At 72.1% G+C, this 111,057-nt stretch carries 103 protein-coding genes, 2 tRNA genes, 1 pseudogene and 1 riboswitch (1 of these 107 only partly in view); of the genes and pseudogenes, 43 read left to right on the top strand and 63 right to left on the bottom strand.

Going from position 1 to position 111,057, the window contains the following annotated elements:
• On the top strand, positions 1-1,157 hold the final stretch of the coding sequence (locus ACFWBN_RS06575) for a multifunctional oxoglutarate decarboxylase/oxoglutarate dehydrogenase thiamine pyrophosphate-binding subunit/dihydrolipoyllysine-residue succinyltransferase subunit (protein ID WP_385171522.1). The gene continues 2,710 nt to the left of window position 1, outside the view; 1,157 of the gene's 3,867 nt are visible here — the last part of the coding sequence; the start codon falls outside the window, past its left edge; the stop codon is at positions 1,155-1,157.
• A 69-nt stretch (positions 1,158-1,226) separates the two neighbouring features.
• Here ACFWBN_RS06575 and ACFWBN_RS06570 read toward each other — a convergent pair whose 3' ends face one another.
• From ACFWBN_RS06570 to ACFWBN_RS06535, 8 genes are all read right to left on the bottom strand, one after another.
• Positions 1,227-2,327 carry an endonuclease/exonuclease/phosphatase family protein gene (locus tag ACFWBN_RS06570; protein ID WP_385171519.1) on the bottom strand — a complete coding sequence of 367 codons (1,101 nt, stop codon included), beginning with the start codon at positions 2,325-2,327 and terminating at the stop codon, positions 1,227-1,229.
• 106 nt (positions 2,328-2,433) lie between these two features.
• Entirely contained in the window at positions 2,434-5,436 is a 3,003-nt protein-coding gene (gene fxsT / locus ACFWBN_RS06565; RefSeq protein ID WP_385171516.1) for an FxSxx-COOH system tetratricopeptide repeat protein, read from the bottom strand.
• A 64-nt stretch (positions 5,437-5,500) separates the two neighbouring features.
• A complete protein-coding gene (locus tag ACFWBN_RS06560) occupies positions 5,501-6,760 on the bottom strand; it encodes an HEXXH motif domain-containing protein (RefSeq protein ID WP_385171512.1) in 1,260 nt (419 codons plus the stop codon).
• Complete coding sequence (locus tag ACFWBN_RS06555) at positions 6,757-8,130, bottom strand: FxsB family cyclophane-forming radical SAM/SPASM peptide maturase (RefSeq protein WP_385171509.1); 1,374 nt, start codon at positions 8,128-8,130, stop codon at positions 6,757-6,759. Before ACFWBN_RS06555 ends, ACFWBN_RS06560 begins: the two co-directional genes overlap by 4 nt.
• Before the next feature lie 117 nt (positions 8,131-8,247).
• A complete protein-coding gene (gene fxsA, locus ACFWBN_RS06550) occupies positions 8,248-8,442 on the bottom strand; it encodes an FxSxx-COOH cyclophane-containing RiPP peptide (RefSeq protein ID WP_385171506.1) in 195 nt (64 codons plus the stop codon).
• A gap of 210 nt (positions 8,443-8,652) precedes the next feature.
• Positions 8,653-11,829: an SAV_2336 N-terminal domain-related protein gene (locus ACFWBN_RS06545; protein ID WP_385171503.1), complete on the bottom strand. Its 3,177-nt coding sequence runs from the start codon at positions 11,827-11,829 to the stop codon at positions 8,653-8,655.
• A 6-nt stretch (positions 11,830-11,835) separates the two neighbouring features.
• Entirely contained in the window at positions 11,836-12,855 is a 1,020-nt protein-coding gene (locus ACFWBN_RS06540) for an AAA family ATPase (protein WP_385171500.1), read from the bottom strand.
• A gap of 22 nt (positions 12,856-12,877) precedes the next feature.
• Positions 12,878-14,935, bottom strand: coding sequence for a trypsin-like peptidase domain-containing protein (locus tag ACFWBN_RS06535; protein WP_385171497.1), 2,058 nt, complete (start codon positions 14,933-14,935; stop codon positions 12,878-12,880).
• 129 nt (positions 14,936-15,064) lie between these two features.
• Between ACFWBN_RS06535 and ACFWBN_RS06530 the strand changes: the two genes are divergently transcribed.
• Positions 15,065-15,253, top strand: a complete 189-nt coding sequence (locus tag ACFWBN_RS06530) for a DUF6104 family protein (RefSeq protein ID WP_030009408.1) — start codon at positions 15,065-15,067, stop codon at positions 15,251-15,253.
• 95 nt (positions 15,254-15,348) lie between these two features.
• Here the strand turns inward: ACFWBN_RS06530 and sodN are convergent, their stop codons facing one another.
• Entirely contained in the window at positions 15,349-15,744 is a 396-nt protein-coding gene (sodN, locus tag ACFWBN_RS06525) for a superoxide dismutase, Ni (protein WP_030709803.1), read from the bottom strand.
• Positions 15,745-15,916: 172 nt separating this feature from the next.
• On the opposite strand from sodN, the gene sodX reads away from it, so the two are divergent.
• Complete coding sequence (gene sodX / locus ACFWBN_RS06520) at positions 15,917-16,342, top strand: nickel-type superoxide dismutase maturation protease (RefSeq protein WP_385171492.1); 426 nt, start codon at positions 15,917-15,919, stop codon at positions 16,340-16,342.
• Here sodX and ACFWBN_RS06515 read toward each other — a convergent pair.
• Positions 16,246-16,875 carry a CGNR zinc finger domain-containing protein gene (locus ACFWBN_RS06515; protein ID WP_385171489.1) on the bottom strand — a complete coding sequence of 210 codons (630 nt, stop codon included), beginning with the start codon at positions 16,873-16,875 and terminating at the stop codon, positions 16,246-16,248. The two genes, sodX and ACFWBN_RS06515, sit on opposite strands and share 97 nt — an antisense overlap.
• An 82-nt stretch (positions 16,876-16,957) precedes the next feature.
• Between ACFWBN_RS06515 and ACFWBN_RS06510 the strand changes: the two genes are divergently transcribed.
• Complete coding sequence (locus ACFWBN_RS06510) at positions 16,958-17,749, top strand: class I SAM-dependent methyltransferase (RefSeq protein WP_385171486.1); 792 nt, start codon at positions 16,958-16,960, stop codon at positions 17,747-17,749.
• Between the two features lie 74 nt (positions 17,750-17,823).
• On the opposite strand, the gene ACFWBN_RS06505 is transcribed toward ACFWBN_RS06510, so the two are convergent.
• From ACFWBN_RS06505 to ACFWBN_RS06495, 3 genes are read right to left on the bottom strand one after another with little or no spacing between them, the layout of a single operon-like run.
• The gene (locus tag ACFWBN_RS06505) at positions 17,824-18,576 is read right to left on the bottom strand and encodes an amino acid ABC transporter ATP-binding protein (RefSeq protein WP_385171871.1); all 753 of its coding nucleotides are present in this window, start codon (positions 18,574-18,576) and stop codon (positions 17,824-17,826) included.
• Between the two features lie 11 nt (positions 18,577-18,587).
• Positions 18,588-19,538 (bottom strand): amino acid ABC transporter permease, encoded by a 951-nt coding sequence (locus ACFWBN_RS06500; protein ID WP_385171483.1) that lies wholly within the window; start codon positions 19,536-19,538, stop codon positions 18,588-18,590.
• A 30-nt stretch (positions 19,539-19,568) separates the two neighbouring features.
• The gene (locus tag ACFWBN_RS06495; protein WP_385171480.1) at positions 19,569-20,510 is read right to left on the bottom strand and encodes an ABC transporter substrate-binding protein; all 942 of its coding nucleotides are present in this window, start codon (positions 20,508-20,510) and stop codon (positions 19,569-19,571) included.
• Positions 20,511-21,034: 524 nt separating this feature from the next.
• Between ACFWBN_RS06495 and ACFWBN_RS06490 the strand changes: the two genes are divergently transcribed.
• The 5 genes from ACFWBN_RS06490 to ACFWBN_RS06470 all read left to right on the top strand — a co-directional run bounded on the left by ACFWBN_RS06490 (position 21,035) and on the right by ACFWBN_RS06470 (position 24,263).
• The gene (locus tag ACFWBN_RS06490) at positions 21,035-22,240 is read left to right on the top strand and encodes an NADP-dependent malic enzyme (protein ID WP_385171477.1); all 1,206 of its coding nucleotides are present in this window, start codon (positions 21,035-21,037) and stop codon (positions 22,238-22,240) included.
• A gap of 131 nt (positions 22,241-22,371) precedes the next feature.
• Entirely contained in the window at positions 22,372-23,334 is a 963-nt protein-coding gene (locus tag ACFWBN_RS06485) for a zinc-binding dehydrogenase (RefSeq protein WP_385171474.1), read from the top strand.
• A 55-nt stretch (positions 23,335-23,389) separates the two neighbouring features.
• Complete coding sequence (locus ACFWBN_RS06480) at positions 23,390-23,605, top strand: helix-turn-helix domain-containing protein (protein ID WP_385171471.1); 216 nt, start codon at positions 23,390-23,392, stop codon at positions 23,603-23,605.
• 32 nt (positions 23,606-23,637) lie between these two features.
• Positions 23,638-23,868: an antitoxin gene (locus tag ACFWBN_RS06475; RefSeq protein WP_385171468.1), complete on the top strand. Its 231-nt coding sequence runs from the start codon at positions 23,638-23,640 to the stop codon at positions 23,866-23,868.
• Complete coding sequence (locus tag ACFWBN_RS06470; protein ID WP_385171465.1) at positions 23,865-24,263, top strand: type II toxin-antitoxin system VapC family toxin; 399 nt, start codon at positions 23,865-23,867, stop codon at positions 24,261-24,263. Before ACFWBN_RS06475 ends, ACFWBN_RS06470 begins: the two co-directional genes overlap by 4 nt.
• A 110-nt stretch (positions 24,264-24,373) precedes the next feature.
• Here ACFWBN_RS06470 and ACFWBN_RS06465 read toward each other — a convergent pair whose 3' ends face one another.
• The 3 genes from ACFWBN_RS06465 to ACFWBN_RS06455 all read right to left on the bottom strand — a co-directional run bounded on the left by ACFWBN_RS06465 (position 24,374) and on the right by ACFWBN_RS06455 (position 27,523).
• The gene (locus ACFWBN_RS06465) at positions 24,374-25,252 is read right to left on the bottom strand and encodes a helix-turn-helix transcriptional regulator (RefSeq protein WP_385171462.1); all 879 of its coding nucleotides are present in this window, start codon (positions 25,250-25,252) and stop codon (positions 24,374-24,376) included.
• 1 nt (position 25,253) lies between these two features.
• On the bottom strand, positions 25,254-26,189 hold the full coding sequence (locus ACFWBN_RS06460; protein ID WP_385171459.1) for a DUF4097 domain-containing protein: 936 nt from the start codon (positions 26,187-26,189) through the stop codon (positions 25,254-25,256).
• Positions 26,190-26,590: 401 nt separating this feature from the next.
• The gene (locus tag ACFWBN_RS06455) at positions 26,591-27,523 is read right to left on the bottom strand and encodes a LysR family transcriptional regulator (protein ID WP_385171457.1); all 933 of its coding nucleotides are present in this window, start codon (positions 27,521-27,523) and stop codon (positions 26,591-26,593) included.
• A gap of 210 nt (positions 27,524-27,733) precedes the next feature.
• On the opposite strand from ACFWBN_RS06455, the gene snpA reads away from it, so the two are divergent.
• Positions 27,734-28,390: a snapalysin gene (snpA, locus tag ACFWBN_RS06450; RefSeq protein ID WP_385171454.1), complete on the top strand. Its 657-nt coding sequence runs from the start codon at positions 27,734-27,736 to the stop codon at positions 28,388-28,390.
• 263 nt (positions 28,391-28,653) lie between these two features.
• Here snpA and ACFWBN_RS06445 read toward each other — a convergent pair whose 3' ends face one another.
• The 4 genes from ACFWBN_RS06445 to ACFWBN_RS06430 form a co-directional block, all read right to left on the bottom strand.
• Positions 28,654-29,238, bottom strand: coding sequence for a dihydrofolate reductase family protein (locus ACFWBN_RS06445; protein WP_385171452.1), 585 nt, complete (start codon positions 29,236-29,238; stop codon positions 28,654-28,656).
• Between the two features lie 151 nt (positions 29,239-29,389).
• A complete protein-coding gene (locus ACFWBN_RS06440; protein ID WP_385171449.1) occupies positions 29,390-29,983 on the bottom strand; it encodes a GNAT family N-acetyltransferase in 594 nt (197 codons plus the stop codon).
• A gap of 127 nt (positions 29,984-30,110) precedes the next feature.
• Positions 30,111-31,160, bottom strand: a complete 1,050-nt coding sequence (locus ACFWBN_RS06435; protein ID WP_385171446.1) for a family 2 encapsulin nanocompartment cargo protein polyprenyl transferase — start codon at positions 31,158-31,160, stop codon at positions 30,111-30,113.
• Positions 31,151-32,557, bottom strand: a complete 1,407-nt coding sequence (locus tag ACFWBN_RS06430; protein ID WP_385171443.1) for a family 2B encapsulin nanocompartment shell protein — start codon at positions 32,555-32,557, stop codon at positions 31,151-31,153. Before ACFWBN_RS06430 ends, ACFWBN_RS06435 begins: the two co-directional genes overlap by 10 nt.
• A 226-nt stretch (positions 32,558-32,783) precedes the next feature.
• Here ACFWBN_RS06430 and ACFWBN_RS06425 point away from each other — a divergent pair, with 226 nt between their 5' ends.
• From ACFWBN_RS06425 to ACFWBN_RS06415, 3 genes and pseudogenes are all read left to right on the top strand, one after another.
• Positions 32,784-33,239 carry an RrF2 family transcriptional regulator gene (locus ACFWBN_RS06425; protein ID WP_385171440.1) on the top strand — a complete coding sequence of 152 codons (456 nt, stop codon included), beginning with the start codon at positions 32,784-32,786 and terminating at the stop codon, positions 33,237-33,239.
• An 81-nt stretch (positions 33,240-33,320) separates the two neighbouring features.
• Positions 33,321-34,384, top strand: a pseudogene (locus tag ACFWBN_RS06420) (globin domain-containing protein); the annotation flags it as partial.
• A 113-nt stretch (positions 34,385-34,497) separates the two neighbouring features.
• Positions 34,498-35,088, top strand: a complete 591-nt coding sequence (locus tag ACFWBN_RS06415) for an N-acetylmuramoyl-L-alanine amidase (RefSeq protein ID WP_385171436.1) — start codon at positions 34,498-34,500, stop codon at positions 35,086-35,088.
• A gap of 6 nt (positions 35,089-35,094) precedes the next feature.
• On the opposite strand, the gene ACFWBN_RS06410 is transcribed toward ACFWBN_RS06415, so the two are convergent.
• Complete coding sequence (locus tag ACFWBN_RS06410; protein ID WP_385171868.1) at positions 35,095-35,493, bottom strand: DUF4440 domain-containing protein; 399 nt, start codon at positions 35,491-35,493, stop codon at positions 35,095-35,097.
• 63 nt (positions 35,494-35,556) lie between these two features.
• On the opposite strand from ACFWBN_RS06410, the gene ACFWBN_RS06405 reads away from it, so the two are divergent.
• Positions 35,557-36,465, top strand: a complete 909-nt coding sequence (locus ACFWBN_RS06405; protein ID WP_385171433.1) for a 1-aminocyclopropane-1-carboxylate deaminase/D-cysteine desulfhydrase — start codon at positions 35,557-35,559, stop codon at positions 36,463-36,465.
• A gap of 305 nt (positions 36,466-36,770) precedes the next feature.
• Here ACFWBN_RS06405 and ACFWBN_RS06400 read toward each other — a convergent pair whose 3' ends face one another.
• The gene (locus ACFWBN_RS06400) at positions 36,771-38,354 is read right to left on the bottom strand and encodes a Na+/H+ antiporter (RefSeq protein WP_385171430.1); all 1,584 of its coding nucleotides are present in this window, start codon (positions 38,352-38,354) and stop codon (positions 36,771-36,773) included.
• Between the two features lie 55 nt (positions 38,355-38,409).
• Here ACFWBN_RS06400 and ACFWBN_RS06395 point away from each other — a divergent pair, with 55 nt between their 5' ends.
• The 3 genes from ACFWBN_RS06395 (at position 38,410) to ACFWBN_RS06385 (ending at position 40,370) form a co-directional block, all read left to right on the top strand.
• The gene (locus tag ACFWBN_RS06395; protein ID WP_385171427.1) at positions 38,410-38,670 is read left to right on the top strand and encodes a UBP-type zinc finger domain-containing protein; all 261 of its coding nucleotides are present in this window, start codon (positions 38,410-38,412) and stop codon (positions 38,668-38,670) included.
• Between the two features lie 207 nt (positions 38,671-38,877).
• Entirely contained in the window at positions 38,878-39,291 is a 414-nt protein-coding gene (locus ACFWBN_RS06390; RefSeq protein ID WP_215015185.1) for an anti-sigma regulatory factor, read from the top strand.
• The gene (locus ACFWBN_RS06385) at positions 39,288-40,370 is read left to right on the top strand and encodes an RNA polymerase sigma factor SigF (RefSeq protein WP_385171423.1); all 1,083 of its coding nucleotides are present in this window, start codon (positions 39,288-39,290) and stop codon (positions 40,368-40,370) included. The genes ACFWBN_RS06390 and ACFWBN_RS06385 overlap by 4 nt, the downstream gene beginning before the upstream one ends.
• Positions 40,371-40,376: 6 nt before the next feature.
• Here ACFWBN_RS06385 and ACFWBN_RS06380 read toward each other — a convergent pair whose 3' ends face one another.
• Complete coding sequence (locus ACFWBN_RS06380; RefSeq protein ID WP_385171420.1) at positions 40,377-40,826, bottom strand: hypothetical protein; 450 nt, start codon at positions 40,824-40,826, stop codon at positions 40,377-40,379.
• Between the two features lie 93 nt (positions 40,827-40,919).
• Here ACFWBN_RS06380 and ACFWBN_RS06375 point away from each other — a divergent pair, with 93 nt between their 5' ends.
• Together ACFWBN_RS06375 and ACFWBN_RS06370 are read left to right on the top strand one after the other, a co-directional pair.
• On the top strand, positions 40,920-41,885 hold the full coding sequence (locus ACFWBN_RS06375) for a diacylglycerol/lipid kinase family protein (RefSeq protein WP_385171417.1): 966 nt from the start codon (positions 40,920-40,922) through the stop codon (positions 41,883-41,885).
• Positions 41,886-42,205: 320 nt separating this feature from the next.
• Complete coding sequence (locus ACFWBN_RS06370) at positions 42,206-42,463, top strand: WhiB family transcriptional regulator (protein WP_004937597.1); 258 nt, start codon at positions 42,206-42,208, stop codon at positions 42,461-42,463.
• Positions 42,464-42,631: 168 nt separating this feature from the next.
• Here the strand turns inward: ACFWBN_RS06370 and ACFWBN_RS06365 are convergent, their stop codons facing one another.
• The gene (locus ACFWBN_RS06365) at positions 42,632-44,101 is read right to left on the bottom strand and encodes a sensor histidine kinase (RefSeq protein ID WP_385171865.1); all 1,470 of its coding nucleotides are present in this window, start codon (positions 44,099-44,101) and stop codon (positions 42,632-42,634) included.
• Between the two features lie 395 nt (positions 44,102-44,496).
• Positions 44,497-45,090 carry a TetR/AcrR family transcriptional regulator gene (locus tag ACFWBN_RS06360; RefSeq protein WP_385171412.1) on the bottom strand — a complete coding sequence of 198 codons (594 nt, stop codon included), beginning with the start codon at positions 45,088-45,090 and terminating at the stop codon, positions 44,497-44,499.
• Positions 45,091-45,175: 85 nt separating this feature from the next.
• Here ACFWBN_RS06360 and ACFWBN_RS06355 point away from each other — a divergent pair, with 85 nt between their 5' ends.
• Positions 45,176-45,937 carry an SDR family oxidoreductase gene (locus ACFWBN_RS06355; protein WP_385171409.1) on the top strand — a complete coding sequence of 254 codons (762 nt, stop codon included), beginning with the start codon at positions 45,176-45,178 and terminating at the stop codon, positions 45,935-45,937.
• Positions 45,938-46,068: 131 nt separating this feature from the next.
• Complete coding sequence (gene nagB, locus ACFWBN_RS06350) at positions 46,069-46,854, top strand: glucosamine-6-phosphate deaminase (RefSeq protein WP_385171406.1); 786 nt, start codon at positions 46,069-46,071, stop codon at positions 46,852-46,854.
• Between the two features lie 207 nt (positions 46,855-47,061).
• Here nagB and ACFWBN_RS06345 read toward each other — a convergent pair whose 3' ends face one another.
• The 4 genes from ACFWBN_RS06345 to ACFWBN_RS06330 form a co-directional block, all read right to left on the bottom strand.
• Positions 47,062-48,543, bottom strand: coding sequence for a glycoside hydrolase family 3 protein (locus ACFWBN_RS06345; protein ID WP_385171403.1), 1,482 nt, complete (start codon positions 48,541-48,543; stop codon positions 47,062-47,064).
• A 7-nt stretch (positions 48,544-48,550) separates the two neighbouring features.
• On the bottom strand, positions 48,551-49,387 hold the full coding sequence (locus ACFWBN_RS06340) for a carbohydrate ABC transporter permease (protein ID WP_385171863.1): 837 nt from the start codon (positions 49,385-49,387) through the stop codon (positions 48,551-48,553).
• A gap of 41 nt (positions 49,388-49,428) precedes the next feature.
• Positions 49,429-50,448, bottom strand: a complete 1,020-nt coding sequence (locus tag ACFWBN_RS06335; RefSeq protein ID WP_385171399.1) for a carbohydrate ABC transporter permease — start codon at positions 50,446-50,448, stop codon at positions 49,429-49,431.
• A gap of 130 nt (positions 50,449-50,578) precedes the next feature.
• A complete protein-coding gene (locus ACFWBN_RS06330) occupies positions 50,579-51,865 on the bottom strand; it encodes an extracellular solute-binding protein (RefSeq protein ID WP_385171396.1) in 1,287 nt (428 codons plus the stop codon).
• Between the two features lie 291 nt (positions 51,866-52,156).
• On the opposite strand from ACFWBN_RS06330, the gene ACFWBN_RS06325 reads away from it, so the two are divergent.
• From ACFWBN_RS06325 to ACFWBN_RS06315, 3 genes are all read left to right on the top strand, one after another.
• Positions 52,157-52,921 carry a GntR family transcriptional regulator gene (locus ACFWBN_RS06325; protein ID WP_069921883.1) on the top strand — a complete coding sequence of 255 codons (765 nt, stop codon included), beginning with the start codon at positions 52,157-52,159 and terminating at the stop codon, positions 52,919-52,921.
• 104 nt (positions 52,922-53,025) lie between these two features.
• A complete protein-coding gene (locus ACFWBN_RS06320) occupies positions 53,026-55,263 on the top strand; it encodes a carbon starvation CstA family protein (protein ID WP_385171394.1) in 2,238 nt (745 codons plus the stop codon).
• Positions 55,263-55,457, top strand: a complete 195-nt coding sequence (locus ACFWBN_RS06315; protein WP_385171391.1) for a YbdD/YjiX family protein — start codon at positions 55,263-55,265, stop codon at positions 55,455-55,457. Before ACFWBN_RS06320 ends, ACFWBN_RS06315 begins: the two co-directional genes overlap by 1 nt.
• A 45-nt stretch (positions 55,458-55,502) precedes the next feature.
• On the opposite strand, the gene ACFWBN_RS06310 is transcribed toward ACFWBN_RS06315, so the two are convergent.
• Positions 55,503-56,087: a Uma2 family endonuclease gene (locus ACFWBN_RS06310; protein WP_385171859.1), complete on the bottom strand. Its 585-nt coding sequence runs from the start codon at positions 56,085-56,087 to the stop codon at positions 55,503-55,505.
• A 78-nt stretch (positions 56,088-56,165) separates the two neighbouring features.
• Here ACFWBN_RS06310 and ACFWBN_RS06305 point away from each other — a divergent pair, with 78 nt between their 5' ends.
• The 3 genes from ACFWBN_RS06305 to ACFWBN_RS06295 all read left to right on the top strand — a co-directional run bounded on the left by ACFWBN_RS06305 (position 56,166) and on the right by ACFWBN_RS06295 (position 60,391).
• On the top strand, positions 56,166-56,663 hold the full coding sequence (locus ACFWBN_RS06305; RefSeq protein ID WP_385171388.1) for a GNAT family N-acetyltransferase: 498 nt from the start codon (positions 56,166-56,168) through the stop codon (positions 56,661-56,663).
• Positions 56,664-56,704: 41 nt separating this feature from the next.
• Positions 56,705-56,839, top strand: a riboswitch (cobalamin riboswitch).
• A 136-nt stretch (positions 56,840-56,975) separates the two neighbouring features.
• The gene (locus ACFWBN_RS06300) at positions 56,976-59,375 is read left to right on the top strand and encodes a ribonucleoside-diphosphate reductase subunit alpha (RefSeq protein WP_385171385.1); all 2,400 of its coding nucleotides are present in this window, start codon (positions 56,976-56,978) and stop codon (positions 59,373-59,375) included.
• Positions 59,375-60,391: a ribonucleotide-diphosphate reductase subunit beta gene (locus tag ACFWBN_RS06295; RefSeq protein ID WP_385171382.1), complete on the top strand. Its 1,017-nt coding sequence runs from the start codon at positions 59,375-59,377 to the stop codon at positions 60,389-60,391. The genes ACFWBN_RS06300 and ACFWBN_RS06295 overlap by 1 nt, the downstream gene beginning before the upstream one ends.
• Before the next feature lie 75 nt (positions 60,392-60,466).
• Here the strand turns inward: ACFWBN_RS06295 and ACFWBN_RS06290 are convergent, their stop codons facing one another.
• Positions 60,467-60,676 (bottom strand): hypothetical protein, encoded by a 210-nt coding sequence (locus ACFWBN_RS06290; RefSeq protein WP_385171379.1) that lies wholly within the window; start codon positions 60,674-60,676, stop codon positions 60,467-60,469.
• 81 nt (positions 60,677-60,757) lie between these two features.
• Between ACFWBN_RS06290 and ACFWBN_RS06285 the strand changes: the two genes are divergently transcribed.
• Both ACFWBN_RS06285 and ACFWBN_RS06280 read left to right on the top strand, forming a co-directional pair.
• Positions 60,758-61,726 carry a helix-turn-helix domain-containing protein gene (locus ACFWBN_RS06285; protein ID WP_385171377.1) on the top strand — a complete coding sequence of 323 codons (969 nt, stop codon included), beginning with the start codon at positions 60,758-60,760 and terminating at the stop codon, positions 61,724-61,726.
• A 148-nt stretch (positions 61,727-61,874) separates the two neighbouring features.
• Complete coding sequence (locus ACFWBN_RS06280; RefSeq protein ID WP_385171374.1) at positions 61,875-62,093, top strand: 5'-nucleotidase; 219 nt, start codon at positions 61,875-61,877, stop codon at positions 62,091-62,093.
• Between the two features lie 80 nt (positions 62,094-62,173).
• Here ACFWBN_RS06280 and def read toward each other — a convergent pair whose 3' ends face one another.
• The 8 genes from def to ACFWBN_RS06240 form a co-directional block, all read right to left on the bottom strand.
• Positions 62,174-62,818 (bottom strand): peptide deformylase, encoded by a 645-nt coding sequence (def, locus tag ACFWBN_RS06275; protein WP_385171372.1) that lies wholly within the window; start codon positions 62,816-62,818, stop codon positions 62,174-62,176.
• An 82-nt stretch (positions 62,819-62,900) separates the two neighbouring features.
• On the bottom strand, positions 62,901-63,905 hold the full coding sequence (locus ACFWBN_RS06270) for a tetratricopeptide repeat protein (protein WP_385171369.1): 1,005 nt from the start codon (positions 63,903-63,905) through the stop codon (positions 62,901-62,903).
• Between the two features lie 131 nt (positions 63,906-64,036).
• On the bottom strand, positions 64,037-65,311 hold the full coding sequence (locus ACFWBN_RS06265) for an HD-GYP domain-containing protein (protein WP_385171367.1): 1,275 nt from the start codon (positions 65,309-65,311) through the stop codon (positions 64,037-64,039).
• Complete coding sequence (locus tag ACFWBN_RS06260) at positions 65,308-66,873, bottom strand: HD-GYP domain-containing protein (protein ID WP_385171364.1); 1,566 nt, start codon at positions 66,871-66,873, stop codon at positions 65,308-65,310. Before ACFWBN_RS06260 ends, ACFWBN_RS06265 begins: the two co-directional genes overlap by 4 nt.
• 195 nt (positions 66,874-67,068) lie before the next feature.
• Positions 67,069-67,374, bottom strand: a complete 306-nt coding sequence (gene rsrA, locus ACFWBN_RS06255; protein WP_385171360.1) for a mycothiol system anti-sigma-R factor — start codon at positions 67,372-67,374, stop codon at positions 67,069-67,071.
• The gene (locus ACFWBN_RS06250) at positions 67,371-68,015 is read right to left on the bottom strand and encodes a sigma-70 family RNA polymerase sigma factor (RefSeq protein WP_030709911.1); all 645 of its coding nucleotides are present in this window, start codon (positions 68,013-68,015) and stop codon (positions 67,371-67,373) included. The genes rsrA and ACFWBN_RS06250 overlap by 4 nt, the downstream gene beginning before the upstream one ends.
• Before the next feature lie 325 nt (positions 68,016-68,340).
• On the bottom strand, positions 68,341-68,985 hold the full coding sequence (locus ACFWBN_RS06245) for an alpha/beta family hydrolase (protein WP_385171357.1): 645 nt from the start codon (positions 68,983-68,985) through the stop codon (positions 68,341-68,343).
• Between the two features lie 199 nt (positions 68,986-69,184).
• A complete protein-coding gene (locus ACFWBN_RS06240; RefSeq protein WP_385171354.1) occupies positions 69,185-70,003 on the bottom strand; it encodes an SOS response-associated peptidase in 819 nt (272 codons plus the stop codon).
• A 53-nt stretch (positions 70,004-70,056) separates the two neighbouring features.
• Here ACFWBN_RS06240 and ACFWBN_RS06235 point away from each other — a divergent pair, with 53 nt between their 5' ends.
• The 4 genes from ACFWBN_RS06235 (at position 70,057) to ACFWBN_RS06220 (ending at position 73,643) form a co-directional block, all read left to right on the top strand.
• The gene (locus ACFWBN_RS06235) at positions 70,057-70,770 is read left to right on the top strand and encodes a M50 family metallopeptidase (protein WP_385171352.1); all 714 of its coding nucleotides are present in this window, start codon (positions 70,057-70,059) and stop codon (positions 70,768-70,770) included.
• A 53-nt stretch (positions 70,771-70,823) separates the two neighbouring features.
• Positions 70,824-72,185 (top strand): 3-phosphoshikimate 1-carboxyvinyltransferase, encoded by a 1,362-nt coding sequence (gene aroA / locus ACFWBN_RS06230; RefSeq protein ID WP_385171349.1) that lies wholly within the window; start codon positions 70,824-70,826, stop codon positions 72,183-72,185.
• A gap of 8 nt (positions 72,186-72,193) precedes the next feature.
• Entirely contained in the window at positions 72,194-73,204 is a 1,011-nt protein-coding gene (gene rsgA / locus ACFWBN_RS06225; protein WP_385171346.1) for a ribosome small subunit-dependent GTPase A, read from the top strand.
• Between the two features lie 115 nt (positions 73,205-73,319).
• Entirely contained in the window at positions 73,320-73,643 is a 324-nt protein-coding gene (locus ACFWBN_RS06220; RefSeq protein ID WP_069921864.1) for a multidrug efflux SMR transporter, read from the top strand.
• Here the strand turns inward: ACFWBN_RS06220 and ACFWBN_RS06215 are convergent.
• Positions 73,609-74,151: a TetR/AcrR family transcriptional regulator gene (locus ACFWBN_RS06215; protein WP_385171855.1), complete on the bottom strand. Its 543-nt coding sequence runs from the start codon at positions 74,149-74,151 to the stop codon at positions 73,609-73,611. The genes ACFWBN_RS06220 and ACFWBN_RS06215 overlap by 35 nt on opposite strands.
• Before the next feature lie 125 nt (positions 74,152-74,276).
• Here ACFWBN_RS06215 and hisN point away from each other — a divergent pair, with 125 nt between their 5' ends.
• Both hisN and ACFWBN_RS06205 read left to right on the top strand, forming a co-directional pair.
• The gene (hisN, locus tag ACFWBN_RS06210; protein WP_385171343.1) at positions 74,277-75,080 is read left to right on the top strand and encodes a histidinol-phosphatase; all 804 of its coding nucleotides are present in this window, start codon (positions 74,277-74,279) and stop codon (positions 75,078-75,080) included.
• 168 nt (positions 75,081-75,248) lie between these two features.
• Positions 75,249-75,641, top strand: coding sequence for a cyclic nucleotide-binding/CBS domain-containing protein (locus ACFWBN_RS06205; RefSeq protein ID WP_374775730.1), 393 nt, complete (start codon positions 75,249-75,251; stop codon positions 75,639-75,641).
• A gap of 84 nt (positions 75,642-75,725) precedes the next feature.
• Here ACFWBN_RS06205 and ACFWBN_RS06200 read toward each other — a convergent pair whose 3' ends face one another.
• Positions 75,726-77,195, bottom strand: a complete 1,470-nt coding sequence (locus tag ACFWBN_RS06200) for a catalase (protein WP_385171339.1) — start codon at positions 77,193-77,195, stop codon at positions 75,726-75,728.
• Positions 77,196-77,326: 131 nt separating this feature from the next.
• Here ACFWBN_RS06200 and ACFWBN_RS06195 point away from each other — a divergent pair, with 131 nt between their 5' ends.
• Positions 77,327-77,743 carry a Fur family transcriptional regulator gene (locus tag ACFWBN_RS06195; RefSeq protein WP_385171336.1) on the top strand — a complete coding sequence of 139 codons (417 nt, stop codon included), beginning with the start codon at positions 77,327-77,329 and terminating at the stop codon, positions 77,741-77,743.
• 127 nt (positions 77,744-77,870) lie between these two features.
• On the opposite strand, the gene ACFWBN_RS06190 is transcribed toward ACFWBN_RS06195, so the two are convergent.
• Both ACFWBN_RS06190 and ACFWBN_RS06185 read right to left on the bottom strand, forming a co-directional pair.
• A tRNA-Met gene (locus ACFWBN_RS06190) sits at positions 77,871-77,944 on the bottom strand.
• Between the two features lie 47 nt (positions 77,945-77,991).
• Positions 77,992-78,588, bottom strand: a complete 597-nt coding sequence (locus tag ACFWBN_RS06185; RefSeq protein ID WP_385171333.1) for a TetR/AcrR family transcriptional regulator — start codon at positions 78,586-78,588, stop codon at positions 77,992-77,994.
• 117 nt (positions 78,589-78,705) lie between these two features.
• Here ACFWBN_RS06185 and ACFWBN_RS06180 point away from each other — a divergent pair, with 117 nt between their 5' ends.
• The gene (locus ACFWBN_RS06180) at positions 78,706-79,785 is read left to right on the top strand and encodes an FAD-dependent oxidoreductase (RefSeq protein WP_385171330.1); all 1,080 of its coding nucleotides are present in this window, start codon (positions 78,706-78,708) and stop codon (positions 79,783-79,785) included.
• Positions 79,786-80,052: 267 nt separating this feature from the next.
• Here ACFWBN_RS06180 and ACFWBN_RS06175 read toward each other — a convergent pair whose 3' ends face one another.
• The 3 genes from ACFWBN_RS06175 to ACFWBN_RS06165 form a co-directional block, all read right to left on the bottom strand.
• Positions 80,053-81,909: a tetratricopeptide repeat protein gene (locus ACFWBN_RS06175; protein ID WP_385171327.1), complete on the bottom strand. Its 1,857-nt coding sequence runs from the start codon at positions 81,907-81,909 to the stop codon at positions 80,053-80,055.
• A gap of 194 nt (positions 81,910-82,103) precedes the next feature.
• Positions 82,104-82,177 (bottom strand) — tRNA-Met (locus ACFWBN_RS06170).
• A 52-nt stretch (positions 82,178-82,229) separates the two neighbouring features.
• On the bottom strand, positions 82,230-85,112 hold the full coding sequence (locus ACFWBN_RS06165) for a UPF0182 family protein (protein WP_385171852.1): 2,883 nt from the start codon (positions 85,110-85,112) through the stop codon (positions 82,230-82,232).
• Between the two features lie 136 nt (positions 85,113-85,248).
• On the opposite strand from ACFWBN_RS06165, the gene ACFWBN_RS06160 reads away from it, so the two are divergent.
• Positions 85,249-85,809, top strand: a complete 561-nt coding sequence (locus ACFWBN_RS06160; RefSeq protein ID WP_385171324.1) for a PPA1309 family protein — start codon at positions 85,249-85,251, stop codon at positions 85,807-85,809.
• Between the two features lie 27 nt (positions 85,810-85,836).
• On the opposite strand, the gene ACFWBN_RS06155 is transcribed toward ACFWBN_RS06160, so the two are convergent.
• The 4 genes from ACFWBN_RS06155 to ACFWBN_RS06140 all read right to left on the bottom strand — a co-directional run bounded on the left by ACFWBN_RS06155 (position 85,837) and on the right by ACFWBN_RS06140 (position 89,171).
• Positions 85,837-86,928: a PDZ domain-containing protein gene (locus tag ACFWBN_RS06155; RefSeq protein ID WP_385171321.1), complete on the bottom strand. Its 1,092-nt coding sequence runs from the start codon at positions 86,926-86,928 to the stop codon at positions 85,837-85,839.
• 117 nt (positions 86,929-87,045) lie between these two features.
• Positions 87,046-87,261 carry a hypothetical protein gene (locus ACFWBN_RS06150; protein WP_385171318.1) on the bottom strand — a complete coding sequence of 72 codons (216 nt, stop codon included), beginning with the start codon at positions 87,259-87,261 and terminating at the stop codon, positions 87,046-87,048.
• Positions 87,262-87,419: 158 nt separating this feature from the next.
• Complete coding sequence (locus tag ACFWBN_RS06145) at positions 87,420-87,881, bottom strand: molybdenum cofactor biosynthesis protein MoaE (RefSeq protein ID WP_385171315.1); 462 nt, start codon at positions 87,879-87,881, stop codon at positions 87,420-87,422.
• 234 nt (positions 87,882-88,115) lie between these two features.
• Entirely contained in the window at positions 88,116-89,171 is a 1,056-nt protein-coding gene (locus tag ACFWBN_RS06140; RefSeq protein WP_385171312.1) for an SDR family oxidoreductase, read from the bottom strand.
• A gap of 305 nt (positions 89,172-89,476) precedes the next feature.
• Here ACFWBN_RS06140 and ACFWBN_RS06135 point away from each other — a divergent pair, with 305 nt between their 5' ends.
• Together ACFWBN_RS06135 and ACFWBN_RS06130 are read left to right on the top strand one after the other, a co-directional pair.
• A complete protein-coding gene (locus ACFWBN_RS06135; RefSeq protein WP_385171309.1) occupies positions 89,477-90,886 on the top strand; it encodes a zinc-dependent metalloprotease in 1,410 nt (469 codons plus the stop codon).
• Positions 90,883-91,413, top strand: a complete 531-nt coding sequence (locus tag ACFWBN_RS06130; protein WP_385171306.1) for an NUDIX hydrolase — start codon at positions 90,883-90,885, stop codon at positions 91,411-91,413. Before ACFWBN_RS06135 ends, ACFWBN_RS06130 begins: the two co-directional genes overlap by 4 nt.
• A gap of 74 nt (positions 91,414-91,487) precedes the next feature.
• Here the strand turns inward: ACFWBN_RS06130 and ACFWBN_RS06125 are convergent, their stop codons facing one another.
• The 4 genes from ACFWBN_RS06125 to ACFWBN_RS06110 all read right to left on the bottom strand — a co-directional run bounded on the left by ACFWBN_RS06125 (position 91,488) and on the right by ACFWBN_RS06110 (position 95,383).
• The gene (locus ACFWBN_RS06125; protein ID WP_385171303.1) at positions 91,488-92,243 is read right to left on the bottom strand and encodes an AIM24 family protein; all 756 of its coding nucleotides are present in this window, start codon (positions 92,241-92,243) and stop codon (positions 91,488-91,490) included.
• 17 nt (positions 92,244-92,260) lie between these two features.
• The gene (locus ACFWBN_RS06120; RefSeq protein ID WP_385171849.1) at positions 92,261-92,941 is read right to left on the bottom strand and encodes an AIM24 family protein; all 681 of its coding nucleotides are present in this window, start codon (positions 92,939-92,941) and stop codon (positions 92,261-92,263) included.
• 20 nt (positions 92,942-92,961) lie between these two features.
• Entirely contained in the window at positions 92,962-94,668 is a 1,707-nt protein-coding gene (locus ACFWBN_RS06115) for a TerD family protein (protein WP_385171300.1), read from the bottom strand.
• 118 nt (positions 94,669-94,786) lie between these two features.
• The gene (locus tag ACFWBN_RS06110; RefSeq protein ID WP_385171297.1) at positions 94,787-95,383 is read right to left on the bottom strand and encodes a M48 family metallopeptidase; all 597 of its coding nucleotides are present in this window, start codon (positions 95,381-95,383) and stop codon (positions 94,787-94,789) included.
• A gap of 156 nt (positions 95,384-95,539) precedes the next feature.
• Between ACFWBN_RS06110 and ACFWBN_RS06105 the strand changes: the two genes are divergently transcribed.
• Together ACFWBN_RS06105 and ACFWBN_RS06100 are read left to right on the top strand one after the other, a co-directional pair.
• Positions 95,540-96,682, top strand: coding sequence for a ThiF family adenylyltransferase (locus tag ACFWBN_RS06105; RefSeq protein ID WP_385171846.1), 1,143 nt, complete (start codon positions 95,540-95,542; stop codon positions 96,680-96,682).
• A gap of 84 nt (positions 96,683-96,766) precedes the next feature.
• Positions 96,767-98,095 (top strand): ABC1 kinase family protein, encoded by a 1,329-nt coding sequence (locus ACFWBN_RS06100; RefSeq protein WP_385171294.1) that lies wholly within the window; start codon positions 96,767-96,769, stop codon positions 98,093-98,095.
• A 26-nt stretch (positions 98,096-98,121) separates the two neighbouring features.
• Here the strand turns inward: ACFWBN_RS06100 and ACFWBN_RS06095 are convergent, their stop codons facing one another.
• The 5 genes from ACFWBN_RS06095 to ACFWBN_RS06075 all read right to left on the bottom strand — a co-directional run bounded on the left by ACFWBN_RS06095 (position 98,122) and on the right by ACFWBN_RS06075 (position 102,003).
• Positions 98,122-98,328, bottom strand: a complete 207-nt coding sequence (locus ACFWBN_RS06095) for a hypothetical protein (RefSeq protein WP_385171291.1) — start codon at positions 98,326-98,328, stop codon at positions 98,122-98,124.
• A 110-nt stretch (positions 98,329-98,438) separates the two neighbouring features.
• Complete coding sequence (locus ACFWBN_RS06090; protein WP_385171288.1) at positions 98,439-98,768, bottom strand: hypothetical protein; 330 nt, start codon at positions 98,766-98,768, stop codon at positions 98,439-98,441.
• Complete coding sequence (locus tag ACFWBN_RS06085) at positions 98,765-99,136, bottom strand: WhiB family transcriptional regulator (RefSeq protein WP_385171285.1); 372 nt, start codon at positions 99,134-99,136, stop codon at positions 98,765-98,767. The genes ACFWBN_RS06090 and ACFWBN_RS06085 overlap by 4 nt, the downstream gene beginning before the upstream one ends.
• A gap of 197 nt (positions 99,137-99,333) precedes the next feature.
• Positions 99,334-99,669 (bottom strand): hypothetical protein, encoded by a 336-nt coding sequence (locus ACFWBN_RS06080; RefSeq protein ID WP_385171282.1) that lies wholly within the window; start codon positions 99,667-99,669, stop codon positions 99,334-99,336.
• A 168-nt stretch (positions 99,670-99,837) separates the two neighbouring features.
• Complete coding sequence (locus ACFWBN_RS06075; protein ID WP_385171280.1) at positions 99,838-102,003, bottom strand: ATP-dependent DNA helicase UvrD2; 2,166 nt, start codon at positions 102,001-102,003, stop codon at positions 99,838-99,840.
• Positions 102,004-102,258: 255 nt separating this feature from the next.
• Here ACFWBN_RS06075 and ACFWBN_RS06070 point away from each other — a divergent pair, with 255 nt between their 5' ends.
• The gene (locus tag ACFWBN_RS06070; RefSeq protein WP_385171277.1) at positions 102,259-102,519 is read left to right on the top strand and encodes a mycoredoxin; all 261 of its coding nucleotides are present in this window, start codon (positions 102,259-102,261) and stop codon (positions 102,517-102,519) included.
• 64 nt (positions 102,520-102,583) lie between these two features.
• Here the strand turns inward: ACFWBN_RS06070 and nudC are convergent, their stop codons facing one another.
• The 4 genes from nudC to ACFWBN_RS06050 form a co-directional block, all read right to left on the bottom strand.
• Positions 102,584-103,531, bottom strand: a complete 948-nt coding sequence (gene nudC / locus ACFWBN_RS06065) for an NAD(+) diphosphatase (protein ID WP_385171274.1) — start codon at positions 103,529-103,531, stop codon at positions 102,584-102,586.
• 61 nt (positions 103,532-103,592) lie between these two features.
• The gene (locus tag ACFWBN_RS06060) at positions 103,593-105,014 is read right to left on the bottom strand and encodes a dipeptidase (protein ID WP_385171272.1); all 1,422 of its coding nucleotides are present in this window, start codon (positions 105,012-105,014) and stop codon (positions 103,593-103,595) included.
• Positions 105,015-105,024: 10 nt separating this feature from the next.
• Positions 105,025-108,864 carry a UvrD-helicase domain-containing protein gene (locus ACFWBN_RS06055; protein ID WP_385171269.1) on the bottom strand — a complete coding sequence of 1,280 codons (3,840 nt, stop codon included), beginning with the start codon at positions 108,862-108,864 and terminating at the stop codon, positions 105,025-105,027.
• Between the two features lie 88 nt (positions 108,865-108,952).
• Positions 108,953-111,057 (bottom strand): PD-(D/E)XK nuclease family protein (locus ACFWBN_RS06050; RefSeq protein ID WP_385171265.1); only part of this gene is annotated, 2,105 nt, incomplete at its 5' end.

The following is a 111,057-nucleotide window of genomic DNA, read 5'->3' as shown; positions in this document are numbered from 1 at the left end:
TCAAGCGCATCGCCGAGTCCCAGGTCAACATCCCCGAGGGCGTCACCGTCCACCCGCGCCTGCTGCCGCAGCTGCAGCGCCGCGCGGCGATGATCGACGAGGGCACCATCGACTGGGGCATGGGCGAGACCCTGGCCTTCGGCTCGCTGCTGATGGAGGGCACCCCGGTCCGGCTGTCCGGCCAGGACTCCCGCCGCGGCACCTTCGGCCAGCGCCACGCGGTCCTCATCGACCGGGAGACGGGCGAGGACTACACCCCGCTGCTCTACCTGTCGGACGACCAGGCCCGCTACAACGTCTACGACTCGCTGCTCTCCGAGTACGCGGCCATGGGCTTCGAGTACGGCTACTCGCTGGCCCGCCCGGACGCGCTGGTCCTCTGGGAGGCCCAGTTCGGTGACTTCGTCAACGGCGCGCAGACCGTCGTCGACGAGTTCATCTCCTCGGCGGAGCAGAAGTGGGGCCAGACGTCCGGCGTCACCCTGCTCCTCCCGCACGGCTACGAGGGCCAGGGCCCGGACCACTCGTCCGCCCGCCCGGAGCGCTTCCTCCAGATGTGCGCGCAGGACAACATGACGGTGGCCATGCCCACCCTCCCGTCCAACTACTTCCACCTCCTGCGGTGGCAGGTCCACAACCCGCACCACAAGCCGCTCATCGTCTTCACCCCGAAGTCGATGCTGCGTCTGAAGGCGGCGGCGTCGAAGGCGGAGGAGTTCACGAACGGCAGCTTCCGCCCGGTCATCGGCGACTCGACGGTGGACGCGAACGCGGTCCGCAAGGTCGTCTTCTGCGCCGGCAAGGTCTACTACGACCTGGAGGCCGAGCGCGAGAAGCGCGGCATCACCGACACCGCCATCATCCGCATCGAGCGCCTCTACCCCCTCCCGGGTGCGGAGCTCCAGGCGGAGATCGCCAAGTTCCCGAACGCGGCGAAGTACATCTGGGCCCAGGAAGAGCCGGCGAACCAGGGTGCGTGGCCGTTCATCGCCCTCAACCTGATCGACCACCTCGACCTGGCGGTCGGTGCGGAGGTCCCGGCGGGCGAGCGCCTGCGCCGCATCTCCCGCCCGCACGGCTCGTCCCCCGCGGTGGGCTCGGCCAAGCGCCACCAGGCGGAGCAGCAGCTCCTCCTGAACGAGGTCTTCGAGGCCTGATCCCCACGCGGTACAGGAAGGCCCGGCTCCCCCACGGGGAGCCGGGCCTTCCGGCGTTTCTTCGGGGGGTCACTTCAACTGGAGCACGCTCCTCACCCCGGCGTGATCGGAAGGCCACAGTCCCGAGGGAGTACGGTCGGCCGGCCTGTGCCCCACCCGGCCGATCGACCGTACGGCCACCTTGCCGCGGAAGAGCACGTAGTCGATGCGCTGGGAGAGGCTGGAGGAGGTGTTGCGCAGATCGGGCGCCTGACAGCAGGTGAAGCCGGGATTGCCGGGGCGGCCGACGGTCCAGGCATCGGTGAAGCCGGCGGCCAGGAGCTTGTCGTAGCTCTGCGTCGCGGTCCCCGGTGTCGCGCCGACCCCGCCGGCGGCCGAGTTGAGGTCGCCGAGCAGCACGACGGGCAGCTTGGTCTTCAGCGGCCCGGCGATCAGTTCGTCGGCCTGTGCCTCCTGGACGGTGGGAGCGGCGGGCTCCAGATGGGTGGTGACCACCCGGGTGGTCCGGCCGTGCAGCGTGGCATCGGCGGCCACCCAGCCGCGCCGGAGCTGGATGGGGGGCGGACAGCCCAGCACCGGACGGCAGATGGGCACGAAGTTCTGGAACGTGGCCCACTGCTCATTGGCCACGGAGAAGACCCGCGCGGGCAGGTCGGTCCGGGCCAGCAGCACGTCGCGGTCGGTGAGCCGGATGTCCTGGAAGCCGTCAGGCGTGCGCCGCGGGGCCTCGAAGTCACTGCCGACCGTCACGCTGGCCACGACCTTGTAGTGCTTGCCCTTGGCGGCAAGCCTGTCGAGCAGGGTCTGCAGGAAGTCGTACTCGACATGGGTGGCGGCGTAGCGCGGGTCGGCGGGCGTCTCGCTGCGCCACAGCACGGCTTCCTGCAGGCCCACGAGATGGGGGTCGCTCTTGGCGATCTCGTCGGCCAGCGCCTCGGCGCGCTCGGGAAAGTTCGTCGCCTGGACGTTCGCGTACACCGCGGTCACCGCGTCGATGAGCGCCGGCACGGTGCCGGCGGCGAGGACCGGTGCGAGGTCGGCCCCCAGATACAGGTTGCGGGTCATGACCCGCAAGGAGGCCGGGGGCTGAGCGGCCGCGGCCGCGGTGGGTGCCCCGGGCGCGAGCAGCGCGAGCGCGCACAGGGCAGAGGTGATCCAACGGCGAGTCATGCGGGCAACCCTTTCGGCGAAAGCGGGCGAAAGCCCGCATCTGCCCCGAAACCTAAGCCGCCCGCCACCCCCCGGCGATCGGACTGTAGGCCGCCCGGCCGATCCCCTAAGGCTGCGGCTCGAAATCCCAATAGGGCCGGGTCTGCTGCTTCGCCGACACCGTATGGACGTGCTGCGCCCCCAGCGTGCGGGTCAGGGACCTGATGCCCGCGTCCTCGTGCTTGCCCGCCTCCACGTCCTCCCGTACCGACCGCAGGTCGGCCGCCAGGGCGATCTGGGCGCTCAGCGTCATCGGGTGGTCCTGGCCCATCACCTGCTCGCAGGTGCGCAGCGTCTCCCGGCTCAGCTCCAGCGCGTCCTCCAGGCGGCCGGTGATGTTCCGGTGGCCGGTGGCGTTCAGGGCGCAGCCCAGCGTCCAGGGGTGGCGGTCGCCGAGGGCGCCCCGCATGCCGACCAGGGCCTGCTCGGCGAGGTTCAGCGCCTCCACCCGCTCGCCCTGGGCGCGCAGCACCAGGCCGAGGTTGCCGACCGTGCCGATGCTGTACGGGTGGGCGAGGCCGAGCTGCGACTGGTAGCCGCGGACCACGTCCTCGGAGATCCGGCGGGCCTCGCTGAGGTCCCCGTACTCCCTGAGGTAGGTGGCGTAGTCGGAGGCCACCATCAGCGTCCACGGGTAGTCGACGCCGAAGACCCTCGTCGCCCGCTCCCACACGGTCCGCAACCGCAGCCCCGCGCCGGGGATGTCCCCGGAGCGGCGCAGGCACAGCCCGAGGTTGTGCTCGGCGCGCAGGGTCTGCGGGTGGCTGGGGCCCAGGACCTGGGTGTTGAGCTTGACGCCCTGCTCCTGCCGGGTCTGGGCCTCCCGGTAGCGGCCCATCAGCCGCAGCCCCATCGCGCAGGCGATGCCCGAGGACAGGGTGGAGATGTGCTGGGCCCGCAGGACCCGTTCGCGGCGGCGCAGGGTGTCCAGGTCGAGGTCGTAGGAGTCCTGGTAGCGGCCGAGGAGGCGGTAGGTGGCGGCCAGGTTGTTCTGGGCGGCGAGGGTGGTGGAGTCGTCCTCGCCGAGCAGCTCGCGGTAGGTGGTCAGGCCGTGTTCGAAGATCTCCTTGGCCTGCTCGAACCGGGCGATGCACAGCAGGACGCCGCCGTACGAGCTGGTGGCGCGCAGGGTCTCCAGGTCGCGTGCGCCCCGCTCCTGCATCAGCTGGTCGGCGCGGGCCCGGGTGAGGGTTTCGGCGCGGCGGAAGAGGCCGAGGTTGCGCAGGGCTCCGCCGTACTGGTAGCTGAGCTCGCGGACCTTGGGGTGGTCCTCTCCGAGCATGGCCCGCCAGATCTCGTCGGTCTCCTCGCTGAGCCGCAGGCAGGTGCGGTACTCCCCGGCGAGGACCAGGTAGCGCAGGCAGTGCAGCAGGAAGGTCTGGATGCGCGGGTTGCCGCTGGTCAGCACCCCGGAGGAGGTCAGGTGCGGGATGAGTTCGGCGTACCGGGGCCACAGCCGGGAGTCGGAGGGCCGGCCGGGGTCGGCGGCGGCGAGGACCTGGCGGACGGCGCGGGCCAGCGGTTCGGCCTCGTCCTCGGAGAGGTTCTCGCGGACGATGCCGTGGACCATGCGGTGCAGCTGTACGGTCTCCAGCCCGCCGCCGCCCTCTTCCACGGGCAGGTCGGAGTATTCGAGCCTGACGACGGAGAACTGGACGAGCTTGTTGAGGGCGGCGTTCCACCGGATCTGGTCGTTGATCAGCCCGGCGAGCTGTTCGGGCACGTCGTCGGCGGGGAATTCGCGCAGCAGCCGCAGCGGCACCGGCCCGGGTGCGAAGAAGACGAACAGCCGCAGCAGGGCCAGCGCATCGGGGAAGTTCTCCCGGACGTTGTTGAGCAGTATGGCCAGGGCGGTGGGGAAGGGCAGCGGGTAGTCGTCGGAGACGGTGACGGCCTCGCGGGAGTCCAGCCGGCGCTGGAGCAGCCCCAGGTAGTCGCCGACGGTCAGCGGGGAGTCGGCGAGCCAGCCGGCGGTCTGGTCGAGGGCGAGCGGGTAGTCCTCCAGGGCCTCGGCGAGCTGGTCGGCCTCCTCGGCGGTGAGCCGCAGGGCCCGGCGGCGGATGAAGGTGATGGACTCGGGCCGGGCGTAGAGGGGGACTTCGACGAGGCTGGTGTGCCGGGAGGCCCATTCGCGGTTGCGGGAGGTGATGATGACGTCGCCCGCGCCCGAGGGCAGCAGGTCGGTGAGGTCGTCGGGGTTGTCGCAGCCGTCGAAGACCATCAGCCAGCGGCCGTACGGGGATCCGCGCCGCAGCGCTTCGAGGACGGCCCGGATCTGCTCGCCGTAGCTGCCGGCGCCGCGCGGCAGGCCGAGGGCGGGGGCCAGGTCGGCGAGGCGTTCGCGCAGGGTGGGGCGGTCCTCGGCGGGGACCCACCACACGACGTCGTACTCGGAGGCGAAGCGGTAGGCGTACTCGGTGGCGACCTGGGTCTTGCCGACGCCCGAGAGCCCCAGCAGGGTCACGGTGGAGGCGCCGGGCGGTGCCTCGGCCAGCGCCGCGCGCAGGGTGCCGATGACGTCGTTGCGGCCGGTGAAGCGGGGGTTGCGGCGCGGGACCCGGCCCCAGATCTCTGGCGGGTCGTTGGGGAAGCGGGGGCCGCGGCGGCCGGAGTCGGTGCCGATCCGGTCGGTGGGCAGCTCCAGGCGGCGCAGCACGCGGTACTCCGCCTCGTACGAATCGAGGCCCCACAGGTCGGTCTTCTCCAGTACGGCGACGGCGCTGGGCAGCGGGGCGTCGGTGAGGCAGACGGCGGCGAACCGGTCGGGGTGGTGGTCGGTGACCGTGCGCAGGGCGGTGTTCCACTCCTCGTCCGTGTGGGTGCCGGCGGAGAAGTAGCGTTCGCTGAGGATGAGCAGGACCCGGCTGCCGGAGCGGGCCAGGTCGTCGAGGGCCTGGGTGATTCCGGGGCTGTTCTGCGGGTCCCAGCGCTGGAGCGAGACGCGGTGGCCGTGCTCCTCCAGGCGGTGGGCGATCCACACGGCCCAGGGGCGGTTGAACCCCGCGAAGCTGATGACGAAGCGCTGCGGTGGGGCGGCGCCGTCGCGGTCCTGCCGACTACCGGTGGTCATGCGGCCGTCTCCCTGGAATCCGGGCGGTGGACGGGTTTGAAAAGGTACCGCAGCGGACGCCCCGTCAGACCGTCGCGAACGCCGCGAGTTCGGGGTGTTCCTGGCACCAGGCGCGGCGCTCGCGGTCGACGGCCCTGCGGGCGGTGGCGTGCTGGTCGCCGGGGGGCGGGAGGTCGTCCATGGCCCGCTCGGCGGCGCTCATGGAGTCGGTGAACTCCCGGCCGGCCGGGGTCAGTCGGTCGTGGGAGCGCAGGACGGGCAGGACGGCCGCCACCTGGGCCCGGATCCGGGCGTGCTGGGCCCAGGCGCCGCGGGCTCCGTAGAGGGCGGCGCGCTGCCAGTACCCGGCGAGGGCCAGGTGGGCGTAGGCGCCGTGCAGGAGTCCCTCCAGCGGGCGGGGGTCGCTGCGCCAGGGGGCCCAGTGGCGGGCGGTGCGGTCGGCGGTGTGCAGGGTCAGGACGTCCGCGAGGGCGGTGAGTTTGCCGTGCTGGACCTCGTGGACGAGGGTGGCGGCGAGCGCGGGCGGGGCCTGGGCGCGGGCCAGGACGGAGCCGGCGGCCGCGGGCAGGGTGGCGCCGCTGGAGCGGGAGCCGCCGGCCAGCGGCACGACGGAGCGCAGCAGCTGGACGGTTTCCTCGGCGCGGGTGGTGTCGTACCGCTGGAGCAGGGTGAGTGCGCCGGACCACTGGGTGTCCCAGCGCTTGTGCCCCTTGGGGGTGAGCCGGCGGGCGGGGCGTACGGGTGCCGGGTGGGCGGGGCCGGGTGCCCGGTAGGGGTCGAGGTCGTCGAGGGCGGTCCTGCCTCCGGGGAGGGTGTGCAGGGGCAGGGTGGCGGGGTCCCGGGGGTCCCAGGAGCGTTCGGTGACGGCGAGCCGGCCGGGGCGCTCGGGGCGCAGCAGTCCGAGGGTGGGCAGGACGAGCCGGCCGTGCAGGGGCCGCAGGGTGTGGGTGAAGGCGATGCCGGCGCGCAGGGCGGCGGCGACGGCGAGGGCCCCGAGGTGGCCGAGGTCGGGCGGGGGGCCGTACGGGGCGTGCAGCCGGCGCAGGGTCTCCTCGGCCCACACCCCGGTGGCCGGGTAGTGGAGTACGTCGCGCACGGCGTCGGGGTCGTGGCGTTCGGCCTCTTCCAGCAGGGCCCAGTGGTCGGCGGTCTCGCCGGACCGGCCGCCGGGGGCGGCGTCGAGGACCGCGCGCAGCAGGACCAGGCGCTTGGAGCGGCGTACGTCGCGCACCAGGCGGGTGCCGTCGGCGGAGGGCTCGGTGGACGCGAGGGCGCGCAGGGTCGGGGACGAGACGGTGAAGGCGGCGAGGGCGGCGGCGGTCATGAGGCGACCGCCGAGCCGCCGGCGGCGGGCGTACGCGCGAGGGAGGCCGGACGGGCCGGTTCGGCCGGGGCCGGGCGGAGCTGAGCCAGGTCGGCGGTGGGCGCGGCGGCCGTCGCGGCGGCCAGGGCCGCGGCGATGTGGCGGATCAGGGCCTGGAGGTCGGCGCAGTACACGGACGGCCCGTGGAAGCCCTCGCCGGCGCGGTAGCGGTGCGGGTAGTGGCCGCCGCCGCACACCTCCACCAGCTCGCAGGCCCGGCATCCGGCGGCGAGCGCGTCCCGCCCGAGCTGGCGGGCGGCGAGCCCGGGGTGGTCGAGGAACTGGTCGAAGCTGTGGGTGGCGAGGGTCATCCCGGTGGCGGCGGCGCCCTCGTAGGCGGACTTCAGCGAATCGCCCTGCTCGATGGAGCCGTCGGTCTCGATGACGGCGGTGGTGGTGGGCGCGAGCCCGAGGGTCTCGGTGGCGGCGGGCAGGCCGAGCAGCAGGGCGATGACCTCCTCGAAGGTCCGGATCCGGGTGCGCCGCACCCCGTCGTGCCACCAGCGTTCGAAGACGGCGAGGAGCCAGTCGGCGTACGGGGTCCCGCCGGGCCGGTGGCCGGGCGGGGGGGTGCTCCGGTTGGCGAGCGGCAGCAGCAGGCCGACGCTGGGCGGGGCGAAGGCGAGCAGGGACTCGTAGGTCTCGACCGGGTCCTGGTCGAGGTCGATGACGCAGAGGATCCCGGCGTAGCTGTCCGGATGTCGGGCCAGGAGCCGCAGGCCCCGGACGGCGGCCCCGAATCCGGGGCGGCCCGCGTGGTCGACGCGGCGGGTGTTGTGCGCGGGCAGGCCTCCGTCGAGGCTGACGCCGACGCGTATCCCGGCGGCGGCGAGGGCGGCGAGGCGGCCGCGGGTGAGCAGGGTGCCGTTGGTCTGCACGGTGGCGGTGACCCGGGTGCGCGGGGCGGCGGCGGCCACGGCGGCCCGGACGGCGTCGACGGGTTCGGCCAGCCGGGCGGGCGCGGTGAGCAGGGGTTCGCCGCCGTGCAGGACGAGGTCGACGCGGGGCAGGGCGTGGGCGGCGGCGTGCTCGGCGATCCGCTCGGCGGCGCGGGCCGCGGTGGCCGGGGCCATGACGGCGGGCTGGCCGCGCCAGCCCTGGTCGGCCATCTCGTAGACGTAGCAGTAGGTGCAGGCGAGGTTGCAGCGGCTGCGCGTCTTGAGCACGAACTGGCGTATCGGATGGGGCCGGTGTCCGGCGGCGCGCAGCGCGGCGACGTCGAGCCGGGTGTAGGGCCAGGGGGCGTGGCGGGCGTGCCGGTCCTGGACGGACCGCGGCGGCCCCGTCCGGTGCGCGGGCAGCACGGCGTCGCTCGTGTGCGTGTGCCTCATCGCTCCACCTCCACCCTCCCCTGCGAACGGTCCATCCCTGCCCTTCGGATGGCCCCGGCTAACGGCGGAAAGTGGTCAACTCCCATCGCACCGTGCAGGGTCGGGCACGGTGCGTGATCACACCACGCCGGAGTCGAAGGCGTTGAGGATCTCGGCGGGGTGGGTGACCCGCTCCACCATGCCTTCGATCACCTGGGCGAGCACGGGATGGTCGATCCCGCGCAGCGCCGCCAGGTCGAGGCCGGAGAGGTCCGGGAGCCGCCCGGGGCACGCGGGAGCCTCCGCCGCCACTTCCTGATGCTTCGTCACCATGAGCCGCCCGTCCCCCTGTTGCTTCGCGAGTTCGATGGTCCACTGCCCTTTCCCTTCGGCCGGTGGGCGGAAACAAGCGGGGCCGCCCTCGCGGAGGTGCGCTGTCGGGTGCCGCGCCGCTGCGGGGGCTCCGCCCCCGAGCCCCCGCGCCTCAAACTCCCCCGGCTACCGCTGGGAAGTGCCCCCGGGCGAGGCTGGATTGTCCCGCCGTCAGAGCCCCGCTTCCAGGGCCCGGACGCGCTCGCGGAGCGCTTCGGCCCGCTCGCCGAGCCGCGCCCACAGCTCCAGCGCCGAGCGGTACGCGTCCAGGGCGGCCCGGGGTCTGGCCAGCCGCTCCAGCACCTCCCCGCGCAGTTCCTGTACGCGGGCTGCCAGTTGGACGGCGGTGTCCTGCCGCTCCTCCCGGTCGGCTTCCAGGGCGGCCCGCCACGCCCTCCGGTAGGAGTCCGCCGCCCGGTCGAGGCGGTCGGCCGCCCGGGTGTGGCCGTGGATCTCCTGCTGTACGTCGCCGTGGTCCCGCCAGGCGCGGGCCCGCTCCAGCGGGTCCCGGCTGTGCCGGACTGCGAGTTCCAGCAGGTACTCCGCCTCCCGCAGGTCCACCGGGTCGCCCTCGTAGGCGTGCCGCAGCCGGAGCCCGGTGGCCAGCCGCAGCAGCCGGTGCGCCGCATCCGGGTCGGACTGCGGTACCGCGACCCGGCTCTCGCGCAGGACCCGTACGGCGGCTCCGGTGAACCGCCGCCCGTCGGCGGCCCGCGCCCGGGCCAGGAGTACGTCGCCCCACTCGGGCAGCAGCTCCCCGAAGGCCTCCCCGTCCCGGGGGATCAGCCGCCGGGCCCGGCCGTAGGCCTCGGCGGCGTCCTCCAGGGCCGCCGGGTCGGCGTCCCGCCCGTACCGGGCCCGGTGCACCCGTGCCAGGCACACCAGGGCGGCCACCCGCAGCTCGGCGTCCCCGCCGGCCTCGGCGAGGGCCTCCTCCAGCTGTGCGGCGGCCTCCTCCAGCCGGCCGGGCAGGTGGCGCAGGGCGCCGGCCAGCTCCACCCGCGCCCGGGCCCGCGCCCCGCGTCCGGCGGCGGGGTCCAGGGCCAGGCGGGCCGCGGCCTGTTCGGCCAGGGCGGTGCGCTCGGCCGGGTCGGGGGTACGGGGCAGCAGGGCCAGCAGGACGCGGCCGAGGGCCCGCCCGGGCTCCGGGTGATCGGCCGTCCCGTCGGCGGGGCCGGCCAGGGGCTCCAGGGCGGCCCACGCCTCGCGCAGCGGTCCCGGGTCGTCGCGCAGCGCGCTCAGCCGCATCAGGGTCTCGGCCCGCCGCACGGCGCAGTCCCGCCGCAGCCCGGGGCCGGCGGTGGCGCCCGCCGCGGCGAACTCCCGCTCCGCCGCGGCCAGCAGCTCCGCGTCGGGCTCCGCCACCAGGGCCCGCTCGTAGTAGACCCGGCCGAGCAGGGCCCGGGCCGGAGCCGTTCCCAGACCGGCGAGGGCCCGCTCGGCTTCGGCGAGGAGTTCGGGGTCGCGCTGCGCCGCCCACAGCCGCAGCAGTGCGCCCGCCAGCTCGGTCTCCGCCTCCTCCGGCGGGTCGCCGGGTCCGGCGGGGGCGGCCACGGCCCGGCGCAGCACCGCGACGGCCTCGTACAGGGCCCGCGCGTCGCCGTCCCCGTCGCCGTCCGCGAGCCGGTCCCGGGCGGCCTGGACCGCCCCGGCCCGGCCGGGCACCGGGGGCGCGGGCTCCCGGACGGCCGGGCCCTCCTCCGGCATTCCGGGCAGGTAGCGCCGTACGACCTTGGCCGAGACCTGGGCGAAGGCCTGCGGGAGCCGCCCGGCGGGGGCCCGCTCGGGGTCGCCGGGGGCGGGGCCGGCCGCCGCCGGGGGCGCTCCGGTCAGCTGTGAGACGGCGAGCGCCGGGAAGTTGCGCACGCCCCGGCCGAAGTGGGCCAGTACGTACTCGGAGCAGTGCTTGAGCACCAGCGCGGCCTCGTCCCGCCCGAGCGGCCCGAGCAGTACGTCCTGCACGCCGGGCACGAACTCGTACCACTGGCCGGGCACTTCGGTGCTGCGCCGCAGGAGCCCTCCGAGCAGTACCTCGGCCAGGTCCGAGGGTTCGGAGTCGGGCAGCATCGTGCGCTGCACCAGCCGCATCACGGGCAGGGTCAGCGGGGCCGCCGACAGGTACACCGCCAGCTGTACGGCCCGGGGTGCGGCCGAGGAGCGGAACCGGGCCACCAGCTCGCGCGGCGGCCGTACGGCGCGCGGCGGGGGCAGCGGGGCGGCCGGGTGGGCGGCCAGGACCCGGCCGACCTCGGCCGGTACCGGCCCGGTGCCGAGCCCCGCGACGAGGCGGGCCCAGGCGCCGAGCGCGGTGGCGCTCGGCGGCAGCACCGGTACGGTCAGCCCTCCCGTGGGCCGCCCGGGCAGCGGCGGCCGGTCCGACCGGAATTTCAGCTTCACCCCGCTCCCGCCGATGCCCCCCTCGGCCCGGGAGAGGGTGCCGCGCTCGGTCGGCAGCCAGCTGCGGCCCCACAGCCGCTGCGGCAGCGGCTGGACGACCACGCACGGGGTGCACTCGGCCCAGCGGTGCAGCAGCCGCTGGGCCGTGCCCTCGCGCCAGAGCGGTCCGGCGCAGTCGGAGACCACCATGGTCAGCGCCCGGCCGGTGGGGTCGCGCAGCTGGTCACCGGAGCGCAGTCCGGGTCCGGGGACCGGGCTGCGCCCGAGCGCGGCGGTGCCGTCCGCGAGCCGGTGCAGGTAGTGCACCTGGACGTCCCGGAAGGCGCCCAGCCGCTCGCACACGGACCGCAGTTCCTCGAACATGTCCTGCCACACCGCCATCGAAGGCGACGCGTCCATCACCAGCCGTACGGTCGCCTCGCGCCGGCTCTCCGGCCGGAGCACCGGGATGACCGGTCCGAGGGCCCGGGCGCTGGCCTCGGCGGTGGCCTCCTCGTCGAGCACCATGCGGGTGGGCGGGCCGGGCGGCCGGTGCCGCTGGAGGGCGCGCAGGGCCCGCTGGATCTCCAGGATCCGGGGCAGTGCGGCCGCCCCGGGCACCCGTACGGGCACCGCGCGCTCCGCGGGCGGCTCCCCGGGGAGTTCGGACTCGGCCTCGCCGGCGCGGCGCGCCCCCGGGACGTAGAGCCTGACCGGATCCTCGGCATCCGCCTCCGGCCGTACGGGCTCTCCTGGCGGGCTGATCGGAACCTCAGCCTCCGGCTCCGGGGCCGGCTCCCGCGTACCCGGCTCGGCAGGTCCCGGGCGGCGGATCCGCCCGGCCAGCCACAGCGCGTCGGCGAGCTCCTCGGCGGACGGGTCGAGCCCGGCGGCGCGCAGCAGCGCGGCCAGTTCACGGATGCCGGGCGGGCGGACGGACGGCCCGCCGGGCGGCTCGGCGCGTGGTGGCACGGCCCGTCACCTCGGGCGGTCGAGGCGCTGGATGAGCAGGTCCGCGAGGTCCTCGCGGGTGGGCGGGGCGGCGTAGTGGGTCAGGTAGACCGCGTTGAGCAGCTGGTCGGCGGCGACCAGCTCCGACTGCGAGCGGCTGAGGAACTCCCGGATCAGGTCGGCCCCGAGCTGGGCGGCCTCCTCGCCGAGGTGGGCGCGGACCATGGTGGCGAGCCGTTTCTCGCCGGGCTGCCCGAGCTTGAGCTGGATGCAGCGCCGCAGCAGGGCGGCGGGGAAGTCCCGTTCCCCGTTGCTGGTCAGGATGATGAAGGGGAAGGCCCGGCAGCGCACGCGGCCGCCCCGGACGGTCACCTTCGCCCCGTCGTCGGTGAGGACCTGCACCTCGGGCTCGGTGTCGGCGACCCGCTCCAGCTCGGGGAGGGCGAACTCCCCTTCCTCCAGCACGTTCAGCAGGTCGTTGGGCAGATCGATGTCGCTCTTGTCGAGCTCGTCGATGAGCAGGACGCGGGGCCGTCCGGTCGGCAGCAGCGCGGTGCCGAGCGGCCCGAGCCGGATGTACTTCCCGATGCCGGGTGCCGCCCCCGGGGCCCCGCCGCTCGCCGCCAGCTGCACGTCCTGGAGCCGGGCCAGCGCGTCGTAGCGGTAGAGCCCGTCCTGGAGCACGGTCCGCGACACCACCGGCCAGCGCAGCACCCGCCCCAGCTTCAGCTCGTGGGCGACGGCGTGCGCCAGCGTGGACTTCCCCGTCCCCGGGAAGCCGGTCACGAGGAGCGGCCGGCGCAGGTACAGCGCGGCGTTGATGGCCTCCAGCTCCTCCGGCTCGGGCCGGTGCAGCTCCGCGGCCTGCCGGTGCGCGCCGAGCCGCCGGGCGATGTTGCCGTCGGCCGCTCCGGCGGCCGCGGCCGGGCCGTCCTCCTCCCCCACCGGGCCGCCGTCGAAGTCCCGCCACGGCGGCGGATCGGGCAGGGCGTCGATCCCGTCGTGGGGTTCGCCGACACCGCGGTAGATGAGCCATTCGTCGTTCATGGGTGCTGCTCCCTCCTGCCGGTCACAGGTCCCCCTGCAGCGGCTCGTCCTCGGGCAGGGCCCGTGCGGGGTCGTCCCAGACGAGTGCGATCCCCGCCGCCCAGTACGCGTCCGGGTCCGCCCCGTACGCCCGCCCCCGCAGGGCCTGGAACCGCAGGGGCAGCACCTCCCCCCGGCCGGCCTCGACCAGTTCCTCCCGCAGCCCGCGGTGGAAGGGCGCGCACGACACCCCCGGATCCGCCGGGGGCCGCCTGCACACCACCACCCCGTACCCGGCGTCCCGCACCGCGTGCAGCGCCCCGCGCGTCGGCTCCAGTCCGGCCGCCCGGCAGTGCACCGGCACGGTGGTGTCCGGGAGTCCGGCGAGCCATGCCCCCGACGGGCTGCGCGGGCGCCCCCGGATGCAGTCGGACCGTTCGTCCAGTACGGGTCCCGCCTGGACGCGCGCCCACCGGGTGGCCGCGGCGGGGCTCGCGGTGCCGCGGGCGTGGCGCAGCACCACCGGCCGCTGCACCCCCAGCGGCACCCCGCCCGCCAGCACCCACTCGTCCACCGCGATCCCGAACAGCTCGGGGTCGGCGGCCACTTCGAGCAGGGCCGCCGCCTCGTGGGTGTCGCAGCGCCGGAAGCCCTCGGCGAGCGGGGCCCGCAGCGCCTCGCGCAGGCCGCGCGGGGGGACCCGTACGCCCGAGTCCACCGGCGTCAGCCGCCCGGGGTGCGCCGGGCCGGCCAGGACGGAGACCGCCCAGTCGTAGACGTCCTCCCAGCCGTGGGGCCATAACTCCAGCAGGACCGATGCCCCGTTCGGCAGCCCGCCCGCCGCCCGGGCCGGGCCGCGCACCGCCCGCCCGGCCGTGGCCCGCCGGCGCCGCTCCCGCTCGGCCAGGCCCCGCTCGTGGCGTTCGCCGAGCTCCCGGCGCAGCGGCCGCCACAGCCGCTCGGCCGTGGCCCGTACCCAGTCCCACAGTTCCTCGTCGGCGCCCGGGGTGGGCGGCTCGCGGTAGTCGGCCACGCTCACGTCCGTCGCGTAGCGGAGCATCGCCGCGGCCTCCCCCGTCCCGCCCGGCGGGTCGTGCAGCAGCCCGAGGCCGTCGCGCCAGCTCAGCGGGGCGAGCGGATGGGGGTCCGGCTCCTCCCCGCGGGCCGCCTCGACCAGCGCCCGTACGACCTCGGAGGAGCCCGGCGGGGGCAGTTCGGCGAGCAGCCCGTACAGGGTGGTGCGCTCGCCGGGCGTGAGCCGACCGCGCCCCTCGTGCGGGTCGGTGTCCGCGGGCAGTTCACCGTGCACGTCGGTCCAGGTCCGCCGGCTGTTGAGGTCGCTCAGGTGCTGGTCGTAGTGGTGCCGGTCGTGGGCCTGCATGACCCGCCGGTAGAGCCCTGTCTGCCCCCGTGCGGCCATGGGCAGGGTGCGCAGCTGCACGACGGAGACGGCGAGGCCGCCGCCGCCCGTGTGCCTGCGGGCCTTCACCACGCCGACGACCTCGCCGCGGGCCAGGTCCACCACGGGCCCGCCGGACATCCCGGGCTCGATCTCGTCGTCGTCGCCGAGCCGGATGGCGGCGCCGTTGCCCGCGGTGCCGCGCAGCCGGGTGGTGCGGCCGGTGATCTCGGGGGTGCCGAGGTCCTCGGTGCAGCCGAAGTAGGCGACCTCGTCGAAGCGGGGTCTGGAGCGGTCGGTCAGCCAGACGCAGGCGTGCGAGACGGGGGCCAGGACCCGTATGAGCGCGAGGTCGGGCAGGTCCCACAGGGCCCGCCGGCCGGGCCGCCGCTCGTCCAGCCGCTCGGGCAGTACGCATTCCACGCGCCCGGTGACGGTCCCCGTGCCGCCGTTGCCCCCGGAGGAGAAGGTGATGCCGACCTCGCGCCCCGTCAGACGCACCGCAGCACCCCCTTCACCGACCACGTGCGCGCACGTCAGGACCCAGCCGGGGGCGATGAAGAAGCCGCTGCCCCAGGTGGGTCCGGTCCCGGAGGTGTCATACCCGGCCGAGGGGGCGTGAACGCGTACGGTCGCCGCCTGGACGAGGGGCTCGAGGAGCTCGAAGGCGCGCGCGGAGCCGACCGTGCGCCCGTCCGTCATCCGCGCCCCCCACTCGTGAGGCCTCCACGCTACCGCCGGGTCACCTCGGAGGGGAGGTGTCTTCGCGTCGGCGGATTATCCTGGCGGGAAACGCCCCCTGAACACCCTCATCACGGCACGGAGCCCGACTTGTACTTCACCGATCGCGGCATCGAGGAGCTGGAGAAGCGGCGCGGCGAGGAGGAGGTCACCTTCGAGTGGCTCGCCGAGCAGCTGCGCACCTTCGTCGACCTGAACCCGGACTTCGAGGTCCCGGTGGAACGCCTGGCCACCTGGCTGGCCCGCCTGGACGACGACGAGGACGCGGACGACGAGTGAGCGGAAGAGATGAGAACGGCCCGGCTGCACGGAGCAGTCGGGCCGTTCTCATGTACGCGCTCTGACCAGCGCGGTGGGGTGCACGAGGCGCCGGATCAGGCGGCCTTGGTCTCCCAGAAGATGCGGTCGATCTCGGCGATGAGCTCAAGGGCCTTCGCGCCGGTCGCCGGGTCGTTCGACGCCTTGGCGGCCGAGAGGGCCTTCAGGGTGTCGTTGACCAGGGTGTGCAGCTGCGGGTACTTCTCGAAGTGCGGGGGCTTGAAGTAGTCGCTCCACAGCACCGAAACGTGGTGCTTGGCGAGCTCGGCGCGCTGCTCCTTGATGGTGATGGCGCGCGCGCGGAAGTCGGCGTCGTCGTTGGCCTGGTACTTCTCCTGCACGGCCTTGACGGACTCGGCCTCGATGCGGGCCTGGGCAGGGTCGTACACGCCGCACGGCAGATCGCAGTGGGCGGAGACCTTCGCCTTGGGGGCGAAGAGGCGGGAAAGCATGGAGTGTGTCCTCCTCGTGATCGTCTTCTCAAGGGGGAGATTACTCGCTCGGAATCCGGATTTCGCGGGCGCCCCCATGGGCTTAGGACAAAAGTCCAGGGTCGCGCGTGGACCGGTGAGCGAATGTACGGACCCGTACGGCAGCATGCGGGGGGTGACGAGGAGGACGCGCATGGTGGAGAACAGGCGCCCGCGGAAGCAGTTCGGGGTGGTGGAGGTGACGGGGCCGTCGATGGCGCCCACCCTCAACCACGGGGACCAGGTGCTGGTCCGGTACGGGGCCGGCGTCCGCCCGGGTGACGTGGTCGTGCTGCGCCACCCCTTCCAGCAGGACCTGCTGGTGATCAAGCGGGCGGTGGAGCGGCGGCCGGGCGGCTGCTGGTGGGTGCTCGGCGACAACCCGTACAACGAGGCCCCCGGTGACAGCACCGTCTACGGGCCGGTCCCCGACGAGCTGGTGCTGGCGACGGCGGTCCTGCGCTTCCGGCCGCGCGAGGAGCATCAGAGTTCGCTGAGGGCCCGGCTCTCCTGGGCGGTGTCGGCGCTGCGCCCGCTCTGGGCGGACGCCTCGGCCTCCAGCCGCTTGCGGGCGCGGTAGGCCGCCACGTTGGCCCGGGTGGCGCAGCGGTCGGAGCAGTAGCGCCGGGAGCGGTTGGTGGAGGTGTCGAGGTAGGCGTTGCGGCAGGGCGCGGCCTGGCACAGGCCGAGGCGGTCGGGGCCATGTTCGGTGAGGGCGAAGGCCAGGCCCATGGACGCCATGGCGGCGTAGCCGGCGGAGGCGTTCGAGGGGTGCTCGGCCAGGTGGATGTGCCAGTCGGGGCGGCCGTCGTCGCCGAGGGTCTCGTGGCCGGAGACCTGGGGGCTGACCGGGAACTCCATGAGCAGCGAGTTCAGCAGGTCGACGGCGAGGACGTGGTCGCCGCTGTCGGCGGCCTCGAAGACGGAGCGCAGCCGCCCGCGCACGTTGCGGAAGCGGGTGACGTCGGTGTCGGTGACGCGGCGTGCCATCTGCACGCTGGCGCCGAACAGGGCGCGGACGGCGTCCACCGAGGTGAGCGAGTCCTTGTTGCGGGCCGGCTCCTCGGTGTTGACCAGGCGCACGGCGAAGTCCGAGTAATGGGCCAGTTCCACTTGTAGTCCTTACGGCTGCGGATTATCGTCTCCGGTAACGGCTGAGACGTCTTCGAGGGTATTACGTGTGGAGGGGTTCGGGATGGCTGGAACGACGGAAACGGCAGACAAGACGGAAACGACGGAAAACAGCGCCTACTGGCAGGCCTGGCAGGACAGCTGGGACCGGCAGCAGGAGTGGTACATGCCCGACCGCGAGGAGCGGTTCCGGGTGATGCTGGACATGGTCGAGGCACTGGTGGGCCCCGCTCCCCGGGTGCTGGACCTCGCGTGCGGTACGGGAAGTATTACGGACCGCGTCCTCAAGCGGTTCCCGGAAGCCACCAGTACCGGCGTCGATCTCGACCCGGCACTGCTGGCCATCGCCCGGGGTCATTTCGCGGGTGACGAGCGGGTCTCCTTCGTGACCGCCGACCTCAAGGACCCGGACTGGCGCGCGGCCCTCCCGCACGACACCTACGACGCGGTGCTGACGGCCACGGCCCTGCACTGGCTGCCCAGCAAGGACCTCACCGTCCTGTACGGGCAGCTCGCGCCGCTGGTCCGCCCGGGCGGGGTGTTCATGAACGCCGACCACATGCCCGATCCGGCCACCCCGCGGATCGACGCCGCCGAGCACGCCCACCGGCACGCCGGGATGGACCGGGCCAGGGCCTCCGGGGTGCCGGACTGGCGCGAGTGGTGGGCCCTGGCCGCCGCGGACCCGGTGCTGGCCGAGCCGGTGAAGCAGCGCTTCGAGATCTACGGGGAGCACGCCGACGGCGACACCCCCTCCGAGGGCTGGCACGCCCGCACCCTCCTGGACGCGGGCTTCGCGGAGGCCCGTACGGTCTGGCGCTCCCCCTCGGACGCGCTGGTCCTAGGACTCAAGTAGGGACTTGCGGGGCAGGGGGGAACGCCGAAGGGCGGTACGGGAGACCCGTACCGCCCTTCGGTCGTTCTCCGCTGTTACAGCACCTTGGAGAGGAAGGCCTTGGTCCGGTCGTGCTGGGGGTTGCCCAGGACGTCGCGGGGGTGGCCGGACTCGACGACGACGCCGCCGTCCATGAAGACGAGGTTGTCGCCGACCTCGCGGGCGAAGCCCATCTCGTGGGTGACCACGATCATGGTCATGCCCGACTCGGCGAGGTCGCGCATGACGTCCAGGACGTCGCCGACCAGCTCGGGGTCGAGCGCGGAGGTGGGCTCGTCGAAGAGCATCAGCTTCGGTTCCATGGCGAGCGCGCGGGCGATCGCCACACGCTGCTGCTGGCCGCCGGAGAGCTGGGTGGGGTAGTTCCCGCCCTTGTCGCCGAGGCCGACCCGGTCCAGGAGCCTGATAGCGCGCTCGCGGGCGACGGCCTTGGACTCGCCCTTGACCATGACGGGGGCTTCCATGACGTTCTCTATGGCCGTCATGTGCGGGAAGAGGTTGAAGCGCTGGAAGACCATGCCGATGTCCCGGCGCTGGGCCGCGACCTCGCTGTCCTTCAGCTCGTAGAGCTTGTCGCCCTTCTGCTTGTAGCCCACCAGGTGGCCGTCGACCGAGAGCCGGCCGGCGTTGATGCGCTCCAGGTGGTTGATGCACCGCAGGAAGGTCGACTTGCCGGAGCCGGAGGGGCCGACCAGGCAGAAGACCTCCCGGGGGGCGACCTCCAGGTCGATCCCGCGGAGGATGTGGGCGGCGCCGTACGACTTGTGGACGCCTTCTGCCTTGACCATCGGCTGGGCGGTCACTTCGCCACCTCCGTACGGCGGAACATGTTGAGGTTGGCCTTCAGCCGCTGGAACGGCGTGGGCGGCAGGCTGCGCAGCGAGCCGCGGGCGTAGCGGCGCTCCAGGTAGTACTGGCCGACGCTGAACACGCTGGTCAGCGCCAGGTACCAGATGGACGCGACGAAGTACATCTCGATGACCGCGCCGGCCGTGGTGCCGATGTTGGAGCTGGCCCGCAGGAGTTCGGTGTACTGCACCGCCGAGACCAGGGACGAGGTCTTCAGCATGTTGATGAACTCGTTGCCGGTCGGCGGGATGATCACGCGCATCGCCTGCGGCAGCACGACGCGGCGCATGGTCTGCGTGCGGGTCATGCCGAGCGCGTGCGAGGCCTCGCTCTGGCCCTCGTCCACGGACTGGATGCCGGCCCGGACGATCTCCGCCATGTAGGCGCCCTCGTTCAGGCCGAGGCCCAGGAGGGCGACCATGAACGGCGTCATGACGTCGACGGTCTCGTTCTTGTAGATCGGACCCAGGTTGATGTACTGGAAGATCAGCGGGAGGCTGAACCACACCAGCAGCTGCACGTAGACCGGGGTGCCGCGGAAGAACCAGATGTAGAGCCAGGACACGAAGCTCGTGACCGGGTTGTTCGAGAGTCGCATCACGGCGAAGAGGATGCCGAGCACGAGGCCCAGCGCCATCGACGCGACGCTGATGATCACGGTGTTGCCGAGGCCGGTGAGGACCGAGGGGTCGAACAGCTTGTCGCCGACCGTCCCCCAGATGATCTTGCCCTGGGAGAAGGCGTAGACGAGCCACGCGAGCAGCACGGCGACGGCCACAGCGCTGATCCAGCGGCCGTAGTGCCGTACGGGGATGGCCTTGATCGCCTCGTAGGGGGTGCCCGAGGCGCCGGGTCCGGCCGGCGGAGTTGCGGCCGGACCCTTGTCGATCTTGTCAGTCACAATGACTGCCCTTCAGTGGAGCGCTCGTTCTTACTTGCCCGCGTTGACGGTGGCGGACTGCACGGCGCTGTCCTTGACGTTCCACTTCTCCAGGACCTTGGCGTAGGAGCCGTCCTTGATGATGGCGTCGAGCGCTTCCTTGAGGGCGTCGCGCAGCTGGGTGTTCTCCTTGGAGACCGCGATGCCGAAGAGGCCGACGTCGGCCTGCTGGCCGCCGACCTCGAAGTCGTTGCCGCCGCCGGAGGTCTTCGCGGTGTACGCGGTGACCGGGAAGTCGTTCAGGTCGGCCACGGCGCCGCCGGCCTTGACGCGGGTCTGGGCCTCGGCGTCGGTGTCGAAGGCCTCGATGGTGAGCTTCTTGTCACCGCACTTCTCGGCCTGGGCCTTGAAGGTGTCCTCGTACGTGGTGCCGCGCTGGACGGCGACGGTCTTGCCGCACACGTCGTCGAGGGACTTGATGTTCTCCGGGTTGCCCTTCTTGACCAGGAGCGAGACGCCGGAGGAGAAGTAGTCGACGAAGTCGACGCCCTTGCCGACCTTGTTGCCCTTGTCGTCCAGGCCTTCCTGGCGCTGCTTGTTGTCGGTCATCGACGACATGGCGACGTCCTGGCGGCCGGTCTCCAGCGAGGTGATCAGGCCGTCGAAGGTGCCGGAGGTGAACTGGAACTTCACACCAAGCTGCTTGCCGAGCGCCTCGGCGATGTCGGGGTCGACACCGACGATCTTGGAGCCCTCGGTGAACTCCATCGGGGCGTAGGCGGCGTCCGTGCCGACCTTGATGACCCCGGCATCCTGGATCTTCTTCGGCAGCTTGGAGAACAGCGGGGCGTCGCTGGTCTTCTCCTTGCTCGCAGCGCCGTCGGTCTGGTCGCCACAGCCGGTCAGGATCAGGGCGCCGGCGACCGCGATCGCGCCGACCGCGGCGATCCGGGACCGGGCGGCGGTCGTACGGCGGGTGATGCTTGCGGTCATGAGCTGGTTCCTCCGGCTGGTGGAAAAGCACCGAAAAACGGTCGGGCACGCACCTTCGAGTGTCACGACCTTGTGTGATTACGGCATCTTGCCATTCGGACTGGCGCATTCAGGCTGCCCGTCAGGTCAAAATCAGATAACGGACACCCCGGATCACCCGACAGGACTGCGGGCCGGGAACCCCTGGACCACAGGAACGTCTGTGACCAGCCATTTTTGGCTCACTTTTTGCGGCGCGTCTCGCCCATTGGACAGAGAGGTTTGGACTTTTAACCAAAACCAGGACAAGCAGCCTATGGTCGAGCTGGAATCGACTCGTCTGGGTGAGTGTTCTTCGGGTAGAACAGATCCTTACACCCCTCATCCGGGGCTCAGGGCGCGCGTGCGGCGCGCCCGCGCGTACGAACCTCCCCTCCGCGGAGACGGGCCAACCGTCGATGCGGAGTACGGACGCGGTGCCCGCCCACCCCTTAACCAGGAGTGGCCACCCTCAACGATTCAAAGGACTTAAGGGGTCACACAAAGTGGCAGCGGAGATCGTCAACCCTCGCAGTGACAGCAGCGTCACGGACAACAACCCGGACGCGGTGTTCGCGCTGCACCGGGGCGGCAAGATGGCCATTCAGGCCACCGTGCCGGTCAACAACAAGGACGACCTGTCCCTCGCGTACACGCCCGGCGTGGCGAAGGTGTGCAGCGCCATCGCCGAGCAGCCGGAGCTGGTGAACGAGTACACCTGGAAGTCCAACGTGGTCGCCGTCGTCACCGACGGCACGGCCGTGCTCGGGCTCGGTGACATCGGTCCCGAGGCCTCCCTCCCCGTGATGGAGGGCAAGGCCATCCTCTTCAAGCAGTTCGGTGGTGTCGACGCGGTCCCGATCGCGCTCGCCACCAAGGACACGGACGAGATCATCGAGACGGTCATCCGCCTCGCTCCGTCCTTCGGCGGGGTGAACCTGGAGGACATCTCCGCCCCCCGCTGCTTCGAGATCGAGCGGCGCCTCCAGGAGGCGCTGGACATCCCGATCTTCCACGACGACCAGCACGGCACGGCCATCGTGACGCTGGCCGCCCTGCGCAACGCCGCGAAGCTGACCGGGCGCACGCTCGGTGACCTGCGCGCCGTGATCTCGGGCGCGGGCGCCGCGGGCATCGCCATCGCCAAGATCCTGGTGGACGCGGGCATCGGCGACGTCTGCGTGACGGACCGCAAGGGCGTCGTCTCGGCGGACCGGTCCGACCTGACGGACGTCAAGGCGGAGATCGCGGGCCTGACCAACAAGACCAACCAGACCGGTTCGCTGGAGCAGGCCCTCGCGGGCGCGGACGTCTTCATCGGCGTCTCCGGCGGTACGGTCCCGGAGGAGGCGGTGGCCTCGATGGCGAAGGACGCCTTCGTCTTCGCCATGGCCAACCCGAACCCGGAGGTCCACCCGGACGTCGCGCACAAGTACGCGGCGGTCGTGGCCACGGGCCGCTCGGACTTCCCGAACCAGATCAACAACGTGCTGGCGTTCCCGGGCATCTTCCAGGGCGCCCTCAAGGTGCGTGCCACCCGGATCACCGAGGGCATGAAGATCGCCGCCGCCGACGCCATCGCCGGTGTCGTGGGTGACGAGCTCGCCGCCGACTACGTGATCCCGTCGCCGTTCGACGCGCGCGTCGCGGAGGCCGTCGCCACGGCCGTCGCCGCCGCCGCCAAGGCCGACGGTGTGGCCCGCCTGGCCTGACCGCCGCGCTGAGCTGTACGGGTAGAGGCCCGGCCGGAGCAATCCGGCCGGGCCTCCGCGTTGCCCGGAGCCGCCGGAGTGTGACGGGAACGGGGGTGGTTCCAGGGGCTACCCAGCGGTAGCGTCGCGGCATGTTCGCTGCCTACGCCGCCCGAATCGACCGTGACCAGCCCCTCAACGGCCTTGTGCTGGGCGAGCGCCCAGCACCGGAGGCCCGCCCCGGCTGGGTGACCGTGAACGTCAAGGCCGCCTCCCTCAACCACCACGACCTGTGGTCGCTGCGCGGGGTCGGCCTCGGGGAGGAGAAACTCCCGATGATCCTCGGCTGCGACGCCGCCGGGATCGACCAGGACGGCAACGAGGTCGTCCTGCACTCCGTCATCGGCCAGAGCGGCCACGGGGTCGGCCCCGACGAGCCCCGCTCGATCCTGACCGAGCGCTACCAGGGCACCTTCGCCGAGCAGGTGTCCGTCCCCGCCTGGAACGTCCTGCGCAAGCCCGCCGAGCTCTCCTTCGAGGAGGCCGCCTGCCTGCCCACGGCCTGGCTGACGGCCTACCGGATGCTGTTCACCAACGCCGGGGTGCGCCCCGGGGACTCCGTCCTCGTACAGGGCGCCGGCGGCGGGGTCGCGACCGCCGCCATCGTCCTGGGCAAGGCGGCGGGCCTGCGCGTCTTCGCGACCAGCCGGGACGAGGCCAAGCGCAAGCGGGCCGTGGAGCTGGGCGCCGTGGAGGCGTACGAGCCGGGTGCGCGGCTGCCGCAGCGCGTGGACGCGGTGATCGAGACGGTCGGCGCGGCCACCTGGTCGCACTCGGTGAAGTCCCTGCGCCCGGGCGGCACCCTGGTCATCTCCGGCGCCACCAGCGGCGACCGCCCGGCGCACGCCGAGCTGACCCGGATCTTCTTCCTGGAGCTGAAGGTGGTCGGCTCGACCATGGGCTCCAAGGACGAGCTGGAGGACCTGCTCTCCTTCTGCGCGACGACCGGGGTGCGCCCGGTCATCGACGAGGTCCTGCCGCTGGACCGGGCCCGCGAGGGCTTCGAGAAGCTCCAGTCGGGCGACCTCTTCGGCAAGGTCGTCCTGACGGTCTGACACTCGATGTCAATCACGGTTGACACCCCTCCCGCGTCAACCTACATTGACATGCATGACGGAAGCGACCGATCTTGCCGAGCGGGCCGGTGACCGCGACCCTCGCGTGGGCCTGCGTGCCGTGGCCGCCCTCCGGAGGCTGCTGGAGCAGCTGGAGGCCGTACAGGTACGCAGCGCCCGCGCGCAGGGGTGGTCCTGGCAGGAAATCGCGGCCGAGCTGGGCGTCAGCCGGCAGGCCGTGCACAAGAAGTACGGGACCGGTGCGCGCTAGCAAACTGCTTGCAATGCGACTAGTTTTGTTGCATGGCCACTCTCTACGTGCGTGATCTGTCCGACGAGGCGCTCGCCGAGCTGAAGATACGAGCCGCCCGAAGCCGTCAGTCCCTCCAGGCGTACGCCCGCACCCTGCTGGAGGAGGAGGCCGCCACGCCGTCGATGGAGGACGTCGTCACCCGGATCCGGGCGCGCGTGTCGGCGCAGCTCAGTGCCGACGATGTACTCGCGGACCTGGACGCGGGGCGGCGGCGCGAATGATCGTCATCGATGCGAGCGCGGTCGTCATGCTGGTGGCCGACGCGGGGCCGGTCGGTGAAGCGCTGCGGCAGCGGGTGCTGGGCGAGCGGCTGGCTGCGCCCCACCTGCTCGACGTGGAAGTCGCCCACGCCCTGCTCGGCCGACGCCGGGGCGGCAAGCTCACCGAGGGGCAGCTGGACGCCGCCTGGGACGATTTCGCGGCCCTGCCCGTCCGGCGGATGGAGCACATGCCCGTCCTGCCGCGCGTGCGCGAGTCGTACGCGAACCTGTCCGCGTACGACGCCACGTACGTCGCCCTCGCAGAGGGCCTCCAGGTACCGCTGGTCACCTGCGACGCGAGGATCGCACGCTCGGGCAGCCCCCGGTGCAAGGTCGAGGTGTTCGGCACGGCATAGGAACGGCCCCCTCCCACCGCTCTTCGCCCCCGGTGTCGTTCGGCGGGGCGGGAGGCGGCCCTGCTCCCCCGCCCCAGCGTCGTCTCCGAGGTCCTGGCGGGCCCGGCGGTTCAGTTCGGCCCGTGGAGCGTGCCCGTCAGGCGGGCGGCGGCCGCGGCGAGGTGGACTCGGGCCTCGGCCAGCTGGGCCGCCGAGACGCCGTGGTCGCGGGCCGCGTCGCGGATGTCGTCGCGGAAGCGGTCCAGCATCCGGTCCAGGTCGCGGGCCGGGTCCCCGGTGGGCTTCAGGTCATCGGCCCAGTCGGTGTCCGCCGGCGGAGCGGTGGCCGTGGCGGCAGACGGGGCGCCGCCCAGCCACGCTCCCGCCAGGCTGCCCAGGACGCCGCCCGACTTGGCGAACTGCTCCTGCAGCTGGCCCGCGATCCGCTGGACCTCCTCGCGCGCCCGCTCCTGGGCCTCCTTGGCCTGGCGGCGGGCCGCCTGCGCCTCCTCGCGGGCCCGGCGGCTCTCGTCCTTCGCCCGGCGCGCCTGTTCCTTCCACTCCTGCCGGGCCTTGCTCATCTCCTCCTTGATCGTCTTCCAGGACTCGTCGTCGACCCGGGTCGCCGACGCGGACGCGGCCGCCCGCATCTCGCGCCGCAGATCGCCCGCCGCGCCCCGCACGTCGTCGCGGATCTCGGCCGCGAGCTCGGTGACCGAGTCGCGGATCTCCAGCTCCAGGTCGGCGAGTTCGCCGCTGCGGTCGGCCAGTTCGGCCCGGCCCGCCTCGGTGATGGAGTACACCTTGCGCCCGCCCTCGGTGGCGTACGTGACCAGGCCCTCGGCCTCCAGCTTGGCCAGGCGCGGGTACACGGTGCCCGCGGAGGGCGCGTACAGGCCCTGGAAGCGCTCCTCCAGCAGGCGGATCACCTCGTACCCGTGGCGCGGGGCCTCGTCCAGCAGCTTCAGGAGGTAGAGGCGGAGGCGGCCGTGGGCGAAGACGGGCGGCATGTCAGAGCACCTTCTTGTCGAGCGCGAGGGGGGCGGCGGCGGGCGTGTCGGCGTCGGCCTGCGGGCGGCGCAGCAGCGCGATCGAGCCGGAGACCGTGGTGGCCCGCAGGGTGCCCGTACCGGATCCGAGGGTTCCGGTGATCCTCTTGGCGCCCATCTGGCCGGAGACCCGCAGGTCCTCGAAGGCGTTGGAGACGCCGCCGGTGGCGGTGTTGGCCTCCACGCGGGCGTCGGCGGGGTGCGGGAGCCGGATGGCGACCTGGCCGGAGACGGAGTTCAGCGCGATGTCCACGGGGCGCGGGGCGGCCGGGTCGAGGTCCAGGTCGATGAGCATGTCGCCGCTGACCGAGTCGGCCCGTACGCTCACGCCCGCGCCGTCGACCACCGTCAGACCGCCGGACACCGAGTGGAAGCCGAGGTCGCCGGTGACGGACTGGGCCTCGACGCTGCCGGAGACGGTGTGCGCCTTGACCCGGCCGGAGAGGCCGACCAGCGTGGCGTCGCCGGAGACCCCGTTGACGTCGGTGCCGCCGGCGATGCCGGAGACGAAGGAGACGGCGTCGACCGCGGCCAGCTGGACCCGGGTGGCGGCGGGGACGGTGAGGGTCACGGCGGCGCTGCGCTCCCAGGCCTTGCGGCCGGAGGCGGAGCCGGACCAGGCCTTCCACGGCTTGGCCGCGAACCACTCCTTGAAGCCCTGGGCGCCGTTCCAGGGCAGGTCCTCGTAGGAGACGGTGAGGGTGCCGCCCTCCTGCACCACGTACAGGGGCGGTCCGTCGACCTCGGTGACCTCCAGGCGGGCCGGGCCCTCCTCTGCGGCGACGACGTTGACCGTGCCGCCGACGAGACGGACGTGGAGCTCGGTCACCGGCTCCTCGAAGGCGAGCTTCTGCGGTTCGGCGATGTGCCACGTCGACGGTGACGACTGCTCTGCCATGGGGCTGATCCTCCTCGTGCGTTCACGGACGGGGCTCGACGACGCACGCAACATATCGCGTCTTCTGAGTAACACGATATATCGCGGTCGAGTGAAGTCAAGCGCGTCCGCTGGCGCTGGCCGGACCTGTTCAAGACCTGGGGCTCCGCCCCAGACCCCACGCCTCAAACGCCGGCGGGGCTGAATTTGGCTGCCGCCGCCCGCCGGGCGCGGCTGGATTACCCGCAGGGCAATGGCAGCCCCGGCGGCAACCTCCAGCCCCGCCGGCGTTTGAGGCGCCGCCGGAGGCAAATCAAGCCTCGCCGGCGTTTGAGGCGCGGGTCCGGGCGGAGCCCGGTGGGGTCCGGGGCGGAGCCCCGGCAGCGGCGCCGCGCCGCGGACGGCGGGGGCACGGCGCAGGGTCAGGCGGCCAGCAACGGGCTCGCGTGGTGGTGCAGCCACGCCCGGTACGGCGGCGTCCGCAGGGCCGCCTCGCGATAGGCGGCGCGGAGGTCCGCGTAGACCTCCGCGTGGGCGCCGGGGCGGGTCGCCAGCAGGAGGCGTACGGCGAGCGGGTCCCCCGACAGCGGCCGGATCGCCATGTCGTCCCGCGGCCCGGAGGTCGGCTGGCAGGGGGCGACCGCCTCGCCGGAGACGATCAGCGAGGTCGCCGTGTGGTAGTCGGCGTGCAGCACCGGCGGGTCCAGCCCGGCCCCGGCGAAGACCCGCCGCAGGCCGTCCCATTCACCGTCGACCGAGGGGTCCACCATCCACCGGTCGGCGGCCAGGTCCCGTAAGGAGACGACGGACTGGCCCGCGGCCGGATGGTCCCGGGACATCGACACGAACTGCGGCTCCCGCTCCATCAGCACGTGCAGCTGGAGCCCCGCGGGCACCCGTAGCGGGCTGCCCTCCACCTCGTGGACGAACGCCACGTCCAGCTGCCCCGAATCCACCATCCGCAGCAGCGCGTTGGCGGAGACGTCCACCACCAGCGAGGTCTCCGTGTCCGGCAGCCGCCGGTGCAGCCGCCGCAACCAGCCCGGCAGGGCCCGGCTGGCCGTGGAGCCGATTCTCAGCCGCGGCCCGTTGGCCAATGCCCGCGCCTCGGCCACCAGCGCGGCCATCTCGGCGAGCAGCGGCCGGGCCCGGCCCAGTACGGTACGGCCGAAGGGGGTGGGCCTGCAGCCGGTGCGTTCGCGCAGGAACAGCTCGCCGTCCAGGGCCCGTTCGATCCGGCGCAGCTGTGTCGTCAAGGAGGGCTGGCTCACGCCGAGTTGCCGGGCCGCTTTGTGCAGACTCCCGGCGTCGGCGATGGCGCACAGGGCGCGCAGGTGCCTGACCTCAAGCTCCATGCCCTGAGAGTAGGCCGCGCCCGGCTGACCGCACCAGCCACCGATAGCCCCCCGAATCCCGCCATTCTCACATCAGTTGATCTGTCGAAATCTTCCCGATAGGCCCGCGCTATCGGCCAGTGACATCATCCGCCGGGCACTTCCGCTCCCTCAGACTCCGGTACCGAACCACCACCCCCCACCGCACCGGACGAGTAGGAGCTCCCCCACATGCGCCACTCCCGTAAGGCCGTTCTGGCCACCACGATCGGCCTCGGCCTGGCCGCCGCCCTCGGCGTCGTCCCCACCGCCAGCGCCGCCTCCGCCCCGGCCGGCAATGCCGCGAGCTACGCCGCGTACGAGCGCTCCCAGGAGAACCAGGCCGCCAACCAGGCGTTCTTCGAGGCCGTGCAGCGCTCGGTCGCCGAGCAGCGCGCCGCGAACCCGGGCGTCCTGGCCGTGACCGTCACCTACAACACCCGCAACGCGCCGAGCTTCCGCAGTCAGATATCGCGTTCCACGCAGATCTGGAACAGCTCGGTGTCCAACGTCAAGCTGCAGGAGGTCTCCTCCGGCGGCAACTTCTCGTACTACGAGGGCAACGACTCGCGCGGTTCGTACGCGAGCACGGACGGCCACGGCCGGGGCTACATCTTCCTCGACTACCGGCAGAACCAGCAGTACAACTCCACCCGGGTGACGGCGCACGAGACGGGCCACGTGCTCGGGCTGCCGGACCACTACTCGGGCCCGTGCAGCGAGTTGATGTCGGGCGGCGGCCCGGGCACCTCGTGCCAGAACGCCAACCCGAACTCCGCCGAGCGGGCGCGCGTGAACCAGCTGTGGGCCAACGGCCTCGTCGCCTCCGGGATGGGGACGAAGGGCTGATCCCGGCTAACCCTCCGGGGGGACGTACTCCGGACACTCCGGGTTCCGACACGGACCCGGAACCCACTCCGGGATGAAGATCCCCAGGGACTTGCGCCGTCTGACCACCGTGTCGACGGGGCTCCCACAGGCCGGGCACGTCTGCTGTGCGTGCCCGGCCCGCGGGGCGACCGTCCCGTGCGCGTGTTCTTCCCGCTGTTCACCGGCCATACCTCCACGGTAGGCCGGTTCCGCGCGTCGTGACGTCCGACGGGGCGGGCGGGTCAGCGCTTGACGGCGTACGTGGTGACGGTCTGGCCGCCGCCGAGGGCCTTGAACCCGGTGAGCTCCAGGGGGCGCACCCCGAAACCGGCGCGCGACATCGGCATGCCGGTGCCCACGAAGACCGGGTACGTCTTGACGATGAACTCGTCGATCTCGTCGATCAACTGCCGGGCCAGGTCGGCGCCGCCGCACAGCCAGATGTCGAGGCCTTCCTCGGCCTTGAGCTCGCGGACCCGGGCCACGACGTCCCCACTGATCAGCTGCACCTGCGGGTCCGGCGGGGTGGCGAGGGAGCGCGAGACGACGTACTGCTGGCGCATGTGGCCGTAGGGGCTGATCATGCCGTGCTTGAGGCCCGGCTCGTACGTCGCCCGCCCCATGAGCACCGCGTCGAAGCGCTTGGGCTCCGCGTCGGCGATGCCGAGCTGGGCGCGGCCCGCGGCGGACACCGTCTCCGGGTACTCGGCCTTGAGGAGCTCGACGAATTCGGCGTCGAGGTAGCTGTAGAAGAACTCGCCGTCGCCGTCCGGGGCCCCGATGAAGCCGTCGACCGACGTGGCGATGAAGTACGTGAGCTTGCGCAAGCGATTCTCTTCCGTTCGACCGTGCCACCGCACCGGGGCACGTCACATAAAGTACTGCGGATGAAGTGGTTTGGCAAGAGGCTTCGGCGTGGGCTCGGGCAAACCGGTTCGGCGACCGATTCGGCGACCGATTCGGCGACCGGTTCGGCAACTACCCCCGCGGCTTGCGCCACATCGGCCACATCAGCGGACCCTCCGGCAGCCGCACCGCCTCCCCCGTGAACTCCCAGCCGAGCCGCTCGTACAGCCCCTTGCTGCGCTCGCTGCTGGCCTCCAGGTACGCCGGCAGGCCCTCGCGGTCGCAGCGCTCCAGCACCGGGCGCATCAGCTCGGTGCCCAGCCCCTGGCCCTGCCGGCCCGGGGCGACCGCGATCATCAGCAGGTACTCGTGCTCCTCCGCCGTCGGGTGGACCTCGCCCGTCAGCCGGCCGACCAGCTCGCAGCGCTCGTTGTCCGGGTCGGCGACGGCCCGCATCCTCGCCGGGACGTCATCCTCACCCTCGGGCTCCCCGGCCGGGATCCGCAGCCACAGCGCGGCCGCCGAGCCGTCCACCGCGTAGTCGATCCGACCCTCGGCCAGCGCCACGTCCACGAAGACGCCCAGGAACCTGCCGTGCACCGCGGCCCGGTGTTCCGGGTCGGGGAAGACCCAGCTGCTCACCGGGTCGGTGCGGAAGGCCTCGTCGAGGAGGCGGGCCACCGCGTCCCGGTCCGACTGTTCCGCCTGACGTATCTCCAGCGCCACCGGTCACACCTTTCGCTCAATCGTCAACGACCTTGAGCGATCCTAGAGTTGGCCCACAAAGGCGGAAAGGCCCGTTCCGGCACATGCGATGCCGGAACAGGCCTTGCACGGCACCACCGCCGCGGGGTCACCTCGTACGGCGCGTCACGAACTCCGCGAGCGCCAGCAGCCCGCCCGCCGCCCCGAGGTCCGGAACCGCACGGGACAGCTGCTGCACCGCCCGGCCCATCCGGTCCGCGGCGTGCCCCTGCGCCCAGTCGCGCCCGCCGGCCCGCTCCACCGCCTCGGCCGCCCGCCGCACGTCGCCGTCTGCGGTCATGGGACCCGTGTACAGGGCGGCCAGCTCCTCCCCCGCCGTGGTGCCCGAGGTGAGGGCGGCCACGACCGGCAGGGACTTCTTGCGGGCGATCAGATCGGCTCCCGCGGGTTTGCCGGTGTGCCCCGGATCCCCCCAGATGCCGATCAGGTCGTCGATGAGCTGGAAGGCCAGTCCGGCCTCCCGGCCGAAGGCGTCCATGGCGTCGACCTCGTCCGGCCCGGCCCCCGCGTACAGCGCGCCCAGGGCGCACGCGCAGCCCAGGAGGGCCCCGGTCTTGGCCGTCGCCATGGTCAGGCACTCGTCCAGCGAGACGTCCGGGCGCTGTTCGAAGGCGCAGTCCGCCTGCTGGCCCGCGCACAGCTCGATGACGCAGGCCGAGAGGCGGGCCGAGGCGGGCGCCGAGGCCGGGTGCGGATCCTCGGCGAGCAGTCCCAGCGCGAGCGCCATCATGGCGTCGCCCGTGATGATCGCGTCCGGTATCCCGAAGACCGTCCAGGCGGTGGCCCGGCCGCGCCGGCGGACGTCCTTGTCGATGACGTCGTCGTGCAGCAGCGTGAAGTTGTGCGCCAGCTCCACGGCCACCGCCGCGCGTACCGCCTCGTCCGGCTCCCCGCCCGGCCCCTGCATGGCTTGGGCCGCCGCGAGCACCAGGGCCGGCCGGATGGCCTTCCCGGCGTTGCCCGCGGCCGGGGTGCCGTCGGCCCGCTCCCAGCCGAAGTGGTACAGCGCGACGCGCCGCATCGCGCCGGGCAGGCTCTCGACCGTCCGGCGGAGTTCCGGGTTGACCGTTTCTCTTGTCCGTTCCAGGAGGGCCGCGGCCTCCTGGCCCTCGCCCGTCGCGACGGCGTTCAGCGCCAACGGCCGATCTCCACGTTCTCCAGCACGCCGAGCGCGTCCGGCACCAGCACGGCGGTGGAGAAGTAGGCGGTGACCAGGTAGGAGATGATCGCCTGCTCGCTGATCCCCATGAAGCGGACCGACAGGCTCGGCTCGATCTCGTCGGGGATGCCCGGCTGGTGCAGGCCGATCACGCCCTGCTCGTCCTCGCCCGTGCGCATGCACAGGATGGACGTGGTGCGGGCGTCGCTGATCGGGATCTTGTTGGACGGGAAGATCGGCACCCCGCGCCAGGACGGCACCCGGTGGCCGTCGATGTCGATGGACTCCGGGTACAGCCCGCGCTTGTTGCACTCGCGGCCGAAGGCGGCGATCGCCTTGGGGTGGGCGAGGAAGAGCTTGGAGCCGCGGCGCATGCTGAGCAGCTGGTCCATGTCGTCGGGGCTGGGCGCGCCGTCGTGGGGCTGGATGCGCTGGTCGTAGTCGGCGTTGTGGAGCAGGCCGAAGTCGTGGTTGTTGAGCATCTCGTGCTCCTGGCGCTCGCGCAGCGCCTCGACCGTGAGCCGCAACTGCTGCTCGGTCTGGTTCATCGGCTGGTTGTACAGGTCGGCGACGCGGGTGTGCACGCGCAGGACCGTTTGTGCAATGGAGAGTTCGTACTCGCGCGGGCGGGCCTCGTAGTCCACGAAGGTGCCGGGGAGCACGGCCTCGCCCTGGTGGCCGGCGGAGAGCTCGATGGCGGCCTCGCCGTACTTGTTGGTCCGCTGCTCGGGCAGGGACCGTACGGAATCGACGTGCGCGCGCAGCGAGTCGACCCGGTCGGCGAGCAGCTGGAAGTCCTGGCGGGTCAGGACGAGCGCGGTGCCCGCGGTGGCGGCGCGGGCGGTGTACTCCCAGATCGCCTCCTCGTCGACGAGGGAGTCCTCGCCGAAGAAGGCGCCGTCGGCGACGGTCCGCAGGACGGCGTCCTCGCCGTAGGGGCCGGGGCCGATCTGGTCGATGCGGCCGTGGGCGAGGAGGAACACCTGGTCGGAGGCGCTGCCGAAGGAGGTGAGCTCCTGGCCGGGCTCGAAGTCGATCTGGCGGCACCGCTGGGCGAGTTCGCCGAGGACGTCGAGGTCCTCGTAGTCGCGCAGCAGCGGGAGCTCACCGAGCTCGGCGGGGATCACCTGGACCTGGGTCCCGGTCTTGATGAATTCGACGATGCCGTTGCCGACCGAGTAGCTCAGCCGGCGGTTGACGCGGTAGGTGCCGCCCTGCACCGAGACCCACGGGAGCATCTTCAGGAGCCACCGCGAGGTGATTTCCTGCATCTGCGGCGCGGACTTGGTCGTGGTTGCCAAGTTCCGCGCGGCCGATGTCCCCAGACTGCGCTGCTGTGTCTGGGCCTCGGATTCGGAACCTGCCTGGACCGACATGTCTTTCCCTTTCGATCACTCCATGGATCTGCGGGATGCAGCCTTCCAGTACGGAACGTGGTGGGACCATTACACAAAAGGGTGGGACTACTCCGTCCGGGTGCGGGGCACTCTCTGGGGTTCAACTCGCCCCCCACAGGCCCCTCCGGACCCACCACTTTCGGCCAGCACACCGCTCGCGGGCCTTTAATTTGCAACGCGGATGCAAGTTTTCTACGGTGAACGCATGCGCCTGACCCGATTCACCGACCTGGCCCTGCGCGTCCTGATGCGCCTGGCCGTCGAGCAGGCGGACCTCCCGACCACGCGCGACGTGGCGGCGACGATGCAGGTTCCGTACACCCACACGGCCAAAGTGGTCGCCAAGCTGCAGCATCTCGGCCTGGTCGAGGCGCGGCGCGGCCGCGGCGGCGGGCTCGCCCTGACCTCCGCCGGCCGGGCGGCCTCGGTGGGCGGGGTGGTGCGCGAACTGGAGGGCGCGGGCGACGTCGTGGACTGCGAGGGCAGCGCTCCCTGCCCGCTGCGGAGCGCCTGCGTCCTGCGGGGCGCGCTGCGCCGGGCCCAGGAGGCGTTCTTCGCCGCGCTCGACCCGCTGACGGTGAACGACCTGGTGGCAGCCCCGACAGGACCGCTGCTCCTGGGCATCTCGGGCGGGTCGCCGGGCGGGGCCGAAAGGCCCTGACCGCCCGGGCCGGATGGCCGATTCGCACCGCCCTCCGACCTGCCTAGGCTGAAGCCGACGGGGAGATCGAACACAAGTCCGCACCGCGGCAACCAGAACGCCGGCCTCCAGAAGCAGGCCCTCGCCGGCTCCATAGCGGCCTTCGCGACCCACCTCGTCGACCACCCGGACACCCGGCCCGACGTGATGCTGAACCGCATCGCCCACAAGCACGCCTCGCTCGGCGTGACCCGCGAGCAGTACCCGGTCGTCCGCGAGCACCTCTTCGAGGCGATCGCCGAGATCCTCGGCGAGGCCGTCACCCCCGAGGTCGCCGAGGCCTGGGACGAGGTCTACTGGCTGATGGCCAACGCCCTGATCGCCATCGAGGAGCGCCTCTACGCCGAGCAGCAGGTCCTCGCGGGCGACGTCTGGCGGACCTGGACGGTCACCGGCCGGGTCGAGGAGACCGCGGACTGCACCACCTTCCGCCTCACCCCGGCGGACGGCGCCCCGGCCCCCTCCTTCAAGCCCGGCCAGTACGTCTCCGTCCAGGTCGAACTCCCGGACGGCGCCCGCCAGATCCGCCAGTACAGCCTCTCCACCTCCCCCGGCTCCCCGTTCCGCGCGATCACCGTCAAGCGGGTCCGCGGCCCGGCCGCCGCCGGCCCCGACGGCGAGGTCTCCCACCACCTGCACGCCCGCGTCCAGGTCGGTGACACCCTGCGCGTCTCGACCCCGTACGGCGACCTGGTCCTGCGGGACTCCGCCGCGCCCGTCCTGCTCGCCTCGGCGGGCATCGGCTGCACCCCGATGCTCTCGATGCTGGAGCACCTCGCCACACCGGGCACACCGCCCCGGTCACCGTCCTGCACGCCGACCGCTCCCCCGCCGACCACCCGCTGCGCGGCGACCACCGGGCGCTGACGCTCAAGCTGACCGACGCCTCGGCCCGCTTCTGGTACGAGGCCGATGCCGAGCCGGGCGACGGCGAAGGCCGGATCGACCTGACGGCCGTCCCGATCGCGCCCGGCACCCGGGCCTACCTGTGCGGGCCGCTCCCCTTCATGCGGGCGGTGCGCGAGCAGCTGCCGGCCAAGGGCGTGCCGGCCGCGGACATCCACTACGAGGTCTTCGGCCCCGACCTGTGGCCGGCTTCGGCGTGACCGCCGGCCAGAACCCTGGCCAGAACACGCCCTAGCGACGGAAGGCCCGCCTCCACTACACCGGAACGTAGCGAACCGCATACGCACCGTGAACGCACAGAGGAGGCGGCACCATGTCCGCACCCATGCCCGCAGAACGCTTCATCACCGCCCTGCGCGCCGAGGGCCTGACCGTCGTCGAGGTCGGCGCCTGGCGCACCCACAACCGCAACCACAAGGGCCCCTGGGGGCCGGTGCACGGCGTGGTGATCCACCACACCGTCAGCCACGGCACGTCCTTCACCGTCAACCTCTGCCGCGAGGGCGACGCCGACCTCCCCGGCCCCCGCTGCCACGGGGTGATCACGAAGGACGGCCGCGTCCACCTGGTCGGCTACGGCCGCGCCAACCACGCGGGCTCGGGCGACTCCGACGTCCTGGCGGCGGTGATCGCGGAGAAGCGGCTGCCGCCGGACAACGAGCGGGACGCGGACGGGAACACCCACTTCTACGGCTTCGAGTGCGAGAACCTCGGCGACGGCGAGGACCCCTGGCCGCCGGTCCAACTGGACGCCATGGCCCGCGCGGCGGCCGCGGTGTGCCGGGTCCACGGCTGGACCTCGCGCTCGGTGATCGGCCACCTGGAGTGGCAGCCGGGCAAGATCGACCCCAAGGGCTTCACGATGGACTGGTTCCGCGACCGCGTCGCCGAACACCTGAAGTAGGAGGCGTCAGGGCCGGTCGTACCAGGCGAAGGCGGAGATCCGCCATCCCTCAGGGGTCCGGACGAACTGGATGGTCTTCGTCCCGACCCCCTCGAACGGCTCCCCGTCCAGGATCCCGGCCTTCGCGTACCCCCCGAACCGCGAGGCGATGTCCCCCTCGATCTCGGTCCGCTCGGAGGTCTCCCACTCGGAGAACTCCACCAGCCGCCCGCCGCCGAGCAGCCGCTCCCGGGGTTCGACGAACTCCTCCACGCTGTAGACGGCGAGCTCCGGCCCGGTCTTGACGATCACGCCACCCGGAAGGACCAGCCGGCGGATCCGGGCCACGTCGGCGGCCCCGCCCCCGCGGTTGTCGAAGGCGCCGAAGAACTCGGCGGTCACCCGGTCGATCTCAGCCTTGGCCATGGACATGGCGCCGAAGGTAGCACCGCGCCGTGCCCGGCGGCACGGGACGGCCACAATGGGTGGGTGACCCGCCCCGTGAACCCCGCCGACCTCCTCGAACGGCGCCCGCCCTCCCCTCTCCAGGAGACCCACGACGCACGGTTCGCGCGGCACGGCGTACGGCTGCTGCTGAAGCGGGACGATCTGGTGCACCCGGTGATTCCGGGGAACAAGTGGCGCAAGCTCGCGCCGAACCTGCGGGCGGCGCTCGCGCAGGGGCACGACACGCTGGTCACCTTCGGCGGCGCGTACTCCAACCACCTGCGGGCCACCGCGGCGGCCGGGCGGCTGCTCGGCCTGCGGACGGTCGGCATCGTGCGCGGCGACGAGCTGGCCGGGCGGCCCCTCAACGACTCCCTGGCCCGGTGCGCGGCGGACGGCATGCGGCTGCACTTCGTCTCCCGCGCCGACTACCGCCGCAAGGCGGAGCCCGGGTTCCAGGCCCGGCTGGCGGCCGAGGCCGGTGCGCGAGGCGCGTACGTCGTCCCGGAGGGCGGCAGCAACGCCCTGGCCCTGGCGGGCTGCGAGGAACTGGGCCGCGAGCTGCGCGGCCTCACCGATGTGGCGGCGGTGGCCTGCGGGACCGGCGGCACCCTGGCGGGCCTGGCGGCGGGACTCGCCCCGGGCCAGCGGGCGCTGGGCGTCCCGGTGGTGGCGGGCGGCTTCCTGGCGGCGGAGATACGTTCCCTCCAGCACCAGGCCTTCGGCGGCCCGGCGGGCGACTGGACCCTGGCCGAGGACTTCCACCACGGCGGCTACGCCCGCGTCCCGGCCGAACTGGACTCCTTCGCGGCCGACTTCGAGTCCCGCCACGGCCTCCCGGTGGAACGGGTCTACGTGGCGAAGCTCCTGTTCGCCCTGACCGCCCTCACCGAATCCGGAACCTTCCCGCCGGGCACCACCCTGACGGCCGTCATCACGGGCCGCCCGTAGCCGTCTTGCCGGATGTGTGCCCGGCCGGGGGTGGGGACGGGGTGGGGTGTCGGCCGGGACTAAAACGAGATGAATTCGGCGCACACCACCGCCCGACAGAACAACCCCCGAACGGGCGCCGAACATCGAAGCCCGTCCCGGCCGACACCCCACCCCGTCCCCACCCCCGGCCCCCACGGGACGGCGGCGGCACACCCAGCCCCGCCGGCGTTTGAGGCGCGGGGTCCGGGGCGGAGCCCCGGGGCGGCCGGCAGGCCGCTGCCTGGAGCGGGACCGGCCCCAGACCTGCCGAGCCCCCGCAGGGGTCAGGCCGACTCCTCGCGGTACGCCGCCGCCTCCTCCAGGTCCAGCCTGCGCAGCAGCCCCCGCAGCATTTCGTCGTCGATGCGGCGCCTGTCCCGCAACGCCACGAAGACCTCCCGCTCCGCCTCGATCATCTCCCGCGCCAGCCTCCGGTAGATGTCGTCCGCCGACTCCCCCGTCAGCGGGTTGACCTCGCCCAACCGCTCCCACACCGCGTTGCGCCGCCGCTCCAGCACCGTCCGCAGCCGGTCCGCCAGCGGCGGCGGCAGCGTGCTGTTCTCCGGTTCCTCCAGCAGCTCCGCCAGCCGGTCCTCCGCCGCCCGCGAGGCCTCGCTCTGCGCCTGCGCCTCCGCCAGCGTCTCGGCCTGCAGGTCCCGCGGCGGCAGCTTCAGCATCCGGATCAGCGGCGGCAGCGTCAGCCCCTGCACCACCAGCGTCCCGATGACCGTCGTGAAGGTCAGGAAGAGGATCAGGTTCCGGTGCGGCACCGAGATCGGCACGGAGAAGGCGATGGCCAGCGAGACCACCCCGCGCATCCCGGCCCACCCCACGATCACCGGCGCCCTCCAGTCGGTGTCCGCCTCCCGCGTGCGGATCCGCTCCGACACCCAGCGCGGCACGAAGGTCGCCGGGAACACCCACAGGTACCGGGCCACCACCACCGCGAGGAACACCACGACCGCGTACCCGGCCACGGCCGCGCCCTCGTACTCCCCCAGCCCCCTCAGGACGACCGGCAGCTGGAGTCCGATCAGCGCGAAGACCACCGACTCCAGGACGAAGGCGACCACCTTCCACACGGCCTCCTCCTGGAGCCGGGTGGCGAAGTCGACCTGCCAGTTCCGGTGCCCGATGTACAGGGCGACCACGACCACCGCCAGCACGCCCGAGGCGTGCACCCGCTCGGCCGCCGCGTACGCGACGAAGGGGATCAGCAGCGAGAGCGTGTTCTGGAGCAGCGGCTCCTTGAGCCGCTTGCGCAGCTGGTGGATCGGCACCATGAGCAGCAGGCCCACGCCGACCCCGCCCACCGAGGCCAGCAGGAACTCCGCGATCCCGCCCGCCCAGCCTGCGCTCACGCCGACCGCCGCCGCCAGCGCCACCTTGTAGGCGGTGATCGCGGTGGCGTCGTTCACCAGGGACTCGCCCTGCAGGATGGTCGTCATCCGGTTCGGCAGCCCGAGCTTGCGGGCGATCGCGGTCGCGGCCACCGCGTCGGGCGGCGCGATCACCGCGCCCAGCACCAGCGCCACCGGCGCCGACAGGCCCGGCACCAGCAGGTACGCCGCGTACCCCACGGCGAGCGTCGCGAAGAGCACGTACCCGACGGACAGCAGCGCGATGGGCCTGATGTTCGCGCGCAGGTCCAGGTACGAGCTGTCCACGGCGGCCGTGTGCAGCAGCGGCGGGAGCAGCAGCGGCAGCACGATGTGCGGGTCGAGGACGTACGGCGGCACGCCCGGGACGTACGCGGCGAGCAGCCCGGCGGCGACCAGCAACAGCGGCGCGGGCACCGGGGTCCGGCGGGCCAGCCCCGCGACGGCCGCGCTCCCGGCGACCAGCGCCACCAGCGGCAATACCTCCATCGATGATCCATCCTCATCCGTCGCGCGCCCGCACCCTGGTCGTACGCTGGCCATCATGAGCGAGTGCACCCACGTTGCCGAACTGCCGCGCCCCGAGCCGGTCCCGTCTGCCCAGACCTGCGTCGAATGTCTGGAGCTCGGCAGCCATCCCGTGCAGCTGCGGATGTGCCTGGGGTGCGGGTACGTCGCCTGCTGTGACTCCTCGCCCTATCGGCACGCCACGGCGCACCACGCGGCGACCGGCCATCCGATCATGCGGAGCTTCGAGCCGGGCGAGATCTGGCGCTGGTGTTTTGTCGACGGTTCGATCGTCTGAGGCGGGGTAGGTCAACCCTCCGCCGGTTCCCCTGATTTGGGCCCGCAGACCCCTAGCCACTGTGCGTACCGATGGGCTTACCATCGGTCACTGGCCGTGGGAAGGGGTGCCCGCAAGCGGGCGCCACGAGGGGTGCCGCGACACGATCGCCCGGATCGCGATAGCGTCACCGGCGAACAGAGCTCGTACCACCTTGGAGGTGAGGGGTTGTCCCAGATCGCAGGCGAGCCCGGGACCCAGGACTTCGTGGAAGTCCGGCTGCCCGCTGCGGGTGCCTACCTGTCGGTGCTGCGGACGGCCACGGCCGGCCTCGCCGCACGTTTGGACTTCACCCTCGACGAGATCGAGGACCTCCGCATCGCGGTGGACGAGGCCTGCGCGATCCTGCTCCAGCAGGCCGTGCCGGGCTCCGTCCTCAGCTGCGTCTTCCGTCTGATCGAGGATTCGCTGGAGGTCACGGTTTCCGCGCCGACCACCGACGGGCGCGCGCCGGAGCGCGATACGTTCGCGTGGACGGTGCTGTCGGCTCTGGCCGGCAAGGTCGAGGCGACGGTCGAGGAGAACCGGACGGTGAGCATCAGCCTCTACAAACAGCGCGGCGCGGGACCAGGCCCGGCGTGAGCGGCGGGGAGATCCCGGTGCGGGGCGGGGATCGGCCCCGGGCACGGCACGAGGTCGACGGCGGCATCCCGGAGCAGCAGCACGCCCGGCCGCACCCGGCTGACGCGGATGCGGAAGACGGCTTTTTGGACTCGGCGGAGCGACGGGCGGGCCCTATGAGCGAGAACCAGCACGAACAAGCACAGCCATCCCAGCCATCAGAGCCACCCGAGGCCGCTGCCGCGGCCCCGGTGGTGCCTGGTGTCTCCGATGACTCCGACGGCCCGGTGATCCCGGCGATCCCCGTGGTGCCGCTGTTCCCGGTGTCGGCGGCACTGCCGGATCCGCGCGACCGCAGCGGCGCGCGGGCCCTGTTCATCGAGCTGCGGGCGCTGCCCGAGGGCTCGGCGGAGCGGGCGGAGCTGCGCAACCGTCTCGTACGGATGCACCTGCCGCTGGTCGAGCACCTGGCACGGCGCTTCCGCAACCGCGGCGAGCCGCTCGACGACCTGACGCAGGTCGCGACGATCGGCCTGATCAAGTCGGTGGACCGGTTCGACCCGGACCGCGGGGTCGAGTTCTCCACGTACGCCACGCCCACGGTGGTCGGCGAGATCAAGCGCCACTTCCGTGACAAGGGCTGGGCGGTCCGGGTGCCCCGGCGCCTTCAGGAGCTGCGGCTCTCGCTGACCACGGCGACGGCGGAGCTGTCCCAGCAGCACGGCCGCTCCCCCACGGTGCACGAACTGGCCGAGCGGCTGGGGATCTCCGAGGAGGAGGTGCTGGAGGGGCTGGAATCTGCCAACGCCTACAGCACGCTCTCGCTGGACGTCCCGGACACCGACGACGAGTCGCCGGCGGTCGCGGACACCCTGGGCGCGGAGGACGAGGCCCTGGAGGGCGTCGAGTACCGCGAGTCCCTCAAGCCGCTGCTGGAGGGTCTGCCGCCGCGGGAGAAGCGGATCCTGCTGCTTCGGTTCTTCGGCAACATGACCCAGTCGCAGATCGCGCAGGAGGTCGGCATCTCCCAGATGCACGTCTCCCGGCTGCTGGCCCGCACCCTGGCCCAGCTGCGCGAGAAGCTCCTCGTCGAGGAGTAGGACGGGTTATCGGGCCTCTTCGCGGGGCCCGATTCCCAGCGCCTCGGTCGCCGTCGGGTTCACCAGGAGTGCCACGACGGCCACCGCGGTCACGGCCAGCGCCACGGCGGCGGCGATCATCGCGCCGCCGGTGGTGTAGAGGGTCCAGGCGACCGGCAGCGCCATCAGCTGGGTGATCAGTGCCGGGCCGCGGCTCCAGCGGCGGCCCAGGCGCAGTCCGCGGGCCGCGATCAGCGGCAGCGCGGCGAGCGCGAGCAGGGTGACCCCGCCGGTCTCGGCCTGCTGCGGGGAGTCGGCGTCGCCGGCGATGCCCACGAACAGCATGTAGACACCGAGCCCGGCGAGCGCCAGGCCCTGCAGGGCGGTGAGCGCGGCGGCGGCGGTCAGCCGGCCGGGCAGCGCGGCGGTCTCGGCGGCGGCGGGGGCGGCGGCATTCGGGGGCTGCTTCTTACTCACCCCAGCAGGGTAGCCGCGTGCCCCGGGCCGGGTGGGGACGGGCAGCAGGGTCGGCGGTCGAAGCTCATGGACGGGCTGGGTAGTCTGGCGCTCATGCGTGCACTTCTCGTGGCCAACCCAGCAGCGACGACCACCAGTGCGCGCACGCGCGACGTCCTGACCCACGCCCTGGCCAGCGAAATGAAGCTGGAGGCGGTGACCACCGAGTACCGGGGGCACGCCAGGGACCTGGGCCGCAAGGCCGCGCACGAGGGGCTGGATCTCGTCGTCGCCCTGGGCGGTGACGGCACGGTCAACGAGGTGGTCAACGGGCTGCTGCACAACGGGCCCGATCCGGAGCGGCTGCCCCGGCTGGCGGTGGTTCCCGGCGGCTCCACCAATGTCTTCGCCCGCGCGCTCGGACTGCCCAACGACTCGGTCGAGGCGACCGGCGCCCTGCTGGACGCGCTGCGGGAGCGGCGCGAGCGGACGGTGGGCCTGGGGCTGGCGGCCGGCACCCCGGGTACGGAGGACGAGTCGGTTCCGGCGCGCTGGTTCACCTTCTGCGCGGGCTTCGGTTTCGACGCGGGCGTGGTGGGGCGGGTCGAACAGCAGCGCGAACGCGGCAAGCGTTCGACGCATGCCCTGTACGTACGACAGCTCATGCGCCAGTTCTGGGAGGAGCCGAACCGCCGGCACGGCACGGTGACGCTGGAGCGCCCCGGAGCGGATCCGGTGACGGACCTGGTGCTGTCGATAGTCTGCAATACCTCGCCCTGGACATACCTGGGCAATCGTCCGCTGTACGCCTCCCCGGAGGCGTCGTTCGATACTGCGCTTGACGTATTGGCACTGGACCGTTTGTCAACTCCGGCGGTCGCGCGGTACGCGACACAGCTCCTGACCTCGACTCCTGAGCGGGGTCCGCACGGCAAGCACGCGGTGTCTCTGCACGATCTGACCGACTTCACCTTGCATTCGAAGGTTCCACTTCCCTTCCAGATGGACGGCGACCACCTCGGTCTGCGCACCAGCGTTCGGTTCACAGGCGTTCGCCGTGCACTGCGTGTGATTGTGTGAGTAGAAGAGCCCAAAGTCCTTTCACTCGAACGTTTACACGCTGGTCCACCCTCACGATGTAGGGCTGTGACCTAGTAGACACCGACGAATCAAAAAAAACTTTCCGGAAGGGGTTGTATCCCCGTCCGAGGTTTGCGAATCTCTACATGGCGATCGGGACAGCCCGCAGAACCCGGCACCCACTCAGATCGCCAGAACCCCCCAACGAATCTTGGACCCCGCACCGGGCAACTGGGCGTCGGCCCTTCCCTCACGGGGGGATTCGTGAAAGCGTTCACATTCACAAGCAACGTGCATGTCACACAAGAGAGGTAGCAGCCATGGACTGGCGTCACAACGCCGTTTGTCGTGAGGAAGACCCCGAGCTGTTCTTCCCCATCGGCAACACCGGTCCTGCGCTGCTGCAGATCGAGGAAGCCAAGGCCGTCTGCCGCCGCTGCCCCGTCATGGAGCAGTGCCTGCAGTGGGCGCTCGAGTCCGGTCAGGACTCCGGCGTCTGGGGCGGTCTCAGCGAGGACGAGCGCCGCGCCATGAAGCGCCGCGCCGCTCGCAATCGGGCGCGTAACGCCACCGCCTGACATCGACTTTCGAGCCTCGAGCCGCAGCGCGTAGTAACCGTATAAGCGCTCAGCAACGTGCTCTTGAGCCCCGGACCGAGAACCTTCGGTCCGGGGCTCAGTGCTGTGCGGGGTGCGGTCCGGCCACCGGGCCGTCACGCTGAGTGAGGCCGGGCCGTACGGCCGGGGCTACTTCTGCGGGCTCGACGGTATGTCGAGGACGACCTTGGTGCCGCGCGGCTCCGCCCGGACCATGTCGAAGGTGCCGCCGAGCTCGCCCTCCACGAGGGTCCGTACGATCTGCAGTCCGAGATTGCCGGCCCGCTGGGGGTCGAACCCCTCGGGCAGTCCCCTGCCGTCGTCGAGCACGGTGATCAGCAGCCGCCCGTCCGCGCGGCCGGTGCCGGAGCGGATCGCGGAGACCTCCACGGTGCCGCGCTCCCCCTGGGTGAAGGCGTGCTCCAGGGCGTTCTGCAGGATCTCGGTCAGCACCATCGACAGCGGGGTGGCGACCTCGGCGTCCAGGATCCCGAACCGTCCGGTGCGCCGGCAGTCGACCCTGCCCGGGGAGATCTCCGAGACCATCGCGATCACGCGGTCGGCGATCTCGTCGAACTCGACGCGCTCATCCAGGTTCTGAGACAGCGTCTCGTGCACGATCGCGATCGAACCGACCCGGCGCACGGCCTCGTTCAGTGCCTCGCGGCCCTGCGGCGAATCCATCCTGCGGGCCTGGAGCCGCAGCAGGGCGGCCACCGTCTGGAGGTTGTTCTTGACCCGGTGGTGGATCTCCCGGATCGTCGCGTCCTTGGTGATGAGTTCGCGTTCGCGACGGCGCAGTTCGGTGACGTCGCGGCAGAGCACCAGGGAGCCGATCCGGGTCCCCTTCGGCTTCAGCGGGATGGCGCGCAGCTGGATGACCCCGCCGTTGCCCTCGACCTCGGTCTCCCTCGGGGCCCAGCCGCTGGCGAGCTTGACCAGGGCCTCGTCCACCGGGCCGCGCGAGGGCGCGAGTTCGGTGGTGGTGTCGCCGAGGTGCTGGCCGACCAGGTCGGAGGCGAGGCCGAGCCGGTGGTAGGCGGAGAGCGCGTTCGGGGAGGCGTAGGTGACCACGCCGTCGGCGTCGAGCCGGATCAGGCCGTCGCCGACGCGCGGGGAGGCGTCCATGTCGACCTGCTGGCCGGGGAACGGGAAGGAGCCCGCGGCGATCATCTGGGCCAGGTCGGAGGCGGACTGGAGGTAGGTCAGCTCCAGCCGGCTCGGTGTACGCACAGTGAGCAGGTTGGTGTTGCGGGCGATCACGCCCAGGACCCGGCCCTCGCGGCGGACGGGGATCGACTCGACGCGGACCGGCACCTCCTCCCGCCACTCAGGGTCACCTTCGCGCACGATCCGGCCCTCGTCGAGCGCGGCGTCGAGCAGCGGGCGCCGGCCGCGGGGCACCAGGTGGCCGACCATGTCGTCCTGGTACGAGGTGGGGCCGGTGTTCGGGCGCATCTGCGCGACCGAGACGTACCGGGTGCCGTCGAGGGTGGGCACCCACAGCACGAGGTCGGCGAAGGACAGGTCGGAGAGCAGCTGCCACTCCGAGACCAGCAGGTGGAGCCACTCCAGGTCGGTTTCACTGAGAGCGGTGTGCTGGCGTACGAGGTCGTTCATGGAGGGCACGTGGCGAGCGTACCCCGGGTACGCGTCATGACTTTCCCCACGGGATTACGCAGGAGTATCCAGGAGGCCCCCGGGCCGCGTACTGTTGGATGAACTGACGGGATTCAGGGCCCTGTCATTGGATGGACAGAACAGAATGGTCTAGTCCACAATTGATTCATACTTCCGCCCTCCCCGCACAGGAGGACGGATCGAGGTAAGCCGCGCACTCTGCCCTGACTGCGCCGGCGCCTCCCACCGGCCGCGGGAACCGCACACCCGCCGGCCGTAAGTACTCCGGGCTACGGTGCCGGACGGGCCGAGGGTCCCGTCGGGCACCGTGGCCCAGAGGAATCCACACGCGGAATCCACCCGCCGAATCCACCCGCGGCACGCATCCTCGGAACCTACGCGGGCCAGGCCAGCATCGCCCGTGCCGCGACCGCCTCCAGCTCCTCCCGCGTGGCCCCGTCCCGCGACTGCTGGGACATCCCCTGGAGCACCGCTCCCGCGTACCGTGCCAGCTCCCGCGCGTCCGTGTCCGCGGGCAGCGCGCCGGTGGCGATGTCCGCCCGGATCCGGCTCTCGAACATCGCGAGGCTCGCGGCGCGCCGCTCGCGCAGGGCCTCCGCCACCTCCGCCGAGGTGGTGTTGACGGCTGCGCTGATCACCATGCAGCCGGGCGGGTGGGCGGGGTCGGTGTAGATCTCGGCCGCCTCGTGCAGGACGCGCCGCACGGCCGCCTCGGCGGTGGGCTCCTCGGCCAGCGCCACGCTCGCGAAGTCCCCGTAGCGGCCCCCGTAGACCACCACGACCTCGTCGAAGAGCTTGCGCTTGTCGCCGAAGGCCGCGTAGAGGCTGGGCGCGCTGATGCCCAGGGTCGAGGTCAGGTCGGCGATGGACGTCGCCTCGTAGCCGCGCTCCCAGAAGGCCCGCATGGCCTTGTCCAGGGCGGCGTCGCGGTCGAAGGAGCGGGGTCTGCCACGCTGTCCGGTCACCATGCGCAGATTCTATAGCGGGCGTTACGGAATCTGGTACGGTCCCTTTCTGTAGCGACCACTAGCGAATTGCGAAGGGGGGCGCGTCATGGGCGTGCTCAAGGGGAAGACGGCACTGGTCACGGGCGGCAGCCGGGGCATCGGACGAGCCGTCGCGGAGCGGCTGGCGCGGGACGGGGCGCTGGTCGCGGTGCACTACGGCCGCAACGAGGCGGCGGCGAAGGAGACCGTGGCCGCGATCGAGACGGCCGGCGGGCGGGCCTTCGCGCTCGGGGCGGAGCTCGGGGTTCCGGGCGACGCGCGGGCCCTGTGGGCGGCGTACGAGGCCCATCCCGCACACACCGGGCACGTGGACATCCTGGTCAACAATGCGGGAGGGGCGGCCTTCGCCGGGATCGAGGACACCGACGAGGAGACGTACGACCGGGTTCACGCGCTCAACGCCAAGGCCGCGTTCTTCGTGATCCAGCAGGGGCTGGCCCGACTGCGCGACGGGGGCAGGATCGTCAACGTGACCGGCACCCCGGAGCTCGCCCTGCCCGCGATCCTGGCCACGATCATGACGAAGGGCGCGGTGAACGCACTGACCCGCTCCCTGTCCGCCGCGCTCGCCCCGCGCGGGATCACCGTGAACTCGGTGGGCCCCGGGATCATCGACACCGACCTGAACGCGGCCCTCCTCGCGGACCCCGCGACCCGGGCCCACCTGGCCTCCCGCTCGGTCTTCCACCGGATCGGCACGCCGGAGGAGGTCGCGGACGTGGTGGCCTTCCTGGCCTCGCCGGACTCCCGCTGGGTGACGGGCCAGCACCTGGACGCCACGGGCGGCCTCCAGCTCGCGCTGGCCTGACGCGGAGCCCTGGGAGGCCGGACGCGGGGATCCGGAACACCATGGAAAGGGGCGCGAAGCCGGGCACGGAAGGGCCCGCCTCTGCTAGATTGGTCTATACCACACCACCTCTCCAGATCGGCAGGCCCCGCGTGGAAGTTGTCATCGTCCCGGACGCCAAGGCAGGCGGCGAGCTCATCGCGGAGGCCATGGCCGCACTGGTCCGCCGCAAGCCCGACGCCCTGCTCGGCGTGGCGACCGGCTCTACCCCGCTGCCCATCTACGAGGCCCTGGCCGCCAAGGTGAAGGCGGGCGAGGTCGACGCCGCCAAGGCCCGCATCTGCCAGCTCGACGAGTACGTCGGCCTGCCGGCCGGACACCCCGAGTCCTACCGGGCCGTGGTGCTCCGCGAGGTCGTGGAGCCGCTCGGCCTGTCCGAGGCCTCCTTCATGGGCCCCGACGGCTCGGCCGAGGACATCGTCGGCGCGTGCGAGGCCTACGACCGCGCGCTCGCCGAGGCCGGCGGCGTCGACCTCCAGCTGCTGGGCATCGGCACGGACGGGCACATCGGCTTCAACGAGCCGTGTTCCTCCCTGGCCTCCCGCACCCGCATCAAGACGCTGACGGAGCAGACCCGCGTCGACAACGCGCGCTTCTTCGACAACGACATAGACCAGGTGCCGCACCACGTCATCACGCAGGGCATCGGCACCATCCTCGACGCCCGCCACCTGGTGCTCCTGGCCACCGGCGAGGGCAAGGCCGAGGCCGTCGCGCAGACGGTCGAGGGCCCGCTGTCCGCGCTGGTCCCGGCCTCCGCGCTGCAGATGCACCGGCACGCCACGGTCGTCGTGGACGAGGCGGCCGCCTCGAAGCTGAAGCTGGCGGACTACTTCCGCCACACGTACGCCAACAAGCCGGCCTGGCAGGGCCTGTAGCCGTACCGGTACGTCCCGAAGGGCCGGACTCCCGTGGAGGGAGCCCGGCCCTTCGGGCGTGCGGGCTGCCGCTGCGCGGGGCTTAATAAGCCTGCCCGGCGTTTGAGGGCACGGGCGCGAAGCGCACGTACGGGGTCTGGGGTGGAGCCCCAGGGAACGGTGGAAGGGCGGGTAGGGGACAGGCCCCGCGCAGCGGCAACCCCTGGGCTACGCCCCGGCGATGACCTCGGCGGCGGCCCGCCCGCAGACGCGGGACGCGCCGTGCGTGGCGATGTACAGCGAACCCCGCGGCGCAGCCATCGGGACGCCCATCTCGACGACCACCGTGTCCGGCCGCGCCGCGACCAGCGCGTCGACGGCCGCCGTCATCCACGGGTGCCGGTGCTCGTCGCGGACCACCGCGACGACCGTGCGGTCGCCCGCCGCCGCCAGGATGTCCGCGGCCGCGGCGCCCTCCGGGTAGACGCCGGCCTCCGTGCCCGGGAGCAGCGAGGCCAGTTCCGCCGCCACGCCCCACGGGGTCTCGTCCCCCACCGCGATGTTCGCGACGGGCGCGAGAGTGGCGACGTACGGGGCGTTGAGCGGCCGCGGCGAGCCGGTGACGGCGACGGCACGGCGGGCGGCGGTCAGGCCGATGCCGGACGCGCGGCTCCCCTCCGGCCGCGCGTCCGGACGGGCCCGGCTGGTCCACTCGGCGAGTGCGCGGACCCGGGCGGCCGCGTCGGCGAGGCGCTCCTCCGGGAGCGCGCCCTCCCGTACGGCCGCGACCAGCGCGTCGCGCAGCCGGAGCACGGTCTCCTCGTCGGCGAGACCGCCGCCGACGCAGATGGCGTCGGCGCCGGCCGCGATGGCCAGGACCGAGCCGCGCTCGATGCCGTACGTCCCGGCGATGGCGTTCATCTCCATGCCGTCGGTGACGATCAGGCCCTCGTAGCCGAGCTCCTTGCGCAGCAGACCGGTCAGGATCTGCGGGCTGAGGGTGGCCGGGCGCGTCGGGTCGAGGGAGGGCACGAGGATGTGCGCGCTCATCACGGCCTTGGTGCCGGCCGCGATGGCCGCCTTGAAGGGGACGAGCTCGCGGGCCTGGAGGGTGTCCAGGTCCACGTCGATGCGGGGCAGCGCGTGGTGCGAGTCGACGTTGGTGTCGCCGTGGCCCGGGAAGTGCTTGGTGCACGCGGCGACGCCGGCGGCCTGGAGGCCCTCGACGTAGGCGGCGGTGTGCCGGGCGGCGAGGTGGGTGTCGGCGCCGAAGGACCGTACGCCGATGACCGGGTTGTCCGGGTTGGAGTTGACGTCCGCGGAGGGGGCCCAGTTGAGGTTGACCCCGCATTCGGCGAGGCGCCGGCCCAGCTCGCGGGCCACGTCCCGGGTGAGGTCGGTGTCGTCGACGGCACCGAGGGCGAGGTTGCCGGGGAAGGACGAGCCGCCGCGGACCTCCAGGCGGGTGACGTCGCCGCCCTCCTCGTCGATGGCGACCAGGACGTCGTCGCGTTCGGTACGGAGCTGCGCGGTGAGCGCGGCGAGCTGCTCGGCCGAGGCGATGTTGCGGCCGAAGAGGCCGACGGCGGTGAGGCCCTGGCCGACCTGGCGGAGCAGCCAGGCGGGGGCGGTGGTGCCCTCGAAGCCGGGCTGGAGAACCGCCAGGGCGTCGCGGGTGACCGTATCTACCCTGTGCGCAAGGACAGTCATGGTGCCGTTATCCCTTCACGGCGCCGGCGGTCATGCCGCCGACAGCCTTGCGCTGGAGGAAGATGAAGATCAGCAGGACCGGGACCGCGAAGAGCGAGGAGGCGGCCATGGTGGCGCCCCAGTCGTTGCCGAAGGCGGTCATGAACTCGGTCAGCCACAGCGGGAGGGTCTGCGCGGTCTTGTCCTTGTTCAGGATCAGGACCATCGCGAACTCGTTCCAGGCGGTGATGAAGCCGAAGAGCGAGGTGGACATCAGGCCGGGGGCCAGCAGGGGGAAGATCACCTTGCGGAAGGCCTGGCCGCGGGTGCAGCCGTCGATCTGGGCGGCCTCCTCCAGGGTCACCGGGACGGCGGCGATGAAGCCGCGCAGGGTCCAGATGGTGAAGGGGAGGATCATCACGAAGTAGATCGCGGTGAGGAGCGGGAGGCTGTTCAGCATCTCGCTGTCGCGGGCGATCATGTACATCGCGATGACCATGACCTCCCAGGGGGCCATCTGGGCCATCATCACGGTGAGTACGAGGCCCTTGCGGCCCTTGAACTTCATGCGGGCGATGGCGAAGCTCGCGGCGAGGGCGACGAGCAGGGCCAGCAGGACGGCGCCGACGGTGACCAGGACGCTGTTGGTGACGTACGTCCAGAAGTTGGAGACCCCGGTGGCCTTGGTGAAGTTGTCCAGCGTCGGGGTGAAGAAGAAGACCGGGTCCTTGGTGAGCATCTGGTCGGCCGGCTTGAGGGCCGAGGCGAACATCCAGTAGACCGGGAAGACGAAGACTGCGGCCAGCAGGAGCGCGCCGAGGTTCTTGGCGACGGTCCCGGGGCGCAGCGGCCGGCGGGTGCGCAGCTGCTGCGCGGGCTTCGGGGCGTTCGGGGCGGAGGTCGTGCTCACTGCTCCTCCTCCTGCTTCAGGATCAGGCGGAAGTAGAAGGACATGACGATCACGAGGATCAGGATCGTCAGGACGGAGATCGCGGCGGCGAGGCCGTAGTGGGCCTGGCTCTGGCCCTCGACGTAGGCGAAGACCGGGAGGATCTCGGAGGCGCGGTCGGGGCCGCCCTTGTTCATCGCGTAGACCTGGGTGAAGGCCTTGAAGACCCAGATCACCTCGAGGAACGTGGTGATGAGGAAGAAGGGCTTGAGGTTCGGGAAGACGATCTTCCAGAAGGTCTGCCAGCCGTTGGCGCCGTCCATCCGGGCGGCCTCGTACAGCTCGGCGCCGACCGTGGTCAGACCGGCGTACATGTTGAGGGCGACGAAGGGGATGGAGCCCCAGACCACCAGGATCGTGACGATCACGAGGGTGGAGAGGCCGGTCTCCATCCAGTTGTGCTGGTCGTAGCCGGAGAAGCCGGCCGTGCGCATCACCCAGTTCATGACGCCGAACTGCTCGTCGAACAGCCACTTGAAGACCTGCACCGAGGCGACGATCGGCATGGCCCAGGCCATCACGAGGGCCATCGACAGGACCAGGCGCATCTTCTTGCCGAGGCGGTTGAGCAGGATGCCGATGAGGCTGCCGAGCACCATGATCAGCACGACGTTGGCGGCGGTGAAGGCGAAGCTGCGGACCACGACGGTCCAGAACTTCGCATCGCCCAGCAGCTCGGTGTAGTTGGCGAATCCGGCGAACGGGTACTTCCGCTGGATGAACTCGATCTTGTTGATGTCCTGGAAGGACAGGATCACGTTCTTGATCAGTGGGTACAGCAGGAGGGTCGCGAGGCTGAGCACCGCGGGCCCGACCAGCAGGTAGGGCAGCCACCCCGAGGGGAGCGACTTTCTGCCCCCGCGAGGAGACGTATGGCCGGCGCCGACTGGAGTGGCGGGCACCTTCGGCCGTCCGGCGGACTTCTGTGGTGCGTCCTCTGGAGCGCTGGTCGCCACTCCCTGGGAATGCACGGTCATGTCTTGGCTTCCTCGCGGTTGACTGTGGAGTCAAATGCGCGACCGGGGGCGCGGCGGGCGGCTGGGCGCCTGCCGCACCCCCCGGTGCGTTCACACTGCTGGGTCGTGCGGGTACTGCGGGGTGGGGCCGTTACTTGTTGATGCGGTTCGCGATTTCCTTGTCCGCGTCCGCGCCCGCCTTGGCGGCGTCCTCACCCTTCAGGACCTTGGTCATGAACTCCTTGATCGGGTTGGGCTCGGTCTCGACGTTCGCCCATCCCGCGGTGACCGGGGTGATCTTGCCGTTGGCGCCGGCCTTGGCCATCGCCTCGGCGAAGGAGCCCGGGGCCGGGGCGAAGTTCGCGCCGGCCTGGTTCGGGAGCAGCGCGCCCTTGGTCTCGGCGGCGTACTTGGTCATCTGGTCCTTGCCGGCGGCGAGGGCCAGCCACTCCTTGGCGAGCTCCTTGTTCTTGGAGCGCTCGGCCACGGCGAGGTTCGAGCCGCCGAGGAAGACGGTGCCGGGCTTGTCGGCGGTCTTGCCCGGGATCGGGAAGTAGCCGAAGTCGGCTTCCTTGCCCGCGTCCTTCAGGGCCTTCTCCGCTCCGCCGGCCTCCCAGCCGAGACCGATCCAGGAGGCGACGCCGCCCTTGGGGACGATGTCGGTGGACTGCTGCGGGGTGGCCTCGTCCTTGTCCTTGGGGGCGGTGGAGAAGGACTGGAGCTTCTTGTAGAAGTCCATGGCGGAGGCGGCCTGCGGGGTGCTCAGCTGGCCCTTCCACTTGCCGCCGTCCTTGACGGCGAGGTCGCCGCCCTCGTCCCAGATGAAGCCGGCGAGGACGTACCAGCTCTGGCCGGGGAGGTAGATCGGCTGCGAGGCCGGGTCGGCCGCCTTCAGCTTCTCCAGGCCGGCCACCCACTCGTCACGGGTCGTCGGCGGGGTGACGCCGGCCTTCGCGAAGGCCTTCTTGTCGTAGACGACCACGCGGTTGGCGGCGTACCAGGGGGCGGAGTAGAGCTTGCCGTCGATCTCGGACGACGCCATCATGCCCTTGGACCAGGCGTCCGCGCCGAGCTTGGCCTTGTCCCCCGTCAGGTCGGCGAGGCCGCCGGTGACCGCGTAGCCGGCGGTCTGGGTGTTGCCGAGCTCAAGAACGTCCGGCGGGGTGTTCTCGGAGAGGGCCGTGGTGACCTTCTCCTGGATGCCCGTCCACTTCTGCTCCTCGACCTTGACCGTGACACCGGGGTGCTTGGCCGAGAACTCCTTGTTGACTTCGTCGAGCCAGGCCTTCGGTGCGGAGCCGTCCATCACCCAGACGGTGATCTCCTTGGCGCCACCCGACGCGTCGGCCTTCGGCTTGTCGTCGCCGCCGTTGCCGCATGCCGCGACTCCGACCATCATGCCCACGACACCGACCGCCGCAATGAGCTTGCGCTTCACGCCACCCTCCTCAGGGATGCTGCCTGCAACTTCCCTCGCCCGCCGCGGTGACGTACGTACCAAGTACTGCCGTGGGGCCGGGATCTGATCCATATTGGTTTAGACCAGTAGCTGGAGCTTGGCCTAGACCTTTGGGGGTGTCAAGGGTCTAATGAGCGGGTGCTCGGTCCGTTATCGGACCGACACCTGGACAGAGAGAAGGCCTGTCCCCCCGTACGTGTCACGATGTGACCGCACATATCGGAGGAGCCGGTGACGGCAGCGAAACTGGAGTCGGGAAGGCGGGCGGCGATGGCCACCGAAGGGGCGATCACGGAGCCGGAAGGCGGGGCAGCCACTCGCACGGCGCGCGTACCCAAGTACTACCGACTCAAGCGGCACTTGCTCGACATGACCGAGACACTGCCGCCCGGCACCCCGGTGCCGCCGGAGCGCACGCTCGCGGCCGAATTCGACACCTCTCGGACCACCGTCCGCCAGGCGCTCCAGGAGCTCGTCGTCGAGGGCCGGCTGGAACGGATCCAGGGCAAGGGCACCTTCGTCGCCAAGCCCAAGGTCTCCCAGGCGCTCCAACTCACCTCGTACACCGAGGACATGCGGGCCCAGGGGCTGGAGCCGACCTCCCAGCTGCTCGACATCGGCTACGTGACGGCCGACGACACCCTCGCCGGGCTGCTGAAGATCACCACCGGCGGGCGGGTCCTGCGCATCGAGCGGCTGCGTCTGGCCAGCGGCGAGCCGATGGCCATCGAGACCACCCATCTTTCGGCCAAGCGCTTCCCTGCCCTGCGCCGTTCGCTGGTCAAGTACACCTCCCTCTACACGGCCCTCGCCGAGGTCTACGACGTCCACCTGGCCGAGGCCGAGGAGACGATCGAGACCTCCCTCGCCACCCCGCGCGAGGCCGGCCTGCTCGGCACCGACGTCGGCCTGCCGATGCTGATGCTCTCCCGGCACTCGCTGGACGCCGACGGGGAACCGGTGGAGTGGGTGCGGTCGGTGTACCGCGGGGACCGGTACAAGTTCGTCGCCAGGCTCAAGCGCCCCGCAGTCTGAACAGCCCCGTCCGCATACCGGAATACGGACGGGGTCTTACGCTGACCGGGCAATCCCCCGTAGATTCCCTGCGCTTACGCAGATGATCGACGAGGGGACGAGCCATGACGAAACCGGATTCAACCGGAACAGAACGGGACGCGGCGAGTCCGGGCACCACGCCGGACTCGCCTTCTCTGACGTCCTCGACCTCCCCGAAGTCCATCGCCGTGTGGGTGCTCGTCGGACTCGTCGGGGCCATCGGCTGGGGCGTCCTGGCCCTCTCGCGCGGCGAGGAGATCTCGGCCGCCTGGCTGCTCGCGGCCGCGCTGGGCTCGTACGCCATCGGCTACCGCTTCTACGCGCGCTTCATCGCCCACCGCGTCCTGAAGGTGGACAAGACCCGGGCCACCCCCGCCGAACGCCTTGACAACGGTGTCGACTTCCATCCCACCGACCGGCGGGTGCTTTTCGGCCACCACTTCGCGGCCGTCGCCGGCGCCGGCCCGCTCGTCGGGCCCGTGCTCGCCGCCCAGATGGGCTACCTGCCGGGCACCATCTGGATCGTGGCCGGCGTGATCTTCGCGGGCGCCGTCCAGGACATGGTCACGCTGTTCTTCTCCACCCGCCGCGACGGGCGCTCGCTCGGCCAGATGGCGCGGGACGAGATCGGCCCCGTGGGCGGGGCCGCCGCCCTGGTCGCCGTGTTCGCCATCATGATCATCCTGCTGGCGGTGCTGGCGCTGGTCATCGTGAACGCGCTCGCGCACTCCCCGTGGGGCGTCTTCTCCATCGGCATGACCATCCCGATCGCCCTCTTCATGGGCTTCTACCTCCGCGTGCTGCGGCCGGGCCGGGTCACCGAGGTCTCCGTGATAGGCGTCGCGCTGCTGCTGCTCGCCATCGTCGCGGGCGGCTGGGTCGCCGAGTCCTCCCTCGCCGACACCTTCACCCTGGAGAAGGAGACGCTGGTCGTCTGGATGATCGCGTACGGCTTCGTCGCGTCGGTGCTGCCGGTGTGGATGCTGCTCGCGCCCCGCGACTACCTCTCCACCTTCATGAAGGTCGGCACCATCGCGCTCCTCGCCGTGGGCGTGGTCATCGCGATGCCGACCCTGAAGATGCCCGCGGTCACCGACTTCGCGACCCGCGGCGACGGCCCGGTCTTCGCCGGCTCGATGTTCCCGTTCGTCTTCATCACCATCGCGTGCGGCGCCCTGTCCGGCTTCCACTCGCTGGTCTCCTCGGGCACCACCCCGAAGATGATCCAGAAGGAGACCCAGGTCCGGGTCATCGGCTACGGCGCCATGCTGACCGAGTCCTTCGTGGCCATCATGGCGATGATCGCGGCCTGCATCATCGAGCCCGGCCTCTTCTTCGCGGTCAACTCCCCCGGCGGCGTCATCGGCACCACGGTCGAGACCGCCTCGCAGGCCGTGACGAACTTCGGCTTCGCGATCAGCCCGGAGGCGCTCGCGCAGGCCGCGAAGGACGTGGAGGAGACCAGCCTGCTGTCCCGTACGGGCGGCGCGCCGACCTTCGCACTCGGAATGTCGGAGATCTTCTCGGCCGTCATCGGCGGCGCCGGCATGAAGGCCTTCTGGTACCACTTCGCCATCATGTTCGAGGCGCTGTTCATCCTGACGACGGTCGACGCGGGCACCCGCGTCGGGCGGTTCATGCTCCAGGACACCCTCGGCAACGTGCACAAGTCCTTCAGGAACGTCAGCTGGAAGCCGGGCGTCTGGCTGGCGAGCGCCATCGTCGTCGGCGGCTGGGGCTACTTCCTGTGGGTCGGCATCAAGGACCCGCTGGGCGGCATCAACCAGCTCTTCCCGCTGTTCGGCATCGCGAACCAGCTGCTCGCGGCGGTGGCCCTGGCCGTCTGCACCACGCTGCTGGTCAAGTCCGGCCGGCTGAAGTGGGCCTGGGTGACGGGTGTTCCGCTGGCGTGGGACGTGGCCGTCACGCTCACCGCGAGCTACCAGAAGATCTTCTCGGAGGACGTGAAGGTCGGCTTCTTCGCGCAGCGCGACAAGTACCAGAGCGGGATCGACGCCGGGAAGGTACTGCCGCCCGCGAAGAACATGGACGACATGCACACCGTGGTCACCAACGCCACGGTGGACGGCGCGCTGTCCGCGCTGTTCGCGATCCTGATCATCATCGTGCTGGCGGACGCGGCCCGGACCTGCTTCAAGGCCATCGGCAGCCCGGAGTCCGTGAAGCTCTCCGAGGTCCCGTGGACCGAGTCGAAGATCATCGCCCCGGCCGGGCTGATCCCGACCGCCGAGGAGAAGGCGGAGCTCACCGCGGCCGGCCTCGACTCGGGCGGCGGCCGCGCGAAGGAGCCGGTGGCCTGATGAGCCTGCGCGGCACGCTGGCGAGGGCCCGGTTCTACCTACGGGAGTTCTCGGGCGAGGCGGCCTACGACCGGTACGTCGCCCACGCCCGCTCCCACGACCCGGACGCGGAGGTCCCGAGCCGCCGGGAGTTCGAACGCGCCCGCACGGACGCCCGCGAGGCGGATCCCCGCGAGGGCTTCCGCTGCTGCTGAGCGCATACGAAGGGCCCCGCCGCCCGGCGGGGCCCTTCGGCGTGCTCAGCGCACCCAGTCTTTGAGGGGCTCGGTCTGGAGGGTGATGCCGACGGGGTCGGGGAGCTTGACTTCCTTACCGAAAGGAACGGTGCGCACGGTCTCGTAACGGCCGCCATCCGGGTCGCTGTGGACGAGAACCTGGCACTTGAGCCGGTCGATGAGCAGGTAGACGGGGATACCGGTCTCCGCGTAAGCGCGCGGCTTCTCGACCCGGTCGCGCTGTTCGGTGTCGGAGTCCCACGAGGTCACCTCGACGGCCATCAGGATCGGGCCCGGATCCACCCAGTCACCCTGTCCGACGAACGCGTCCTCGTGCGCCAGAACCCCGTCCGGAATGGCACGACCCTCCCGGTAGTGTTCCGCCTTGATCCCCTGCCCTGGGTGCAGCCAGAAGTCCGGGTGGTGCTGCATACAGATCCGGGTCAGCCACAGAATGATCCGCCCGTGGTCCCCGTCCGGCATGGCCTTGCTCCTCAGTACCCCACCGATGAATTCCAGTCGCAGCCCTTCTTCCTCGCGGGCGGCTATACGGGCCAGGTGCTCGAAGGACTCGGTCGACAGGTGGGGATGTTCGGTCATGACGGCCATGCCTCGCTCGCCTTCCTCGACGGTGCTGTATCCGACGATAGCGCCGGGCACCGACACCCGTCCGGCACACTCGACCGCATGGACATGGTGATCAGGGCGGTGCGGGCCGCCGAGTACGCGGAGCTGGGCGAGATCACGGCGCAGGCCTACCTCGCCGACGGGCATCTGGACTTCAACGAGGACGACCACTACCTGAACGTGCTGCGGGACGTGGCGGGGCGGGCCGCCGAGGCCGAGGTGCTCGTCGCCGAGCAGGACGGCCGGATCCTGGGCGGCGTCACCTTCGCCGCGCCCGGGAGTCCGCTCTGCGATATCGCCGGGCCGGACGAGGCCGAGTTCCGGATGCTCGCCGTGGCCCGGGAGGGGCGCGGCCGGGGCGCCGGCGAGGCCCTGGTGCGGGCGTGCATCGACCGGGCTCGGGCCGTCGAGGGCGTCACCGCGATCGTGCTGTCCACCCAGCGCAGCATGGCCGGCGCCCACCGGATCTACGCGCGGCTGGGCTTCGTACGCACTCCCGAGCGGGACTGGGCCCCGATCGAAGGCCTGACCCTGCTGACGTATCGGCTCGCGCTGTAGCCACGCCGACACTACATGTGGGGGGTCGCGCATCAACGGCCCCCCACATGTATGCTCATGGCTGCTGTCGCCGCAGGGGAATCCGGTGTGAATCCGGAACTGTCCCGCAACGGTATGAAGTACACCCATTGGTGTACGCGCAAGTCCGAAGACCTGCCGACAGCGCGCCCGGCTCGACCGAACCGGGTGCCGATACGTCCGGGCCTCGCGGTTGGGCCGGTGGACGCCATGCGGTGTACGCGTTCCTGCCACGCCCGCATGCGCCCGCTCGCGCCCCGCCGACGGCCGGCCGAGCGAGGGAGAGCTCCCGCCGTGACCATCGCGCCTTCCGCACCGCGCGCCGAGTCCACTTCTGGCGACAACACCGAGGGCCCGGGGGCCACGCTGCTGCGTACCCTCACCGAGCTGACGGCCGACCTCCCCGACACCGACCCCGGCCGGGTCGCCGCCGCCGCGCTGCGCGGCCGCAGCGCGGCCGCCGACGAGGCCGAGCTGCGCGGGCTCGCCACGGAGGCCGCCGCCGGGCTGATCTCCGAGGACCCGGCGTACTCCCGGCTCGCCGCCCGCCTGCTGACGCTGGCCGTGCGCGACGAGGCCGTCGGCCAGGGCTCCACCTCCTTCTCCGCCTCGGTCGAGGTCGGCCACCGCGAAGGGCTCATCGCCGACCGCACGGCCGAGTTCGTACGGACCCACGCGGCCCGCCTGGACTCGCTGGTGGAGCACACCCTCGCCGAGGGCGCGGACGACCGGTTCGGCTTCTTCGGCCTGCGCACCCTGCACAGTCGCTACCTGCTGCGCCACCCCATCACCCGCCAGGTCATCGAGACCCCGCAGTACTTCATGCTGCGCGTGGCCTGCGGCCTCGCCGAGGACGACAGCATCGCGGCCGTCGAGGAAGTGGCCTCGCTGTACCGGCTGATGAGCCGCCTCGACTACCTGCCGTCGTCCCCCACGCTCTTCAACTCCGGCACCCGGCACCCGCAGATGTCCTCCTGCTACCTGCTGGACTCCCCGCTGGACGAGCTCGACTCGATCTACGACCGCTACCACCAGGTCGCGCGCCTGTCGAAGCACGCCGGCGGCATCGGCCTCTCGTACTCCCGCATCCGCGCCCGCGGTTCGCTGATCCGCGGTACGAACGGCCACTCCAACGGCATCGTGCCGTTCCTGAAGACCCTCGACGCCTCCGTCGCCGCCGTGAACCAGGGCGGGCGCCGCAAGGGCGCCGCCGCCGTCTACCTGGAGACCTGGCACGCGGACATCGAGGAGTTCCTGGAGCTCCGCGACAACACCGGTGAGGACCAGCGCCGTACGCACAACCTGAACCTGGCGCACTGGGTGCCGGACGAGTTCATGCGCCGCGTGAACGCGGACGCCGACTGGTCGCTGTTCTCCCCGGCCGACGTGCCCGAGCTGGTCGACCTGTGGGGCGACGAGTTCGACGCCGCCTACCGCAAGGCCGAGGAGTCGGGCCTGGCCCGCAAGACCATGCCGGCCCGCGACCTGTACGGCCGGATGATGCGCACCCTCGCGCAGACCGGCCAGGGCTGGATGACCTTCAAGGACGCCTCCAACCGCACGGCGAACCAGACCGCCGAGCCGGGCACGGTCGTCCACTCCTCCAACCTCTGCACCGAGATCATCGAGGTCACCAACGACGGCGAGACGGCCGTCTGCAACCTCGGCTCGGTCAACCTGGGCGCGTTCGTCATCGACACGGCGGACGGTCGCGAGATCGACTGGGAGCGGATCGACGAGACCGTCCGCACCGCGGTCACGTTCCTCGACCGCGTGGTGGACATCAACTTCTACCCGACCGAGCAGGCGGGCCGTTCCAACGCCCGCTGGCGGCCGGTGGGCCTGGGCGCCATGGGCCTCCAGGACGTCTTCTTCAAGCTGAAGCTGCCCTTCGACTCCCCCGAGGCGAAGGCCCTGTCCACCAAGCTCTCCGAGCGCATCATGCTGGCCGCCTACGAGGCCTCCTGCGACCTCGCCGAGCGCAGCGGCCCGCTGCCGGCCTGGGGGCAGACCCGCACCGCGCGCGGCGTCCTGCACCCGGACCACTACGACGTCGAGCTGAACTGGCCGGAGCGCTGGGACGCGCTGCGCGCCCGGGTCGCGAAGACCGGCATGCGCAACTCGCTGCTGCTGGCCATCGCCCCGACGGCGACGATCGCCTCGATCGCGGGCGTGTACGAGTGCATCGAGCCGCAGGTCTCCAACCTCTTCAAGCGCGAGACGCTGAGCGGCGAGTTCCTCCAGGTCAACGGCTACCTGGTGGAAGAGCTGAAGCAGCTCGGCGTGTGGGACGCGCAGACCCGCGAGGCGCTGCGCGAGTCCTCCGGCTCGGTCCAGGGCTTCGGCTGGATCCCGGCCGAGGTCCGCGAGCTGTACCGCACGGCGTGGGAGATCCCGCAGCGCGGCCTGATCGACATGGCGGCTGCCCGTACGCCGTTCCTGGACCAGTCGCAGTCGCTGAACCTGTTCCTGGAGACGCCCACCATCGGCAAGCTCAGCTCGATGTACGCGTACGCCTGGAAGCAGGGCCTGAAGACCACGTACTACCTGCGCTCGCGCCCCGCGACGAAGATCGCCCGCGCCGCGTCCGGCTCCGCCGTCCCGGCGGCCGCCACACCGCTCCCGCAGGCCGTCGACGCCGACGCGCTGGCCTGCTCCCTTGAGAACCCCGAGTCCTGCGAGGCCTGCCAGTAATGAGCTCCAACGACAAGAAGAACCTGCTCGACCCGGGCTTCGAGCTGACTCTCCGACCCATGCGCTACCCGGACTTCTACGAGCGCTACCGGGACGCGATCAAGAACACCTGGACGGTCGAGGAGGTCGACCTCCACTCGGACGTCGCCGACCTCGCGAAGCTGACGCCGGCCGAGCAGCACATGATCGGCCGCCTGGTCGCGTTCTTCGCGACGGGCGACTCGATCGTGTCGAACAACCTGGTGCTGACGCTCTACAAGCACATCAACTCCCCTGAGGCGCGCCTGTACCTGTCGCGCCAGCTGTTCGAGGAGGCCGTGCACGTCCAGTTCTATCTGACGCTGCTCGACACCTACCTGCCCAACCCGGACGACCGCGCGGCCGCCTTCGACGCGGTCGAGGAGATCCCCTCCATCCGCGAGAAGGCGCAGTTCTGCTTCAAGTGGATGGACTCGGTCGAGAAGATCGACCGGCTGGAGACGAAGGCCGACCGCCGCCGCTTCCTGCTGAACCTGATCTGCTTCGCGGCGTGCATCGAGGGGCTGTTCTTCTACGGCGCCTTCGCCTACGTGTACTGGTTCCGCTCGCGCGGTCTGCTGCACGGCCTGGCCACCGGCACCAACTGGGTGTTCCGCGACGAGACCATGCACATGAACTTCGCCTTCGAGGTCGTGGACACGGTCCGCAAGGAGGAGCCGGAGCTCTTCGACGACGCGCTCCAGCAGCAGGTCACCGACATGCTGAAGGAGGCCGTGGAGGCGGAGCTGCAGTTCGGCCGCGACCTGTGCGGTGACGGCCTGCCGGGCATGAACACCGAGTCGATGCGCGAGTACCTGGAGTGCGTCGCGGACCAGCGCCTGGTCCGTCTCGGGTTCCCGCCGGTGTACGGCTCGCAGAACCCGTTCTCCTTCATGGAGCTGCAGGGCGTCCAGGAGCTGACGAACTTCTTCGAGCGCCGTCCGTCGGCCTACCAGGTCGCGGTCGAGGGCACGGTCGACCTGGACGAGGACTTCTAGTCGGGGCGACGGCGCGGAGCGTCTGCTGATCGCGGGCCCGGCGGGTGAGGAGATCACCTGCCGGGCCTTCGTCGTTCACTTGCCGGGCGCGTGGCGCAGGGCGATACGGGCCGCACGGGGGCGGGGCTGCGGGCGCCGGTGGCCGTGGCGGATGAGCTGCTCGCGCTGCTGGGCTGCGCGGATCTGGCGGTCGATCCTGCGGTCGCGGACGATCCCGTAGAGCGCCGGGGCGAGCAGCAGGGCGGCGACGGCGAGGACGGCGAGGTAGTTCAGGAAGCTGTTCATGACTCCACTCTCGTCGGGGCGACCAACATCAAACAGTGGCAGGACTGTCACGAAGGAGCGAATTACTGCCACACTGGAGTCATGCTGACCAATGTGGCGGTGGCGCTCGTCGACGGAGTGGCGCCCTTCGAGTTCGGAATCTTCTGCGAGGTCTTCGGGATCGACCGCAGCGAGCACGGCCTGCCGGTGTACGACTTCGCCGTGTGCGCGGCCGAGGAAGGCCCCCTGACCATGGCCGACGTCGGCTTCGCCGTCGCTCCCACGCACGGCCTGGAGCGGCTGGAGGAGGCGGACCTGATCTGCGTGCCCGCCGACCGGCAGGCGCCCACGCGGCAGTACCCCGAGTCCTACCTCGATGCCCTGCGCCGGGCCGTGGACCGGGGCGCGCGGGTGCTCAGCGTGTGCAGCGGCGCCTTCGTGCTCGGCGCGGCGGGGCTGCTGGACGGCCGGCGCTGCACCACCCACTGGATGCACGCCCCGGCCCTGGCCCGGCGCTTCCCGCGGGCGCTGGTCGATCCGGACGTGCTGTACGTCGACGAGGGCCAGGTGATCACCTCGGCCGGCACCGCCTCCGGCATCGACGCCTGCCTGCACGTGGTCCGCCAGGAGCACGGGGCCGAGGTGGCCAACACCATCGCGCGGCGGATGGTCGTACCGCCGCACCGGGACGGCGGGCAGGCCCAGTTCATCCAGCGCCCCCTCCCCCGCACGGCCTGCGACACGGTGGGCGAGGTGATCGGCTGGATGGCCCGCCACCTGGAGGACGAGATCACCGTCGAGCAGCTGGCGGAGCGTGCGCACATGTCCCCGCGCACCTTCGCCCGGCGCTTCCTCCAGGAGACCGGAACCACCCCCTACCAGTGGGTGCTGCGCCAGCGGGTGATGCTGGCCCAGGAGCTGCTGGAGTCCACCGACGAGACGGTCGACGCGATCGCCGGCCGCAGCGGCTTCGGGAACGCGGCGGCGCTGCGCCACCACTTCCTGCGCACCATCGGCACCACTCCGAATTCCTTCAGGCGCACCTTCCGCGGGCCGCGGGCCGTGGCCTGAGCGGCACCCACTGGCCGAGAACCGTAGAACACTTGACCCAAACCAACCCCCTCCGTAGTCGAGTGGTGTCGTACCGTGATGACGCCCGGCCTGACCGCGCCGCACAGCGTCCGGCCGGACACCTCTCACACAGCCCAGGGGGGCCTGTATGTCCCGCATCTCCCGCATCGCCACCGCCGCCGTTTTCGCCGTTCTCCTCGTCGGTGGTGCGGCCGCCACTGCCTCGGCGGACTCCGGCTGGGGCGCCGCACCGGCCGACCTCGGCCGGAACGCCAAGCCCGCCGACAGCGGCTGGGGCTCGGCGCCGGCCGACAGCGGCTGGGGCTCGGCGCCGGCCGACAGCGGCTGGGGCTCGGGGTCCAAGTAGTCCGAGCTGCGCCGCACGGCCGAAGGGCCCCGCTCCGATCCCGGAGCGGGGCCCTTCGTTGCGTCGCGTGGCGCGGGAGATCAGGCGTTCGGGACCGTCTCGTAGCGCGGGGTGCCCTCTTCCATCTGCCGCAGGGCGTCCTTGCGGTCCCGCTTCGAGAGCCGGTCGATGTACAGGTAGCCGTACAGGTGGTCCGTCTCGTGCTGGAGGCAGCGCGCGAAGTAGCCGGTGCCGCGCACCTTGATCGCGTTGCCCTGCGCGTCCTGGCCCTCGACCTCGGCGTAGTCCGGGCGGGCCAGCGAGGCGTAGGCGGTGGGGACCGACAGGCAGCCCTCGTTGGAGTCGTCCAGGACCCGCGCGCCCGCCGGCAGCTCGACCAGCTTCGGGTTGACCACGACACCGGTGTGCCGCACGCCGTCGTCGTCCGGGCAGTCGTAGACGAAGACCTTCGCGTCCACGCCGATCTGGTTCGCGGCCAGGCCCACGCCCTCGGCGGCCTTCTGGCTGGCGAACATGTCGTCGATCAGCTGGGCCAGCTCGGCGCCGAACTCGGTGACGTCCTTGCACTCGCGGTGCAGGACCGGGTTGCCGACGACGGTGATCGGGCGGGCGGTGCCGCGCTCACGGTGGGCGAGCTCGCGCTCCGCACAGTCCTCCGTGTCCACGACGTACCCGTCGTTCACGACCTCCACAACGCCGACTACCTCGTTCTCCTGCTGCGACATGTCCGCCGTACGCCTTCCGTAAGTCCAAGTCACCGGTGGTCGCCAATGGCCACCGATGTGCCCGTACAGCCTACGGCCCGGGTCAGCAGACTTCTTCGAGATCCCGCCACTCCCGGCTGTCCGGGCTGTCCGCGACCCATCCGTCGAGCAGCCCGCGCACCAGACCGGCCGGCGCCGCGATGCCGCACTCGCGCTCCGGCACCCACAGGGAGCCGGCCGTGCGGTGCCCCAGCGGTCCCGGATGCCCCGGCTCGCTGTGGTCGTGCGGGTCCAGGTGCTCCCCGTCGCCCTCGTCGCTCGGCATCTCGCTCTCCGAGCAGGTCCGGCACAGCAGCCGCACCGACGAGGACCAGTCCTCGGCGGCGAAGCCCGCGTCCGAGGCCAGCTGCTCCAGCGCGTCGCGGTCCGCCTCGGTGGCCGCCTCCAGCAGCACCACCCAGGTCGGCACCGGGGAGGGCGCCCACAGCTCGATCTCGTCGAAGACGGGGTACGAGGGGCCGGCCGCGGTGATCCGCTCGCCGTGCGGGACCCCGTCGTGGAGCACGACCTCGCCCCAGCGCCGCCCCGAGGAGGGCAGCGGGATCGACAGGACCTCCAGCCGCGCCGGGTCCAGCCTGCGGCCCCAGACCACCTCGGCCTCGCCCTCGGGCGACAGCCGTACGGCCGCGCTGCCGAGCTCCATGCCGACCGGCTCGCCACTGGGTTTCCCGTTGCTGCCGCCCGCGCCGTGCGGGTCTCCGGGCACCTTCAGCCCGTACGCCTGCCAGGCCCGCCGGGCCAGCGGCCAGTCCTGGAGCGCGGTCGCGGCGATCCCCACGTTCCACCAGTCCGGGGCGCCGGTCTCCCGGTCCAGCAGGGCCACGGCGCGCAGCCCGGCGGCCCGCGCCTGCTCCCAGTCGTGCCGGAACTTGTGGAGCAGGGCCAGATTGAACCAGGACTCGGACAGCCAGGGCTCCAGGTCCGCCGCTCTGGTCAGGAGCGCGCCCGCGTCCTCGTACCGCCCGTCGCCGATCAGCGTGAACGCGCGGTCGGTGGCCTGCCGCCACGAAGCGGAGGGCCGATGCCGTACCTTCCCGAAGATCCTCACGATTCCCGCCTGCCTGGGGGCACCTCCCAGCGGTGGCTGGGGGATAACGGTGCAGCCTTGCGGACACTCCTACGGTCCCTCTTACTGGCATCCAACCATGCCCACTCGGACGGCCGCTCATTACCCATGGGTTACCCCGGTGGGACGGGAACAACTCTGTCACGTCCGCCCCTGGCCAGAACCCTCGCCAGGCACTCCACGACCCCGGGCTCGTAGTCGTGCCCGGTGCCCAGCCGGAGCCGCTCCAGGGCGGCCAGTGAGCCACCCGGGTGACGGCTCCTCCCGGCCAGGTCGTCGTACGCGTTGACCGCGCGCACGATGCGGGCGGCGACGGGCTGCTCCCGGTACGGGTCCGCCTGCCGCTCCACCACCACGGCGACCTCGGCGGGCACCCCGGTCTGGCGGGCCACCTCCCCGCCCAGCTCGGCGATCCGGCGGGCCTCGGCGGCGGGCAGCTCGGCGGTGGCCCCGGCCGGGACCGGGTCGAGAAGGGAGAGCTGCCCGATGTCGTGCATCAGGGCGGCGTACTCCAGCACCGTGAGCTCCCGCTCCGAGAGGCCCAGCTCCCGGCCGACGGCGCAGCTCAGGGCGGCGACGCGGCGGGAGTGCCCGGGCGGGGTGTAGCCGGCGATCTCGGTGGCGCGGGCCAGGGAGGAGATGGTCTGGCGGTAGGTGGTGCGGATCGCGGTGATCCGGTGGAAGGACATCTGGGTCAGCAGCAGGGGCACGCAGAAGACGGGCAGGGCCCACAGCCCGGCGACGGCCGCGCCGAGGGCCATCACGACGCCGGTGGCACAGATCGCCGAGCCGATGCCGAGCTGGGCGCGCAGCTCGTCGCGCAGCAGCGGACCGTACGGCCAGCCGGTCCGGGCCCCGGCCAGGGCCGCGGCGAGCACGGCGTCGCACAGGGCCGTGAGGCCGAGGAGGCAGAGCAGGAAGACGACGAGGTACGGTCCCTGGCCGACCCAGTCCCCCAGTCGGCCGGAGTTGTAGAGCGGCTGGAAACAGACGGCGGCGAAGGCGACGGTCAGGACCCGGCGGGCCACGTGGTCGACGGCGGGGCCGCGGCCGCGGGCGACGTGCGGGACGATCCCGGCGAGGGCGGCCGCGACGACGACCGCGACGATCTGGAGGACGCCGTGGTGAGTGGGCTGCCCGGCGTTCTGGCCGAGCAGGGCGTAGGCGAGGGCTCCGGCGGAGCCGAGCGGGGCAGGTTGGCGGTCGGCGCCCTCGACGTGGTGGCCCGCGCGCTGGTCCCGGCGGGCGAACTCGCCGAGGGTGATCAGGGCGCCGAAGGCCAGGGCGGTGCCGGGCTCGACGATGCCGTTCCACAGGGTGTGGCCCAGGCCGACGACCGTGAGCAGCCCGGCCGCCCCCCGCACGCTCCAGGTGGCGATCCCCCTCACGCCCCGCCCCCCGCCCGGCGCCGGACCGGCGCGTCCCCGGACCCTGCAGTGGGCGGTTGCCCTGCGGTCCCCCGGTGTACGGGGGCACCCTGGGCGGGAGCCGGCGGGCGGGAACCCTGTCCCGGCACGGCGGGCAGCGGCGGAACGACCGGCCCGCCCCGAGCGGGAGCAGAAGCGGCAGGAGTGAACGCGGCGGGAGCGGACGCGGCAGGAGCGGAAGGGCCGATCACCTGCAGGTCCTCGTCCGAGGTGACCACCGGATGCCAGCCGTGCCGTCCGATGGCCCCCGACAGCGCCCCCACCATGGCCGGATCGAACTGCGCGCCCGCGCACCGCTCCAGCTCCGCCAGGGCCACCGCCACCGGCCGGGCCCGGCTGTACGAGCGGGTCGAGGTCATCGCGTCGAAGGCGTCGGCCACCGCCACCACCCGGGCCAGCACCGGGATCTGGTCGCCGGTCAGCCCGTACGGGTAGCCGGAGCCGTCGACCCGCTCGTGGTGGTGCAGGATCGCGGACCGGGCCTCCCCCAGGAAGCCGATGCCGCGCACCATCTCGTGCCCGTACTCGGGGTGCAGCTCGATGATCCGGCGCTCCTCGGGGGTGAGCGGCCCGTCCTTGCGCAGCAGCCGGGTGGGGACGCCGAGTTTGCCGACGTCGTGCAGGATCCCGGCGATGCGGACGACTTCGAGCCGGTCCTCCGCCATGCCCAGCTCGCGGGCGATCATCGCGGAGGCCTGGCCGACCCGTTCGCTGTGCCCGCGGGTGTAGCGGTCCTTGATGTCCACGGCCTGCACCAGCGCCCGGATCGTGGCCTGGTGGGCGGCGCGCTCGCGGTGGTACTGGGCGAAGACCCAGCAGGAGATGTACATCGGCAGCAGGACGAGCAGTGCGGCCGGGAGTCCGTACGGGCTGCGCCACATGACGGCCATCATCAGGCCGGCGAGGCCGTGCACGCAGTGCGGGGCGAGGGACCGGGTGAGCAGTCCGCGCCAGGCGGTGGCGGCGGGCCGGCGTTCGGCGGCGGCCAGGATGCCCCCGTCGAGGGCGGTGAGCACCAGGCAGAAGGCGACGGCCGCGGCCGCCGCGGGGACCATCACGTACGGGAAGTCGGCCACCCAGACGGCCGGCTCTCCCGGCTCGGGCGGCCCGGATCCTCCGGGGGAGCCCAGTGCGGCCGGGCCCCGCAGCAGCCGGTAGGTCTGCCCCGCGACCCAGGCGGCTATCGACTGCTGCGCCGCGTGCCACACCCGGCGCACCCAGGCGGGCCGCTGGACCACGGTCCCCGCCAGCCCCCCGGGCAGCGCCACGAGCGCGGCCGCCGCGGGCGGCAGCAGGAAGACGGCGGCCAGCACCACGGGGAAGAAGGAGCCGATGCCCTCGGGCACCCGGCTGCCCAGCAGCGGGCAGATCTTCACGAGTTCGCAGCCGAGGTAGAGCACGGCCAGCAGGGCCACGGCCCCCCAGGGCGTACCGGAATCCATGAGGGACGGCGTGACGCACGCGATTGCCGCGAGGACGGCGCAGAGGATGTATCCGCGCGCCCCCGGCGGAAGTACCCGCATGGCGCTCTCCTCCCCCTGTGGCCGTGCAAGCCAGGTACCGAATCAAACCAGTACCGAAGGGGGAGAATAAGTGGGGCCCCACGCGAAGTGGGCCACATTTTCACATTGCGCCATGCGGACGCCCCCGGATTAGCACCTTCGGGTGAACGAAGTACCTCTCCGGGGGCGATGGTTGATCATCCTCCGCCGGCCGTGTCAGCCGGCGGCGGGGTTCTCCGCGGTGATGTCGTGATCCGGCACGGCCTGCCCCGACCGGATGAGCTCGATCCGGCCCATCACCTTCGAGCGCAGATCGGACGGCACGTCGTCCGAACCGCAGCAGCGCTTCACGAGCTTCTTCACGGCCTGTTCCAGGCCGTACTTCTCCAGACAGGGGTTGCACTCGCCGAAGTGTGTCTCGAACTTCGTGCAGTCACTGTCGGGCATCTCATGGTCGAGGAACTCATAAAGGTGGTCCAGGACCTCAGAGCACTCCGTTTCGTGCGGCTCTCCGCAACTCATGAGCCCGAGCCTTTCCGGTCGTTCGACTCTCCCGCGCCCGCGGGGACCAGCCCGCGCTCACGGGCATAGTCCTCCAGCATTCCGCGGAGTTGACGGCGGCCACGGTGCAGTCGCGACATGACCGTACCGATGGGTGTACCCATGATGTCCGCGATCTCCTTGTACGCAAACCCCTCTACGTCGGCAAGGTAGACGGCGATGCGGAACTCCTCCGGAATGGCCTGGAGAGCTTCCTTCACATCGGAATCGGGCAGGTGGTCGAGCGCCTGCGACTCGGCGGAGCGCAGCCCGGTCGACATGTGCGACTCGGCGCGCGCCAGCTGCCAGTCCTCGATCTCCTCCGCCGCACTGCGCTGGGGCTCGCGCTGCTTCTTGCGGTAGGAGTTGATGAAGGTGTTGGTCAGGATGCGGTACAGCCACGCCTTCAGGTTGGTGCCCTCGCGGAACTGGTGGAAGGACGCGTATGCCTTCGCATACGTCTCCTGGACCAGGTCCTCGGCGTCGGCCGGATTGCGCGTCATGCGCAGCGCGGCCGAGTACATCTGGTCGAGGTAGCCGAGGGCGTCCCGCTCGAAGCGCGCGTTGCGCTCCGGGGTCGTCTCCTCCGCGTGGCCTTCGTCGGTCCCAGCGACAGGACCCACCTCCTCCGACTGCGTGGCGGCTCCGAAAGCGGATCCGCTCGAATCGGAGAATAGTCGACCTTCCCGGGCCTCCGCCGCTCGAAGCGAGCTGCGCTTGGGCCCGGCCAGCACCGTCCAGTCCAGGTCAGCGGCCTGCGGACGGTTGTGGCTGATGACCTGGGTCATGCGCTCCCTCTCCTCCGACGATTTCCCGTACGTACCGACATCCGGGACAACAGAAGGGCCGTGCGGCGCATTCCCCCGGGGCTGCGGGTTTTCGGCCTTCCTCGGTCCACTGCGGCCCGAGGTGAGCCTCGTCACTCTCCGCCGGAGCCCCCGGAATCCATCAGGTCGTGACGGGAAGTCCGGCGAGCCACTCCCCCACCGCCTCGGTGATCGTCCCGAGGGCCTCGTCCTGGGTGGGCCCGGCCTTCTTCGGCACCGCGAAGCCGTGGTCGCCGTACGGGACCTCCACCAGCGTGTGCGGGCCCCGCGGGAACTCCTCGGGGCGCCCGAAGGGATCCCGGCCGCCTTGGACCACCAGGGTGGGCCGCCCGGCGCCGAGCAGCTCCTCGGCGCGGGACTTCTCCGGCCGGCCCGGCGGGTGCAGCGGGAACGCCAGCGCCAGCACCCCGGCCGCGCCCAGCTCGGCGGCGGTCCGGCAGGCCACCCGGGCCCCGGCGCTGCGCCCGCCGGCGACCACCGGCAGCCCGGGCTTCGCGAGCGCGGGCCACAGCCCGCGCCAGCCCTCGTCCAGCACCTTGGGGGCGGCGGCGACCTTCTTCCCGGCGACCCGCCACGGCTGTTCGACCAGGGCCACGGTGATCCCGCGCGCCGGCAGGGCGGCCGCCAGCGCCTGGAGGTCCCGGGCCTCGATGCCGCCGCCCGCGCCGTGGCTCACGGCCAGCACGAGCTTCGCCTTGCGGGCGGTGTGCCAGGTGATGCGGGCCTCGCCCGCCGGGGTGTCGACGCTCTCGGTACGCGTGGTCATGCCCCCATGGTGCCCGGGCGCGGGCTAGGGCCTGTCGTCAAACTCCTGTCGTCGCCCGAAGGGCGGCCTCGCGGTGTCTGGTGCGTGCTCTCGGCGCGCCGGGCGGAAGCCCGCGTACTGGACGTACTTGGGCTTTCGCCCGGTGCGGCGAGAGTGCGTGCCAGACGCCGCGAGGCAGACAGGAGTTTGACGACAGGCCCTAGAAGAGCGTGCCCTCCTCCGGCGCGGCCAGCTCCTCCAGCAGCTCCGGCCCGTTGTTCCGCACGCTGCTCGCGGCGGTCGACACCGGGTAGGCCCGCATCAGCCCGCCCGGCGGCGGCGCCAGCAGGTCCCGCAGCGAGCCCTCGGTGTCGGTGTTCGCTGGGTCCAGCCAGGCGTCCCAGCGGTCCGGGGTCAGCATGAGCGGCATCCGCGGGTGGATGTCGGACAGAGAGCGCGGGCCCTCGGCCGGAGCCACGCCCAGCGGCCCGGTCTCGGCCTCGGTGGTGATCACCGAGCAGGTGACCCACCAGGCGCGGGGATCCGCGTCGGGCACGGTCCGGTCGCGCCAGAACTCGTATATCCCGGCCATGGCGAAGACGGAGCCGTCGGAGGGGAGCACGAAGTAGGGCTGTTTGCGGGCCCGCTTCTTCTTTCCCTCCACCTCCAGCTGCCGCTCGTCGTCGGCCGTGACCCACTCGTAGTAGCCGTCGGCGGGGATGATGCAGCGGCGCTGCGCGAAGGGGCGGCGGAAGGAGGGCTTCTCGGCGACGGTCTCGGCCCGGGCGTTGATCATCCGGGCGGCGCCGTCGGGGTTCTGGGCCCAGGAGGGCACGAGCCCCCACTTCAGGACGCGCAGCTGGCGAACCGGACGCGGGTCCGGAGCGTCTTTCAGGGGACGGTCGAGGACGACGTGGACCTCCTTCGTCGGCGCCACGTTCCAGTCCGGGGCCAGCGTCTCCTCCGGCTCCCACTTCTCGATGCCGAAGACCTCCACCAGGTCCTCGGGCTTGCGACTCGCCGCATACCTTCCGCACATGGCTGTCACACTGCCATGTCCCTCCCCCACCACCGCAAGGAGTCCGCCACCTCATGGACAGCAGCACCGCGTCCGGCCTGTGGGACCGGCTCACGGGTATACAGACCTCGCCCGACCAGTGGCTGGTGATCGCGACCGGGCTGGTCGCGCTGGTCGCCGTGGGGCCCCGCCCGCTGTGGCGGCTGTCGCGCAACGCGATCACCATCGCGCACGAGGGCGGGCACGGCCTGCTGGCGCGGCTGACCAACCGGGAGCTCGAAGGGATCCGGCTGCACTCCGACACCAGCGGGGTCACCGTCAGCCGGGGCAAGCCGACCGGGCTCGGGATGATCCTGACCGCCGCCGCCGGGTACACGGCGCCCCCGCTGCTCGGGCTCGGCGGGGCGGCGCTCCTTTCGGCGCACCGGATCACCCTGCTGCTGTGGGTGGCGACCGCCCTGCTGGTGGCGATGCTGGTGAAGATCCGGAACGCGTACGGGGCCCTGACGGTGGTCCTGACCGGCGCGGCGTTCGTCCTGGTGTCCTGGCTGGCGCCGACCGAGGTGCAGGCCGTGTTCGCGTACGGGGTGGTGTGGTTCCTGCTCCTGGGCGGGGTCCGGCCGGTCTTCGAGCTGGGGGCCAAGCGCCGGCACGGTGGAGCGCCGGATTCCGACGCCGACCAGCTGGGCCGGCTCACCCACGTGCACCCGGTGGTGTGGCTGCTCCTCTTCCACGTCGTCGCGCTGTGCTCGCTGGTGGGCGGCGGACGCTGGCTTCTCGACCTCTGAGACGGCGCAGCGATCAAGATCCGGGGTCGGGGGAAGCCACTAAAGTGGGGGCCATGACCGAGACCTCCGCGCTCCACGCCCTCTGGCCCGCTCCGCTCGCGGACGGGGCCGTCCACGCCACCGTCACCGTGCCTGGGTCCAAATCGGTCACCAACCGGGCCCTCGTGCTCGCCTCGCTCGCCGCCGAGCCGGGCTGGGTCCGCCGCCCCCTGCGTTCGCGCGACTCCCAGCTGATGGCGGACGCGCTGCGCGCCCTGGGCGTCGGCATCGAGGAGACCGTCTCCTCCAGCTCCGCCGGCTCCGCCGCGGACGGTGTCGGCGGCGAGGCCTGGCGGATCATCCCGGCGGCCCTGCACGGGCCCGCCACGATCGACGTCGGCAACGCGGGCACGGTCATGCGCTTCCTGCCGCCCGTCGCCACGCTCGCCGCCGGCGACATCCGCTTCGACGGCGACCCGCGCTCCTACGAGCGTCCGCTGGGCCAGGTCATCAACGCGCTGCGCACCCTGGGCGCCCGTATCGACGACGACGGCCGGGGCGCGCTGCCGCTGACCGTGCAGGGCGGCGGGGCCCTGGAGGGCGGCACCGTCGAGATCGACGCGAGCAACTCCTCGCAGTTCGTCTCCGCGCTGTTGCTCTCGGCCCCCCGGTTCAACCAGGGCATCGAGGTCCGGCACGTGGGCGCCAACCTGCCGTCGATGCCGCACATCCGGATGACCGTGGAGATGCTGCGTGCGGCCGGCGCCCAGGTCGACACCCCCGAGGCGGGCGGCGAGAAGAACGTGTGGCGGGTCGCCCCCGGCGCGCTGCTGGGCCGCGACATGGTCGTGGAGCCGGACCTCTCCAACGCCCAGCCGTTCCTGGCCGCGGCCCTGATCACCGGCGGCACGGTCACCATCCCGGACTGGCCGCGCCGCACCACGCAGCCCGGTGACGCGCTGCGCCGGATCTTCACCGAGATGGGCGGTTCCTGCGAGCTGACCGACGCCGGCCTGGTCTTCACCGGCACCGGCAAGATCCACGGCATCGACGTGGACCTCGGCGAGGTCGGCGAGCTCACCCCGGGCATCGCCGCGGTGGCGGCGCTGGCCGACTCGGAGTCCGTACTGCGCGGGGTACAGCACCTGCGGCTGCACGAGACGGACCGGCTGGCCGCGCTGACCGCCGAGATCAACGGGCTGGGCGGCGACGTCACCGAGACCGCGGACGGCCTGCACATCCGGCCGCGCCCGCTGCACGGCGGCACCTTCCACACGTACGACGACCACCGGATGGCCACCGCGGGCGCGGTGATCGGCCTGGCCGTGGAGGGCGTGCGGATCGAGAACGTGGCGACGACGGCCAAGACCCTGCCGGACTTCCCGAAGATGTGGACGGACATGCTTGGTCATGCCCCGCGAGGAGCGGGAGCGTAGGGCCCGTCATGCGCAGGTACGGCAAGCACACCGACGAGGACGACATCCGGCAGCGTCCCAACCCCAAGGGCAACCGGCCCCGGACCAACATCCGGCCCAAGCACGAGGACGCCTCCGAGGGCTTCGTCCTCACCGTCGACCGCGGCCGGCTGACCTGCCTGGTCGGGGACCGCACCGTCCACGCGATGAAGTCCAGGGAGCTGGGCCGCAAGGCGGCGGTGGTCGGGGACCGGGTCTGGATCGTCGGTGACCTGTCCGGCAAGAAGGACACCCTCGCCCGCATCGTGCGGATCGAGGAGCGCAAGTCCGTCCTGCGGCGCACCGCCGACGACGACGACCCGTACGAGCGGGTGGTCGTCGCCAACGCGGACCAACTGGCCATCGTCACGGCCCTGGCCGACCCGGAGCCGCGGCCCCGGATGATCGACCGCTGCCTGGTGGCCGCGTACGACGCCGGTCTTGAGCCGCTGCTGGTGCTCACCAAGTCCGACCTGACCTCCGCGGACAAGATCCTGGAGATCTACTCGACGCTCGGCGTGAACTACGTCGTGACCAACCGCGAGGAACTCGCGACGGGCGACGCGGCCGACAAGGTGCGCGAGCGCCTGGAGGGCCGGATCACGGCCTTCGTGGGGCACTCGGGCGTCGGCAAGACCACCCTGGTCAACTCGCTGGTGGCGGCGGACCGCAAGCGGGCGACCGGCGTGGTCAACGCGGTCACCGGCCGCGGCCGGCACACCACCACCTCGGCGCTGGCGCTGCCGCTGCCCGGGATGGAGGGCTGGGTCATCGACACCCCGGGCGTGCGCTCCTTCGGCCTGCACCACGTGGACCCGTCCCGGGTGATCCTGGCCTTCCCGGACCTGGTGCCCGGCACGGAGGAGTGCCCGCGGGCCTGCAGCCACGACGAGCCGGACTGCGCGCTCGACAAGTGGGTGGAGGACGGCCACGCGGATCCGGCGCGGCTGTACTCGCTGCGCCGGCTGCTGGAGACCCGGGAGCGCCGCGAAGGCGACTGATCCTCCGGCGCTCCGATCTTCGGGCGGTCCGGCGGGGTTTGGCACAACCCATGTCTGGTAAATGCATAATCGCACCAAGTGACGAGAAGTCACGTGACGCGGGGAGGCATTCGACATGGCGTGGCTGCTCGTCGTGGTCGCGGGAATCCTGGAGACCGGTTTCGCGGTCTGCCTGAAGCTGTCCCACGGTTTCACCCGGCTGTGGCCGACCGTCGCCTTCGCGTGCTTCGCACTCGGCAGCTTCGGGCTGCTGACGCTGGCCCTCAAGAAGCTGGACGTGGGCCCGGCCTACGCGGTGTGGACCGGCATCGGGGCGGCCGGGACGGCGATCTACGGCATGGTCTTCCTCGGCGACCTGGTCTCCACCCTCAAGCTCGTCTCGATCTCGCTGGTGATCCTCGGGGTCATCGGGCTCCAGCTGTCCGGGTCTGCCCACTGAGCAGGCGCAGCAGCTCTCCCGCCCCCGGCTCCTCGCCCGGGGCGACCACGTAGGACAGGGCGAGGCGTACGGCGAGCTCGCAGCGCTGTTCGCCCTCCCCGGGCGGGAGCGCGGCGGCGGCCCGGTCGCGCACGGCGCGGGCCAGCTCGCCCGGTCCGGGCGCCCGGACTCCGGCGGCGGGCAGGGCCCCGTCCCAGAACCCGGTGAGCAGGGCCCGTACGAGGGGGTAGGCGCGGGCCGCCCGTACGGTCCACTCGGCGACCGCGGCGAGGCGCTCGGCGGCCTGCGCCGGGGTGGACAGGGCCCGGTCCACACCCTCCAGGTAGCGCTCGGCCTCGCGCCGGACCAGGGCGCGGCCCAGGCCCGCCTTGCCGCCGAACTCGTTGTAGAGGGTCTGCCGGGACACTCCGGCAGAGGCCGCCACGTCGACCATCCGCACGGACGGCCAGGGGCGGGCCGAGAGCGCCGCTCCCGCCGCCTCCAGCAACGACTCCCGGGCTGCCGGCATCGTCACGCCTCCCCGATTGGCTCCCTGGCCAGGGTTGACGGGGCGACAGATCCTGTCAAGGGCGCCTCCCGGCCGCACCGTGGACGCCGTTGGCCGGGCTCCTGGAGTCTCGATACTGTTCGGGCATGCCCGAGTATGACGATGACCTGCGCCTTGCCCTCGAACTCGCCGACGCGGCGGACGCCGCCACGATGGAGCGGTTCCGCGCCCTCGACCTGAAGGTCGAGACGAAGCCGGACATGACCCCGGTCAGCGAGGCCGACAAGGCCGCCGAGGAGATCATCCGGGCCGGCATCGCGGCCGCGCGCCCCGACGACGCCATCCTGGGCGAGGAGTACGGCCTGAAGGGCAGCGGCCCGCGCCGCTGGGTCGTGGACCCGATCGACGGCACGAAGAACTACGTGCGCGGGGTCCCCGTCTGGGCGACCCTGATCTCCCTGATGGCCGAGGGCACCGACGGCGTTTTCCGCCCGGTGGTCGGCGTGGTCTCCGCGCCGGCGCTCGGCCGGCGCTGGTGGGCGGCGCAGGGCGGGGGCGCGTACGCGGGCGGCGCGCTCGGCGAGACCACGGCGATCGGCGTGTCGAAGGTGGGCACGCTGGGCGACGCCTCGTTCGCGTACTCCTCGCTGAGCGGCTGGGAGGAGCAGGGCCGGCTCGCCGGGTTCCTCGACCTGACCCGCGCGTGCTGGCGTACGCGCGGCTACGGCGACTTCTGGCCGTACATGATGGTCGCGGAGGGCTCGCTGGACCTGTGCGCCGAGCCGGAGCTGAACCTGTGGGACATGGCGGCCATCGCGGTCGTGGTCGAGGAGGCCGGCGGCCGTTTCACCAGCCTGGACGGGGTGGACGGGGTGCACGGCGGGAACGCGGCGGCCTCGAACGGGCTGCTCCACGAGGAGATGCTGGGCCTGCTGCGCCCGCGCGCCTGAGCCCCGCGCGAGCCGAACGCGCGCCCTTGCGCGCCTCCTTGCTGACTCTTCGTGTCCGTGGGAATCTGAGACTCCCCACGCTTGTGCGCTTGTGAACGCCTTCTCAAGGAGGTGTCCTCGGGCACACCCACCCAAGCGGGGGGCTCACCCCAGGAGGTGGCTCTCTTCATGCTCGTCCGTGACGCAATGAGCACCGTGATCCTCACCCTCGGACCCGCCCACACCCTCCGGCAGGCGGCCTGCCTGATGTCCGGCCGGCGCGTCGGCGCGGCCGTCGTCCTCGATCCCGAACACAGCGGCATCGGCATCCTGACCGAACGCGACATCCTCAACTCGATCGGCGCGGGCCACGATCCCGACCGGGAGTCCGTGGGCGCGCACACCACCAACAACGTGGTGTTCTGCACCCCCGACGCGACCGTGCAGGAGGCCGCCGAGGCGATGGTCCACGGCGGCTTCCGGCATCTGATCGTGCTGGAGCACGGCGGCCCGGTGGGCATCGTCTCCGTGCGCGACGTCATCCGGTGCTGGGTGCCGGCGCGGCGGGCGGTCTCCGCGTAGCGGCGCCGCTGCGGGAACGACGGCGGGCCGGAACCCTCCGAGGAGGGTTCCGGCCCGTCGTCCTGCTACGGCAAGCGATCCCCGTCAGCCGCGAAGGGCCTGGACCGCGGCTTCGAGCCGCTTGCCGAAGTCGCCGTCCGCCTGGCGGAAGTTGTTGATCGCGCGCTCGACGATGTCGTCACGCGAGACCTTGGCGATGAAGCCGGACAGGTTCTCGACCAGACGGGACTTCTCGTCCTCGGAGTACAGGCGGTAGAGGTTGCCCGCCTGGACGAAGTCGTTGTCCTCGCTGTGCACGGCGGCGGCGTGGTTGCCCGTGCCACCGGTGACGTCGATGGGCTGCCACAGCGGGCGGTCCGTCTGGTGCGGGCCGCCGAAGCTGTTCGGCTCGTAGTTCTTCGCGCCCTTGTGGCGGCCGTCGTACAGGTAGCCGTCACGGGAGTTGGTGCGCGCCTCGGTGGCGTGCGGGCGGTTCACCGGCAGGTGGTCGGCGTTGATGCCGACGCGGTAGCGGTGGGCGTCGCCGTAGCCGAAGAGGCGGCCCTGGAGCATCTTGTCCGGGGACGGACCGATGCCGGGGACGAAGTGCGCCGGGGAGAAGATCGACTGCTCGACCTCGGCGAAGACGTTCTCCGGGTTGCGGTTGAGCTCCAGCTTGCCGATCTCGATCGGCGGGTAGTCCTCGTGCGGCCACACCTTGGTGAGGTCGAACGGGTTGAAGCGGTAGTGGGCCGCCTCGGCCGCCGGCATGATCTGGACCTGCACGGTCCAGGTCGGGAAGTCGCCGCGCTCGATGGACTCGCGCAGGTCGCGCTGGTGGGAGTCGGGGTCCTCACCGGCGAGCTGGTTGGCCTCGGCCTGGGTGAGGTTCTTGATGCCCTGGTCGGTCTTGAAGTGGTACTTGACCCAGAAGACCTCGCCGGCCTCGTTGTTCCACTGGAACGTGTGCGAGCCGTAGCCGTTCATGTGGCGGTAGGACGCCGGGATGCCGCGGTCACCGAACAGCCAGGTCACCTGGTGGGTGGACTCGGGCGACAGACCCCAGAAGTCCCAGACGTTGTCCGCCTCCTGCGAGCCGGTGTACGGGTCGCGCTTCTGGGTGTGGATGAAGTCGGGGAACTTGATGGCGTCCTTGATGAAGAACACCGGGGTGTTGTTGCCGACGAGGTCGTAGTTGCCCTCTTCGGTGTAGAACTTCAGCGCCCAGCCGCGGGGGTCGCGCACCGCGTCGGCCGAGCCGAGGTTGCCCGCGACGGTGGAGAAGCGCAGGAAGGTCTCGGTCTCCTTGCCGACCTCGGAGAGGAACTTGGCGCGGGTCCACTGCGAGACGTCGCGGGTCAGCGTGAAGGTGCCGTACGCACCGGCGCCGCGGGCGTGCACCACGCGCTCCGGGATGCGCTCGCGGTTGAAGTGCGCGAGCTTCTCCAGCAGGAGCTGGTCCTGGACCAGAACGGGGCCGCCGACGCCGGCGGTCTCGCTGTTCTGGTTGTCGGCGACCGGAGCCCCGGCCTCCGTGGTGAGCGGTCCCTGCGTCACGTGCGCCTCCTGCGTCATACCTGCATGTACCTGTCCTTGGCGTTTGCCGTATCCGATCCTACGATGGACTTTGTCTAAGTCAAGTAAGCATCCAAGTCCGCACCGGTTCGGGAGTTACACCGAATCCCCTCACTGTTAGGCTGAGGTCTATGAGTGACCTGCTGGAACGACTTCGCGGACGCGGCTGGCGCATGACGGCACAGCGGCGCGTCGTGGCCGAGGTGCTCGACGGTGACCACGTTCACCTGACGGCCGACGAGGTGCACGCACGAGCCGTGGCCAAGCTGCCCGAGATCTCGCGCGCGACCGTCTACAACACGCTGGGCGAGCTCGTCACGCTCGGAGAGGTCCTGGAGGTCTCCACGGACCGCCGCGCCAAGCGGTACGACCCGAACGCCCACCAGCCCCACCAGCACCTGGTCTGCGCCCAGTGCGGCGCGATCCGCGACGTCCACCCGGCGGGCAACCCGCTCTCCGACCTGCCGGACACGGAGCGCTTCGGCTTCGTGGTGTCGGCGGTCGAGGTGACGTACCGCGGGATCTGCCCGAACTGCGCGGCCGCGTAGCCCACAGCGGAAAGAAGGGCCCGGGAGCGATGCTCCCGGGCCCTTCTCCTTGCTCATTCCCAGCCGGAAACGACTCCGGAAACGGCTGAAGGCCCGGATCCAGAGGATCCGGGCCTTCAGCCTTCAGTAGCGGGGACAGGATTTGAACCTGCGACCTCTGGGTTATGAGCCCAGCGAGCTACCGAGCTGCTCCACCCCGCGTCGGTAAACACGACTTTACGTGAGGCCACCCGGCAGATGCAAATCGCTTAACCGGACAGCCCACGCAGGAGCAGGGAGGTCAGGGTGTCGACCACCTCGCCGTCGTCCAGCGCGGCCCCGCCGGTCATGGCCGCGTAGCCGAGCATCGAGATCATCGCCCCCATGGCCGCGGCCACGAGCTCCGGGTCCCCGGGCAGTTCCCTGCCCTGTTCGCGCATGTAGGCGAGGTGATCCCGCAGGGGGGCGGTCTCGGCGGTCAGCCGCTCCCAGGCCTGCCCCGACCCGGGCGGCTCGGCCATCGACTTCTGGAAGAGGGCGACCACCACGGGCAGGTGGTCCCGGAAGACGCCCCAGCTGGCGGCGACGTGCATGCGCAGCTGCTCCCGGTCGGCGAGGTCGTGCTCGCGGGGGTGCCCGGCGGCGCCGAGATCCGCGTCCACCTGGGCGCCCATGTCCGCGAGCAGCGCGTTCAGCAGTTCGTCCTTGCCGGCGAAGTGCTCGTAGAACGACCCGGTGGAGCGGCCGGCCGCCTTGGTGATGTCGGTGATCTTCGTCTGCGCGTAGCCGCGCTCCAGGAAGAGCTCCCGCGCCGCCTCTTTGAGCGCGGCCTCCGTGCCGGCCGCCCGCTCCTTGCGCACTCCCACCGTGATCCCCGCTTCCCCTTGACGCCGTCTCCGCGCCCTCATCATACTGAACCCAGTTTCACCGAATCGATATTCAGTGAATGAAGATTCAGCGAAGATGGACGAGAGGGGTCGGGCATGCGTGTGTCAGTCATCGGGGGCGGAGTGGCCGGAGCGGCGAGCGCGATCGCGCTGCGCCGGGAAACGGGCGCGGAGGTCACGGTCCACGAGGCCTACGAAGACCCGGCCGGCCAGGTCGGCTCCTTCCTGAGCCTGGCCGTCAACGGGCTGCGCGGGCTGGACGCGCTCGGCTGCCTCGCCGAGGTCCAGGCGGCCGGGTTCCCGGTCGCCCACCAGCGGATGTGGTCGGCGTCCGGGAAGCTCCTCGGCGAAGTGCCGCGCGGCCGGCTGGCCTCGGACACCCTGCACAGCACGACGCTGCTGCGCGGCCGGCTCGTGGAGGTCCTGCGGGCCGAGGCGGTCCGGGCGGGGGCCCGGTTCGTGACGGGACAGCGGGTGGAGGACCCGTCGGAGGTCGAAGGCGACCTGGTCGTGGCGGCGGACGGCATCTGGTCGGCGACCCGCACGGTGCTGGACCCGGCGGCGCCGGAGGTGGAGTACGCGGGCCTCTACAGCGTCTCGGGGGTCTCCGAAGGCCTGGACCTCCCCACGGGCACCTTCCACATGGTCTTCGGCCACCGGGGCGCGTTCCTGTACATCCCGGCGCCGGACGGCACGGTGTGGTGGTCGGCCCAGGTGGCCTCGCCGGAGCCCCCGGACCCGGCGGAGGTCACCCGGGGCAGGCTGATCGAGCTGTACCGCGCCTCGGCCGTGCCGCTCGCCGTGCTCCGGGCGGCGACGCGCATCGACCGTCCCATGCCGATGCACCGGCTGGCGGAACTGCCCGTCTGGCACGACGGCCGCACGGTCCTGATCGGCGACGCGGCCCACCCGGTGGGCGCCGGACAGGGCGCGTCGATGGCGATCGAGGACGCGGTGGCCCTGGCCCGGTGCGTGTCCTCGACACCGGCCATCGGAACGGCCCTGGCCGAATACACCCGCCTACGCCGCCCCCGCGCGTCCCGCATGACCAAGGCCGCCGCGTCCAACCGCGACTCGAAAACCCCGGGCACCGTCCAACGCCGCGTCAACGACCTCCTGATGCCCTTCGTCTTCCGCCACGCGTACACCCGCGCCACGTCCTGGCTGTACCGCTGACCCATCCAGCCCCGCGGGGCACGCCGGCCTCGCCGGGCCAAATCCAGCCCCGCCGGCGTTTGAGGCGCGGGGGTCCGGGGGCTGGCCCCCGGCAACGGCGCCGCACCTGCGGGAGGACGGGGGCAACTCCAGCCTCGCCGGCGCTTGAGGCGCGGGGTCCGGGGCGGAGCCCCGATCTTCAGCCCCGCCGGCGTTTGAGGCGCGGGGGCTCGGGGGCAGAGCCCCCGCAACGGCGCCGCACCCAAGCCACGGAAGCCCCGGCCGGGGTCAGGCCGAAAGCTCCTCCGCCAGAGCCTCCCGCAGCCGAGCCGCCCGCTCCGACACCTCATCCGGCCCCAACTCCATGGCCCGGACACACCACTTCTGCCCCTCCGCAAGGTCCCCGTGACGAGCGGCCAGCAGCCCCAACCGCAGCGCGGCCCGCCCGTGGCCCGCCACCGCCGCCCGCGTCCACCACAGCGCGGCCTCCGGTTCGCTCCCCTCGCGGGCCAGCAGCAGCCCCAGGTTGAACGCCCCGTTCCGGGACCCGGCCTCGGCCGCCTCCCGGTACCACCGCGCGGCGACCGCCAGGTCACCCCGGGCGGCGGCCAGCATGCCGACCCGCACCTGGGCACGCCGGTGCCCCAGCTCGGCGGCCCGCTCGTACCACTCCTCGCTCTCGGTCCGCGGCGCACCGCCCACCGGCTCGCCCAGAGCCACCGGCTCCGGCGGCGGCGCCAGCGACTCCAGCAGCGAGGCCAGCCGGAAGGCCGCCTCCGCGCTGCCGCCGCCCGCCGCGCACCGCAGGTGCCGCTCGGCGGCCCGCTCCTCCCCGTCCCGGACCAGCGCGATGCCGACCTGGAGCGCGGCGTCGGTGTGTCCCGCCGAGGCGGCCCGCTCGTACCACTTCAGCGCCGTGCGGTCCTCGTCCCGGCTGGCGAAGAGGATCCCGAGGTTGAAGGCGGCGTCCACGCTGCCCGCCTCCGCGGCCTTCGAGAACCACGGCTCCGCGCCCGCCGCGTCCCCGCCCTGCAGGAGCAGGATGGCCAGCGCGTTGGCCGCCTCGCGGTGACCCGCGTAGGCGGCCCGCCGGTACCACTGCTCGGCCTGCGCGGTCCGGTCCTGTGCGACGCACAGCAAAGCAAGGTTGTACGCCCCGTTCTGGTCGCCCGCGTCCATGGCGGTCCGGTACCAGCGCTCCGCGGTCTGGGTCTCGCCCCGGGCGGCGTGCAGCGCACCCAGCGCGTTCGCGGCGTTGCCGTCCCCGTCCTGGGCGGCCCGGTGCCACCACGCCGCCGCGTTGTCCTCGTCGCCGGCGTCGCGCAGCAGGAAGCCGAGCGCGCACGCGGCCCGGGCCTCCCCCTGCTTGGCGGAGGTCAGGTACCAGCGCCCGGCCTCCTTGAGCTCCCCGCGGGCCTCCAGCAGGGCGCCCAGGTGCAGCGCGGCGCGGCGGTGGCCGCGCGCGGCGGCCTGCCGGTACCACTGCTCGGCCTCGGTCGGGTCGCCCTTCCTGAGGTGCCTGGCCAGCCGGTACGCCGCCTCGCGGTGCCCCTGCTCGGCCGCGGCCCGGAACCACCGCTCGACACCGTTGTCCCCGCGGTGCTCCAGCAGGTCGGCCAGTCCGTACGCGCCCAGGGCGTGGCCGGATTCCGCCGCCTGGCGGAGCCAGTACTCGGCGGCCGGCTCGTCCCCGCGCTCGCGGAAATGACGGCCCAGGGCGTGCGCGGCGGGCGCGGATCCGGCGACGGCGGCGACCCGCCACCAGCCGGCGGCCTCCTCGGGGTAGCCCCGCTGGTGCAGCAGTACGCCCAGGTTGTTCGCGGCGGCGCGGTCCCCTTCCCCGGTGGCGCCGCGCAGGTACGGCTCGGCTCCGTCCAGGTCGCCGCGGCGCAGCAGCAGCGCGCCGAGCACGCTCATGGCGCCCGGGTCGCCCTTGTCGGCGGCCACCCGGTGCCGTGCCTCCAGCTCGGCGTCGCTCGCCGCGTCGGTCTCGGCGAACATCTCTTCCGCGAGATCCGCATCGGTCAGTGCGGTCTGCGCGTTGTCAGCATGAGCCGTCGCACCGGCTCCCGTACCCGGCTCGGCTTCTGCCCTCGCAAACCGCCCTGTCTCCAGCAGAGTTGACCTGTCCCCCATAAATCCCATCGTCGCATCACCTGCTACCCGCGTACACCTGGTATGTCGCAGCCAGTGAGGTCACTACAGCGTTTTGTCGACATGCCCATAGAGAGTCAAGTCAAACACGCTCCCGCCCCAACTCACCCGCCTCAGCTACCGCGTGTCCGCCACCGGACATGACGAAGGCCCGGATCCCATTGGATCCGGGCCTTCATCTTCAGTAGCGGGGACAGGATTTGAACCTGCGACCTCTGGGTTATGAGCCCAGCGAGCTACCGAGCTGCTCCACCCCGCGTCGGTGAAACCACAGTATCACGACGCGGGACGGAGCCATTACCGGTTGAACGTCAGCCGGCCGGCTTGGGCGCCGTCAGCTTCGCCTCCGCGTCGATCGCCCGCTTCAGCGCCGCCTTGATCTCTTCCTGCGCCTTGCCGAAGGCTGCCCAGTCGCCGGACTGCCTGGCCTTCTCGGCTTCCTCGATGGCCTTCTGCGCGTCGGCGAGCGCCGCCTTCACCGTCGGGTCCGAAGCGGCCGGAGGCGTCGTGGTGCCCTCGCCCGGCGGCTGCGCGGGAGGCACGGGGGTGGTCGGAGCCTCGGCCCCGAAGACCACGTTCAGCGCCTTCTCCAGGGTGTCCTCGAAGGCGGTCTGGCCGCCGTAGGTCACGAGCACCTTGCGCAGCAGCGGGTACTTGAGCCCCGAACTGCGCACGTACACGGGCTCCACGTACAGCATTCCGCCGTCGAGCGGGACCGTGAGCAGGTTTCCGTACTCGACCTCCGAGTCGCCACCGCGCAGCAGGCGGATGGATTCGGCGATCTTCGGTTCGGACTGGAACTTGCTCTGGACCTGCTTGGGGCCGTCGACCGGCTTGCTGGTCGGCAGCTTCAGGACCCTGATCTTGCCGTAGTCCGGGGTGCCCGGATCGGCGTTGACCGACATGAAGGCGCTCAGGTTGTCCCGCTCGTTCGGCGTGAAGGTCGTCGTGAGCGAGAAGACCTGGTCCTTCTCCGTCTGGCCCGGCAGCTTCATCGACAGGTAGTACGGCGGAACCGCCGTACCGGCCTTGGTGGTCGGGTCGTCGGGGACGGCCCAGGCCTCACTGCCGCTGAGGAAGGTCTGCGGGTCGGTGACGTGGTAGCGGGTGAGCAGCTCGCGCTGGACCTTGAAGAGGTCCTGCGGGTAGCGCAGGTGGTCCATGAGCGGCTTGGAGATCTCGCTCTTGGGCTTCACCGTGCCCGGGAACGCCTTCATCCAGGTCTTCAGGACCGGGTCCTGGGTGTCCCACTGGTACAGGCTGACCGTGCCGTCGTAGGCGTCGACGGTGGCCTTCACCGAGTTGCGGATGTAGTTGACCTGGTTCTCCTGGGCCACCACCGCGCGCTGGCTGTTGGTCAGCGAGTCCGCGGTGCTCTGGCCCAGCGTGGTGCGCGAGGCGTACGGGTAGCCGTTGGTCGTCGTGTACGCGTCGACGATCCACTTGATCCGGCCGTCGACGACCGCCGGGTACGGGGCGCCGTCGATGGTCAGCCACGGCGCGACGGCCTCGACGCGCTGCTTGGGCGTGCGGTTGTAGAGGATCCGCGAGCCGTCGCCGATGGCGCCGGAGTAGAGGATCTGCGGCTCGGAGAGGGTGAGCGCGTAGGCGGCCCGGTTGACCGGGTTGTCCAGGCTGACGCCGGAGTCGCCCTTGTAGCTGGTCTCCTTCTCGCCCTTGTCGTCCGAGTAGTCGAGCTCCTTCTGCGGTCCGCCGACGATCGAGTACTGCTTCGTCTGCTCGCCGTAGTAGATGCGCTGCTCGAAGTCCGTGCCGAACATGCCCTTGGAGGGCAGGTCGGACTGGGTGAAGTCCGGAGCGCCCTGGTCACCGACGGTGGTGCCCTTGGCCGCGACCACGCCGTAGCCGTGCGTGTACTTGAAGTGGTCGTTGATCCAGTTGTTCTTCGGGATGCCGCCGATGTTCAGCTCGCGCAGCCCGATGACCGTGTCCTGGCCGTTGTACCGGTCCACGGCGAGCGTGGACGGGAAGGCGTAGTAGCCCTTGACCTGCTGGAGCTGCTGGAAGGCCGGCGAGACGATGTTCGGGTCGAGGAGACGGACGCTGGCGGTCGTGTCGGCCGCCTTGCGCAGCTGGTTCTTGTCCGTGCCCGCGGCCGGTACGCCCGGGTAGTCCTTGACCTCGGAGCCGGCGATCCCGTAGGCGTCGCGGGTCGCCTTGATGTTCTTCTCGACGTACGGGGATTCCTTGGCCTGCTCGTTCGGCTGGACCTGGAACTTCTGCACGATCGCCGGGTAGAGCCCGCCGATCAGGATCGCCGAGAGCACCATCAGGCCGAAGCCGATGACGGGCAGCTGCCAGGTGCGGCGCCACAGCGTCGCGAAGAAGAGCACGGCGCAGATCGCGGCGATGGCGACGAGGATCGTCTTCGCCGGGAGGTAGGCGTTCGCGTCGACGTAGCGCAGGCCGGTCCAGTTGTCGGCGGCCTTGAAGTCGCTGGACTTCACGGCCAGGCCGTACCGGTCGAGCCAGTACGCGATGGCCTTGAGCGTGACGAACAGGCCGAGCAGCACCGACAGGTGCCCGGTCGCCGCGGCGGTGGCCCGGGCGCCCGGGCTGGTCACGCGCAGTCCGCCGTACAGGTAGTGCACGACGGCCGCGGCGATCACCGACAGCACGACCGCGGCGAAGCCGAAGCCGAGCAGGAAGCGGTACCAGGGCAGGTCGAAGGTGTAGAAGGACACGTCCATGTGGAACTGGGGGTCCTTCTGCCCGAAGGGCACCCCGTTCACATACATCAGCCAGGTCTTCCACTGGCCCGCCGCCGAGGCGCCCGCGATCAGGCCGACGAGCACCGAGATGCCCAGGAGCAGCCACTTCTTGTACGGGGCGACGCTCATCCGGTAGCGGTCGAGGCTCTGCTGCTCCATCGACATCGCGCTGAGCGGCGGCCGCAGCCGGTGGGCCAGCCAGATGTTGAAGCCCACGGCACCGGCCATCAGCAGACCGAAGACGGCGAAGAGGCCGATCTTGGTCCACAGCGTGGTGGTGAAGACGCTGGAGTACTTCACGGAGCGGAACCAGAGCCAGTCCGTCCAGAAGCCCGCGAACATGATGAAGAGCATGGCCAGGACGGCCAGCACGCCCAAGGTCATGAGGAGAGTGCGGGCTCGCCGGGACGGGCGGCCGACTCTCATCCGTGGCCCGGAAGGGCCTCCGCCGCGGTCCGGCATCTGGAAAGCCAAGGTGCGCACCTCGAAAGTCGCTACTGGTAATGAACGGGCCCCCGATCGTAGAGCCCACTCATGCAACTTACTGAGGCTTTAGTCAGTTCCCGGTATCCGGGGTAAAGGAGGCAGGATGTTGCCCATGTCCAACCTTTCGCCTTCCCCCGGCACGCCGATGGCGGCCAGCCCGCTGACCCGTGCCTGTCTCGAGATCGACGAGTACGCGGCCGGCCTCGGCTGGGACAAGCCCGCACGGCTGTTCGCGCTCGTCGACACCGCCCGGCTCAAGAAGCAGGAGCCGCGCCTGGCGAGCCAGCTCGGCCTCGACCAGGACGACGCCGGCAAGTCCTCCCTCACCCCGATCGAGCAGGACGAGGTCCCGAAGGGGACCCCGCTCGACAAGTTCCTGGGCACCATCGCCTGGCCCGACGCCGTCGTCGGCTGCGCGCTGACGGTGGAGCGGCTGATGCTGCCGCCGTCCGCGGAGGCTTCCGTACCGGAGGGGCTCGGCGACAAGCAGCTGGCGAAGTGGGTGGCCGCGCACCCGGAGCGGCAGGAGGTCCGGCTGACCGTGGCCGTCCTGCGCGACGGCTCGCGCGAGTCCGCCGTACGGCTGCGCGAGAAGGACTCCTCGACGGAGGTCCTCACCGGCGGGAACCTGGTGCCCGGGCTGGCGGAGGCGCTGGCGGCGACCTTCTCGTAGCCGCGGCGCGCGCAGGGGGCGGACCGGTCAGGGCGTGGCGCTGCACTGCGGCAGCCCGGCCGTGTCCCCCTTGCTGATCTTCTCCAGTGCCTTCGTGGCGTCGCCGATGGTGGAGACCTTCACCAGGGTCAGGCCGTCGGGCACGTTCTTGGCCGCGGAGGCGCAGTTCTCGGCGGGCGTCAGGAAGTACTCGGCGCCGGCCTTGCGGGCGCCGATGGTCTTCATCTGGATGCCGCCGATCGGGCCGACCTTGCCCGCGTCGTCGATGGTGCCGGTGCCCGCGACGAACTTGCCGCCGGTCAGGTCCTCCGGGGTGAGCTTGTCGACGATGCCGAGCGCGAACATCAGGCCGGCGCTGGGGCCGCCCACGTCGGCGAGCTTGATGTCGATCGTGAACGGGAAGGCGTGGTCGGTCCCGGCCCGGATGCCGACGATGGCGTGGCCGTCGCCCTCCGCCGCGGCGGAGGTGATCGCGACCTTGGTGGTTCCGGTGGGCTCGCGGTTCGCCTTCGCCGCCTCGGCCGCCTCCGCGGCGGGCACGACGGTGAACTCGACCGGCTCGCCGGCCTTGTGCTTGGTGACGAGCTTGGCCACGTCCTCGGGGGCCGTGACGGGCGCGCCGTCCACTGCCTTGATCACGTCACCGGCGTGCAGCTTGCCGTCGGAGGGGCTGTCCTTGACCACGGAGGCGACGATGACGCGGGCGGTCACCGGGATGCCGAGCTGGTTCAGGGCCGCCACCTTGGCGCTCTGCTGCGACTGGCTGAACTCCTCGGCGTTCTCCTGGGTGGACTGCTCGTCCGTCTTGCCGTCGGGGTAGAGGTTCTCGTGCGGCACGACGATGTTGTCGTCGGCCAGCCACCCGTACACCGCTTCCAGCAGGTTCATGTCGTAGTCCGCGCCGGTGACGCGGACCGTCGTCATGTTGAGGTGACCGCTGGTGGGGTACGTCTTGCGCCCCGAGATGTTGAGGACGGGCTCGCCGTGCGAGTCCCCGAGGGTGTTCACGGTGGGGCCCGGGCTCATCTCCGAGTACGGGACCTTGATGAAGACGCCTGCGCAGAGCAGCGCGAACAGCACGAGGGTGGAGGCGAGCATCGTCGCGGTGCGGCGTGGCATGGATCCGACAGTACGTGACGGCCCTGACGGGCGGCCCCCGGGGCCGGTCCGTACGGGGCCCGTGCGCGAAACTCTCAGCCGGATCTCAGGTGGGCCCGGGGGATTCTCACGGGACGCTCAGACGGCGTCGGAACCGGAGTGGACCCCTGCCTTCGCCCTGCCCTGTTCGACTTTGTCGGCCTTATCGGCTTTATCCATGGCTTCACGGAATCGGGCGTATCCGGCCAGCTCGGATATGTCGCCTTGCGTGCGGTCGCGCGCCGCCCAGCTGCCCCATATCCCCGCGCCGATCGCGGCGACCAGCGGAATCAGCAACCACGCCAGAGACGCCATGGGCCTGCCTCCCTACCCCGAAGTGCGTACGTGTCGTTGTGGCTTCAACGCTGGTGCCCGGGAGGGGGTTACGCAAATCGAGGGCGTGTTGCGCGGCCGAACGGGTGCGAGGCTACCCCCTTCCGGGGGTGCCTCCGCACGCGGGGTCCGGCGCGGCCTCAGCAGGCGCCGACCCACTCCTCGGTGCCGTCCGCGAAGGTCTGGTGCTTCCAGATCGGGACCTCGTGCTTGAGGTCGTCGATCAGCATCCGGCAGGCCTCGAAGGCCTCACCGCGGTGCGGGCAGGACACGGCGACGACGACCGCCAGGTCGCCGACGGCCAGGTCGCCCACGCGGTGCACGGCGGCCAGGGCCCGGACCGGGTACTTGGCGATGACGCGCTCGGCGACCCGGCGCATCTCGGCCTCGGCCGTGGGGTGGCAGGAGTAGCCGAGCGAATCGACGTCCGCTCCGCTGTCGTGGTTGCGCACCGTGCCGACGAAGAGCGTCGTACCGCCCGTCGCATCGTCGCCGACGGCCTTGAAGACCTCGTCGATCGAAAGCGGGGTCTCACGGATCGCGAGCAGCCGGATGGGATCCGAAGCGGCCTGCTCGCCGGGGTGATCGAAGTGCGGTGCCATACGGTCCATCGTGCCCTAGCCGCTGACGCGGCGGAATAGCTGTTTCGCCCGTGCCGCGCCGGCCTCCTTGGGAGCCTCCTACAGAAAACCCCTGGTGGCGCCCTGTACCCGCGCCTGCGGCCCCGGGCCAGGCAAATACAGCCTCGCCGGCGTTTGAGGCGCGGGGTCTGGGGCGGAGCCCCAGGAGCCCGGGCGCAGCCCGGGACCCGCGCGGCGGGGCCGCAAGGCGAAGGGCTACAGCCCGCGCCTCCGGCGGGCCCGCCGAACGGCGGCGGCGGCACCCAGCAGCGCCACCGTCGCCCCCGCGGCCCCGGCGGCCGTCGCGGCGTCCTTGCGGCCCAGCCGTCGCCCCGCCACCGTGTGCCGGCCCGCGACCTCCTGCAGCAGCTCGGCCAGCACCTCCTCATTGGTCCAGCGCGGCCGCCACCCCGCCGCGTGCAGCCCGCTGACGCTGACCACCCACGGGTGCATCGTGTACGCGAGGTCCCCGGCCGGCGACGGCGTCAGGCCGATCCGGTGCAGCCGGGCAGCCGCGCCCAGGGCCACCGCCGAGGGGAGTTCCATGCGGCGGATACCGCTCAGCTCCTCCACCTCCTCCTGCTCCAGCCACCCCTCGCAGCCCACCGCGAGCTCGCCCTCGACCTTCTCCAGGGCCGCGTACTCCAGCGCGCTGACCAGGTCCTCCACATGGCAGAACTGCCACGTCGGCCGGGATCCTGCCACCACGAGCAGCCGCGGGGACTCGAAGTACCGGGTCAGGGCGGTGTCCGTGCCGCCGACCAGGACCGCCGGGCGGATCACCGTGACGTTCAGGCCGGGGTGCGCCCGCGGTGCCCGCCGCCCCAGCCGTTCGATCTCCAGCAGGTCCCCGACGCCCGTCGCCTCCGCCGTCGCGCGCAGCTCGGAGTCCTCCGAGAGCGGGATGTCGTTGTCGGGCAGGGCCCCGTAGACCATCGCGGAGGTGCACAGCACGACCCGGTGCACCCCGGCCGCCGCGGCGGCGGTGAGCACGGTCTGGGTCCCGCGCACGTTGTACGCCGTACGGGCCGCCGGGTCGGTCTCCAGGTCGAGGTCGAGGGCGAGGTGCACGACCACGTCCGCGCCCCGCAGCTTCTCGGCGATCGCGGGGTCCCGTACGTCCAGGACGTGCCACTGCGCGGCCGCGCAGTCCCCGCGCCGCTCGTCGATCGCCACGACCTGCTTGACCTCGTCGGAGGAGGCCAGGCGGCTCACCAGGGCCGCGCCCACCCCCGTCGCGGCGCCGGTCACGGCGATCACCGGGCCTCGCACGGCCGGGTTTCGCGGCTGGCGAACGCCGTGGGCGCTGTCACCGTGTTCGGGGCGGTTTTCGGCGTCGTGCGGCGCGCTGCGCTCATCCGAAAGGTGCGGATCTGGGGAACTCACCGGGCGTCTCCAGCGGTTGTCTTCAGTAGGGACGCGCCGTGACGCGTACCTACCAGGTGATGTCCATCCTGCCGCAGCCCAGGAGTCGGCGGAGCACCGAGCCCGCAAGCGGGTCAGGTGTCTACGCTTGGTGTGTTGTCGGACCATCGCCCGTCGGCTCCCGCCGGCGGCCCTACGAGCCGAGGAAACCCGTGAGCGACACCCCATTCGGATTCGGCCTTCCGCCGGAGGAGCCGGACAACGGCGACGAAGGCAAGAAGAAGGGCAATCAGGGCGGCCAGGGCGGCCCGGCGAATCCGTTCGGGTTCTCCGGCATGGGCCTGCCGGGCGGCGCGGGCGGTCCCGGCGGCGCGGACAATCCGTTCGCCGCGATGTTCGGTTCGATGAACCCGAACGACCTGGGTGCGGCCTTCCAGCAGCTCGGCCAGATGCTCAGCTACGAGGGCGGTCCCGTGAACTGGGACATGGCCAAGGACATCGCCCGCCAGACCGTCGCGCAGGGCACCGCGGACGGCGTGAAGGACACCAGCGTCGGCATCGCCGAGAAGTCCGCCGTCGAGGAGGCCGTGCGCCTCGCCGACCACTGGCTGGACGGCGTGACCTCGCTGCCCTCGGGCGCCACCACGGCCGTGGCGTGGAGCCGCGCCGAGTGGGTCGAGGCGACCCTCCCGGTGTGGAAGGAGCTCGTGGACCCGGTCGCCGAGCGGGTGGGCGCGGCCATGGGCAGCGTGCTGCCCGAGGAGATGCAGGCCATGGCGGGCCCGCTGCTCGGGATGATGCGCTCCATGGGCGGGGCCATGTTCGGGCAGCAGATCGGCCAGGCCGTGGGCGTGCTCGCGGGCGAGGTCGTCGGCTCCACCGACATCGGCCTGCCGCTGGGCCCGGCCGGGAAGGCCGCGCTGCTGCCGCTGAACATCGAGGCCTTCGGCAAGGACCTGGGCGTGCCCCCGGAGGAGGTCCGGCTGTACCTGGCCCTGCGCGAGGCGGCGCACGCCCGGCTCTTCGCGCACGTGCCGTGGCTGCGCTCGCACCTGTTCGGCGCGGTCGAGGGCTACGCCCGCGGCATCAAGGTCGACACCTCGAAGCTGGAGGACGTGGTCGGACAGCTGGACCCGTCGAATCCGGAGCAGCTGCAGGAAGCGCTGCAGGGCGGCATGTTCCAGCCGCAGGACACCCCCGAGCAGAAGGCCGCGCTGGCCCGCCTGGAGACGGCGCTCGCGCTGGTCGAGGGCTGGGTGGACGCGGTCGTGCACGAGGCGGCCAAGCCCCGGCTGACCTCGGCCGACGCCATGCGCGAGACCATGCGCCGGCGGCGCGCCTCGGGCGGCCCCGCGGAGCAGACGTTCGCCACGCTGATCGGCCTGGAGCTGCGTCCGCGCCGGCTGCGCGACGCCTCGCGGCTGTGGGCCTCGCTCACCGACGCGCGGGGGGTGGACGGCCGGGACGGGCTGTGGGAGCACCCGGACATGCTGCCGACCGCCTCCGACCTGGACGACCCGGACGGGTTCGTGCACCGCGAGCAGCTGGACTTCTCGGAGATCGACAAGATGCTGGGCGAGGCCGCCCAGAAGCGCGACCAGGACGGCGACGAGAAGAAGTGAGCCTGCACGAAGACGCGGTCCTCGTCCTGAAGGCGTACGAGGACCAGCCGGAGCTGCGCGACCTGTACCTGGACCACCTGTCGGCCCACCCGGACGGGGTCTACAAGCCCTGCCAGGCCGGGCACGTGACGGGCAGCGCGCTGGTGATCGACCCGGCGCGGGGGCGCGTACTGCTGACCCTGCACAAGAAGCTCGGCATGTGGCTGCAGATGGGCGGCCACTGCGAGTCCGGCGACGCGACCCTGGCGGAGGTGGCGCTGCGCGAGGCCCGCGAGGAGTCGGGCATCGCCTCCGGGCTGACGCTGCTGTCGGGCGGCCCGGTGCGCCTGGACCGGCATCCGATCCCGGCGCCCTGCAACTGGCACCTGGACGTGCAGTACGCGGCGCTGGCCCCGGCCGGTGCGGAGGCGGAGATCAGCGAGGAGTCCCTGGACCTGCGCTGGTTCCCGTACGAGGAGGTGGCGGCAGTGGCCGACACCTCGGTCGTGCGGCTGATGGAGGCGACCCTGGCGCGGCTGGGGGCCTGAGGCCGTGAAGGCGTGACGCGGCGAAGGGGCGGTCCCTCCTCGGGACCGCCCCTTCGCCGTACCTCCCGGACCGGCTAGTTCCAGGCGTTGTTCTGGTTCTGCGCGTGGGAGCCGTGCTGGCCCACGCCGAACTGCGCCGCGACGCCCTGGCCGAGCTGGGCGTTCTGCGGCGGCAGCACCTCGCTGGGCTGCACCAGCGCGAAGCCGGTGCCGAGGAAGCTCAGCTCCCAGCCCTCGCCGGTGTTGCCGCGCCGCCGCCAGACTCCGCTGGAGTGCGTCTGCGCCTGCATCTGCACCCGCAGGGAGGTGGACCAGGCGACGATCGCGTCCGCGTCGGCGTTGACGTACTTGTCGGGCGTGACCTGCATCATCAGCGGCTGCCCGGAGGTCATCAGGGCGACCTTGCCGCGGCCGGTGATGTTGAGCTGGTACTTGCCGGACCCGGAGATCCCGTACTGGCTGTCCACCGCGATGACCTCGGTGTGCAGGGTGGAGTCCAGGGCCAGGACGTAGCTGCTGTCCACGGTCAGGCCGTCCTGGTCCACGTCCACGACGTGCACGTACTGGGCCAGGTTGGCCAGGTAGACCGTGCCCTGCCCGGAGCAGCGCATGAGGTCCAGGCCCTCACCGGTGCGGGCGCGGGCCCGGCGCTGGTTGGAGGTCTGGTACTCGCCGTCGAAGTCGATGAGTCCCTGGTAGGCGACCATCGCACCCTTGCGGGCGAGTACGTCGTCGGAGCCGGCCAGGGTGACCCGCAGCAGCTGCGGGTTCTGGACGGCGTACCGCTCCTGGGACTGCGCCTCGGCGTGGGCGAAAAGTGAGCTCTGCATGATGTGTCCGCTCCCCCTCAGCCCCGGACCCGGAGCCGGTCGGTGCTGTCCTCGCTGGGCTGTACGACGACGATGCCCTGGCCGGAGAAGGCCATCTGGTAGGCCTCCCCGCTGCCCCGGCCGATCATCGACGAGGCCTTGAAGCTGCGCTTCCCCTTCACCTTGAGGTTCGGCGACCACGCGACGAGCGCGTCGGGGTCGACGTACGTCTCGTCCTCGCCGCGACCGCAGTCGACGACGATCGGGGTGCCGCGGGAGGTGATCGCGACCCAGCCGGTGCCCGCGATCTGCACGTTGAACAGGCCCTGGCCGGCGAACTTGGCGAGGCCCTTGACCCGCTCGACGCCCCACTGGAGGTGCGCGTCGAAGGCGAGCAGGTTGGTGCCGTTGACCGACAGCGAGTCGTTGTTGAGGTTGATGACGACGACGTCCGCGCCGTAGTCGGCGAGGTAGAGCAGGCCGTCGCCGGTGCACTTCATCAGCGGTGCGCCTTCGCCGGTGAGCCACTGCGAGGCCATCTGGCGGACGGCCGGCGGGTTGGGCTCGTACTGCACGAAGCCCTCGTAGGCGACCATCGAGCCGGTGCGGGCGAAGAGGTCCTGGCCGCTCTGCATGGCGACCTTGAGCATGGCCCGGCCGTGGTTCTCCATGCGGGCCGTGACGGGGGTCGGGGCGTATCCCGCGAGCTGCTGGTTCATTGCGTTCATGTCGGGCTCCCTCAGACCTCGTACGGCTGGACGACGATGAAGTTGCCGGGAGCGCCGCGGAACTGGAGGTTCACGGTCTCCCCGCTGTGGCCGGGGTAGGCGTTGCGCCGGAGCCGGACCTGGCTGGAAAGGATCACCTGGGAGGCGGAGGACCACGCGACGATGGCGTTGCTGTCCGCGAAGGTGGTCGGGGTGACGGGCAGGACGACCGGGACGCCGTGCGTCTTGACGATCACCGTGCCCGTGCCCTGGAACTGCATGGTGAACAGGGCGCCACCGGGGATGCCGTGGCCCTCGATGCGGCGGACCTCGTGCTGGAGCGACTCGTCGAAGGCGAGGACGGCCTCGGCGGAGACGCAGATCCCGTCGCCCTGGAGCTCGATGGCGTGCAGGTGCGCGCCGTTCTCGGCGAGGAAGACCTGGCCGCGGCCGGTGCAGCGCATGAGCTGCATCTCCTGGCCGGTGGCGTTGCCGACGATGCGGCCGGCGAAGCCCGCGCCCTTGTAGCTGAAGTCGACCTTGCCCTGGTAGAGGACCATGCTGCCCTGGCGGGCGAGGACGGCCTGGCCGCCCATCGACAGGTCGACGCGCATGAGCTGCTGGTTCTGCGGGGTCCAGCGGGTGCCGGTGGGGGCTTCCTTGTACGGCTGGAGGGCGGCGGCGAGGCCGGCCCCGGCGGCCTGCGGGGCGTAGCCGGGCTGCTGGCCGTACGCGGGCGGCTGCTGGCCGGGGACCTGCCCGGGGAACTGGCCCGGTACCTGGCCCGGTACCTGGCCCGGGACCTGGCCCGGCACCTGGCCGTAGCCCGGCTGCTGCCCGTACGGCGCGGGGGCCGGGGCGGGCGGCGGGACCTGGCCCGGGTACTGGCCGGGCGCCTGGCCGTACGGGGCCTGCTGCTGGGGCGGCTGGCCGTAGGGCGCGGGGGCCGGCGGGGCGAGCGGCGCGGCCATCGTGGGCGCGGTGTGCTGCTGGTACGCCTGCGGTTGCGGGGCGGGGGCCTGCGGGGCCGGGGCGGGCGCGCCGAAGTTCGGAGCGGGTGCCGGGGCCGGGGGCTGGGGGGCCTGCGGGGCCGGGGCCCCGAAGGAGGGGGCCGGGGCAGGGGCCGGTGCGGCCGCCTGGGGCGGCGGGGCGAACCCGGGCGCGGCCGCGGCCGCGGCCTGCGGCGGGACCTGCTGCTGCGGCTGCTGCTCCTCGGCGACCTCGCCGCCGAAGTTCTTCAGCAGCGCGTCGAGCCCGCCGTCGAAGCCCTGGCCGACGGCCGCGAAGCGCCAGACGTCCTTGAGGTAGAAGTCGCCGAGCATGACGGCCCGCTCGGTGGTGAACTCCGAGCCGTTGAAGGCGTACCGGACGACCTCTTCGCCGCCCGCGACGATCCGGATGTAGCCCGGCCCGATCTGCGACATCTGCCCGGCACCGTCGATGGTGGCGGTGAAGGACAGCTTGTGGATGGAGGCCGGAATGCGGTCCAGGGTCACCCGGAAGGATTCCGTGTCGCCGGACTGGGCGCCGAGCTGCTGGATGGACTCCTCGGGCGACTTCGGCTGGTTGAAGAAGACGAAGTAGCGGTCGTCCGAAAGCTGCTCGTTCACGTCGAGCCCGAAACAGCTGATGTCGAAGGCGAGTCCGGGCCCGGCGATCTGCACGCCCACGTACAGATCGGTGCCCGCTGTCAGATCACTGATCTTGGCCTTGTGGCCGCGTTGGAATTCCCTGGCCATACGTAACGACCGTCCCCCATCCCGACTGTGAATACGTGCCGCTCAGGCTAACGGCAACTGCCGACATCCGGCCAAGCCGGTACCGACCCGGTACACATCACGCTGCGTCACTTCGGGGCTATTCGTCGCGAGCGGCGGGCACTTTGGGCAGCCGCTCGGCCGCGACCACGCCCTCCAGGTACCCGCGGGCGCGCTCGGTCCGCGGGTACGCCTCCAGCAGCTCCCAGAAGCGGGGCCCGTGGCCGGGCACGAGGAGGTGCGCCAGCTCGTGCAGGAGCACGTAGTCGACGACGTACTCCGGCATTCCCTGGAGGCGGTGCGAGAGCCGGATGCTGCCCTCGGCCGGGGTGCAGGAGCCCCAGCGGGTGTTCTGGTTGGTGACCCAGCGGACCGAGCGGGGGCGGGCGCGGCCGCTGAAGTACTGCTCGGACAAACGCTCGGCGCGTTCGGTGAGTTCCGCGTCCCCGAGGGTGCGCTTGCTCTCCTGGGCGGCCAGCTTGTCGAGCATGACGCCCACCCAGCGCTGCTCCTCGGCCTCCGACATCCGGGCAGGGATGAGGACGACCGTACGGTCACCCTCGCGATAGGCGGATACGGTCCTGCGGCGGCGCGCGCTCCGGCGGACTTCTACGGCGCGCTGCGGTGGGTCGGCGGACACGCCACGACGGTACCCGGTAGCCGTGGCCGAAGTCCCGCCCGTCCAGGGTTCGAACATGATCGATTCACACCGGGTACACGGAAGACCCCTTTTCTCCATCTCATATGCCTAATACCTCTCGCCTGTGGACAAACTTCGGCACGGATTTCGGAGGGCGGGCACTGTTGCGGAAGAACGGAGAACGCGGAGGAAATCGGAAGCGGGGGGATGGCCATGTATCCGAAGGTGAAGCCGGCACTGGCACGGGCCTGGCGCGATATGCAGACGGTGCAGTTCGGGGTGACTCCCGCGCACGCGGTGGTGCTCGGTCCCGTCGACACGGCGACGGGTGCGCTCATCGACCGCATCGACGGGACGCGCGGGATGGACCTGTTGCGGGCCGAGGCCTCGGGCATGGGGCTGCCGGACGGCCAGGCCGACGAACTGGTCCGGCGGCTGGCCGGGGCCGGGCTGCTCGACGACGCCACCGCGGGCGGCCCGCGGGCCCAGGCCGTGCGCAAGCGGCCGGAGGCCCTGGAGCGGCTGGCGCCCGATCTGGGCTCGCTGTCGCTGGTCCACCGGGAACCGGGCGGGGACTTGCTGGGCATCGCCGCGCGCCGGGCGATACGGGTCCAGGTGCGCGGGAGCGGCCGCGTCGGCGCCCTGATCGCCGCGGTCCTGGCGGGAGCCGGCGTGGGCGGGGTCGAAGTCCTCGACGGGGGCCGGGCGGAGCCGGCGGATGTGGCCCCGGGCGGGCTGGGCCCCGGAAGCGTGGGCCGGCTGCGGGCGGAGGCCGCGGGAAAGCTGGTGCGCGAGTCCGCACCCGGACGCGCCCCGCGGGCCGGGGAGAGCGAGGGGCCGGCGCCCGGGCTCGCCCTGGTGGTGGTCGCGCCGCGCGACGGGCTGCAGGCCTGGGCCCCCGATCCGGAGACCGCCGCCGGCTGGGTCGCCACCGGCATCCCGCACCTGTACGCGGGTGTACTGGAGGGCACCGGGCTGGTGGGACCGCTGGTCCTGCCGGGGGCGACGGCCTGCGCGGGGTGCATGGAGCGCGACCGGGTGGACCTGGATCCGGCCTGGCCGCGGATGCTGGTGCAGTGGCGCTCGGCCCACCGCCGAAGAGCCAACGCCGCCTGCGACCTGGGCCTGTCCACCGCGGTGGCCGGCCTGGCCGCGGCCCACGCGCTGTCCTTCCTCGACGGCGAACTGCCCGCCTCCACCTCCTCCCGCTGGGAGGCCGCCCTCCCGGCCCTCCACTGGCAGCCGAACCCCCTTCGCCCCCACCCCGACTGCCCGTGCGGGGCGGGCGCCGACGGTCCAGCGGCGCTGGAGCGGTCGGGAGGAGGATCGGGAGCGGATCGGCCGGGAGGGCCATGACAGGATGCTCGGGGTCTGTCGGGTCGGAGGGGCCTTCCCGAAACCGCCGCTTGCGGCGCAGCTGTCTGGGAAATGGAGGGGCGCATGTCTGATCTTCCCCGGAAGGCGGTCACCCGCACCGTCAAGCTGGCCGCGCTGCCGCTCGGCATTGCGGGTCGGGCCACGTGGGGGCTGGGCAAGCGGATCGGGGGCAAGTCCGCGGAGATCGTGGCGCGCGAGCTTCAGAACCGCACCGCCGAGCAGTTGTTCCGGACGCTCGGGGAGCTGAAGGGCGGTGCCATGAAGTTCGGGCAGGCCCTGTCGGTCTTCGAGTCGGCGCTGCCCGAGGAGGTCGCGGGGCCCTATCGGGCGGCGTTGACCAAGCTTCAGGAGGCGGCGCCGCCGCTGCCCGCGGCCACCGTGCACCAGGTGCTGGCCGACCGGCTCGGTGCGGACTGGCGGGACCTCTTCGAGGAGTTCGAGGACAAGCCGGCCGCGGCTGCCTCCATCGGACAGGTACACCGGGCGGTGTGGCACGACGGCCGGCAGGTGGCGGTCAAGGTCCAATACCCAGGGGCTGGTGAGGCGCTGCTGTCGGACCTGAAGCAGCTGGGCCGGTTCGCGGGGCTGTTGGGGCCGCTGATACCCGGCATGGAGATCAAGCCGCTGATCAAGGAGTTGCGCAACCGGGTCGCGGAGGAGCTCGACTACGAGCTGGAGGCCGAGGCCCAGCGGACGCACGCGGACGCGTTCGAGGGCGACCCGGACGTGGTCGTGCCGGATGTCGTGCACCAGGGCGACCAGGTGCTGGTGACCGAGTGGATGGAGGGGACCCCGCTGTCGGAGGTGATAGCCGACGGCACGCAGGAGGAGCGCGACCGCGCCGGACAGCTGCTGGCCCGGTTCCTCTTCTCCGGCCCGGCGCGCACCGGGCTGCTGCACGCGGACCCGCACCCGGGCAACTTCCGGCTGATATCCGCGCCGGACGGCCGGATGCAGCTGGGGGTCCTGGACTTCGGCACGGTGGACCGGCTGCCCGGCGGCTGGCCCAAGCCCATCGGCCGGTCGCTGCGGATGACGCTGGACGGTGATGCCGAGGGGGTCTACGGGCACCTGTGCACTGAGGGGTTCGTGAAGGAGTCCATCGATCTGGACCCCGACGCGGTGCTGGACTACCTGAAGCCGATCATCGAGCCGGCCGAGGCCGAGGAGTTCACCTTCACCCGGCCGTGGCTGCGCGGCCAGGCGGCGCGGATCGCCGATCCGCGCTCCCCCGCACACCAGTTGGGCCGGCAGATCAACCTGCCGCCCTCGTACCTGCTGATCCACCGGGTGACGCTGAGCACCATCGGCGTGCTGTGCCAGCTGGGCGCGACCGTGCGGCTGCGGGACGAACTGGACTCCTGGCTGCCCGGGTTCTCGTCAGCGGAGTGACGGCGCGGAGTGACGGCGGGTCCGGGTCACCACCAGGAGGAGTCGAGCCTGCCCTCGATCGCCCGGAGGTTGGCCCGGGCGCAGTCGACGCAGAAGTACTGTCTCGTCCCGTTCTCCACCGAGCAGGTCCAGGTGGGCGGGGCGCCGTGGGGGGACTGTGTGCCGCAGCGCGCGCAGACGACGGGCTGGGCCTCGGGTCCCGGAGTGGCGGGGTGGGGAGTCGGCTGGTCCACCTCCAGACGATATCCCCGTAGGTGGCGGAGAGGCCTGCGCAACGCACCGGGGGGACCGGTCCGTTCGGACCGGTCCCCCCGGGGAGCCGATTTCAGCTGGTCGTCAGCGATCAGTGCATGACGGCCATGGCCAGCGCACGCCGGGCGCGCAGCGAGACGCGCTCGGCTCGCCGCTGCATGCGGCGGGCGGCCAGCAGGCGCAGGGCGTGACGCTCGGCGTCGGCCTCACGCATGCGGTCGTCCATATGGGCACGAGCCATGGCTTCTGGGATGAGTTGCATTTCGCGGGTCCTGTTCTGACGCGAGGTGATCGCGCCGGCGGTGATGAAGTCTGCGTGGGCGGAGCCGTGCGGCTGCTCGCTCGTGGTGTCGGGGGTCATGAGGGCCTGCTTCAAGGGGTCGTGCGTAAGGGGGCGGTCGATGGTTCCGTGGGCGGTCATGCCGCGACAACCGGGTTCTTGCGCGGACGGCCACGCGGGCGCTTCCGGGCTACGACGACACCCTGGACGAAGAGCTCGCCGCCCCAGACGCCCCAGGGCTCGCGGCGCTCGATCGCCCCGGCGAGGCAGGCCTCGACCAGCGGGCAGGTCCGGCAGAGGGACTTGGCGTACTCGACGTCGGCCGGGGACTCGGCGAAGAAGACCTCGGGGTCGAAGGTGCGGCACGGAACGGGGACGCCGAGGTTCTCGATGGCGTCGTCGAGCGCGGTCAGCGCGGTGAGCGGGGTCAAGGCGTGGTCCTCCGGGACTGCGGGCGGGGAGATCGTTTGGGTCTGCGGTACGGACGGGGCGTGCGCTTCGAGTTGCACGGTGTTTTCTTCCTCGTCTTGTTCGGCTAGTCGTTCCGGCCGGTTGGCCGGGTGGCGGCTGGGCTGCGTCGCTTCACCGACTGGTCTTGCCAGTCCCGAGGCCCCTTCGCTCCGTCGTCCCCGTTCGGGGCAAACAGAAGGGCCGCGGATCCCGGGTGGGGTTCCGCGGCCCTGAAGGCGCCGGCCTGATCATGCGATCAGACTGGATCACTCCAGGGTTCGAGCCCACGGAAGGCCCACATCAGGTGGTGCTGCTGCTTCGTCGTCTTCGTCTTCGTCGTCTGGGATCCGGCACCGGCGGCGGCCGCGAACCCATAGGCGCCATGCGCCTGAGCTTCTGCTGCCAGTACTGCCACCGGTGCCTGGATCGGTCGCTCATTGCGCTCGCTGACCGGAAGGGTCGCCAGCAGGGCGGCGGGGCTGTCAGCGGAAATCGCGGACAGACCGGTACCCCGGAGGGAGACGGAACCGAGCAGGCAGGAAGCGGCAACCGAGCGATCGGTCATTTTGGTGAAGGTCATGAAGCTGGTCACTGGTCTCGCCTCCTCTCGGCGTCTCGGGGACAGTGGCCCGGGGGCCCGTCCCATGCGTATTCGGATAAGTACAGCACGGATCCGGGGCTTCGGAGAAGCCACCGTTTCCGTTGCTAAGAACCTATGGGTCTTCGCTGGGCATGTGCAAACTATTTTTCCGACGAGTTTCTACGCGTCGTCAGAATCCTCGGCCCCGGGCTCCTGACCTGCACAGATGGCCAGGACGTCGGCGCCGTACCGCTCGAGCTTGCGGCCGCCCACTCCGGAGATCATCGAGAGCTCTCCCTCCTCGGACGGCGCGGCCTCCGCGATCGCCATCAGCGTCTTGTCCGTGAAGACGCAGTAGGGGGGCAGGCCTTGCTCCTTCGACTGGGCCGACCGCCACACCCTCAGCCGCTCGTAGAGTCCTTCGTCCATGTCGGAAGGACAGTCTTCGCAGCGCATCAGCTTCATCTCGCCGGCCTCGGTCAGGGTCCTGCCGCAGACCCGGCACAGCGCGGGGCCGCGGCGGCCGCGCTTGCGGGCCCCCCGCTCGGCCGCGCCGCCCGGCCCCGTTCCCGGGGCCGCGGAGCCCGGCCGCAGGCCGTTCAGGAAGCGGCTGGGGCGTCGGGAGGCCCGGCCGCCCGGAGCCCGGGAGAGCGCCCAGGAGAGCGTCAGGTGCAAGCGGGCCCGGGTGACGCCGACATAGAGCAGCCGGCGCTCCTCCTCGACCTGCTCGTCGGTCTTGGCGTAGGTGATCGGCACCATGCCGTCGGTGAGGCCGACGAGGAACACGGCGTCCCACTCCAGGCCCTTCGCCGCGTGCAGCGAGGCCAGGGTGACGCCCTGGACCGTCGGGGCGTGCTGGGCGGCCTTGCGCTCGTCGAGCTCGATCGTGAGGTCCGCCAGGGTGGCGGCGGGCCGGGTGCGGGCGAAGTCCTCGGCGAGCCGGACCAGCGCGGCGAGCGATTCCCACTGGTCGCGCACGGCTCCGGAGCCGGCCGGCGGCTCGTTGGACCAGCCGGTGGAGCTGAGCACGGCCCGGACCTGGGAGCCGAGCTCCACGACGTCGTCGAGCAGCGGGTCGTTCCCGCCGGAACGGGCGGCTCCGCGCAGCGCGAGAATGGCCTTCTGGACCTCCTGGCGCTCGAAGAACCGCTCGGCTCCGCGCAGCTGGTACGGGACCCCGGCGTCGGCGAGGGCCTGCTCGTAGACCTCGGACTGGGCGTTGATGCGGAAGAGCACGGCGATCTCGCCGGCCGGGACGCCCGCCGCGATCAGGTCGCGGATCCGCGCGGCGACGCCCTCGGCCTCGGCGGGCTCGTCCGGGTACTCGGCGTAGACGGGGTCGGGGCCGGGCTCGCGCTGGGAGACCAGTTCGAGGCGGTGCTCGGCGGCGCGGCCCTTCGCCTGGTTCAGCAGGCCGTTGGCGAGGTGGACCACCTGCGGGGTGGAGCGGTAGTCGCGGACCAGCTTGACGACGGTGGCCTGCGGGTAGCGGTTGCGGAAGTTCAGCAGGTGGTCGGGGGTGGCGCCGGTGAAGGAGTAGATCGTCTGGCTCGCGTCGCCGACGACGCACAGGCTGTCGCGCTCGCCGAGCCAGAGGTCGAGCAGCCGCTGCTGGAGCGGGCTGACGTCCTGGTACTCGTCGACGACGAAGTGCTGGTACTGGGTGCGGATCTGCTCGGCGATGTCGTGACGATCCTGGAGGATGCCCACGGTCAGGAGCAGCACGTCCTCGAAGTCGATCATGCCGCGGTCGCGCTTGAGCTGCTCGTACGTCCCGTAGATCTGGGCGATCTCGGCCATGTCCCGGGGGGCCTCGCGGCCCGCCTTGAGGGCGGCCGCCGGATAGTCGGCCGGCACGGTCTGGGTGACCTTGGCCCACTCGATCTCGCCGGTGACGTCGCGCAGCTCGTTTCGGTCGAGGCGGATGCGGCAGCGCGCGCCGGCCTCGGCGACGAACTGGATCTTGCGCTCCAGCAGCCGGGGGACGTCGCCGCCGACCGCCTTGGGCCAGAAGTACTGGAGCTGGCGCAGGGCGGCGGAGTGGAAGGTCCGGGCCTGGACCCCGCCCGCGCCGAGGGTGCGCAGGCGGCCGCGCATCTCGCCGGCGGCGCGGTTGGTGAAGGTGACGGCCAGCACACTGGCCGGCATGAGCTGGCCGGACCGGACTCCGTAGGCGATGCGGTGGGTGATCGCGCGGGTCTTGCCGGTGCCGGCGCCCGCCAGCACGCACACCGGTCCGCGCAGGGTCGTGGCGACCTCGCGCTGCTCCGGGTCCAGGCCCAGGAGCACCGCGTCCGCCGAGTCGGCGGCGGCGGAGAAGGATGAGGAGTGCGTTGCTGCTGTCACCCCGCCATGCTGCCAGGTCTCGTGGGTCGGGCGGGAAACTTGTCCACAGGGCGCCCTTGTCCGTCGTACTTGTCACACCGGTCGCCGCCGGATCGTCACGCCGGGTCGCCGCCCCGTGGCGCACCGGACGGACCGGACGGGCCGACGGACCGGCCGCACCTCTCGTACGGGAATGGCGGCGCGGTGCCGTACGTTCGAGTACTCGGACCACCGAGGCCCCCGAGACCGCCGAGACCCCACAGAGGAGACCGCAGCATGCAGGACAAGGGTTCCGTGACGATGTACAGCACGACCTGGTGCGGCTACTGCCGCCGGCTGAAGTCCCAGCTGGACCGGGAAGGCATCGCGTACAACGAGATCAACATCGAGCTGGACCCCGAGTCCGCGGCGTTCGTCGAGAAGGCGAACGGCGGCAACCAGACGGTTCCCACCGTCCTCGTGGTGTCCCAGGCCGGCAGCGAGTCGGTCATGACGAACCCGAGCCTGGCCCAGGTCAAGCAGGCGCTCGCCGTCTGACCGGCCTCCTCGCACACAGAGTGGCCCCCGCCGCGGCGGGGGCCTTCTGCATGCCCGGGGCGCGTCAGGCGGCCGGAGCGGGCTTCGGGAGGGGCTTTCCGTACCAGAGCTCGACCAGGCGGGCCGCGATGGAGATGCCCGACGGGGGGACGACCTCGCCGGACTCGAACGCCTCGCGCAGCTCCTCGCGGGAGAACCAGCGGGCCTCCTGGATCTCCTCGCCGTCGACGTTGATCTCCGAGGTGGTGGCGCGGGCCGTGAAGCCCAGCATCAGGCTGTACGGGAAGGGCCACGGCTGGCTGGCCACGTACTCGACCTCGCCGACCTTGACGCCCGCCTCCTCCCACACCTCGCGGACGACGGACTGCTCGATCGACTCGCCCGGCTCGACGAAGCCCGCGAGGGTGGAGAACCGGCCCTCGGGCCAGTGCACCTGGCGGCCCAGCAGCGCGCGGTCCTGGTCGTCCGTGACCAGCATGATCACGGCCGGGTCGGTGCGCGGGTAGTGCTCCGCGCCGCAGCCCGGGCAGCGGCGGATGTGCCCGGCCGCCGCGACCACCGTGCGCTCGCCGCAGCGGGAGCAGAAGCGGTGCATCCGCTGCCAGTTCTCCAGGGCCACCGCGTGCACCATCAGCCCGGCGTCGCGCGGGTTCAGCAGCAGTCCGGCCTCGCGCAGGCCGGCCGGGCGGGCCGACTGGTCCATGCGGCCGGGCAGCGAGTCCTTCTGCAGCGCGAAGTACCGTACGCCGTCCTCGTCGGTGCCCAGGAAGTAGCGGTGCGTCTCGGTGACCGGGGCCTCGAAGGCCGGGGTCATGACGATGCCGGTGCCCCCGTCGGGGGTGTCGTCGATCAGGACCTGGCCGCCGGAGACGACGAAGACGCGGGTCGTCGGGTGGCTCCAGGCGGCGGCGAGCCAGGCCTCGTCGAGGCGGTGGTGCGCGGCACGGTCGATCCCGCTGGGCGCGGCGAGCGAGAGAGGGCGCTCGGTATGGGTGCTCACAGGTACTTCCAACTCCCCCGATGGTGGGACAAGGCAGGCTCGGTGACTCGTGTGGTGGGTGCGGGTCGGCCGGTCAGGCGGCCTTCCAGTGGGCGGCGAGGTCGCCCCACAGGTAGGCGGTCGTCTCGACGCCCTTGAGGAGCAGGTCCAGCTCGACCTTCTCGTTCGGCGAGTGCCAGCCGTCGGACGGGACGGAGATGCCGAGGAAGAGGACGGGCGCGTCCAGGACGTCCTGGAGGTCGGCCGCGGGGCCGGATCCGCCCTCGCGGGTGAAGCGGACCTCCTGGCCGAAGGCGCGGCCCATGGACCGTACGACCGACTGCAGCGCCGGGTGGTCCAGCGGGGTCAGGCACGGGCGGGTGGGCGCGCCGAAGACGATGGAGTGCCGGATTCCGTCCGGGATCCGGGCCGCGACCCAGTCGCGGACGGCCGCCTCGACCTCGTACGGGTCCTGCCCGGACACCAGGCGGAACGAGAGCTTCAGGTGGGCGGAGGCGGGCACGATGGTCTTGCCGCCGGGGCCCTGGTAGCCGCCGCCGATGCCGTTGACCTCGGCGGTCGGGCGGGCCCAGACCCGCTCCAGGGTGGAGTAGCCCTTCTCGCCCGAGGCCGCGTGGGACTTGGCCGTACGGAGCCACTCGGACTCGTCGAAGGGGAGCTCCGCGATCAGCCGGCGCTCGGCGTCGGTCAGCTCCGTGATGTTGTCGTAGAAGCCGGGGATGGTGACCCGTTCGTCGGCGTCGTGCAGGGCCGCGACCAGGCGGGCGGCGACGGTGGCCGGATTGGGCACGGCCCCGCCGAAGGCGCCGGAGTGGATGTCCTGGTCCGGGCCGTGGAAGTCGATCTCGCAGTCGGCGACGCCGCGCATGCCGGTGCAGACGGTGGGGGTGGTCTCGGACCACATGCCGGTGTCGGAGACGATCACGACATCGGCGGCGAGCCGCTCCGCCTCGCGCTCGACGAGGGCGCGGAAGTGGATGGAGCCGGACTCCTCCTCGCCCTCGATGAGGAGCTTGAGGTGCACGGCGGGCGCGGCGGCGCCGGTGGCCGCCAGGTGGGCGCGCACCCCGAGGGTGTGGAAGAAGACCTGGCCCTTGTCGTCTGCGGCGCCGCGGCCGTACATGCGGCCGCCCTGGACCACCGGCTCGAACGGGTCGGTGTGCCAGCCGTCGGCGAGGGCGGCGGGCTGCACGTCGTGGTGCCCGTAGACGAGGACGGTCGGCGCCGCCGGGTCCTCGCTCGGCCACTCGGCGAAGACGGCGGGCGCGCCGGGGCCCGTCTTTGAATCAGAAGGGGTCCAGACCTCGGCGACCGGGAAGCCGGTCTCCTTGAGCTTCGCGGCGAGCCATTCCGCGCTGCGGCGTACGTCGCCCGCGTGCTCGGGCTGGGCCGAGACGGAGGGGATGCGGAGCCACTCGGCGAGGTCGTCGAGGAAGGCGGCGCGGTGGGTGTCGATGTACGTGCGGACGACGCTGTCCGGCGGGGTGTCGCTCATGCCCACGAGCCTAGCTGTCCACCTGATGGGCACCGTCCGGGCCCGGTTCGCCTTGGAGGATCCGCTCAAGGCGGGCCCGGTCGGGGAGGTCGCGGGGGCGGATCACGCGGCCGCTGCGGACGTGGAGGAAGGCGGCGGTGACCCGGTCGAGGGGGGTTCCGGTGGCTTCGGCCCAGGCAAGGCGGTAGACGGCGAGCTGGAGGGGGTCGGCCTCGGTGGTGCGGCCGGTCTTCCAGTCGACGATCTCGTAGCCGGTGTCCGTGCGGTACACGGCGTCGATCCGGCCGCGGATGACGCGGCCGGCGAGGGTGAGCTGGACCGGGGCCTCCATGCGGTGGGGCGGGCGGTCGGCGTATTCGCTGCGCTCGAAGGCGGCCTTGAGGGAGTCGAGGTCGGCCTCGTCGGCGATCTCCTGGTCGGAGCCGGGGAGCTCGGTGGCGGGGTCGAGGACGTCGAGGAGGGGGAGCGGGAGCTCGTCGAAGCGGGACTCGACCCAGGCGTGGAAGCGGGTGCCCTGGCGGGCGGCGGGCTGGGGGGGCTTGGGCATGGGGCGGGCGAGCTCGCGGACGAAGCCGTGCTCGTCGGCGGCGAGGCGGAGCAGCTGGCTGGCGGAGAGCGCGGCGGGCAGCTCGACGTCGCGCACGGCGGCGCGGGCACGGCGGAGCTCGCCCTCCAGGGCTTCGAGGTCCCGGTCCCAGGAGTCGATGGCCCGCGCCTCTTCGGGGGTCAGGGCCGCGGGTCCGGCGGCGGTACGGGGAGCGGGTCCGGCGGCGGTCCCGGCGCCGGGTCCGGCTGCCGTCCCGGCTGCGCCGTCGCCGAGTCGGGGGCCGGACGGGGCCCGGAGGTCGGCCTCCGGCCAGAGGTCGTCGTCAAGCGGGGCGGGTCCGGCGGCGGTCCCGGCCGCGCCGTCGCCAAGTCGGGGGCCGGACGGGGCCCGGAGGTCGGCCTCCGGCCAGAGGTCGTCGTCAAGCGGGCCGGGTTCGGCGGCGGTCCCGGCTGCTGCGGTCCCGGCCGCGCCGTCGCCAGGTCGGGGGCCGGACGGGGCCCAGAGGTCGGCCTCCGGCCAGAGGTCGTCGTCAAGCGGGGCGGCAGCCGCGGGCACGACTGCGCCGCCCGGGCTCGGGGGCTCCGTCGACCAGGGGTCCTCGGGGTCAGGACCCCCGTCAGGGGCGGGGCCTTCCGGCCCGGGCGCGGGCGCGCCGCCCCGGGGCTCCAGGGCCCAGGGCTCGCCCGCCCAGGGGTCCTCCGGGTCCGGGACGGCTCCCGAGGGCCATGCGGGCTCGTCCTCGTAGGACGGGTCGTCGCAGTGCGGGGGCCAGAGGTAGGGGTCGTCCTCCGGCGGGGGCGGGGTCGCCAGGTAGGACTCCACCAGGGCCGCCGCCTCGCGGCGCAGGGTGAGGGAGGTCGGGTCCAGGGGGAGGGGCCAGGAGCGGTCCGGGGTGGAGGCGTCGGCGAGGGCCGGGTTCTCCGCGTCCGGGGCCGGCTCGTCCGCCCAGGCTTCGATCTCGCCGAACCCGGCCGCGCAGTGCTCGTACAGGGCGGTCAGGAAGGCGGACGGGCCGCGGCGCTTCTTCTGGGTCGGGCCCCACCAGTGGCCCGAGGCCAGGAGGAGGGAGCGGGGGCGGGTGAACGTGACGTAGCCGAGGCGGAGTTCCTCCGTGGCCTTGTGGTCCTTCAGGGATGCCTTGAAGGCCTTCAGGCCGGCCGAGTTCCACGCCGGGACCTCGGGCAGGGTGGCCGCGTCGCCGCGCAGCGCGTACGGGAGCACCTTCGCGTACGAGGTCCAGGACTCCGGCGCCTTCTCCTTCGGGAAGGATCCCGCGCAGAGATCGGGGACGACGACCACGTCCCACTCCAGGCCCTTCGACTTGTGGGCCGTCAGGACCTTGACCGTGTTCTCGCCGCCGGGCAGGGCGTGGTCCAGGCCCTTCTCGTACTGGGCGGCCGTGCGCAGGAAGGCGAGGAAGGCGAGCAGGGTCGCCTCGCCGTCCAGGGCGGCGAAGCCCGCGGCGACGTCCATGAAGTTCGACAGCGTCTCGCGGCGGCGGGCCGCCAGGGCGTGCGGGGAGGCCGAGAGCTCCACCTCCAGGCCCGTCGCGGTCAGCACCCGGTGCAGGACGTCCATCAGGGGGTCGGCGAGGGAGCGGCGCAGGTCGCGCAGTTCCTGCGCGAGGTGCGCGAAGCGGACCCGGGCCTCCGCCGAGAAGGGGAGGTCGTCCGGGGCGGCTCCCGCGCCGTCGAGGAAGGTCTCCAACGCGTCGGCCAGCGACACGATCTCCGCCGGGTCGACCCCCTCCACCGCCGCCGCCAGCCGTTCGTCCGGATCCGCTTCGGCCGGCGACCGGCCCACCAGCAGCCGGGCGCGGCGGCCCAGCAGCGCCAGGTCCCGGGCGCCGATGCGCCAGCGCGGGCCGATGAGGAGCCGGACGAGGGAGGCGTTGGCGCCGGGGTCCTGGAGGACCTCGCAGACGGCGACGAGGTCCGCGACCTCGGGCAGGTGGAGCAGTCCCGAGAGGCCGACCACTTCCACCGGGACGTCCCGCTCGACCAGGACGGCCTGGATCCGCGCGAAGTCCCCGGCGGACCGGCACAGTACGGCGATCTCGCGCGGCTCCGTACCGGTCCGGACCAGGTGCGCGACGGAGTCCGCGAGCCAGTCCAGCTCCTCGGCGTGCGTCTCCAGCAGGGCGGCCCGGACGAAGCCGGCGCCCGCCGCGTCGGGCGCCGGGCGCAGCGCCTCGACCCCCTCGTGCATGGCACGCAGGGGGGCGGCGAGCCCGTTGGCGAGGTCGAGCAGGCGGCCGCCGCTGCGCCGGTTCTCGCTGAGCGAGAACCGGGTGGCGGGGGTCCCGTCGGGCTGCGGGAAGTGTTCGGGGAAGTCGTCGAGGTTGGCCACGGAGGCGCCGCGCCAGCCGTAGATGGCCTGGCAGGGGTCGCCGACGGCGGTCACGGCGTGGCCGCTGCCCGCGCCGAAGAGGCCGGCGAGCAGGAGGCGCTGGGCGACCGAGGTGTCCTGGTACTCGTCCAGGAGCACGACCCTGAATTCCTCGCGCAGCAGTGCGCCGACCTCCGGGCGGGTGGTGGCGAGCCGCGCGGAGAGGGCTATCTGGTCGCTGAAGTCGAAGAGGTCGCGGGAGCGTTTGGCGGCGCGGTAGCGGCCGACGAGCTCCAGCAGTTCGAGGCGGCCGCGCACGGCCTCCGGCACCTTGCGGAGGTCTTCGTTGGTGAGCTTGACGTCGGCGAGGGTGTTGAGCAGCTCGGTGTCGTAGGCCCGCAGCCCGTCCGGTTCGACCAGGTGCTCGGAGAGCTCGGCGTCGAGCGCGAGCAGGTCGCCGACCAGGTCGGGGACGGACTTGGTGAGCGAGGGGTACGGGCCGGGGGCCTCGCGCAGCACCTTGGCCGCGAGCTGGAAGCGGGTGGCGTCGGCGAGGAGGCGGGAGCTGGGCTCCAGGCCGATGCGCAGGCCGTGGTCCTTGAGGAGCTGGCCGGCGAAGGCGTGGTAGGTGGAGATCCGCGGTTCGCCGCCGGCCGCCTCGGCGTCGGCCGGCGAAGGGTCCGGGTCGGTGATGCCGGCCCGCGCGAGGGCCTTCCGTACGCGCTCGGACAGCTCGCCGGCGGCCTTGTTGGTGAAGGTCAGGCCGAGGACCTGCTCGGGCGCGACCGCGCCCGTGCCGACCAGCCAGACCACGCGGGCGGCCATGACGGTGGTCTTGCCGGATCCGGCGCCGGCGACGATGACCTGCGGGGCGGGCGGGGCGGTGGCGCAGGCCAGCTGTTCGGGCGTGAAGGGGATGCCGAGGAGCTCTTTGAGCTGCTCGGGGTCGGTGAGGACGGACGGACGCGCGGACACGTAAAGAGGCTAGCCGCACCCACCGACACTCCCCGCCGCCCGCCTCCGGCTGCCCGTCTCCCGCCGTCTCCCGCCGTCTCCCGCCGTCTCACTCCACGGTCTGGCGGCCTTCGGGGCGGGCGCTGCACGAGCTGCGGAAGGAGCAGTGGTCGCACTGGCGGCCGGTGACGGGCGCGAAGCGCTCGTCGAGGACCCGGCCGGCGGCAGTGGCGAGCAGGTCGCCGACCCACTCCCCGCCGATCGGCTCCTGGGCCTGGATCTTGGGGTCGGCGGCGCCCTGGCGGAGCTGCACGAGCTCGGCGCCGCCGGGCGCGGGCCGCAGCCCGTCGAAGACCTCGTCGACGGCGCCTTCGCGGACCGCGAGCTGGTAGACGGCGAGCTGGGGGTGGCGCGCGACCTCGGCCTTCGTGGGCGCGGCCTTGCCGGTCTTGAAGTCGACGACGTACGCACGCCCCTGGGGGTCCGATTCGACCCGGTCCATGGAACCCCGGATCCGGACGGCGTAGTCGCCGGCTTCGAGCGTGACGTCGAACTCGTGCTCCGTGGCCACGGCCGCCCGGCCCCCGCGGTCGGTGGTGTGCCAGCGCAGGAAGCGTTCGAGTGCGGCGCGGGCGTTGTCCTTCTCCTGGTGGGACTTCCAGGGGGCGTCGAAGGCGAGGGCGTCCCAGACGGAGTCGAGGCGTTCCATGAGGACGGCCAGGTCGGCGGGGGTGCGGCCGGAGGCGACCTCGTCGGCGAGGACGTGGACGACGTTGCCGAAGCCCTGGGCGGCGGTGGAGGGGGCGTCGGCCTTGACCTCGCGGCCGAGGAACCACTGGAGGGAGCAGGTGTTGGCGAGCTGGTCCAGGGCGCTGCCGGAGAGGGCGACGGGCCGGTCCCGGTCGCGCAGCGGGACGCTGCTGCGGGTGGGCTCGTACAGGCCCCACCAGCGCTGCGGGTGCGCGGCGGGGACCAGGGGGCGGTCCTCGTCGTCGGTGAGCGCGGCGAGGCGGGCGAGGCGGCGGGCGGCCGCGTCGCGCAGGGCGGGCGAGGCGTCGGGGTCGACGGTGGTGGCGCGCAGCTCGGCGACGAGCGCCGGGACGGCGAGGGGGCGGCGGGGGCGGCCGGTGACGTCGCGGGGGGTGACGCCGAGTTCGGTGAGGAGGCGGGAGGGCTGGTCGCCGTCCTCGGCGGGGGCCTTGACGGCGGTGACGACGAGGCGGTCGCGGGCGCGGGTGGCGGCGACGTAGAAGAGCCTTCTCTCCTCCGCGAGGAGCGCGCCGGGGGTGAGGGGCTCGGCGAGGCCGTCGCGGCCGATGCGGTCGGCCTCCAGGAGGGAGCCGCGACGGCGGAGGTCGGGCCACAGGCCCTCCTGGACGCCGGCGACGACGACGAGGGACCACTCCAGGCCCTTGGAGCGGTGGGCGGTCATCAGCCGGACCGCGTCGGGGCGGACGGCGCGGGTGGTGAGGGTGTCGGCGGCGATGTCCTCGGCTTCGAGCTGTTCGAGGAAGTTGAGGGCGCCGCGGCCGCCGGTGCGTTCTTCGGCGCGGGCGGCGGTGTCGAAGAGGGCGCAGACGGCGTCGAGGTCGCGGTCGGCGTTGCGGCCGGCCGCGCCGCCGCGGCGGGCGCTGCGCTCCAGGCGCTGGGGCCAGGGGGTGCCGTCCCAGAGGGTCCACAGGGCCTCTTCGGCGGTGCCGCCGCCCTGGAGCAGCTCGCGGGCCTTGCGCAGGAGCAGGCCGAGGCGCTGCGCTCCGCGGGCGTAGGCGGGGTCGTGGGCGGTGAGCCGTTCCGGCTCCGCGAGGGCACGGGCGAGCAGGACGTCGGAGGGCGCGGGCACCTTGATGCCTGCGGCGCGCTCCTCGTCGCGCAGGGCCCGGCCGAGCCGGCGGAGGTCGGCGGCGTCCATGCCGCCGAGGGGGGAGGCGAGGAGTTCGAGGGCGGCCTCGACCGTGACGCCTCCGGCGGGGTCGGCGGGGGTCTCGGGGTCGGACCCCGGACCCGTACCGGCATCGCCTGTGGCGGGCTCGGCGGTATCGGCCTCGACGGCCTGCGGGCCGGGGTCGGGGGCTGTTCCCTGCCCACCCGCCCCAACAGCGCGAGCAAGCTCGCCCACTGCGGCGCCTTCGGCGGCCGGGCCTGCGGCCGCTGCGGCGCCGGCCGCGGCCGGCAGCTCGCCGGCGGCCGGGCCGGGCACGGCGGCCGGGGCCGGGC

Origin of the sequence: Streptomyces sp. NPDC059989, assembly GCF_042736975.1 — a bacterium.
In the GTDB taxonomy this organism is placed as follows: domain Bacteria; phylum Actinomycetota; class Actinomycetes; order Streptomycetales; family Streptomycetaceae; genus Streptomyces.
This window is presented reverse-complemented; position numbering and strand designations above follow the sequence as displayed.

Excerpts from the sequence above, each read along its gene's own strand:
- ACFWBN_RS06345 (WP_385171403.1), bottom strand. The coding sequence starts at position 48,543 with ATGACTGTCCTTGCGCACAGGGTAGATACGGTCACCCGCGACGCCCTG.
- ACFWBN_RS06415 (WP_385171436.1), top strand. The coding sequence starts at position 34,498 with ATGTCCGCACCCATGCCCGCAGAACGCTTCATCACCGCCCTGCGCGCC.
- ACFWBN_RS06360 (WP_385171412.1), bottom strand. The coding sequence starts at position 45,090 with ATGGTGACCGGACAGCGTGGCAGACCCCGCTCCTTCGACCGCGACGCC.
- ACFWBN_RS06155 (WP_385171321.1), bottom strand. The coding sequence starts at position 86,928 with ATGCCACGCCGCACCGCGACGATGCTCGCCTCCACCCTCGTGCTGTTC.
- ACFWBN_RS06480 (WP_385171471.1), top strand. The coding sequence starts at position 23,390 with ATGACGGAAGCGACCGATCTTGCCGAGCGGGCCGGTGACCGCGACCCT.
- ACFWBN_RS06200 (WP_385171339.1), bottom strand. The coding sequence starts at position 77,195 with ATGACGCAGGAGGCGCACGTGACGCAGGGACCGCTCACCACGGAGGCC.
- def (WP_385171372.1), bottom strand. The coding sequence starts at position 62,818 with ATGTCGCAGCAGGAGAACGAGGTAGTCGGCGTTGTGGAGGTCGTGAAC.
- ACFWBN_RS06215 (WP_385171855.1), bottom strand. The coding sequence starts at position 74,151 with ATGCCGGCAGCCCGGGAGTCGTTGCTGGAGGCGGCGGGAGCGGCGCTC.
- ACFWBN_RS06100 (WP_385171294.1), top strand. The coding sequence starts at position 96,767 with ATGTCTGATCTTCCCCGGAAGGCGGTCACCCGCACCGTCAAGCTGGCC.
- ACFWBN_RS06465 (WP_385171462.1), bottom strand. The coding sequence starts at position 25,252 with ATGCCGCCCGTCTTCGCCCACGGCCGCCTCCGCCTCTACCTCCTGAAG.
- ACFWBN_RS06070 (WP_385171277.1), top strand. The coding sequence starts at position 102,259 with ATGCAGGACAAGGGTTCCGTGACGATGTACAGCACGACCTGGTGCGGC.
- ACFWBN_RS06125 (WP_385171303.1), bottom strand. The coding sequence starts at position 92,243 with ATGCAGAGCTCACTTTTCGCCCACGCCGAGGCGCAGTCCCAGGAGCGG.
- ACFWBN_RS06115 (WP_385171300.1), bottom strand. The coding sequence starts at position 94,668 with ATGGCCAGGGAATTCCAACGCGGCCACAAGGCCAAGATCAGTGATCTG.
- ACFWBN_RS06540 (WP_385171500.1), bottom strand. The coding sequence starts at position 12,855 with ATGAACGACGAATGGCTCATCTACCGCGGTGTCGGCGAACCCCACGAC.
- ACFWBN_RS06120 (WP_385171849.1), bottom strand. The coding sequence starts at position 92,941 with ATGAACCAGCAGCTCGCGGGATACGCCCCGACCCCCGTCACGGCCCGC.
- ACFWBN_RS06180 (WP_385171330.1), top strand. The coding sequence starts at position 78,706 with ATGCGTGTGTCAGTCATCGGGGGCGGAGTGGCCGGAGCGGCGAGCGCG.
- ACFWBN_RS06165 (WP_385171852.1), bottom strand. The coding sequence starts at position 85,112 with ATGCCGGACCGCGGCGGAGGCCCTTCCGGGCCACGGATGAGAGTCGGC.
- ACFWBN_RS06145 (WP_385171315.1), bottom strand. The coding sequence starts at position 87,881 with ATGGCACCGCACTTCGATCACCCCGGCGAGCAGGCCGCTTCGGATCCC.
- ACFWBN_RS06110 (WP_385171297.1), bottom strand. The coding sequence starts at position 95,383 with ATGTTCGAACCCTGGACGGGCGGGACTTCGGCCACGGCTACCGGGTAC.
- fxsA (WP_385171506.1), bottom strand. The coding sequence starts at position 8,442 with ATGGTGACGAAGCATCAGGAAGTGGCGGCGGAGGCTCCCGCGTGCCCC.
- ACFWBN_RS06535 (WP_385171497.1), bottom strand. The coding sequence starts at position 14,935 with ATGACGGACGGGCGCACGGTCGGCTCCGCGCGCGCCTTCGAGCTCCTC.
- ACFWBN_RS06455 (WP_385171457.1), bottom strand. The coding sequence starts at position 27,523 with ATGGAGCTTGAGGTCAGGCACCTGCGCGCCCTGTGCGCCATCGCCGAC.
- ACFWBN_RS06295 (WP_385171382.1), top strand. The coding sequence starts at position 59,375 with ATGAGCTCCAACGACAAGAAGAACCTGCTCGACCCGGGCTTCGAGCTG.
- ACFWBN_RS06505 (WP_385171871.1), bottom strand. The coding sequence starts at position 18,576 with ATGGTCAAGGCAGAAGGCGTCCACAAGTCGTACGGCGCCGCCCACATC.
- ACFWBN_RS06370 (WP_004937597.1), top strand. The coding sequence starts at position 42,206 with ATGGACTGGCGTCACAACGCCGTTTGTCGTGAGGAAGACCCCGAGCTG.
- ACFWBN_RS06315 (WP_385171391.1), top strand. The coding sequence starts at position 55,263 with ATGAGCCTGCGCGGCACGCTGGCGAGGGCCCGGTTCTACCTACGGGAG.
- ACFWBN_RS06220 (WP_069921864.1), top strand. The coding sequence starts at position 73,320 with ATGGCGTGGCTGCTCGTCGTGGTCGCGGGAATCCTGGAGACCGGTTTC.
- ACFWBN_RS06310 (WP_385171859.1), bottom strand. The coding sequence starts at position 56,087 with ATGGCCGTCATGACCGAACATCCCCACCTGTCGACCGAGTCCTTCGAG.
- rsrA (WP_385171360.1), bottom strand. The coding sequence starts at position 67,374 with ATGAGTTGCGGAGAGCCGCACGAAACGGAGTGCTCTGAGGTCCTGGAC.
- ACFWBN_RS06105 (WP_385171846.1), top strand. The coding sequence starts at position 95,540 with ATGTATCCGAAGGTGAAGCCGGCACTGGCACGGGCCTGGCGCGATATG.
- ACFWBN_RS06335 (WP_385171399.1), bottom strand. The coding sequence starts at position 50,448 with ATGACCGTGCATTCCCAGGGAGTGGCGACCAGCGCTCCAGAGGACGCA.
- ACFWBN_RS06325 (WP_069921883.1), top strand. The coding sequence starts at position 52,157 with ATGGCCACCGAAGGGGCGATCACGGAGCCGGAAGGCGGGGCAGCCACT.
- ACFWBN_RS06365 (WP_385171865.1), bottom strand. The coding sequence starts at position 44,101 with ATGAACGACCTCGTACGCCAGCACACCGCTCTCAGTGAAACCGACCTG.
- ACFWBN_RS06320 (WP_385171394.1), top strand. The coding sequence starts at position 53,026 with ATGACGAAACCGGATTCAACCGGAACAGAACGGGACGCGGCGAGTCCG.
- ACFWBN_RS06410 (WP_385171868.1), bottom strand. The coding sequence starts at position 35,493 with ATGGCCAAGGCTGAGATCGACCGGGTGACCGCCGAGTTCTTCGGCGCC.
- ACFWBN_RS06235 (WP_385171352.1), top strand. The coding sequence starts at position 70,057 with ATGGACAGCAGCACCGCGTCCGGCCTGTGGGACCGGCTCACGGGTATA.
- fxsT (WP_385171516.1), bottom strand. The coding sequence starts at position 5,436 with ATGACCACCGGTAGTCGGCAGGACCGCGACGGCGCCGCCCCACCGCAG.
- ACFWBN_RS06495 (WP_385171480.1), bottom strand. The coding sequence starts at position 20,510 with ATGACCGCAAGCATCACCCGCCGTACGACCGCCGCCCGGTCCCGGATC.
- ACFWBN_RS06425 (WP_385171440.1), top strand. The coding sequence starts at position 32,784 with ATGCGCCTGACCCGATTCACCGACCTGGCCCTGCGCGTCCTGATGCGC.
- ACFWBN_RS06570 (WP_385171519.1), bottom strand. The coding sequence starts at position 2,327 with ATGACTCGCCGTTGGATCACCTCTGCCCTGTGCGCGCTCGCGCTGCTC.
- ACFWBN_RS06430 (WP_385171443.1), bottom strand. The coding sequence starts at position 32,557 with ATGTCGGTCCAGGCAGGTTCCGAATCCGAGGCCCAGACACAGCAGCGC.
- sodN (WP_030709803.1), bottom strand. The coding sequence starts at position 15,744 with ATGCTTTCCCGCCTCTTCGCCCCCAAGGCGAAGGTCTCCGCCCACTGC.
- rsgA (WP_385171346.1), top strand. The coding sequence starts at position 72,194 with ATGCGCAGGTACGGCAAGCACACCGACGAGGACGACATCCGGCAGCGT.
- ACFWBN_RS06160 (WP_385171324.1), top strand. The coding sequence starts at position 85,249 with ATGTCCAACCTTTCGCCTTCCCCCGGCACGCCGATGGCGGCCAGCCCG.
- ACFWBN_RS06555 (WP_385171509.1), bottom strand. The coding sequence starts at position 8,130 with ATGAGGCACACGCACACGAGCGACGCCGTGCTGCCCGCGCACCGGACG.
- ACFWBN_RS06355 (WP_385171409.1), top strand. The coding sequence starts at position 45,176 with ATGGGCGTGCTCAAGGGGAAGACGGCACTGGTCACGGGCGGCAGCCGG.
- sodX (WP_385171492.1), top strand. The coding sequence starts at position 15,917 with ATGGTGGAGAACAGGCGCCCGCGGAAGCAGTTCGGGGTGGTGGAGGTG.
- ACFWBN_RS06280 (WP_385171374.1), top strand. The coding sequence starts at position 61,875 with ATGTCCCGCATCTCCCGCATCGCCACCGCCGCCGTTTTCGCCGTTCTC.
- ACFWBN_RS06205 (WP_374775730.1), top strand. The coding sequence starts at position 75,249 with ATGCTCGTCCGTGACGCAATGAGCACCGTGATCCTCACCCTCGGACCC.
- ACFWBN_RS06285 (WP_385171377.1), top strand. The coding sequence starts at position 60,758 with ATGCTGACCAATGTGGCGGTGGCGCTCGTCGACGGAGTGGCGCCCTTC.
- ACFWBN_RS06485 (WP_385171474.1), top strand. The coding sequence starts at position 22,372 with ATGTTCGCTGCCTACGCCGCCCGAATCGACCGTGACCAGCCCCTCAAC.
- ACFWBN_RS06560 (WP_385171512.1), bottom strand. The coding sequence starts at position 6,760 with ATGACCGCCGCCGCCCTCGCCGCCTTCACCGTCTCGTCCCCGACCCTG.
- ACFWBN_RS06060 (WP_385171272.1), bottom strand. The coding sequence starts at position 105,014 with ATGAGCGACACCCCGCCGGACAGCGTCGTCCGCACGTACATCGACACC.
- ACFWBN_RS06150 (WP_385171318.1), bottom strand. The coding sequence starts at position 87,261 with ATGGCGTCTCTGGCGTGGTTGCTGATTCCGCTGGTCGCCGCGATCGGC.
- aroA (WP_385171349.1), top strand. The coding sequence starts at position 70,824 with ATGACCGAGACCTCCGCGCTCCACGCCCTCTGGCCCGCTCCGCTCGCG.
- hisN (WP_385171343.1), top strand. The coding sequence starts at position 74,277 with ATGCCCGAGTATGACGATGACCTGCGCCTTGCCCTCGAACTCGCCGAC.
- ACFWBN_RS06175 (WP_385171327.1), bottom strand. The coding sequence starts at position 81,909 with ATGGGATTTATGGGGGACAGGTCAACTCTGCTGGAGACAGGGCGGTTT.
- ACFWBN_RS06090 (WP_385171288.1), bottom strand. The coding sequence starts at position 98,768 with ATGACCGCCCACGGAACCATCGACCGCCCCCTTACGCACGACCCCTTG.
- ACFWBN_RS06290 (WP_385171379.1), bottom strand. The coding sequence starts at position 60,676 with ATGAACAGCTTCCTGAACTACCTCGCCGTCCTCGCCGTCGCCGCCCTG.
- ACFWBN_RS06470 (WP_385171465.1), top strand. The coding sequence starts at position 23,865 with ATGATCGTCATCGATGCGAGCGCGGTCGTCATGCTGGTGGCCGACGCG.
- ACFWBN_RS06400 (WP_385171430.1), bottom strand. The coding sequence starts at position 38,354 with ATGGAGGTATTGCCGCTGGTGGCGCTGGTCGCCGGGAGCGCGGCCGTC.
- ACFWBN_RS06460 (WP_385171459.1), bottom strand. The coding sequence starts at position 26,189 with ATGGCAGAGCAGTCGTCACCGTCGACGTGGCACATCGCCGAACCGCAG.
- ACFWBN_RS06260 (WP_385171364.1), bottom strand. The coding sequence starts at position 66,873 with ATGCGGGTACTTCCGCCGGGGGCGCGCGGATACATCCTCTGCGCCGTC.
- ACFWBN_RS06240 (WP_385171354.1), bottom strand. The coding sequence starts at position 70,003 with ATGTGCGGAAGGTATGCGGCGAGTCGCAAGCCCGAGGACCTGGTGGAG.
- ACFWBN_RS06510 (WP_385171486.1), top strand. The coding sequence starts at position 16,958 with ATGGCTGGAACGACGGAAACGGCAGACAAGACGGAAACGACGGAAAAC.
- ACFWBN_RS06375 (WP_385171417.1), top strand. The coding sequence starts at position 40,920 with ATGCGTGCACTTCTCGTGGCCAACCCAGCAGCGACGACCACCAGTGCG.
- ACFWBN_RS06395 (WP_385171427.1), top strand. The coding sequence starts at position 38,410 with ATGAGCGAGTGCACCCACGTTGCCGAACTGCCGCGCCCCGAGCCGGTC.
- ACFWBN_RS06305 (WP_385171388.1), top strand. The coding sequence starts at position 56,166 with ATGGACATGGTGATCAGGGCGGTGCGGGCCGCCGAGTACGCGGAGCTG.
- snpA (WP_385171454.1), top strand. The coding sequence starts at position 27,734 with ATGCGCCACTCCCGTAAGGCCGTTCTGGCCACCACGATCGGCCTCGGC.
- ACFWBN_RS06475 (WP_385171468.1), top strand. The coding sequence starts at position 23,638 with ATGGCCACTCTCTACGTGCGTGATCTGTCCGACGAGGCGCTCGCCGAG.
- ACFWBN_RS06195 (WP_385171336.1), top strand. The coding sequence starts at position 77,327 with ATGAGTGACCTGCTGGAACGACTTCGCGGACGCGGCTGGCGCATGACG.
- ACFWBN_RS06245 (WP_385171357.1), bottom strand. The coding sequence starts at position 68,985 with ATGACCACGCGTACCGAGAGCGTCGACACCCCGGCGGGCGAGGCCCGC.